Origin of the sequence: Natrialba sp. PRR66 (genome assembly GCF_034808065.1) — an archaeon.
GTDB lineage: Archaea > Halobacteriota > Halobacteria > Halobacteriales > Natrialbaceae > Natrialba > Natrialba aegyptia.
In genome coordinates, this window is record NZ_JAXHGN010000006.1 from 115119 (window position 1) to 230461 (window position 115343).

The 115343-nt window shown below is 61.2% G+C and carries 89 protein-coding genes and 1 pseudogene (1 of these 90 only partly in view); 38 read left to right on the forward strand and 52 right to left on the reverse strand.

Translation table 11 applies throughout. The features are described 5' to 3' along the window. The first annotated feature begins 138 nt into the window (after positions 1 to 138). The 3 genes from SM755_RS19740 to SM755_RS19750 all read left to right on the forward strand — a co-directional run bounded on the left by SM755_RS19740 (position 139) and on the right by SM755_RS19750 (position 2903). Positions 139 to 858, forward strand: coding sequence for an ABC transporter ATP-binding protein (locus SM755_RS19740; protein ID WP_323174158.1), 720 nt, complete (start codon positions 139 to 141; stop codon positions 856 to 858). Positions 859 to 860: 2 nt separating this feature from the next. Further along, positions 861 to 1559 (forward strand): ABC transporter ATP-binding protein, encoded by a 699-nt coding sequence (locus tag SM755_RS19745; RefSeq protein WP_342674268.1) that lies wholly within the window; start codon positions 861 to 863, stop codon positions 1557 to 1559. A gap of 129 nt (positions 1560 to 1688) precedes the next feature. Next, entirely contained in the window at positions 1689 to 2903 is a 1215-nt protein-coding gene (locus SM755_RS19750) for an ABC transporter substrate-binding protein (protein ID WP_323174160.1), read from the forward strand. Positions 2904 to 3106: 203 nt separating this feature from the next. Here SM755_RS19750 and SM755_RS19755 read toward each other — a convergent pair whose 3' ends face one another. Both SM755_RS19755 and SM755_RS19760 read right to left on the reverse strand, forming a co-directional pair. Next, a complete protein-coding gene (locus SM755_RS19755) occupies positions 3107 to 4135 on the reverse strand; it encodes a branched-chain amino acid ABC transporter permease (RefSeq protein ID WP_323174161.1) in 1029 nt (342 codons plus the stop codon). A 32-nt stretch (positions 4136 to 4167) separates the two neighbouring features. Beyond that, positions 4168 to 5007 (reverse strand): branched-chain amino acid ABC transporter permease, encoded by an 840-nt coding sequence (locus SM755_RS19760; protein ID WP_323174162.1) that lies wholly within the window; start codon positions 5005 to 5007, stop codon positions 4168 to 4170. Positions 5008 to 5444: 437 nt separating this feature from the next. Here SM755_RS19760 and SM755_RS19765 point away from each other — a divergent pair, with 437 nt between their 5' ends. The 4 genes from SM755_RS19765 to SM755_RS19780 all read left to right on the forward strand — a co-directional run bounded on the left by SM755_RS19765 (position 5445) and on the right by SM755_RS19780 (position 10380). Continuing rightward, positions 5445 to 6212, forward strand: coding sequence for an IclR family transcriptional regulator (locus SM755_RS19765; protein WP_323174163.1), 768 nt, complete (start codon positions 5445 to 5447; stop codon positions 6210 to 6212). 180 nt (positions 6213 to 6392) lie between these two features. Then, the gene (locus tag SM755_RS19770) at positions 6393 to 7946 is read left to right on the forward strand and encodes an AMP-binding protein (protein ID WP_323174164.1); all 1554 of its coding nucleotides are present in this window, start codon (positions 6393 to 6395) and stop codon (positions 7944 to 7946) included. Between the two features lie 293 nt (positions 7947 to 8239). Beyond that, positions 8240 to 9628 (forward strand): CoA-binding protein, encoded by a 1389-nt coding sequence (locus SM755_RS19775; protein ID WP_323174165.1) that lies wholly within the window; start codon positions 8240 to 8242, stop codon positions 9626 to 9628. Then, on the forward strand, positions 9625 to 10380 hold the full coding sequence (locus tag SM755_RS19780; RefSeq protein ID WP_323174166.1) for an acetate--CoA ligase family protein: 756 nt from the start codon (positions 9625 to 9627) through the stop codon (positions 10378 to 10380). The genes SM755_RS19775 and SM755_RS19780 overlap by 4 nt, the downstream gene beginning before the upstream one ends. 73 nt (positions 10381 to 10453) lie before the next feature. Here the strand turns inward: SM755_RS19780 and SM755_RS19785 are convergent, their stop codons facing one another. After that, on the reverse strand, positions 10454 to 11329 hold the full coding sequence (locus SM755_RS19785; protein ID WP_323174167.1) for a fumarylacetoacetate hydrolase family protein: 876 nt from the start codon (positions 11327 to 11329) through the stop codon (positions 10454 to 10456). Positions 11330 to 11497: 168 nt separating this feature from the next. Here SM755_RS19785 and SM755_RS19790 point away from each other — a divergent pair, with 168 nt between their 5' ends. The 4 genes from SM755_RS19790 to SM755_RS19805 all read left to right on the forward strand — a co-directional run bounded on the left by SM755_RS19790 (position 11498) and on the right by SM755_RS19805 (position 15090). Beyond that, on the forward strand, positions 11498 to 12577 hold the full coding sequence (locus tag SM755_RS19790; protein WP_323174168.1) for a cupin domain-containing protein: 1080 nt from the start codon (positions 11498 to 11500) through the stop codon (positions 12575 to 12577). Positions 12578 to 12697: 120 nt separating this feature from the next. Further along, on the forward strand, positions 12698 to 12883 hold the full coding sequence (locus tag SM755_RS19795) for a hypothetical protein (protein ID WP_006107339.1): 186 nt from the start codon (positions 12698 to 12700) through the stop codon (positions 12881 to 12883). 239 nt (positions 12884 to 13122) lie between these two features. After that, the gene (locus SM755_RS19800) at positions 13123 to 14610 is read left to right on the forward strand and encodes an aldehyde dehydrogenase family protein (RefSeq protein WP_369335269.1); all 1488 of its coding nucleotides are present in this window, start codon (positions 13123 to 13125) and stop codon (positions 14608 to 14610) included. 156 nt (positions 14611 to 14766) lie between these two features. Beyond that, positions 14767 to 15090 carry a hypothetical protein gene (locus SM755_RS19805; protein ID WP_323174170.1) on the forward strand — a complete coding sequence of 108 codons (324 nt, stop codon included), beginning with the start codon at positions 14767 to 14769 and terminating at the stop codon, positions 15088 to 15090. Between the two features lie 97 nt (positions 15091 to 15187). On the opposite strand, the gene SM755_RS19810 is transcribed toward SM755_RS19805, so the two are convergent. Beyond that, a complete protein-coding gene (locus SM755_RS19810) occupies positions 15188 to 16417 on the reverse strand; it encodes an FAD-dependent monooxygenase (protein ID WP_323174171.1) in 1230 nt (409 codons plus the stop codon). A 589-nt stretch (positions 16418 to 17006) separates the two neighbouring features. On the opposite strand from SM755_RS19810, the gene SM755_RS19815 reads away from it, so the two are divergent. Further along, entirely contained in the window at positions 17007 to 18467 is a 1461-nt protein-coding gene (locus SM755_RS19815) for a YjiH family protein (RefSeq protein ID WP_006667525.1), read from the forward strand. Between the two features lie 89 nt (positions 18468 to 18556). Here SM755_RS19815 and SM755_RS19820 read toward each other — a convergent pair whose 3' ends face one another. Then, positions 18557 to 19033 (reverse strand): universal stress protein, encoded by a 477-nt coding sequence (locus SM755_RS19820; RefSeq protein WP_323174172.1) that lies wholly within the window; start codon positions 19031 to 19033, stop codon positions 18557 to 18559. Between the two features lie 349 nt (positions 19034 to 19382). On the opposite strand from SM755_RS19820, the gene SM755_RS19825 reads away from it, so the two are divergent. The 4 genes from SM755_RS19825 (at position 19383) to SM755_RS19840 (ending at position 26229) form a co-directional block, all read left to right on the forward strand. Further along, positions 19383 to 22505 (forward strand): FAD-linked oxidase C-terminal domain-containing protein, encoded by a 3123-nt coding sequence (locus SM755_RS19825; protein WP_323174173.1) that lies wholly within the window; start codon positions 19383 to 19385, stop codon positions 22503 to 22505. Between the two features lie 160 nt (positions 22506 to 22665). Next, positions 22666 to 23223, forward strand: a complete 558-nt coding sequence (locus tag SM755_RS19830; RefSeq protein ID WP_323174174.1) for a helix-turn-helix domain-containing protein — start codon at positions 22666 to 22668, stop codon at positions 23221 to 23223. Positions 23224 to 23337: 114 nt separating this feature from the next. After that, on the forward strand, positions 23338 to 24675 hold the full coding sequence (locus SM755_RS19835) for a CoA-binding protein (protein ID WP_323174175.1): 1338 nt from the start codon (positions 23338 to 23340) through the stop codon (positions 24673 to 24675). A 159-nt stretch (positions 24676 to 24834) separates the two neighbouring features. Continuing rightward, a complete protein-coding gene (locus SM755_RS19840; protein WP_323174176.1) occupies positions 24835 to 26229 on the forward strand; it encodes an SLC13 family permease in 1395 nt (464 codons plus the stop codon). Between the two features lie 384 nt (positions 26230 to 26613). On the opposite strand, the gene SM755_RS19845 is transcribed toward SM755_RS19840, so the two are convergent. Beyond that, the gene (locus tag SM755_RS19845) at positions 26614 to 27075 is read right to left on the reverse strand and encodes a hypothetical protein (RefSeq protein ID WP_323174177.1); all 462 of its coding nucleotides are present in this window, start codon (positions 27073 to 27075) and stop codon (positions 26614 to 26616) included. Positions 27076 to 27278: 203 nt separating this feature from the next. Here SM755_RS19845 and SM755_RS19850 point away from each other — a divergent pair, with 203 nt between their 5' ends. From SM755_RS19850 to SM755_RS19860, 3 genes are all read left to right on the forward strand, one after another. Beyond that, the gene (locus SM755_RS19850; RefSeq protein ID WP_323174178.1) at positions 27279 to 28031 is read left to right on the forward strand and encodes a helix-turn-helix domain-containing protein; all 753 of its coding nucleotides are present in this window, start codon (positions 27279 to 27281) and stop codon (positions 28029 to 28031) included. A 125-nt stretch (positions 28032 to 28156) separates the two neighbouring features. After that, a complete protein-coding gene (locus tag SM755_RS19855; protein ID WP_323174179.1) occupies positions 28157 to 29539 on the forward strand; it encodes an aspartate aminotransferase family protein in 1383 nt (460 codons plus the stop codon). A gap of 24 nt (positions 29540 to 29563) precedes the next feature. Beyond that, the gene (locus SM755_RS19860; RefSeq protein WP_323174180.1) at positions 29564 to 29953 is read left to right on the forward strand and encodes a Rid family detoxifying hydrolase; all 390 of its coding nucleotides are present in this window, start codon (positions 29564 to 29566) and stop codon (positions 29951 to 29953) included. 89 nt (positions 29954 to 30042) lie between these two features. Here the strand turns inward: SM755_RS19860 and SM755_RS19865 are convergent, their stop codons facing one another. Next, positions 30043 to 31239 (reverse strand): AI-2E family transporter, encoded by a 1197-nt coding sequence (locus tag SM755_RS19865; RefSeq protein WP_323174181.1) that lies wholly within the window; start codon positions 31237 to 31239, stop codon positions 30043 to 30045. 235 nt (positions 31240 to 31474) lie between these two features. On the opposite strand from SM755_RS19865, the gene SM755_RS19870 reads away from it, so the two are divergent. The 4 genes from SM755_RS19870 to SM755_RS19885 all read left to right on the forward strand — a co-directional run bounded on the left by SM755_RS19870 (position 31475) and on the right by SM755_RS19885 (position 37235). Then, the gene (locus SM755_RS19870) at positions 31475 to 32761 is read left to right on the forward strand and encodes an amidohydrolase (RefSeq protein ID WP_323174182.1); all 1287 of its coding nucleotides are present in this window, start codon (positions 31475 to 31477) and stop codon (positions 32759 to 32761) included. A gap of 187 nt (positions 32762 to 32948) precedes the next feature. Beyond that, a complete protein-coding gene (locus SM755_RS19875) occupies positions 32949 to 33596 on the forward strand; it encodes a hypothetical protein (RefSeq protein WP_323174183.1) in 648 nt (215 codons plus the stop codon). 454 nt (positions 33597 to 34050) lie between these two features. Next, the gene (locus SM755_RS19880; protein WP_323174184.1) at positions 34051 to 35694 is read left to right on the forward strand and encodes a BCCT family transporter; all 1644 of its coding nucleotides are present in this window, start codon (positions 34051 to 34053) and stop codon (positions 35692 to 35694) included. A 161-nt stretch (positions 35695 to 35855) separates the two neighbouring features. Beyond that, positions 35856 to 37235 (forward strand): aminotransferase class III-fold pyridoxal phosphate-dependent enzyme, encoded by a 1380-nt coding sequence (locus SM755_RS19885; protein WP_323174185.1) that lies wholly within the window; start codon positions 35856 to 35858, stop codon positions 37233 to 37235. Positions 37236 to 37337: 102 nt separating this feature from the next. On the opposite strand, the gene nhaC is transcribed toward SM755_RS19885, so the two are convergent. The 5 genes from nhaC to hutU all read right to left on the reverse strand — a co-directional run bounded on the left by nhaC (position 37338) and on the right by hutU (position 44470). Further along, positions 37338 to 38813, reverse strand: a complete 1476-nt coding sequence (nhaC, locus tag SM755_RS19890; protein ID WP_323174186.1) for a Na+/H+ antiporter NhaC — start codon at positions 38811 to 38813, stop codon at positions 37338 to 37340. Positions 38814 to 39011: 198 nt separating this feature from the next. Then, complete coding sequence (hutH, locus tag SM755_RS19895; RefSeq protein WP_323174187.1) at positions 39012 to 40586, reverse strand: histidine ammonia-lyase; 1575 nt, start codon at positions 40584 to 40586, stop codon at positions 39012 to 39014. Continuing rightward, positions 40579 to 41817, reverse strand: a complete 1239-nt coding sequence (gene hutI / locus SM755_RS19900) for an imidazolonepropionase (RefSeq protein WP_323174188.1) — start codon at positions 41815 to 41817, stop codon at positions 40579 to 40581. The genes hutH and hutI overlap by 8 nt, the downstream gene beginning before the upstream one ends. After that, entirely contained in the window at positions 41814 to 42728 is a 915-nt protein-coding gene (gene hutG / locus SM755_RS19905; RefSeq protein WP_323174189.1) for a formimidoylglutamase, read from the reverse strand. The genes hutI and hutG overlap by 4 nt, the downstream gene beginning before the upstream one ends. Then, entirely contained in the window at positions 42725 to 44470 is a 1746-nt protein-coding gene (hutU, locus tag SM755_RS19910) for a urocanate hydratase (protein WP_323174190.1), read from the reverse strand. Before hutU ends, hutG begins: the two co-directional genes overlap by 4 nt. An 83-nt stretch (positions 44471 to 44553) precedes the next feature. Between hutU and SM755_RS19915 the strand changes: the two genes are divergently transcribed. Next, the gene (locus SM755_RS19915; protein ID WP_323174350.1) at positions 44554 to 45198 is read left to right on the forward strand and encodes a helix-turn-helix domain-containing protein; all 645 of its coding nucleotides are present in this window, start codon (positions 44554 to 44556) and stop codon (positions 45196 to 45198) included. 394 nt (positions 45199 to 45592) lie between these two features. On the opposite strand, the gene SM755_RS19920 is transcribed toward SM755_RS19915, so the two are convergent. The 22 genes from SM755_RS19920 to SM755_RS20025 all read right to left on the reverse strand — a co-directional run bounded on the left by SM755_RS19920 (position 45593) and on the right by SM755_RS20025 (position 70918). After that, complete coding sequence (locus SM755_RS19920) at positions 45593 to 46879, reverse strand: MFS transporter (RefSeq protein ID WP_323174191.1); 1287 nt, start codon at positions 46877 to 46879, stop codon at positions 45593 to 45595. A 140-nt stretch (positions 46880 to 47019) separates the two neighbouring features. Then, positions 47020 to 47400, reverse strand: coding sequence for a hypothetical protein (locus tag SM755_RS19925; RefSeq protein ID WP_323174192.1), 381 nt, complete (start codon positions 47398 to 47400; stop codon positions 47020 to 47022). 925 nt (positions 47401 to 48325) lie between these two features. Further along, positions 48326 to 49252 carry an FAD-dependent oxidoreductase gene (locus SM755_RS19930; protein ID WP_323174193.1) on the reverse strand — a complete coding sequence of 309 codons (927 nt, stop codon included), beginning with the start codon at positions 49250 to 49252 and terminating at the stop codon, positions 48326 to 48328. Next, positions 49249 to 50439, reverse strand: coding sequence for an ABC transporter substrate-binding protein (locus SM755_RS19935; RefSeq protein WP_323174194.1), 1191 nt, complete (start codon positions 50437 to 50439; stop codon positions 49249 to 49251). The genes SM755_RS19930 and SM755_RS19935 overlap by 4 nt, the downstream gene beginning before the upstream one ends. A 195-nt stretch (positions 50440 to 50634) precedes the next feature. After that, entirely contained in the window at positions 50635 to 50808 is a 174-nt protein-coding gene (locus SM755_RS19940) for a hypothetical protein (protein WP_006667552.1), read from the reverse strand. Next, positions 50809 to 52002 carry an ABC transporter substrate-binding protein gene (locus SM755_RS19945; protein WP_323174195.1) on the reverse strand — a complete coding sequence of 398 codons (1194 nt, stop codon included), beginning with the start codon at positions 52000 to 52002 and terminating at the stop codon, positions 50809 to 50811. It abuts the gene before it with no gap. Continuing rightward, a complete protein-coding gene (locus SM755_RS19950; protein WP_323174196.1) occupies positions 51999 to 53186 on the reverse strand; it encodes an ABC transporter substrate-binding protein in 1188 nt (395 codons plus the stop codon). The genes SM755_RS19945 and SM755_RS19950 overlap by 4 nt, the downstream gene beginning before the upstream one ends. Beyond that, complete coding sequence (locus SM755_RS19955; RefSeq protein ID WP_323174197.1) at positions 53187 to 54362, reverse strand: ABC transporter substrate-binding protein; 1176 nt, start codon at positions 54360 to 54362, stop codon at positions 53187 to 53189. Next, complete coding sequence (locus SM755_RS19960) at positions 54359 to 55552, reverse strand: ABC transporter substrate-binding protein (RefSeq protein ID WP_323174198.1); 1194 nt, start codon at positions 55550 to 55552, stop codon at positions 54359 to 54361. Before SM755_RS19960 ends, SM755_RS19955 begins: the two co-directional genes overlap by 4 nt. Beyond that, a complete protein-coding gene (locus SM755_RS19965; RefSeq protein ID WP_323174199.1) occupies positions 55549 to 56727 on the reverse strand; it encodes an ABC transporter substrate-binding protein in 1179 nt (392 codons plus the stop codon). Before SM755_RS19965 ends, SM755_RS19960 begins: the two co-directional genes overlap by 4 nt. Beyond that, a complete protein-coding gene (locus tag SM755_RS19970; RefSeq protein ID WP_323174200.1) occupies positions 56724 to 57893 on the reverse strand; it encodes an ABC transporter substrate-binding protein in 1170 nt (389 codons plus the stop codon). The genes SM755_RS19965 and SM755_RS19970 overlap by 4 nt, the downstream gene beginning before the upstream one ends. Continuing rightward, on the reverse strand, positions 57894 to 59081 hold the full coding sequence (locus SM755_RS19975) for an ABC transporter substrate-binding protein (RefSeq protein WP_323174201.1): 1188 nt from the start codon (positions 59079 to 59081) through the stop codon (positions 57894 to 57896). It abuts the gene before it with no gap. Positions 59082 to 59083: 2 nt separating this feature from the next. Further along, positions 59084 to 60334 carry an ABC transporter substrate-binding protein gene (locus SM755_RS19980; RefSeq protein ID WP_323174202.1) on the reverse strand — a complete coding sequence of 417 codons (1251 nt, stop codon included), beginning with the start codon at positions 60332 to 60334 and terminating at the stop codon, positions 59084 to 59086. A gap of 2 nt (positions 60335 to 60336) precedes the next feature. Beyond that, complete coding sequence (locus tag SM755_RS19985) at positions 60337 to 61503, reverse strand: ABC transporter substrate-binding protein (protein WP_323174203.1); 1167 nt, start codon at positions 61501 to 61503, stop codon at positions 60337 to 60339. A gap of 53 nt (positions 61504 to 61556) precedes the next feature. Then, complete coding sequence (locus SM755_RS19990; RefSeq protein ID WP_323174204.1) at positions 61557 to 61694, reverse strand: hypothetical protein; 138 nt, start codon at positions 61692 to 61694, stop codon at positions 61557 to 61559. Positions 61695 to 61696: 2 nt separating this feature from the next. After that, entirely contained in the window at positions 61697 to 62746 is a 1050-nt protein-coding gene (locus SM755_RS19995; RefSeq protein WP_323174205.1) for an ABC transporter substrate-binding protein, read from the reverse strand. A 164-nt stretch (positions 62747 to 62910) separates the two neighbouring features. Next, a complete protein-coding gene (locus SM755_RS20000) occupies positions 62911 to 64794 on the reverse strand; it encodes an ABC transporter ATP-binding protein (RefSeq protein ID WP_323174206.1) in 1884 nt (627 codons plus the stop codon). Continuing rightward, a complete protein-coding gene (locus SM755_RS20005; RefSeq protein WP_323174207.1) occupies positions 64794 to 65708 on the reverse strand; it encodes an ABC transporter ATP-binding protein in 915 nt (304 codons plus the stop codon). Before SM755_RS20005 ends, SM755_RS20000 begins: the two co-directional genes overlap by 1 nt. Beyond that, the gene (locus SM755_RS20010; RefSeq protein ID WP_323174208.1) at positions 65709 to 66839 is read right to left on the reverse strand and encodes an iron ABC transporter permease; all 1131 of its coding nucleotides are present in this window, start codon (positions 66837 to 66839) and stop codon (positions 65709 to 65711) included. It lies immediately after the preceding gene. A 221-nt stretch (positions 66840 to 67060) separates the two neighbouring features. After that, positions 67061 to 68062, reverse strand: coding sequence for a hypothetical protein (locus SM755_RS20015; protein WP_323174209.1), 1002 nt, complete (start codon positions 68060 to 68062; stop codon positions 67061 to 67063). A gap of 223 nt (positions 68063 to 68285) precedes the next feature. Further along, positions 68286 to 69578 carry a threonine/serine dehydratase gene (locus SM755_RS20020; protein WP_323174210.1) on the reverse strand — a complete coding sequence of 431 codons (1293 nt, stop codon included), beginning with the start codon at positions 69576 to 69578 and terminating at the stop codon, positions 68286 to 68288. Then, on the reverse strand, positions 69575 to 70918 hold the full coding sequence (locus tag SM755_RS20025; RefSeq protein WP_323174211.1) for an amidohydrolase: 1344 nt from the start codon (positions 70916 to 70918) through the stop codon (positions 69575 to 69577). The genes SM755_RS20020 and SM755_RS20025 overlap by 4 nt, the downstream gene beginning before the upstream one ends. Before the next feature lie 144 nt (positions 70919 to 71062). On the opposite strand from SM755_RS20025, the gene SM755_RS20030 reads away from it, so the two are divergent. Beyond that, positions 71063 to 72043, forward strand: coding sequence for a D-2-hydroxyacid dehydrogenase (locus SM755_RS20030; RefSeq protein WP_323174212.1), 981 nt, complete (start codon positions 71063 to 71065; stop codon positions 72041 to 72043). Between the two features lie 114 nt (positions 72044 to 72157). Here SM755_RS20030 and SM755_RS20035 read toward each other — a convergent pair whose 3' ends face one another. The 6 genes from SM755_RS20035 to SM755_RS20060 all read right to left on the reverse strand — a co-directional run bounded on the left by SM755_RS20035 (position 72158) and on the right by SM755_RS20060 (position 81423). Next, complete coding sequence (locus tag SM755_RS20035) at positions 72158 to 73303, reverse strand: low temperature requirement protein A (RefSeq protein WP_323174213.1); 1146 nt, start codon at positions 73301 to 73303, stop codon at positions 72158 to 72160. Positions 73304 to 73434: 131 nt separating this feature from the next. Next, complete coding sequence (locus SM755_RS20040; RefSeq protein ID WP_323174214.1) at positions 73435 to 74253, reverse strand: SDR family oxidoreductase; 819 nt, start codon at positions 74251 to 74253, stop codon at positions 73435 to 73437. 155 nt (positions 74254 to 74408) lie between these two features. Further along, the gene (locus SM755_RS20045) at positions 74409 to 75209 is read right to left on the reverse strand and encodes a helix-turn-helix domain-containing protein (protein ID WP_323174215.1); all 801 of its coding nucleotides are present in this window, start codon (positions 75207 to 75209) and stop codon (positions 74409 to 74411) included. Between the two features lie 733 nt (positions 75210 to 75942). Continuing rightward, positions 75943 to 78183 carry a hypothetical protein gene (locus tag SM755_RS20050; RefSeq protein ID WP_323174216.1) on the reverse strand — a complete coding sequence of 747 codons (2241 nt, stop codon included), beginning with the start codon at positions 78181 to 78183 and terminating at the stop codon, positions 75943 to 75945. Positions 78184 to 78559: 376 nt separating this feature from the next. Beyond that, positions 78560 to 79738 carry a M24 family metallopeptidase gene (locus SM755_RS20055; protein ID WP_323174217.1) on the reverse strand — a complete coding sequence of 393 codons (1179 nt, stop codon included), beginning with the start codon at positions 79736 to 79738 and terminating at the stop codon, positions 78560 to 78562. A 188-nt stretch (positions 79739 to 79926) separates the two neighbouring features. Then, on the reverse strand, positions 79927 to 81423 hold the full coding sequence (locus SM755_RS20060; RefSeq protein ID WP_323174218.1) for a dihydrolipoyl dehydrogenase: 1497 nt from the start codon (positions 81421 to 81423) through the stop codon (positions 79927 to 79929). Positions 81424 to 81717: 294 nt separating this feature from the next. Here SM755_RS20060 and SM755_RS20065 point away from each other — a divergent pair, with 294 nt between their 5' ends. The 3 genes from SM755_RS20065 (at position 81718) to SM755_RS20075 (ending at position 84966) form a co-directional block, all read left to right on the forward strand. Beyond that, on the forward strand, positions 81718 to 82836 hold the full coding sequence (locus tag SM755_RS20065; protein WP_323174219.1) for a hemolysin family protein: 1119 nt from the start codon (positions 81718 to 81720) through the stop codon (positions 82834 to 82836). Positions 82837 to 82934: 98 nt separating this feature from the next. Further along, positions 82935 to 84350 (forward strand): aryl-sulfate sulfotransferase, encoded by a 1416-nt coding sequence (locus SM755_RS20070; protein WP_323174220.1) that lies wholly within the window; start codon positions 82935 to 82937, stop codon positions 84348 to 84350. 76 nt (positions 84351 to 84426) lie between these two features. Beyond that, positions 84427 to 84966: a metal-dependent hydrolase gene (locus SM755_RS20075; protein ID WP_323174221.1), complete on the forward strand. Its 540-nt coding sequence runs from the start codon at positions 84427 to 84429 to the stop codon at positions 84964 to 84966. A gap of 159 nt (positions 84967 to 85125) precedes the next feature. Here SM755_RS20075 and SM755_RS20080 read toward each other — a convergent pair. Continuing rightward, a pseudogene (locus tag SM755_RS20080) lies at positions 85126 to 85791 on the reverse strand (DDE-type integrase/transposase/recombinase); the annotation flags it as partial. A 724-nt stretch (positions 85792 to 86515) separates the two neighbouring features. Next, on the reverse strand, positions 86516 to 88741 hold the full coding sequence (locus tag SM755_RS20085; RefSeq protein WP_323174222.1) for a glycoside hydrolase family 3 N-terminal domain-containing protein: 2226 nt from the start codon (positions 88739 to 88741) through the stop codon (positions 86516 to 86518). Between the two features lie 193 nt (positions 88742 to 88934). Between SM755_RS20085 and SM755_RS20090 the strand changes: the two genes are divergently transcribed. Then, a complete protein-coding gene (locus SM755_RS20090; protein WP_369335265.1) occupies positions 88935 to 89222 on the forward strand; it encodes an ATP-binding cassette domain-containing protein in 288 nt (95 codons plus the stop codon). A 1-nt stretch (position 89223) separates the two neighbouring features. Then, positions 89224 to 89352 carry a hypothetical protein gene (locus SM755_RS20095; RefSeq protein WP_323174223.1) on the forward strand — a complete coding sequence of 43 codons (129 nt, stop codon included), beginning with the start codon at positions 89224 to 89226 and terminating at the stop codon, positions 89350 to 89352. Positions 89353 to 89517: 165 nt separating this feature from the next. Here SM755_RS20095 and SM755_RS20100 read toward each other — a convergent pair whose 3' ends face one another. Then, the gene (locus SM755_RS20100) at positions 89518 to 91374 is read right to left on the reverse strand and encodes a malectin domain-containing carbohydrate-binding protein (RefSeq protein ID WP_323174224.1); all 1857 of its coding nucleotides are present in this window, start codon (positions 91372 to 91374) and stop codon (positions 89518 to 89520) included. 278 nt (positions 91375 to 91652) lie between these two features. Further along, on the reverse strand, positions 91653 to 91895 hold the full coding sequence (locus SM755_RS20105; RefSeq protein WP_323174225.1) for a hypothetical protein: 243 nt from the start codon (positions 91893 to 91895) through the stop codon (positions 91653 to 91655). A gap of 220 nt (positions 91896 to 92115) precedes the next feature. Between SM755_RS20105 and SM755_RS20110 the strand changes: the two genes are divergently transcribed. Beyond that, entirely contained in the window at positions 92116 to 92487 is a 372-nt protein-coding gene (locus SM755_RS20110) for a carbohydrate-binding domain-containing protein (RefSeq protein ID WP_323174226.1), read from the forward strand. Between the two features lie 99 nt (positions 92488 to 92586). On the opposite strand, the gene SM755_RS20115 is transcribed toward SM755_RS20110, so the two are convergent. Together SM755_RS20115 and SM755_RS20120 are read right to left on the reverse strand one after the other, a co-directional pair. Next, positions 92587 to 93723, reverse strand: a complete 1137-nt coding sequence (locus SM755_RS20115; RefSeq protein WP_323174227.1) for a TrmB family transcriptional regulator — start codon at positions 93721 to 93723, stop codon at positions 92587 to 92589. 105 nt (positions 93724 to 93828) lie between these two features. Continuing rightward, on the reverse strand, positions 93829 to 96468 hold the full coding sequence (locus SM755_RS20120; RefSeq protein WP_323174228.1) for a glycosyl hydrolase: 2640 nt from the start codon (positions 96466 to 96468) through the stop codon (positions 93829 to 93831). Between the two features lie 1365 nt (positions 96469 to 97833). Between SM755_RS20120 and SM755_RS20125 the strand changes: the two genes are divergently transcribed. Continuing rightward, positions 97834 to 98934, forward strand: a complete 1101-nt coding sequence (locus SM755_RS20125) for a trypsin-like peptidase domain-containing protein (RefSeq protein ID WP_323174229.1) — start codon at positions 97834 to 97836, stop codon at positions 98932 to 98934. Here SM755_RS20125 and SM755_RS20130 read toward each other — a convergent pair. After that, a complete protein-coding gene (locus SM755_RS20130) occupies positions 98927 to 99724 on the reverse strand; it encodes a ZIP family metal transporter (RefSeq protein ID WP_323174230.1) in 798 nt (265 codons plus the stop codon). The genes SM755_RS20125 and SM755_RS20130 overlap by 8 nt on opposite strands. 282 nt (positions 99725 to 100006) lie before the next feature. Here SM755_RS20130 and SM755_RS20135 point away from each other — a divergent pair, with 282 nt between their 5' ends. Beyond that, on the forward strand, positions 100007 to 100594 hold the full coding sequence (locus SM755_RS20135; RefSeq protein WP_323174231.1) for an AsnC family transcriptional regulator: 588 nt from the start codon (positions 100007 to 100009) through the stop codon (positions 100592 to 100594). 87 nt (positions 100595 to 100681) lie between these two features. Beyond that, on the forward strand, positions 100682 to 103444 hold the full coding sequence (locus tag SM755_RS20140; protein ID WP_323174232.1) for a copper-translocating P-type ATPase: 2763 nt from the start codon (positions 100682 to 100684) through the stop codon (positions 103442 to 103444). A gap of 85 nt (positions 103445 to 103529) precedes the next feature. On the opposite strand, the gene SM755_RS20145 is transcribed toward SM755_RS20140, so the two are convergent. After that, entirely contained in the window at positions 103530 to 104687 is a 1158-nt protein-coding gene (locus SM755_RS20145) for an MFS transporter (protein ID WP_323174233.1), read from the reverse strand. Positions 104688 to 105045: 358 nt separating this feature from the next. On the opposite strand from SM755_RS20145, the gene SM755_RS20150 reads away from it, so the two are divergent. Together SM755_RS20150 and SM755_RS20155 are read left to right on the forward strand one after the other, a co-directional pair. Then, the gene (locus SM755_RS20150; protein ID WP_323174234.1) at positions 105046 to 106752 is read left to right on the forward strand and encodes a ferredoxin--nitrite reductase; all 1707 of its coding nucleotides are present in this window, start codon (positions 105046 to 105048) and stop codon (positions 106750 to 106752) included. Continuing rightward, positions 106745 to 108340 (forward strand): Coenzyme F420 hydrogenase/dehydrogenase, beta subunit C-terminal domain, encoded by a 1596-nt coding sequence (locus SM755_RS20155; RefSeq protein WP_323174235.1) that lies wholly within the window; start codon positions 106745 to 106747, stop codon positions 108338 to 108340. Before SM755_RS20150 ends, SM755_RS20155 begins: the two co-directional genes overlap by 8 nt. A gap of 304 nt (positions 108341 to 108644) precedes the next feature. Here the strand turns inward: SM755_RS20155 and SM755_RS20160 are convergent, their stop codons facing one another. The 3 genes from SM755_RS20160 to SM755_RS20170 form a co-directional block, all read right to left on the reverse strand. Continuing rightward, positions 108645 to 108914, reverse strand: coding sequence for a hypothetical protein (locus SM755_RS20160; protein WP_323174236.1), 270 nt, complete (start codon positions 108912 to 108914; stop codon positions 108645 to 108647). A gap of 146 nt (positions 108915 to 109060) precedes the next feature. Beyond that, positions 109061 to 109483 (reverse strand): CoA-binding protein, encoded by a 423-nt coding sequence (locus tag SM755_RS20165; protein ID WP_323174237.1) that lies wholly within the window; start codon positions 109481 to 109483, stop codon positions 109061 to 109063. 125 nt (positions 109484 to 109608) lie between these two features. Then, positions 109609 to 109977, reverse strand: a complete 369-nt coding sequence (locus SM755_RS20170; protein WP_323174238.1) for a cupin domain-containing protein — start codon at positions 109975 to 109977, stop codon at positions 109609 to 109611. Between the two features lie 472 nt (positions 109978 to 110449). On the opposite strand from SM755_RS20170, the gene SM755_RS20175 reads away from it, so the two are divergent. Beyond that, positions 110450 to 111682, forward strand: a complete 1233-nt coding sequence (locus tag SM755_RS20175; RefSeq protein WP_323174239.1) for a cation:proton antiporter — start codon at positions 110450 to 110452, stop codon at positions 111680 to 111682. A 79-nt stretch (positions 111683 to 111761) separates the two neighbouring features. Here SM755_RS20175 and SM755_RS20180 read toward each other — a convergent pair whose 3' ends face one another. Further along, positions 111762 to 112373, reverse strand: a complete 612-nt coding sequence (locus SM755_RS20180; protein WP_323174240.1) for a TetR/AcrR family transcriptional regulator — start codon at positions 112371 to 112373, stop codon at positions 111762 to 111764. Between the two features lie 546 nt (positions 112374 to 112919). On the opposite strand from SM755_RS20180, the gene SM755_RS20185 reads away from it, so the two are divergent. Beyond that, on the forward strand, positions 112920 to 115343 hold the 5' portion of the coding sequence (locus SM755_RS20185) for an MMPL family transporter (RefSeq protein ID WP_323174241.1). The gene runs 615 nt beyond the window's last position; 2424 of the gene's 3039 nt are visible here — the first part of the coding sequence; the start codon lies at positions 112920 to 112922; its stop codon lies beyond the right edge, outside the window.

Sequence of the window (115343 nt, forward strand, 5' to 3'; positions counted from 1 at the left end):
CCCAGACCGGTGAGGCGAACCCCGGAACGGATTCGTCGGAAGCGGTGCGTTTCGGCGAGCGGTCGTCACCGTTCCGTCGCCACGGCCGTGCGTTTCGTTACCACATCATTTATGACGGATGCGTCGAAAGCGCAGAGCATGCTTCGGGTGACGAGCGTTAGCAAATCGTTTGGCGGGCTGGTCGCCGTCGACGACGTAACTTTCGAGATCGGTGACGAGGAGATCGTCGGATTGATCGGGCCGAACGGAGCCGGCAAGACGACGCTGTTCAACGCGATTACGGGCGTCCATCCGCCTACCGAGGGGACGATCGTCCTGGACGAGACGGAGCTTACCGGCAGCAAACCACACGAAATCGCGAGGGCCGGCGTTGCCAGGACCTTCCAGACGGCGCGGACGTTCGACGAGGCGACCGTCGTCGAGAACGTCGCCATCGGCGCCGTCTTCGGCAACGGCGATTCGAAAGCCCGCGCCGAAACGCGGGCCTACGAACTGCTCGAGTTCATCGGCCTCGACGAGCAGGCCCACGACTCGGTCGGCGAACTCAACATCGCGGACCGGAAACTGCTCGAACTCGCCCGGGCGCTTGCGACCGAGCCGGCGTTCGTCCTCGTCGACGAGATCGGCAGCGGCCTCACGCCGACTGAACTCGAGACGCTGACGGAGACGTTAGAGCGCATCCGTTCCGAGCACGGAATCTCCGTCTTCTGGATCGAGCACATCGTCGATGCGATCATGGGTGCGACGGATCGGATCATCGTTCTCAATCAGGGCGCGAAGATCGCCGACGGAACGCCCGCGGAGGTGCAGTCCGATCAACAGGTTGCCGAGGCGTACCTCGGCGGGGTGGAGGTATGACGCTGCTCGAGGTCGACGGAATCGACGTCTCCTACGGCGATCTGCAGGTGCTCTGGGATGCGTCGATGGCAATTGAGGAGTCGGATTCGGTCGTGACGCTGGTCGGTCCGAACGGCGCGGGCAAGACGACGCTGCTCAGAACGCTCTCGGGCCTGCTCGAGCCGTCCGCCGGGACGATCGAGATTCTCGGCTCGGATATCTCGACCCGTCGCGCCGAGGAGATCGTCGACCTCGGCTTCGTCCACGTGCCCGAGGAGCGAAATCTCTTCGACGAGATGACGGTCGCCGAAAACCTGCGGATGGGATCGTACAAACACCGCGACGAGTTCGAGGAGACGCACGCGGAGGTCGTCGAGATGTTTCCCGTTCTCGAGGAGCGCCGCGAGCAGAAGGCGGGGACGTTAAGCGGCGGCGAACAGCAGATGCTCGCGATCGGCCGCGGGTTGATGGCACAACCCGACATCCTCGCGCTGGACGAACCGTCCGGTGCGCTCGCCCCGCAACTCGCCGAGCGGGTGTTCGAGAAGATCGAGGAGATCAGTACGGACGTGACCGTCTTGCTCGTCGAGCAACACGTCGATCGGGCGCTCGAACTCGCGGACCGGGCCTACCTGCTAGAGAACGGGCGCATCGCCGCCGAGGGAACGGGGTCGGAGTTACTCCAGAGCGACCACGTCGTGGAGGCGTATCTCCGCGGCTAGCACGCAGCGGTCCCCGAACCGGGCCGACGGCGTCCCATGAGTGCCGCAAGCAGGCTCGAACTCACTCGCGAGCGGACCGGCGACAAAAAGATTGAAGGATGGTAAGTGTGAGTTGGTACCGTGGTACAAATGCCAGAGACGGGATTACACCGAATACAGCGTCGAACGGTGCTGAAATCGACCGGTGCCGGCGTCGGGATCGGACTTATGGCCGGGTGCATGGGCGGGAGCGGGGGCGGCGATACACACACTATTGCGGGGCTACAGCCCCACTCGGGACCGTTTGCCCTGTACGGAGACGCCCACACGGCGGGAATCGAGTTCGCGATCGAGGAGATCAACGCCGACGGCGGCATCCTCGATCAGGAACTCGAACATATCGCGGAGGACACCGGATCGGAACCGAGCGAGGCGGTGACGATCCTCAACCGGCTCGTCGAAACTGAGGACGCCGTCGCCGCCGTCGGCCCGGTCTCGAGCGACGTGGGAGTGCTGACCTCGGAGAACGCCGAAGAACTCGAGGTGCCGCTGTTCTTGCACACGTCGGGCGACATCGAGATTCTCTCGCGGAACTCGAGCTACACGTTCCGGACGGCGCTGCCGCCCGCGCCGGCGTTCATCCAGGCGGTCGCGGACATCATCGAAGACAACGGGTACGAGACGATCGGGGCGATCAACGCCGACTACGCGTGGGGGATCGCAGCCGAGGAAGCCATCGAGCAAACCTTCCCAGACAATATCGACCTCACGATGCGGACGGCACCGCAGGGGGAGAGCGATTTCGCGCCGTACCTCCGCGATATGCCGAGCGATCTGGACGTGCTGGTCGGCTCGGGGCATCCGCCGGGACTGAACGACATGTTCAGTCAGATGATGGAGGTCGGGCTCGAACCCGAACTGATGACCGGGGCCGTCGACCCGCCGGAGACGAATTACAACGGGATCGGGGACGCCGTCGCGAACGGGTTCACGTTCGGTCACCTTCCGGACGTGTACTCCGAGGAGTACCGGGAGATCGCCGACCGGTTCTACGAGGAGACGGGCGGTTATTTCGGCCCGACGCAGGCGGCCGGATACGTCACAGTGCAGTTGATCGCGGAGGCGATGCGCCAACAGGAGTCGGCCGATCCACAGGACGTTGCAGCGGGAACGCGCCAACTCGAGTTCGACACGATCTACGCCGAACCGGTCCAGTATACGGAGTGGGGTGAGCTGGACAACTACTCGCTGATCTGGAGCGGGTTCGAGATGCAGGCACCGGCGTACTATCCGGACGGCGACTTCGATCTGCACGAGGTCTACCGGACGGATTCCCTCTCGGCGATCGATCCGACGGAATGGTAGCCCAGGACGGCTATAGTGCAACTGAAACACTTCACACCGATCGTACAGCTCTCGTGAGATCGGGTGTACAGTGACTTTCAATGGGGACTGTCGATACTGGTCTCTTTTTGGGACGGGAGTCGCGGTCACATGCGTGCCCTGCTGTGGTCGAGAAAATGCGCAGGAGAGCTGACGGGAGATGACGGGGGTTGTGCCCCTTCTCGCTAGCTTTCACGCCACGTCGCGATCCGCTCGCGAGTTCGGAATCGATCGTTCAGGATGCGGTCCGCGAACGGGACGACGCCCTGTCGGAAATAGAGGAAGAGGACGATCAGGAGTGCGCCGAAGATCACCGTTCGCCACTCTCCCGTGGACGCCAGCCCCTCATCGATCCAGATGACGAGTCCGGCCCCAACGAGTGGCCCGAGGAGCGTCCGCATCCCGCCGACGATGAGGATGATCAGGACGAGCACGTCGATCACCTGGAACTCGAACAGGCCGGGGATAACGAATCCCTCCAGTTGCGCGTACAGCGGACCGACGAGCCCGATGATGAAGGCGCTGGTGAACCCCGCGAGAACCTTGTACCGGACCACGTCGACGCCGATCGATTCGGCGGCGACCTCGTCCTGTCGGATCGCGTCGAAGGCCAATCCGTACGTCGAGTTGCGAAGCCACTCGTAGAAGGCGAACGTCGCGCCGAGGAGCGCGAGCACGAGGTAATAGAGGATCACGTGCTCGTGGATGCCGAACCCCTCCTGGAGCGACTCGAATCCCAGGCCCGAGAAGATGAGCCCGGTGCTCCCGCCGGTGATGTCGCGGGCACCGACGAAGAACTCGATGACCGCAAACTGCAGCGCGAGGGTCAAGATGGCGATCAGGATGACGGTAAACTGGAGCCTCGCCGCGACGTAACAGACGAGCGCACCGATTACGCCGGTCAGGACGGCACCGATGAGGAGCGTCGCCCACGGCGAGACGCCGAATGCCTCTGCCGAGAGCGCGGTAGTATACGCGCCGATTCCAGTCAGTGCGCCAACGAACAGGAACAGTTGATCCGTGTGTCCGAAGACGATGTTGAGCGCCATCGCGAGCGTCGCGAAAATCGCCGCCAGGATAATCAGTCGGGAAACGTACGTCGCACCCTCGCGGAAGACGACCGGGGGAACGAGTGCGAGTAGTCCCAGGACGAGCGGTAACCGAATTGTCTCCCAATCAGTGCCACCGACGCGCGTGAGTAGTGCGTGTATCATTGGTATTCCAGTGTCCGTGTGTACCGAGTTCGTTATGCGACCTGCTCCGGCTGGAGCAGCAGTGCGATGATCGCGGCCGCGAACAGTGCGATTTCGGCGACGTACGCGCCGACGTACGCGCTCGTGAACGTGGCAATGAGGCCGAGGACGAGTCCCGCTGCGACCGCACCGACGATGCTCGTCACGCCGCCGACGATGGACACGATCAGCGCCAGGATCGTCAGCTCGAATCCCTCCGCTGCACCGACCTGCTGGGTGAAGCTGTAGAGAATCCCCGCAACCGCCGCGATGGACGCGCTAAGCACGAACACGAGCGTTCGCATCTTTCGCGGGCTGATTCCGCAGAGAACCGCTCCGGTCTCGTCCTGTAGAACCGTCCTCGTCGCCCGTCCGAGATACGTTCGGCGGAAGAAGTAATACAGCCCCGCGAACACGGCGAGACTGATTACAATAATCGCGATCGAGGAACCGCGTATCTGTGCACCGAGGACCGTCGTCGACGGAACGCCGACGGAGAGCGAGTACGACGACGGACGAGCGATAACGAGCAGCCCATCGAGAAGTGTTGCCAACCCGAGCGTGACGAAAATCCCGAGCAACACCCGCTCTTCACCCTCGGATCGGTAGACGAACGAGAGCAGCGACTTGTCGACGACCAGGCCGAGTCCAGTGACGGCGACGACGGCGAGGACGATCGAGAGCGGGAGACTCGACGTGATCCCGAGGAGTTCGATCGCGATGACGACCGCGATCGCCGAAAAGACCCCGATCGACAGGTTGAGCACGCCACCGAGTCCGAACACGATCGTGATTCCGAGTCCGAGCAGGGCCAGGACGAGCCCCTGTGTGATCCCGTCGATCGCAAATTCCACTAGCTGTGTTACCGACGCTGACACCATTACAGGTGTGCTATCACATCACCATATCTTATACATTGTGGTCGACCGAGCGGCCACACACCGCTGTTGTGATAGCGACTCGTGTGGACACGCCGGATTGTGCCACGGGTTCAGACCACACAGGTCGTTCGCTCTCAGGAAACGCATTCTCTATCCTAGACGATCTATAATTTAGGACTTCCCCATCCGCTGAGAATCCCGTGCAACGAGTTCATATTGGGTCCGTGAACTGTTGGCGCGAGTTTCGCAGCGTATTTTACACTAGTACATCTGTAATCGTATCGCGACGAAATACTGTTGAGAGGCCAACCACTCCGTTTCGTCACAGCGAACAAGCGAGATTTGTTTCCCGGACCGATCTACTAGAAGTCTTGAACATCTCTTATATAGATGCGACAGAAAGAATTCCTATGGAAAATCGTGATATCGATGGACGATCCATCAAATCGGACGAGACACTGTTCGCCATCATCGAATGCCTGAAGGGAACGAACGGCGCAGGCGTCACCGAACTCGCCAATCAGCTCGATCTCGCAAAGAGCACCGTTCACAAACACCTTGTGGCGCTCGAACGCCACCGGTACGTGGTCAAAGCGGACGGCCAGTATCGGCTCGGACTCCAGTTTTTCACCGCCGGCGTCCACGTTCGGAACCAGTACGAGGTCTATCACGCCGCCAAGAATCGAGTCGACAAGCTCGCAGCCGAGACGAACGAGGCGGCCTGGCTCATCGTCCACGAAAACGGGATGGGGATGTTCATCTACGGCGTTGCCCACAACGAGGCGTTCACCTTCGACTCGACGATCGGCACGTGGGTCTACTTACACGCGAACTCGGCCGGCAAGGCGATCCTGGCTCACCTCCCCGACGACGAGGTCTCGTCGATTATCGACCGCCACGGACTGCCGGCACAAACCGAGAACACGATCACCGATCGCGAGACCCTGCTCGACGAACTCGCGGAGGTTAGAGACCGCGGCTACGCGATGAACGCACAGGAGGACCTTCGAGGACTGCACGCGATCGCATCGCCGGTCATCACCGACGGCCGGCCGGTCGCGGCCGTCACCATCGCGGGTGCCGCAAACCGGGTTACGGAGGAACGAATCGAAGACGACCTAGCCGAGCGCCTGCTCGAAGCGGTCGACGACATCGAACTGCGACTGGTGTACGGGTGACAGCCGCATCCGTCGCCTGATCGAGCGGGTAAAGACATTAACCGACGAAATCGGGCCGAATCGTGCGGGTGGGACGCTTTTGGAAGCTCGGAACGCTGTCCGAAGCAGCACGCCGAGCGGCAACGAATCGCGACACCATAATTATTAATACCTTCGGTATCCCCTCCCACACGTAAGCGGATGAATCAGAATCTCAGAGACGCGTTCGAGAGAACGGTCCGGTGTCACTCGTCGAAGACGGCGATTATCACCGAGGGTGGACGGTCGCAGACGTACGGGGAGCTGGACGACCGCACGACGCGGCTGGCGAACGCGTTGGCCGAGCGCGCCCCGGGCCGGCGGCTCGCAACGCTTGCGGTCAACGGGCCGGCGGCGATCGAAGCGATGCTCGCGAGCCAGAAGCGGGGGGTCGGAAACGTCCAACTCCCGTTTCGGGAGAGCCCCGGCGCACTGGCGTCGATGCTCGAGCCGACCGATGCGGGCGTTCTCCTCTTCGACGATGTGAACGCCGAAAAAGCGCTATCGGTACTCGACCGCGTCCCGTTCGAGCGGGCGATACACGCCGGCGAGAAATCGATCGAGCGCGACGGCGTTATCGACTACGACGTACTCCTCGCAGACGCCTCGACCGAGCCGGTCGAACCGCAGCCGGAGGGCGAACACGGCGTCTTCTACACGAGCGGGACGACGAGCACGCCGAAGGCCGTGTTGTTCGACCAGGAACAGCTGTGGTACGGCAGCACGCAAGTCGTCATGGAGATGGGGATCGAACAGACGGACACGGCGCTGGTGACGACGCCGTGGTATCACATGGTCACCTCCGACGCCTGGATCCTTCCGCACATCCAAGCCGGAGCGACGATGGTCGTCCAGTCCGATTTCGATCCGGACGAGGCGCTCCAACTCATCGAGGAACACGACGTGACGGGAATGCTCGCGGTTCCGACGCAGTTACACGCGCTTGCGGACACGCAGGCCGACGCGGGGTACGACATCGAGACGCTCTCGTACATCCGCACCGGCGGCTCGATCGTCACGGACGGACTCATCGAGAAGGCTGCCGAGTACTTGACCGAGGGCGTGTACAACACCTACGGGCTGACCGAAGGCGGGCCCAACCTGACGTTCGCACACCCCTCCGCCCAGGAGGACCACCCGGGAACGATCGGCACCGAGTCGTTCACGTGCGAACTCCGGGTCGTGGAAGCCGCCGAACCCGACGAAGATCCTGATCCGACCGCAACCGTCGATCCTGGCGAGACGGGCGAGATACTCATGCGGAATCCGGGAATGTGCGACGGGTACTTAGACCGTCCCGAGGAGACCGACCGCCTGCTGGTCGATGGCTGGCTCCGAACCGGCGACTGCGCGACGGTCGACGAGGACGGCTACCTGTACATCGTCGGCCGCGTCGATAATATGATCGTCAGCGGCGGCGAGAACGTCTATCCGGAAGACGTTGAAGGTATCGTCGAAACGCACGACTCGATCGACGAAGCCGTCGTCGTCGGCGTCGAAGACGAACGCTGGGGCCACCGCGTCGGGTGCGTCATCTACACCGAAAGTGGAGACGTCGACGTCGACGACCTCGACCAGTTCTGCAAGGACCACGACCAGCTCGCGAACTTCAAACGCCCGCGCGAGTACGCAGTGGCGACCGAACCGCTTCCTCGAACCGACACCGGGACCGTCGAACGCGAGACGGTCTCGACCGAGTTCTTCGGCGGCGAATGACGACGCCTGCATTCATCCCGACGGGACGGTATTTCCGGGCTCGAAGCAGATCGGAACCGGTGTACACCGAACTGCTGCCGCACGCGTACGATCTGTCCCCGCAGGACGACGGCTCGGCGCGGTAGCGCGCGTTCCTCTTCGGTTTGGAAACGACGACGCCCGTCGGTACGGGCTACCGGGGACGACCGACGCGCCCTTCGAGGCGGTCGATGCGGCGACGAGCGGCGCATCGTCATCATCCGAGACTACACGCGGGGAAAACGTTTTCACGCCGTTGAAACAACACGGTTGCTATGGCCGTACAAGACGTATTCGACCCCAGCGGAATTGCCGTCGTCGGGGCGTCCGACACGCCGGGAAAGATGGGGTACGAAGCCGTACAGAACGCGATCGAATTCGACGGACCGGTCTACCCGGTCAACCCCTCCGCCTCGGGGTCGGTGTTCGGGCGGGAGTTCGTCGACTCGGTGGGAGCTATCGACGGTCCCGTCGATCTCGCGCTCGTCTGCGTTCCGGCACCGGTCGTGCCGAGCGTTATCGCGGAGTGCGGCGAGGCGGGAATCGGCGGGGCGGTCATCTTCGCCGGCGGATTCGCCGAAGCGGGAGCGGACGGCAAGCAGCTGCAGGACGAGCTCGTCGCGGCGGCGACCGAGGGCGAGAACGAAGTCGACCTCCTCGGACCGAACACGAGCGGCTTTCTGGTTCCCGACGAAAGCCTGTACGCGACGTTTGCGACGGGCATCGAGACGGTTCCGGCGGGGAACGTAGCGATCGTCGCACAGAGTGGCGGATTGGCCTACTCGCTCGCCTTTCAAGCGGAAAATCGCGGCATCGGCGTCTCCGCGATGGTCGGCCTCGGCAACCGAGCGACCGTCGGCTTCGACGAGGCGATTGCGTACTTCGACGGCGACGACCGGACCGATGCGATAGTGCTACACGTCGAAGGGACGGACGACGCGCGCAGCCTCCTCGAAACCTGCCGGGCCGCGGAGACGCCGATCCTCGCCTACAACGTCGGCGAGCAAGACGTCGGCGACTTCGCCGAATCCCATACGGGAGCGCTGACCGGTCGATACGAACTCTACGAAGCCGGATTCGCCCAGTACGGCGTGCCGACCGTTCGGTCGACGGCCGAACTCCTCGACGGTGGACGCGCGCTCGCGACCTGTCCCCGACCCGACGGGCCGAACGTCGGCGTCGTGACCGCCCAGGCGGGACCGGGGATCGCCATCGCGGACCGACTGAAGGCCGCCGGTGCGACGCTGCCCTCGCTCGACCCGAAGACGCAAGCCGTCATCGAGGACATCCTCCCCGGAATCACCTTCTCCGCGAATCCGGTCGATACCGGGCGACCGATGCCCGCCTTCGGCGATGTCGTCGCCGCCGTCGCACGCGACGACACCATCGACATCGTCCTCGTCTACGAACTGTACGAGGACGGCATCGGCTACCCGACCGAAACGCTCGAGGAACTCGTCAGCGCGGTCGACAAACCGATCGTCTTCGCGACCGGCGGCCCCGACGACACCCTGCGCGAGGAACTCCCCGAACTCGAGGCCCTCGGCGTGCCGACCTACCGAACGCCGGAGGCCGGCGCGGACGCCGTCACCGCGCTCGTCCGGGCCGCGAAACGAACCCGGGCCCCTGATGCCGTGAGCCCCGGCGCAGAGGTGAGTCGATGACCGACCCCCTCACACCCGTCAACGCGGCGTTGACGGATGGCCGGACCGCGCTGACCGAATCCGAAGCGAAAACAGTAATCGCCGATCGGGGGCTTGCAACCCCGACAGGTGAACTCGTTCGCGGTCCCGATGCGGCCGTCGAAGCGGCCGAGCGACTCGGTTTCCCAGTCGTCGCGAAGGTCGCCGCGCCGTCGGTCCAGCACAAGAGCGAGTGGGCCGGCGGCGTCGGCGTGAACGTGAACCTCGCCGACGCCGATGCCGTTCGAACGGCCACAACGCGAATCTTCGATGCCGCGTCCGACCGGGATCTCGATGCAGCAGTCCTCATCGAAGAAGGGATCGACATCGAGGCCGGCCTCGAAGTGATCGTCGGTGCCACGCGAGACCCGTCGTTCGGCCCGACCGTCCTCGTCGGTCTCGGTGGAATCGCCGTCGAAATCCTTCGGGACACGAGCCACAGAATCGCCCCGGTCTCGACGGCGACGGCACTCGAGATGACGCGTGAACTCGAGGCCTCGCCGCTGTTCGACGGTTACCGCGGGTCTCCGGCAGTCGACCGGGAAGCGGTCGCCGAGGCGATCGTCGCCGTCGGCGATCTGGTGGCCGAACGCGAGGCAATCCGCGAAGTCGAGATCAATCCGCTGCTCGCGAGACCGGACGGAGCGGTCGCCCTCGACGCGCTCGTCTCGCTCGACAGCGAACTGCACGATGACGGAGGCCGTCGCAGTGGGCGGAGACAAAACCGGTCGTGACTCCGTCGGCGTCGCGAAACGGCGAAACGAAAGAAACGGCTGATCGTACGCGTCGAGGGTCGAACGCTGTCAGCTACTCGTTTAACTGGCTCTTCTCCACGTCGACGTCCTCGAAGGACAGGTCGCGCTCGGTCACGTCGACAACCATCGATCCGACGCTCTCGATTTCGGCGTCGATGGTATCCCCACCGGTAATCGCGCTGACGCCTTCCGGCGTGCCGGTGGTGATGACATCGCCGGCTTCGATCGTCGCGCCGATCGAGGCGTACTCGACGATGTCAGCACAGCTGTAGATCATCTCGCCCGTGTTCTCCTGCTGGCGGGTCTCGCCGTTGAGCTGCAGTTCCATCTCGAGGTCGTGCGGATCGTCGATTTCGTCCGGCGTCGCGACGCAGGGGCCGATGATCGTGAAGGTGTCGTAGGACTTTCGGTTTGAGCGGTCCTGATCGCCCCGAACCGAGACGTCGAGCAGGATCGTGTATCCCAGAATGGCGTCCCAGACGTCGTCGCTATCGATGTCTTTGACGTCCTCGCCCATGACGAACGCGAGTTCGATCTCGTGGTCGACGCGGCGGTCGCTGAACGGTACTTCGATGCCGTCGTCCGGGCCGGCGACGCTCGAGGGGGCCTTGAGGAAGTAGCCCTTGTCCTCGATGGTGAACCACTCCTGGGTGACGATATCTTTGTCTGCGAGGGCCTCCTCGACGTGGTTCTCGTAGTTCAGCGGCGCGGCGATGACCTTTCCGGGGCGGCGTACGGGCGATTCGATTCGTACCTCGCCGCGGTCGTAGTCCGCATCGGCATCGCTGAACTCGCTCGCGTCGAGATCACGGGTCGCGTACTCCCGGAGCGGGTCGTTCGTCTCGAGACCGAGGCGGTCGGTAACGTCTACGATGCCGTCGTCGGTCAACAGGCCGAGCCTGTCGTCGTTGAATCGGACAAGTCGCATAGTACATGCACTGCGATACGCCCACATAAATCATCCTTTCTCGTCTACTGACCCGTTCGGGGGCTCAGTGAGACACAGACCGGAGGACGAACAGCCGCGGTTGCAGCCATCGACGACAGCGATGATGCCTCCAACACACTTATGGTATCGTTCATCAAACATGCGACTATGGCAGAACAAGAGCCAGAGGAACTCCTGGAGTTGAGTTCTGACACGCGGAGCACCCTCGAGCAACACAACCTCCGCCCGCTCTGGGAAGTAGAAGACGACATGGGGCATCTCCTCGACGACCTCGAAGCGGACATCTGGAAGTGGGAGGACATCCAGGCCGCTATCGACGGCATCGAGGCGGACGTGCCGATCGCCGACCTCCCGCCGGGCTTCCAGCGACGGGTTGCGGTGCCGATCAACGCTAAACACGCGATTTCGAACACGATCTACGTCGGCGTGCAGACGGTCTCGCCCGGCGAAACCGCACCCTCCCACCGCCACGCAGCAAGCGCCCTTCGGTTCACCATCGACGGCCACGAAGACATGAAGACGGTCGTCGCCGGCGAGGAGTTCCCCATGAAGGACAATGACCTCGTCACCACGCCACAGTGGGAGTGGCACGACCACATCAACGACTCCGACGAAACGGCCGCCTGGCTCGACGTGCTCGACCTGCCGCTGTTCCTGGATACGCTGAACAACACGCACGTCTTCGAGAATCACGAACTCGAACGCCAGCCGGTGACGAAGTCGCAGGGATACTGGGCCTCCCAGTACGGGCGCGGGCGTCCCGCCGGCGAGCAAAAAGACGGCTCCATTCCCGGCCCGTTCGAAGGGAATCAGGAGCCGACGCCGCCGTATCGCTTCGGGTGGGACGAGATGGAAGCGTCGCTCCGTCAACGCGCGGACAATGACGAACCGGACCCCTACGACGGCTACAGCCTCGCGTACGTCAATCCGGCCACGGGGGAGGAGCCGCTGTTCCCGACCATGTCCTTCCGGGCGCAGCTGCTAAACGACGGGCCGACGGACGCACACTTCCACAACGCGACGGAAGTCTACTTCGTCATCGAAGGTGAGGGCGCGACCCACGTCGACGGCGAGGCCCTCGAATGGGGACAGTGGGACATCTTCGTCGTGCCGCCGGACGCACCCCATCACCACGAACCGGACGACGAAGCGATCCTCCTCGGTATGACCGACCGACCGATTCTGGAGGCGATGAACTTCTACGCCGAAGCCGGTATCGATGGCTAATTCGATCCGGACTCGGAACTCGTCCGTGCAAGTTCCGCTCCCCACCTCGCGCATGGGTCCGCAGTGGCTCGCGGCAAACGAGGCAATACTCTTATAGATTGTCGCCCCTAGCGTCTCCGTATGGCCGAGTTCGAGAATCCGTACGTCGAGGAGGATCCGTTCGTCCAAGCGCACTTCGACTGTCTGGACTGCGGCGGAAAGCTCTGGGAATACGCGGTCCAGGGACAGATGGTCTGTGAGGAGTGTTACGGCGTCTTCCGGTCGGAGCAAGTGTTTGACGCCGCTGTCGAACGGACTGCAGACTGAGACCGACTCCAGACTCCAATTACGTGTCCGCGTGCGCCGGCGTTTCGAGTCGAGTTCACCGTCGCATTCGACCGGGTGCTCGAGTTCAGTGTCGGGTGCGTCGTCGCCCTGAGCGGCCGCCGCGACGGGGGTTCGAAATCGCGGGCGGCGGATAGAGCCGCCGTTGAGCCGGTAACACCGGTGTCCACTCTGCAAACATTGATCTGCTTGCCGCCGAATGGAATGGTATGGGGCAACAGATGGAGTCTCCGTATGGCATCGATGCGGACTGGAACCGGCTGTACATCGACGGAGAGTGGCGGGAAGCGGCGAGTGGGGCGACGATCGACGTGGCGGATCCGTCGACGCGAGAGACCATCGCGACGGTGCCGGCCGGAACTGAGGCCGACGTCGACGCGGCCTACGAAGCGGCCGCCGAGGCGCAGGACGAGTGGGCACAAACGCCGCCAGCCCGACGGCAGGAGGTCGTCCAGGAGATGCTGGGGCTACTCGATGAACACCGCGAGCAGATCATCGATCTGCTGGCCCACGAGGCCGGCGGGACGCGGGGAATGGGCGAAACCTCTCTCCAGCTAGCGTCGGACCAAGCCGCAGAAGCGGCGACGCTGCCCCGCCGAATGAAAGGCGAGCACGCCGCGTCGAACGTTCCCGGCAAAGAGAACATCGTTCAGCGCGTTCCCAAGGGCGTCGTCACGGTGATTTCGCCGTGGAACTTCCCGTTGAACCTCTCGATGCGTGCCGTCGCGCCGGCGATCGCCGCCGGTAACGCGGTCGTCCTCAAACCCGCGACGAACACGCCGATCGTCGGCGGCCTCCTGTTCGCACGCCTGTTCGAAGCCGCCGGACTGCCCGAAGGCGTGTTAAACGTCGTCACCGGCCGCGGCTCCGAGATCGGCGATCGCGTCGCGAGCCACCCCGAGAGCGACGTCGTCGCCTTCACCGGTTCCACCGCGGTCGGTCGCCGCGTCGCCGCGGCCGCCGGCGAGAACCTCGCGGTCCCCGCGATGGAACTCGGCGGCAACAACGCCCACGTCGTCACCGACGAGGCCGATATCGACGCAGCCGTCGACGCCGCCGCGTTCGGAAGCTTCGTCCACCAGGGACAGGTGTGTATCTCTATCAATCGCCACCTCGTCCACGAGGACGTTTACGACGAGTACGTCGCGAAACTGACCGACCGCGCCGAGCGTCTACCGGTCGGCAGCGCGCACGAGGAGACGGTCGTCGGCCCGATCATCGACGAATCCCAGCGCGACGAAATGCTCGAGTACGTCGAGCGGACGATCGACGCCGGCGCAACCCTCGAAACCGGCGGCGAAACGGTCGAACTGGAGGGCGTCGACGACTCGCTGGTCGTCGCGCCGACCGTGCTCTCGGGCGTGACGAACGACATGCCGGCCGCCTGCAACGAGCACTTCGGTCCCATCGCGCCGGTCATCCCGTTCTCGACCGTCGACGAAGCAGTTGAACTCGCAAACGCCACGGCGTACGGCCTGTCGGGTTCGGTTCACGCCGGCGACGTCGGCGCGGGCAAACGCATCGCCGAACGGTTAGAGACCGGCATGGTCCACGTCAACGACCAACCGATCAACGACGAGGCACACGTCCCGTTCGGCGGCACCGGAGCCTCCGGCGTCGGCGGCTACAACAGCGAGGCGTTCCTGGACGAGATCACCGAGCAAAAGTGGATCTCGCTCCAGCACGAACCCCGCGAGTTCCCGTTCTGATCGGCGAGCACAAGACAGAGCGGACGACGAAAAACGGGCGGTCGGCGGGCCCGCTTTCTCACGGGGCAGCGGGCCGGCACACGAGGCGGTACCCGAACCGGACCGACGCGGACGACAATGGAGTGGATTTACAATACCCGACCGCCAAGTGAGTCCATGGCACTCGAAAGCGACGTGAGAGCAGCCGCCGAACAACGTGACGACCTTCCGACCGCCGCAGACGTACACGACCCCGATACCGAGATTCCACTCACCGACCTGTTCGATGCAGAGTTCGTCCAGACCCACACCGAGTTCAGTTCGTTCGACGACCTGGTTGCGGCGAGTCCCAGTCCCGCCGACGCCGCGGCTGAACTCGAGACCGTTCCGGAGGGCGAGTGGGACGAGTTCGTCGCGGAGACGACCGACTTCGCAGACGAGAAGGCGTTGGTGCTGGCTGCGCGCGATCACTGGGTCGGCAAGCAACTCGAACTCGTCTGAGTTGGTGGCAGGTATCGGCGTCTCTGGAGTGATGGTGACGAGTTTGTGAAAACGTGTAACGGTCCGCGTATTCGGTGAACCGATGACGACTCGGGAGTCAGTAGTTCCCGGTCGACACGATCGGCGGCGTTCCGTGCGGACCGTAGGGAGCGTCGTCGAGCCACTCGCCCGCAGTCTCGAACTGATCCGCGAGCGAGGCCGCTGCCTCCTTCTGTAACACCGTCACCGGATCCTCGCCCTGGAGGTATTCGAGCGCCTGTCCCGCCGCGTTGAGATTGAACTCGGCGGCTTTCTCGCGCCGGGCCGCGTACAGTTCGACCTCGTCGCGGACGACCGCATCAGTCTTCGCATCGATAGCGGCCGCAATCGCCGAAGCTGCCTCGTCCGCGTCGGCGATGCCTGAGTTCATCCCGCGAGCACCGAAGGGCGCGAGCAGGTGCGCCGCTTCACCGGCGAGCAGCACCCGGCGGTCGTCGTCGATGAAGGTGTCCGCCATCACCTGGAGGAAGTAGTAACTCGAGACCCACTGCAGGTTGTCCTCGTAGCGCTCGCCCATGATGTCGCGGATGAACTCGCGCATCCGCTCTTCGCTGCTGAGTTCCTCGGGGTCGTCGCCCTCGATGCACTGAATGTCGAGTCGCCAGCCGCCGGTGAAGGGGACGAGCAACACGTTGCGGCCGTCGGCCGCGGGCGCGTCGTAGTGGAACACTCGCTCGAGTTCGCGTTGTTCGTCTTCGATCTCCTCGATGTCGGCGATGAGGAAGGCGTTCTCGGACTGGTCGCCCTCGAAGTTCGCGCCGATCTCCTTGCGAACGGTCGAACCGCCGCCGTCCGCGCCGATCAGGAACTCGCCGCGCCATTCGCGGCCGTCGGCCGTCTCGACGTGGACGCCGTCGGGTGAGGACTCGACGATATCGACCTCGGCATCCCAGTGGATGTCGATGCCGGCCTCGGCAAGCGCGTCGTGCATGTAGTCCTCGGTGACGACCTGCGGGACGCTGGTAAAGTGTGGAATGTCACCCGAGCCGCCGGGGGAGTCGTACGTTCGGCTGAACACTTCCGCGCCCCGGAAGAGCGTGCGTCGCGTCGGCCAGACGAGGCCCTCGTCGACGAGGTCGGTGCCGAGTCCCGGATGAACTCGTTCGAGCGTCCGGAGCGTGGATCCGTGGACGTAGATGGCGCGACTGCCGGAACGATCCCGGTCTTCAGATTCGGCTTCGAGAATCGTTGCGTCGATTCCTCGCGCGTGTAAGGCGAGTGCTGCGCTCATTCCGACCGGTCCAGCGCCGGCTATCAGTACGGGAGATGCCGTCGTATCACCGCTCATACTACGAGTGGTTGGGGCAAACCATGATAATTGTTGTGGTCGCTCACCGCGTGTCGAGGGGGGATGAGGACATCCTGCCGGCCGGGTCCGGAGCGCGCACGCGGCCGCGGTATGTACAGTATCCAGCGTATCCAGCGCGAGCCACCCGGAAGGAGAGACCAGTGGCGGCGTTCTATGGGCGGAACGGGCCGAGTCCGGCGGGACTGGCCCGAGCGAGTTACACGCTGTGCGTTACAGCGGTATGTGCGTAAAACATGACCGTTTGTCCGATGGTAACTGCTCTCGGATGATATCCGCGCACATACGACGCTTGTATTACAAAAATTCAAAATAATTCTATCTAGATGCCGATTTCACAGATTCAATCCGCATTAGCGAGAATTGTAATCCGTGGTCCGACGGAGACGCGTTCACCGTTCCTCACGATCGAGAACACGTACACCGGTCGTTTGTGCAATCAGGTCGACATCGGTTCTCGGCTCGGCGTGAGAAGACAATGTGTGACGAAACGACAGTATTGGTGTAGGTTGGTCAGTAACAATCACGCATGATCGGTGACTTTATTGTTAATGAAAAATACCCTCGGACTATGTTCGGGAGGACCGCGTGGGAGAGTGACGAGCACACGCCTGGAGAGAACGCCGAGCCGGAGGACAAAACGATCGACAACGTGACGCTGATCGAGAAGCGTCCCCAGCCGTTACTCAGGTTCGTTCTCGCCTTCGGGATCGGATCGTTCTTCTTTCTGTTTCCGATCGAATGGGAAGGACAGACGACGATTCCGCTCGATGTCGTCGTCGGTCTCATTCAGGAATCGTACCCGTTTCTCGTGGAGGTGTTTACGTTCGGCTTGATTCTCGGCGGCGGCCTCTTGACGACCGTCTCGATGCTTCACTATCAGGGGCTCGTGACGGTCGACCAGCAACTCGTCGATCGGTTGGAACTCGACTACTGGCAGACCTCGACGCTATTCTGGGCGCTTCGCCTGCTCGGGGTCGTCGTCGCCGCGCCGATCCTGCTCGAAACCGGCCCGGAATGGCTTCTCAGTGACGATACGTCGGGCGTCGTCTGGGGCGGCCTCCTGTTGACGATCGCGCTCGTGATTCCGATCGGGGCGATGTTCGTCAACCTGCTCGCCGAACTCGGCGGCCTCCAGTTCGTCGGCACGCTGTCTCAGCCGGTGATGCGGCCCCTGTTCAACCTCCCCGGCCGCGCGGCCCTTGACAGCGCGGCGTCCTGGCTCGGGTCGTTCAGTATCGGCTACTACCTCACGCGAAACGTCTTCGACCGCGGCGGCTACAACAAACGCGAGGTCTTTGCGATCTGCACCTGCTTCGCGACGGGGAACCTGGGAACGGTCGGCGCGATCGCGGCCGTGCTCGACATCCTGCACATCTTCCCGATCGTCGTCTTCCTCTACCTGATCAGCGTCATCGCAACGGCGGTCATCCTCGTTCGCGTGCCGCCGCTGTCGACCGTTCCAAACGAGTACGTCGCGACCCCAGATCCCGAACCGGAGTTCCGCGGCTCGGTCGGCGATTACATCCGGTTCGCGTTCAACGAGGCGGTCAGAACCGCCGAACAGGGAGCCTCGATTCCGCGGTCCGCGGTTGAAGGGCTCATTGACGGGATGAAACTGACGGCGATGATGCTCGGAACGATCCTCTCGATCGGGATCACCGTCGTGACGCTCAACGAGTACACGTCCGTCTTCGAAGTGATCTCGCAGCCGCTGGTCCCCGTCCTGGCGGCCCTGAGCATTCCGGACCCGCAGATAGCCGCCTCGGCGATCATCATCGGCGGCGCGGAGATGTTCATCGCCGCGACGCTCGTCGTCGGCACCGACGTGATCACGAAAGCGTTCGTCGTGATCGTCGTGAGTTCACAGGCGATCTTCTTCGCCGCGTCGGCCCCGATGATGGTTGACATGTTCGACGACATTCCGATCCGGTTCCGGGACCTCTTCGTGCTGTTCGTCATGCGAACGGTCCTCCTCGTTCCGATCACCGCAGCCCTGGTTCACGCTGCGGCGTTCGTCGGCCTCCTGTGATGATGAACACGACACGGCAACCAGCGTTCGAGGACGTGTAGTGCAAGCCGAACCCACGCGAGTTCAGAATCCGGCGATCGGACCCCCGCTTACTCGCCGGCGGTGGAAAACAGGACCGGGCGCTCCGATCGAAGCATCACCTGCTGTGCGACGCTGCCGAACAGCGCTTTTCCGGTCGGGGATCGGTTTCTGCCGCCGATACTGAGCAGGTCGGCATCGACGGCCGCAGCCGTTTCGAGGATGTTCTGTACGGCATCCCCGCTCGACTGATACGGACTGCTGTAAGTCAGTTCCGGCGCAACCGCAGGACAGACGCGGTTGCGCCGGAAATCGTTACAGCAGACCGTATGACGCACCTCGACCTCGAAGCCCGCCGCCTCGAGTTCAGCGGTGGCGTACTGGACCGCCTTGAGGTTCGCGGCGTCGGCCTCGTCGTCGTCGGTCCGGAAGACGTGATAGACGAGTACCCGCACGCGATCCTGCTCGAGCGGCAGGCTCGTAATCGAGTCGACCTGTTCGGTGATTCGTTCGCCGTCCGTATCGGCACAGAGGAGTATCGTTTGCATAGGTCGGGTGAGACTGGAACGGAGACCGTGAGTCGAGTGACTGCGCTCGACTGCACTCGGCCGGCGTGCCGACGCAGGACACTGACCACTGGTCGTATCGAGAGCAGTTAGCACGCCTCGGGCAGATAGCTATTTGTACCGCGTACTGTCATGTCGATCGAACCGAACTGAGAAGGGGGAAACGAGAAATTCCCGCCCGTTCAGCCCGCTACGAGAGGGATACGCTCGATTCGAGAGGAGTTGTCGGCCGAGACAGCGCACTGGGGAAAACGAACAGTTCGGCCAGCGCGCTGTCGAACGCTTTATCGTTGTGAAACGTGTGATTGCCTATCGAAGTGATCAGTTGAGGATGACTGCGAGTTCAAATACTGTATTCGATGCGGGAGACGATGCCAGCGACGAAATACCCGATCAACGGGCCGCCGACGAGTTCGTCGCGGGCGAGGTGGATCGACCCGCGCTCGTCGCCGATCTTCGCGGGCGACTCGAGGGCGACGTTCGGTTCGACTCCTACACGCGCCAGTTATACGCGACCGACGCGAGCGCCTACGAGATGACGCCGATCGGCGTCGTCTTCCCAGTGTCGACCGACGACGTCGCCGAAACCGTCGCCTATTGTGCACGGCGAGAGATTCCCGTCCTGCCGCGGGGCGGCGGGACGAGTCTCGCGGGACAGGCGGTCAATGAAGCCGTCGTGCTCGATTTCACCCGCTACATGGACGGCGTCGAAGCGATCGATCCCGACGCGCGTCGAGCGCGCGTCCAGGCGGGAACCGTCCTCGGCGAACTCAACGACGAACTCGCGCCGCACGGCCTGAAGTTCGCGCCCGATCCGGCCGCCGGGGACCGCAGCGTCATCGGCGGTGCGATCGGCAACAACTCGACGGGAGCACACTCGCTGGTCTACGGCAAGACCGACGCTTACGTCGAAGAATGCGAGGTCGTGCTGGCCGACGGGACGGTTGCGACGCTCGGCGAGACGGCCGTCGACGAGATTCGTTCGGCGGCCGATTCCGAGGGAACCATCCTCGAACGGGTGTACGCCGAACTCGTCCGGATCATCGACGAGGAGGGCGACGAGGTACGAGAACGGTTCCCTGACCTGAAGCGCAACGTCTCGGGGTACAACCTAGACGTGCTCGTCGAGGAGGCTGAGAGCGGAACGGTCAACCTCGCGCGGCTACTGGCGGGCAGCGAGGGAACGCTCGCCGTCGTCACCGAGGCCGAGGTGTCGCTCGAACCCGTTCCCGAGACGAAGGCCGTCTCGCTGCTGTTCTACGAGAGCGTCCTCGACGCCGTGACCGACGTGCAGCACGTCCTCGAACACGAGCCAGCGGCGGTCGAACTCATCGACGACGTGCTCCTCGGGCTGGCCCGCGAGACGACCGAGTTCGAGGAGGCGGCGTCGCTCGTTCCGGCCGACGCCGAGGCAGGACTGCTGATCGAGTTCTACGCCGAGGACGACAACCACGGGCGCGAGCGGACGGCCGGACTCCTCGCGGACAGAGTTCCGGGGACGGATACCGAGGCGGAACCACCCGCCGAGCGCCCGGAAATCGACGAAACGCTCGCGTTCGCCGGACTGGAAGCACACGACGAGGACGAGCGGGACATGTTCTGGACGCTTCGGAAGTCCGGCCTGCCGATCCTCCTCTCGCGGACCTCCGACGAAAAGCACATCAGCTTCATCGAAGACTGTGCGATTCCGCCGGCGCACCTCCCGGAGTTCGTCGAGCGCTTCCAGACGCTGCTCACCGAGAAAGACCGCGACGACGACGCCGCGTTCTACGCTCACGCCGGCCCCGGCGTCCTCCACGTCCGCCCGCTCGTCAACACGAAGGCCGCGACGGACCGCGAGGACATGGAAGTTATCGCGGATGAAGTGACAGACATGGTCGTCGAGTTCGGCGGCAGCGTCTCGGGCGAACACGGTGACGGCCACGCACGTACCCAGTGGAACCGCAAGCTCTACGGCGACGACCTCTGGCAGGCGTTCCGCGACCTGAAGACCGCGTTCGACCCCGACTGGCTGCTCAACCCGGGCAACGTCTGTGGCGACCACGACATGACCGAGCACCTCCGGTACGACGACGCCTACGAGTACGACGCCGGGTTCGAGCCGTCGATGAACTGGGACAACGAGAACGGCATGCAGGGCATGGTCGAACTCTGTCACGGCTGCGGCGGCTGTCGGGGCTCTCAGGAGACCACCGGCGGCGTCATGTGCCCGACCTACCGGGCCGCAGACGAGGAGATCACCGCCACGCGAGGGCGGGCGAACCTCCTTCGGCAGGCGATGAGCGGCGACCTGCCCGACGATCCGACCGACGACGAGTTCGCCGAGGAGGTGCTCGATCTCTGTATCGGCTGCAAAGGCTGCAAACGAGACTGCCCGAGCGGTGTCGACGTCGCGAAGCTCAAAACCGAAGTCATGCACGAGCGCCACCGGAAACACGGTGCGAGCCTTCGCGACCGACTCTTCGCCAACTTCGATTCGCTCGCCGCAGTCGGCAGCGCGCTGGCACCGGTCTCGAACCTGCTGAACTCGTTGCCGGGGTCTGGCGCGATCGCAGAGAAGACAATCGGAATCGCGAGCGATCGGTCGCTTCCCGCGTTCAGCCGCGAGACGCTACAGGATTGGTTCGAGAAGCGAGGCGGTGCGGCCGCCTCGAAGAAGCGGGCGGAGCGAGCCTCTCGGGCGGACACGGCGGGTGCCGAACGAAAAGCCGTTCTTTTCGCGGACACGTACACGAACTACAGTCACCCGGAAGTTGGCAAGGCCGCGGTGCGCGTTCTCGAGGCCGCCGGCGTCCGCGTCGACGTGGCCGACCGGACCGACAGCGGCCGGCCGGCGCTGTCGAAGGGATTCGTCGACAACGCGCGCGACGCGATGGAGACGAACATCGCGGAACTGGAGCCGCGCATTCGTGACGGCTGGGACGTCGTCCTCGCGGAACCCTCCGACGCCGTGATGTTCCAATCCGATAGCCTCGATCTCTGCTCGGGCCGCGCGGTCGAATCGCTCGCGGCGAACTCCTACGGCGTCTGCGAGTACGTCGATACGTTCCGACTCGACGAACTCGTCGAGTGGGAGTCCCCCGCCGAGTCGCTCGCGTACCACGGGCACTGCCACCAGAAGGCCGAAAAGAAGGATCACCACGCCGTCGGCGTCCTTCGGCGGGCAGGGTACGCAGTTGATCCGCTCGACTCGGGCTGCTGTGGTATGGCCGGCACGTTCGGCTACGAGGCGGAACACTACTCGCTGAGCCGCTCGATCGGCGACATCCTCTTCGAGCAGATCGAAGACAGCGGTGCCGATGTCGTCACTGCGCCGGGAACGTCCTGCCGAACGCAACTCGGCGACGGGCGGATCGAACCAGTCCCCGCCGACAGCTCGTTCGCCGGCAGCGCGCTGGACCGCACGGAACCCCCGACGCCGGTTGAACTCCTCGCGCACGCTGTGGCGCGATAGGAGGGCGGGGCGGCGGCTACTCGAGACCCGTTCTGATCCATCCGTCGGTCGCCGTCTGGCGGCCATCAATCATCGTCGTTGGGTCCCAGATCTCGATCGACCCGACCGAATCTCTCGAGTAGGTAGACTTTTTATGATAACACGCACAGGAGAAATCACGATGACGACAACCGATTCGCTCGACGTCTCCCCGCGTGATATCGTCATTCTCAAAGCGCGAGTCGATTACCCGACGGCGTCGACGCGGGAACTCAGCCGGATCCTCGAGTCGGAGTACGGAATCACGCTCTCCCACAACCGGGTTAACGAAATCCTTCATACGATGTCCGAGGAGGAGATCTTCCGGGAAGCAATCTTGCCGAACCGGGAGATTTTCCGGCACTATCTGTTCCGCATCGCGTTCGACTTTCCGAACTTCGACGATAACTGGCGGTCGTGCTACGATGCGCTCGTCAACGACCCGCACATTCTAATGTTCTTCACTGCGGACAGCAACTACCACTGGCACGCGATCGCGCAGTTTCGAACCAACGAGGAGATGGAACGGTGGGTACACGAGTTCTTCAAGACGCACGGGGACTTGCTCTCGGAGTTTCACAACACGATGCTTCACAGCGTCCACAAGTTCCAGACGGAAGCGGCGATCTTCGACGACATTCTCGCGGAGACGGCGGAGGGACGACAGTATCTCGATTACGAAGAATGGGAAGAAGAGTGAGAAGAGGGCGAGTGAGAGAGCAGAGTGAGAAGAGGGGGTTGTATCGGGCGAACCGCGTTAGATGGTACCACAAAATCCCCGCCATTTATGGTCCAATACTCGCTGCAGTTCAGTATGAGCCTACCCGCTCTCTTCGATCCGGATGGCGTCGCCGTTATCGGTGCGTCGGCGACGCCGGGAAAGCTCGGGAACGATGCGATGTCTAACGTCGAAGCCTCCGACACCGAGATCTATCCCGTAAATCCCTCGAGTTCGGGGACCGTCTTCGGCTACGAGTTCGTTGACTCGGTGCAGGAGACCGACGCGGAACTGGCGTTGTGTTGTGTCCCTCGGCACCTGCAACCGGACGTGATCGAGGAGTGCGGTGAGGCGGGCGTCGAGGCGGCCGTGATCTTCGCCGGCGGATTCGCCGAGATGGGTGGCGACGGTGCGGAACTGCAAAACACGATTGCGGAGACCGCAGCGGCGTACGACATGACGGTTCTCGGGCCGAATACGGCCGGATATGCGATCCCCCACAAGGATCTGTACGGGTCGTTCGTTCCTCGAATCCGCGATGTCGGGACCGGAAACGTCGGTCTCGTCACCCAGAGTGCCGGCGTCGGGATCACCATGTCGTTTCAACTGACCCGCGAGGGATACGGTATCTCGGCGATGTTCGGCCTCGGAAACCGGATGAACACGGGCTTTGCCGACGTGATTCCGGCGCTCGACGACGATCCGCGGACCGACGCAATCGTCATGCACGTCGAGGGGACAGAGGACGTCGACGCACTCCTGCAGGCCTGCCAAACCGCCGAAACGCCGATCGCCGCGTTCAAAGTCGGCGAACACGACATCGCCAATCTCGCGCGAGCGCACACCGCCGCGCCGGCGCAGGACAATGCCATCTACGAAGCCGGCTTCGATCAGCCCGGATTGGTGACCGTCTCGTCGACGACCGAACTGCTCGATGCCGGCAGAGCCCTTGCCGACTCGCCGACGCCCGACGGCCCGAACGTCGGTCTCGTCACGGCCCAGGCCGGACCGGGAATCATCATGACTGACTACCTCAAAGGCACCGCGGCGACGTTTCCGGACCTGACCGACGAGACCCGCAAGCGACTCGACGACATCCTGCCGGGCATCACGTACACGGAAAACCCGGTCGACACGGGGCGACCGATGCCCGAGTTCGGTGCCGTCATCGACGCCGTTGCACGCGACGACAACGTCGACATCGTGCTGGTCTATGAAATCTACGAGGACTCGCTCGGCTATCCCGTCGCTGAACTCGAGACGCTCTCCGCCGAGGTCGACAAACCGATCTGCTTTACGGTCGCCGGCCCCGACCACGCACTCGACGACGAGCGCCGACAGATGGAGGCAGCCGGAATTCCGACGTTCGACACGCCGGAGCGCGGCGCGCAGGCCGTCGGCGCGCTGCTTGACTCGATTTCGGAGGCCGAATGACGCGTGGTGGACATCGTAGCTGTCGAGTAGTTCGGCCGTACCGGCGAACGGTCGGCCGCAGCGGTAATCGTCAGCGAGTAACCCCGGTTCGAAGCCCCGGTTTGGAGTGAGGTTCCAAAACCGCGACGGTTTTACCGTTCTACTATCGAATAGGAACCAATGGATCGGTCAGCCGCGATCGAAATCCTCCGCAGACCGAGGGTAGCGTTCCCCATCGCTGCTGGTATCGGTCTTGCGGTCTGGTTCTCTATGGCTTCGACCGCGATGGCGACGATGCTCTCGATTACGCTGTTCTGTATCGTCCTCTGGGTGCTCACGCCGATTCCGCCGTCGTACACGGGCCTGATCGCACTCGGTCTTATCGCCGTGACCTTTTCGACTGATTTGGCGCTCGTTGGCTTCCAGAAACCCGCAACCTGGCTTATCGGATTCGGGCTGTTGATGGGGGAAGCCACCCGCCAGAGCGGGCTCGCCACACGGGTCGGACGATGGGTCGCGACCAGAAGTGTCGGCAACCCGACCGAGGTCGGCTCGCGTCGCACCTATCGACGATTGCTGCTCGCACTCTCGCTCGGCGCACACGCGCTCGCCTTCCTCGTTCCGTCAGCCCTCGTCCGCATTCTCGCACTCGCCCCGATCCTTCGAGAACTCGGTTCACTGTTCGATTCCCGAGAGGCACGCGTCGGGCTCTACATCGGGCCGCTGTTTGCCACGTTCTACGGCTCAGCCGGGATTCTAACTGCTGACCTCCCGAACATCATTATCTCGGGCTTCAGCCAATCGATCGCCGATCACACGATTTCGTGGTCGGAGTGGTGGCTCCACATGTACCCGATCCTGGGATTCGTGCGCGTCCTGCTGGTTATCGGTATCGTCTATCTCCTCTTTCGACCGCCAGCAGGTTCGAACGTCGCCCTCCCTGACGACGAGACCGGTTCCGATGGAAGCGACGAACGACGGATGCTCGTTTTCTTGCTCGTCGGAGCGGGAATCTGGGCGACGGACTTCGTTCACGGATTTCATCCGGTAATCGGCGCTATCGTCGTCGTCATTCTGGCGTTTCTTCCGCGGATCGGAATCGCCGAGTTCGAGACGATCGGCAGAGAGGTGGATTTCTCGATCCTGTTCTTTATCGCCGCGGTGTTTGCAATCGGCGACGGACTCACGCAGACGGGGTTTACCGACGACGCGTCGACGTATCTCCTCGCGCTCATTCCGACGGATGCACCGCTCGTGGTGATTCTCATGTCAGTTTTCTTTATTACGTTCGTGCTCACGTTTCTGATGGAAGGGTTGGCGGTCGCGAGCGTCCTCACGCCGATTCTGATTCCGTACATCGAGGCCGCAGGACTACCGGTCACACCGGTGTTACTCGCAGAAGTTACCGCACTGAGTTCGTACTTCTTCCCGTACCAATCGGCGGTGCTCATCGTTATTCTGAACGAGGGTGATATCGAGACCCGGGAACTGATCATCGCAACGGTCGCCTGTTCAGCCGCAACGATAGTGCTCTTACTCCCGATCCAGTTCGGACTATTTGATATCCTCTATTAATGTAGCTGCAGAATAGAGGATCGATTCCACAACTAAAAGATGGTCAGAATTACAGATAGTGATCGTGATCACGAGTTCAGTAGTTCGACAGCAAAGCGGTTACAAAAGGACGGTTCCGGCTCTCCAGAGAGATGGTGAGAAGCGTACTAAACGGGGCCTGATCGCAGATAACGAGGACAATACGAGAGCAACGAAAAGCCGTATCGATAGTCTCGAAACGAACAGAAAGGACTGATCGTCACAGTTCGAACGACCATCGGATGAGCGGAGAGAAAAGGAGACATACATATCATAGATGGGAAATAAATTCGAATATGTCTGTATTTTTATCTCATCCTGAGTGGCCAGACAAGGATCGTTTGAGAGTAGAAGAGGGGTAAGACATTACCGGCCTCGCCAACTCCAGAGACCGAGCACCACGAGCAACAGCGCGAGGACGAGGAGAACGGTCCAATCACTGATCTCGCCGACGGTAAGATTCTGCGATTCGATGAGTGCAGTCTCCTCGAGCAAGAACAAGATGAGAAAGAGCATCCCGAAGAGGGACGCGATCGCAACGCCGATTCCCTCTCGGAGCATCCATTTGAACTCCTCCACGTCAGCCTGAGAGGCGTCAGTTGGCTCCTCGACCGGGTTGCTCGTCGGTTCTGTCATCGGATATGCGGTACTATCCCAGGGTGTGCCGAGATAGCCGACAACGTACGAGAGGAGAACTCCTGCCACCAGTATGATCCCAAACATTAGCACGCCGGCGGTTGCGTTCGGCGGCGCAAGAATGACTGTCATGACGGCGGCGGCGACGATCGCTCCACCGAGCATCACCAGGAATCGTCTGAATGGAGCCATGGACTCCCCTATTTCGCGCGGGATTATATTCCCATCACACGGTCGCGTGACTGTCTCACGGGGTAACTAGTTAGATCCAAGTATATGACCGAGTAGAGGTTTTGAGAGTCGAGTCGACGGAGCAAACATCGGAGCGTTGGCTGTGGGCGGCGTTCGGGAAGCCGAACACAGTATACATGACGATACTACTCGAATAGACACCTATGCAGGAGTTCGCTTTTACAGTCACGTACGACAGCGGCGCGGATGACCTGATGGATGTCTTCATCGATCATTCTGAACTCTACGCTCGAACGGTCGCCTGTCATGCCACTACCGAGACGATGTGGCGCGTGGATGACGTGACCGGATCACGAGACGCGCTGTCAGCGTACGACCAGCGACTCGCAAGACTCTCGCGCTGTTCTACGCTGCAGGGAATGGGTGGCTGTCAGATCGACTGGACACACGAGGTTCTCGCTACGGAACCGACCCGTCGGGTGATTTACTCGCGTCAATCCGAAGGAGACGGCTGCCGATCAATTCCGTATCTGGCAGCGAAATATCTCGGTGATGGCACATTGTGTCGCGCCGAGCAACACGGTGCAACGTACGAGTGGCGTCTTCTCGCAGACGACGAAACAGCCATGAGTCCGATTTACGACGAACTCAGCGCAAATCTTCGCGACGGACTCGAACTCGCGTTCGAGCGAGTCGAGTCGACACCGAACTGGGAGACGAACGCGATCACCGGATCCGAACTGCCGCATAAGCAACGGGAAGCACTCGAACTCGGTGTCGAATACGGCTACTATCAAACGCCCCGCCAGAGTTCGGTTCAGGATATCGCTGCTGCCGAAGGGATCCCGGTTTCGACGCTCCAGTACCGGCTGACGAGTGCAGAAGCGTGGCTTGCAACGACGTTCCTTTCGAACGGTCCCGTTGAGCGCGGTCAGCAGCAAGCGCCTCGTGAGTGACAGGTCACGGCGGCCGGTAGTCCGGCAGCAAAACAGGAGTTGGCGAGAACGTAGTCAGAATTTGTATACACAAAACATGGATACTGTGGACAAGTTATTAATATCTGTTTCACCTGTGGTGACGTATGACGGCAGGACCACCGATCGAGGAGCTTCACTTCGCCGATGCACCGAACGTCGACTCCGTCCCCGGACCGAAGACCCAGTCGTTACTCGAGAAACAGCGAGAAATAGACAGTAGTGCGGTCGCGTACCCGAACGATATCCCGATCGCCTTTGAAGAAGGCAAAGGCGCGACGGTTCGCGACGCCGACGGGAACACGTACATCGACCTCTTCGCCGGAATCGGCGTGCTCAACGTCGGTCACGCGAATCCGTACGTGCTCGAGGCCGTCCACGAACAGGCCGACAAGTTCGTTCACACCGTCGACTTCCCGACGGAGGCGCGACTCGAACTGATCGAGAAACTCGATGAGATCGCCCCCAGCGGGCTTCAAGGGAACAATCGCGTCGTCTTCGGTGGCCCGACGGGCAGTGACGCCATCGAGGCGTCGATCAAACTCTCCAAGTACAACTCCGACGGGGACGGGCTCATCGCTTTCCGCGGTTCCTACCACGGCGCAACGACCGGCGCAATGAGCGTCACGTCGAACACGAAGCTCAAGAAACACTACGCGCCGCTGCTCTCGGACGTCGTCCACGCACCGTACCCCTTCCCCTTCCGACAGGACAAAACGCCCGAGGCGGCGGTCGATCACGCACTCGAGGAGGTACAGGCCATCGTCGAAGACCCCTACGGCGGCCTGGCGAATCCGGCCGCCATCGTCGTCGAACCGATCCAGGGCGAAGGCGGCATCGTCACCCCTCCGGCGGGATTCCTCCAGGGACTGCGCGATATCGCGGACGACAACGACGTCACGCTCGTCTTCGACGAAATCCAGAGCGGCCTCGGTCGCACCGGCCAGTGGTGGGCCAGCGACTGGGAGGACGTCACGCCGGATGTCATGACCTCCGCGAAAGCACTCGGCGGCGTCGGCTTCCCGCTCTCGGCGACGATGTACAAAGAAGAACTCGACACCTGGGGCTCGGGCGACCACGCCGGCACATATCGCGGCCACGTCGTCGGCATGCGCGCCGGCACTCGCGCCATCGAGTACATGCAGGACCACGACCTGCTGGCCCACGCCCGCGATCTCGGCGAGTTCATCCGGGGGCGACTCCGCGAAGCCGCCGACGAAACGGATCGACTCGCCGATATCCGCGGCAAGGGGCTGTTCATCGGGGTCGAGTTCGTCGACGCCGACGGCAATCCGGACGGCGACCTCGTCGATGCGATCCAGCAGTACTGCTTCGAACACGGCGTCCTCGTCTGGACGGCCGGCCGCCACGGGAACGTGCTCCGCTTGCTCCCGCCGCTCGTCCTGACACGCGACCTCGCGGCGACGGCACTCGACATCGTCGTCGATGCGATCGAACACACGACCGAAGACACGGTGCAGGCCGCCTGAACTCGATTTCTTCGGAGGAAACCCATGACTGACACCGACCCCATCGAAACCGACGGCGCACCGAGCAACGACAACCCGTACTCGCAGGGCGTCCGCGCCGGCGACACGCTCTACATCTCCGGCTACGGACCCGTCGACCCGGAAACCGGCGACCCCGTCGACGGCGATATCCGTGCACAGACGAACCGAGTGCTCGAAAATATCGCCGCCGTCGTCGACGAAGCCGGCGGCGACGGACTGGACGACGTCGTGAAGGTGACCGTCTACCTGACCGAACTCGACGACTACGAACGGGTCAACGCCGCATACGGCGAACAGTTCGGCGAGGTGCCGCCCGCACGCGTCTGCGTGGAAGTCTCGCGGCTTCCCGAGGACGTTCGGGTCGAGATGGACGCGACCGCGTATCTCGGCTGACCGCTGCCGAATACCGACCGATCGACTTCCCTTCGACACCGATACCACACGGCTGAACTCCGGAAAGAAGCGAACGGTTCGAGACGAGTTCAGTCCCCGGAACGATTCTCAGTGTCGGTGTCGACGTTCGTTTTCTCCGACTCTTCGAGTTCGGTGTCGGCTGTTGCATCCGCGGTGTCGAGTGTCGTCTCCGATTCGGCGGCCGCCGGCGCGGATTCGGCCCCGGGTGTCGTTTGCTCGCGTTGCGCGTCGGGAGTTGGCACACCGGTCCGTTCTCGAGCGAAGCAATCGAGGACGAGCTTTGCGCCGCCGAGGGCGACGGGGCCGATAAAGAGCCCGACAGCGCCGAAGACGATGAGCCCGCCGAAGATGCCGACGATAACGATAGCGGCGTTGTAAGCGCTGGTCTGTCCGATCAGCGCAGGGCGGAAGTACGAGTCCGAAAAGGTGACGAACAGCCCGTAGACGACCATCGCTGCGGCGGCGGTCACCCGCCCGACTGCGGCGAGATACGCCGCCGCCGGAATCCAGACGCCGAACGCGCCGACGAGCGGCAGTAGCGTCAGAACGAACGTTGCAACGGTGAGAAAGATGACGGCCGGGACGCCGGCGACGAAAAGGCCGACACCGAGCAGTACCGCCTGAATGGCCGCAACGGCGACGTTTCCGACGACCGAGGCCCACATGAGCTGGTCCAGTCCCGTCCGGAGTTCATCCAGAATCGTGTCGTCGACCGGGAGAACCCACTGGACCCATGCGAGAAGCCGCTTTCCGTCCCGTAACAGCGCGAAGAGGATGAACAGCGTGATCGTCAATCCGATGAACAGGCTCGGCAGGCTGCCGGCGAAATCGAGGACTCCCATCGCGAGTTGCTCGAGTCCCGTCGCGATCCGATCCTGATTCGATTGGTAGAGTTCGACGAGATCGACGGCATAGCCGTTGAACTGGATCGCCTCCTCGATTGCCGCGACATCGAGTTCACCCTGATTGATGGAGTTAACGACATCCAATGCCTGTCGGACGGCGATCGTGATGACGTAGATGAGTGGAATCAGGACGATGAGTAGTGTGGCTACGACGATGGTAATCGCCGCGACCGTCGGCCTGATGTACTGTTCGAGACGTTCCTGGACCGGAAAGAGGATGTAAGCGAGAACCACGCCGAACAGGACGAATTGGAGGTACGGCAGGAGAACGAACAGTGCGAGAAGCGCGCTTACCAGCGCAAGTGCGGTTAGGCCGGGCTGCTCATGAATCCACGCCGAACGATTGTGCCCATCTGGCATGAGACGTAATTCAACAGTCCGATAAATGAGTCCACGGCCGCGATACGCCAACCGACCCGCGTCGACGACGAACTCTCAGGAATCAATTTCTAGCGTGTCGGCCGAGAATCGGATCGGAAACGGCTGTTTTAACGCAGTGAGACGAAGATATTGAACGGAGATACATCAATTGTGTGTAAGCAGTATATGATTACCGACCACTATTAAGTATCCGGTGTGCTTACACGCGTCATGAATGCCCTACGACGTGCGCACTAGCGTAACCGACCTTCGGCGAGCGTTCCACCGGCATCCGGAACCCGGCTGGCGCGAGTTCAGGACGACGGCTCGCGTCGTGTCCGAACTCGAACGCATCGGCGTCGACGAGATCGCGGTCGGACGGGAGGCGCTTGCGACCGACGAGCGAATGGCCGTCCCGTCGGACACCGAACTCGAGCCCTGGGTCGAGCAGGCGCGCGAGGCGGGCGTGCGGTCGGATATTCTCGAGCGGACCGCCGGTGGCCACACCGGTGCGGTCGCCGTTCTCGAACGGGGAGCGGGACCGACCGTCGGATTGCGGGTCGATCTCGATGCGATCTCGATGGCGGAGTCGGCGGAAGACGATCATCAGCCTGCTGCGGAAGGATTCCGATCCGCAAACGAGGGCTACATGCACGCCTGCGGACACGACGCCCATATCGCGATCGCACTCGGGACGATCGAAGCGATCAAAGACAGCGACTTTACGGGGACGTTGAAGGTTTTCTTCCAGCCAGCCGAGGAAATCTCCGGCGGCGGGAAGGCGATGGCCGAAGGCGGCTACGCCGATGACGTGGACTACCTGTTTGCGACGCACATCGGCCTCAATCACCCGACCGGCGAAATCGTCGCCGGCGTCGAGAAACCGCTAGCGATGGCCCACCTGACGGCCACGTTCGAAGGAGCGAGCGCCCACGCCGGGAAGGCACCCAACGAAGGTGGCAATACGATGCAAGCGGCGGCAACGGCCATCCAGAACGCCTACGCGATCCCCCGCCACAGCGACGGTATGACCCGCGTCAACGTCGGCTACATCGAGGGCGGAACCGCGAGCAACGTCATCGCCGAAGAACTCACGATCGACGCCGAGGTCCGCGGTGAAACCACCGGACTGATGGAGTACATGCGCACCGAACTCGAGCGCGTCCTCTACGCTGCCGCGGAGATGCACGATTGCGACGTGACGCCACGGGTCATCAGCGAGTCGCCACGAACGGACAGCGATCCCGCGCTACGTGAACTCGTCGCGTCGGCCGCCCGACCAGTCGACGGCGTCGACCACGTAATCGAAACGACGGAGTTCGGCGTCAGCGAAGACGTTACCTACCTCATGGACCGGGTCCAGCGAGCCGGCGGCCTCGCGTCGTACGTCCTCATCGGAACCGAGCACCCGACGAATCACCACACGCCGACGTTCGATATCGACGAGGAGAGTCTCGAGCTCGGCGTAGGAGTGCTGTCGGATGCGATCTGTGCGTGTTCGCGTCGGCAGCCGTTGCGGTGACGAGTTCTGAACTCGTGATTATTTTCTGCAACGGCAGATGACCAGGCAGAGCCATCGATCGACTGAACTCGACCACACAGTGACGGCTTGGGTTGCCAGGAGAACCACCGACCGTCCAAGAATGTCTTTAGAATATCATGTTAGCTGAATCAGAAGGATTAATTCGCGGGCTCTCTGTGTATCCGGTATGAGCCAGGACGATGTGCCGGCGTCCCTTCGAACGGCAGCGGACTCGGATCGGCCGCGTGGCATACTCACACCCTCCGATCGCGACTTCCTGCTCGGGCGGAAAACGGATTACACCGATCACTCGAAAAAACAAAAGCGGAACCGAATCCGGCGTCGGGTGCGAAACGCGATTCTCGACTTCAGTATCCTCTTTGAATACATGGAGGAACGCGACCGGGAAACCGTATTCGACCCGGACAACGAGGACCGAGACGCCTATACGCAGGGAATCACCGATATGCTCGCCTTTCTCCACCTGGGAACGATGGGCTATCACACGCCGTTCAAGGACATGCTTTCGGAGGGCGTGGGCAAGGCCGAACAGCGCCTGGCCGGCTCGAACTACCGGATGGTCAACGTCGAGTTCAACGTCGACCCGGTCGGGCAGATCGATGTGGACGAGGTAATCGAGAAACTCGACAACGAGGAGTTTGCCCAGCTTACCGACGAAGAACTTCGGGCGTTCGTGCGACTGTTGACGATGTCCGACGGGTTCTCGCCCGAGGCGACGCGCGAGGAGATCAAGGATCGGGTCGACGAGTTCGGAGAGCGTGTCAGCGAGAGCGCTGAGACCCGCACGCAGAAACTCGAGGAATTGACGAACTGAGCGTCTGGCGCTTTCGCTTCGGTTCGGTGCCGCCCAAACGAGTCGCTTTCGCCCGGATCATCACAGCATGAACTCGCCCGGTCGGTAGTCAATATCTGTAATTGATCGGTGGAATAGCTGTTCGAGCCGTCTATCGTCTGTTTATAGCGCAGCCGTAGCTGAGGTGGTAATCGGATCTCGTCGCGTGTCTCGTATTTCGTCCACGGATAGTACTCGTCGGTTTTGATTTATAGCGGAAATCGAGAGTATGCCGAACAACCATCCAATCAGGTCCGGAACTCGATAGTGGCTACTTCCGGGACTTATGAACACAATCCGTATATGACTGACGAAAGTGAGAAACGTTTATTGTGTATGGTATCAACTGATTCGGTATGCTATCGCGCAGCATGGTAACTGGGTGGACGAGATATAGCAACGAAGTTGCTTGTCGCTCGGAACAGAGGGGAGGACGATGAGCGACGTCGAGGAGGGAGTGGTCGACGAGTTCTTCGAAGAGATCGATCCGATCGTCTTCGCGTTCGGTGCGCTGTTGACGGTCGGGGTGATCGCGGCGTTCTTCATCAACCAGAGTGCCGTTACGGAGACAATCAATACCGTTTACAGCGGGGTCGTCGAGTACTTGAACTGGGCGTTGCTGGTGATCGTCTTTCTGATCGTCCTGTTCCTCCTCTTTCTGATCATCGGGCCGTGGGGGAAGATCAAGATGGGAGACGAGGAACCCGAGTACAGCTTCCTGTCGTTTTTTGCGATGTTGTACTCCGCGGGGTTCGCAGCGGGAGTCGTATTTTGGGGACCGACGGAGGCGCTGTTTTACTACAACGACCCGTCACCGCTGTTCGGCGTTGAGGGCGGGACGAGCGAGGCGATTCCGATCGCGATCCAGCAGACGTTGTTCCACTGGGCGCTGCCGCAGCTGGCCGTGTTTACGATCATGGGACTTGCGATCGCGTACTTCGCGTACAACTACGAGAACGTCCCGCTTCGGGTCTCCTCGGCGTTGACGCCGATCATCGGTGCGGAGAACCTCGACGGGCCGTTCGCGAAGGTCGTCGACATTCTCGCGGTGTTCGCGACGATCGGGGGCGTGGCGACCTCGCTCGGCTTCATCGGGAGCCAGTTCATCGCCGGGTTGAACTACCAGTGGGGAATCGATCTGGGGAACGTCGGCATCCTCCTCGTGGTGACGACGATGACGCTCCTGTTTACGATTTCGATGGTACTCGGGGTCGACAGGGGGATCCGCCGGCTGTCGAACTTCAATATGATCCTGTTCGTCGCGCTCATGCTCGCGACGTTCATCCTGGGGCCGACGCTGTTCTTGCTCTTGCTCGGCTCGCAGGCGATGGGCGGCATGATCGCCGACTTCACGTCGATGAGTCTCTACACCGGCACCGGTACCGATGGCGGTACAACGTGGATGAACGACTGGACGGTCTTCTACTGGGCGTGGGCACTCTCGTGGTCCCCGTTCGCCGGACTGTTCATCGCTCGCATCTCCAAGGGTCGGACCGTCCGCGAAGTCGCGTTTACGGGTATCGGTGCGACCTCGGCCGCGACCATCCCGTGGTTCACGTTCGTCGGTGGCACCGCGCTGCGATACCACCACACCGGAACGGCCGACTTCAGCACGGTGGTCGCCAACAATACGCCGGAGGTTTCGGGCTTCATCCTCTTCGAAGCGTTCCCCTTTGGAACCGTGTTCATGATCGCATTCATGATCCTCGTGACGACGTTCTTCATCACGTCGGCGGACTCCTCGACACTCGCCGTCTCGATGATGACCACCGGCGGGAAAGCGAGGCCCTCGAGCATCAACCGGGTCTTCTGGGGCGTCGTCCTCGGTCTGACCGCCGCGATCCTCATGATCATCGGCGGCGAGAGCGGGACGGGCGCGCTACAGAACGCGGTCATCATCACCGGTGCGCCGTTCGCGTTCGTCTGCTTCGCCGCGATGCTCTCGCTGATCAGGGACTTCAGCTCGAGCTACGGCCGGGTGTTACTGCAGGACGAAACCGTCCTCATCGGCTCGAGTCGGAAAACGGACTCCGAACCGCCGGCCGGCCCCGGCGGCCCCGCCGAAATGGACGACGACTGATTCCACAGCGGTCTCGTCAATCAGTCGAGCGCGTGCCAGTCGGCTCCACTTGACCGTCTTCTCGTCCGGTTTTCTCGGCAACCGCCTGCTAGCCGCCCCGGCTCCGGTACGAAATACCTCCTATAACAAGATTTAATGTACGTCATAAACATAAATTGTGTATGGATAGGGACACAGCGAAACCGGACGTGGACGCCTTTCCCGGGTCAAACGCGCGCAAGTGGGTCGAGTTCCACGGCAAGAACGCGGCTCCGAGCGAGTACTCCCACGAGTTCGTCTGGGACGTGACGCGCGAGGCAGACGGGCCGTTCGTCACCGACGTCGACGGCAACGTGTTGCTCGATTTCACCTGCCACATCGGGGCGGCACCGCTCGGCTACAACAACGAGAAGGTCACCGCCAAATTACGGGAATTCGACCTCGTCGAACCGATGAAGATCGCCGGCCAGGACATGTACTTCGGTGCCGGACCCACACCAGAAGAATCGGCCGTTCCGGGGTCGAGCCATCTGATGGACAAACTGACCGAGGTCTCGAGTCAGTACGGCATGGATACTGTCTTCCTCTCGAACTCGGGTGCGGAGGCCATGGAGAACGCGATGAAGATCACTCACGACTACCGTGCCCCCTCGAAGTACGGCGTCGCGTTCGACGGGAGTTTCCACGGGCGGACGTTCGGAACGCTGTCGATCACGAAGTCGAAGGAGGTCTATACGCGACACTATCCCCAGCTAAGCGGGATCGAGACGGTGCCGTTCTGTGACTGCACCGGCGAGGATGACGGCGACTGCAACTGTGAGTGTGGCTTTTTCGCCGGCGAGGGGTCCCAGCTACGGACCATGCTCGCACCGGAGGGCGGCCGCATCAATCCCGACGAAATCGCCTTTCTCACGCTCGAGCCGATTCAGGGCGTCGGCGGCTACCGCTTCCCCAGCGAGGCGTTCATGCGAGAAGTCGCCGCCGTGACCGACGAATACGACATCCCGCTGGTCGTCGACGAAATCCAGTCGGGTATCGGGCGCACCGGCGAAATCTGGGCTTCGGATCACTACCCGATCGAACCCGACGTGATCGCCAGCGCGAAGGCCCTCCGCGTCGGCGCGACGATCTCTCGGTCCGAGATCTTCCCCGCGGAGAAAAACCGACTCGGGTCGACGTTCGGCGGCGGCGATCTGCTCGGATCGATGATGGGGACGTTCACGCTCGAGGCCATTCAGGAACACGACCTGCTCGCGAACGCGACCCGGCGCGGCGAGCAGGCCAAGGAACTGCTTCGTGACGACTCGCCCGCCTCTGTCGAGGACATCCGCGGAAAGGGGCTGATGCTCGCCGTCGAGTTCGATACGGCCGACCGACGGGACGCCGTCGTGACGGCGTCACTGGAACGCGGACTGCTGACACTCGGCTGCGGCGAGAAAACGATCCGTCTGCTCCCGCCGCTCGATTCGAGCGAACGCGAAATCAAACTCGGGATCGGGATCTTTCTCGACGCGATCGACGCCGCCGACGCGGTTGATGCGAGCGCGAAAGCGCTCCGCTGAACTCGTTGTGCGATATCGCGTCACTCGGGGAAAACGTGATTCCGGGTGTCGGTTCCAGTTCCGGTCCCAGTATTGGTACCGGTGGCGTGAAGGCCGGGCGGCTCAGTCTTCGCCGGGGACGCCGGTGCCGACGCCGCTACCCGGTGATGCGGTCTCATCGGCACCGCTCCCTTCCTTGTAGACGATCTGCCACCCAGTGATGCCCATGATCAGAAGGACAAGCGGCGAGAAGAAACCAAAGAAGTAGTAGGGGGCATATTCCAGCGTGGAAACGCCGAGCGTGCCGGCCATAAACAGGCCGCCGCTGCCCCAGGGGATAAGCGCACTCGTCGTCGTCCCGGACGCCTCGATGGCGCGCGAGAGGTTCTTCGCTTTCAGCCCCTGTTCCTCGTAGAGGTTCCGGAGGGTCATTCCCGGAACGACGATGCTCACGTACTGCTCGGCAGCGAGGCCGTTCATGGAGACCGCAGAAATCGCGGTGACCAACGTCAAACTCGCAACCCCGCGACAGAGCCGACCGATGTGGTGGGCGAGGACGGCGAGGACCCCGGTCCGCTCGAGCATGCCGCCGAGCGAGAGCGCGGCGATGGCGATCGTCACGATCCAGGCACCGCCGATTAACCCCGAAGTATCGAGGAGTTTGTCTACGAGTACCATGCCCGTTTCGGGTCCGGTCCCGGACTGGGCGGCCGACCACGCGGCGGCGAATCCGGTACCCTGGACGAGCATCGACGTGAACACGCCCGCGAAGACGCCCGTTCCGAGCGCGGGGAGCGCCGGAATACCGTAGATCGCGAGCCCGAAAGTGACGACGACCGGCAGGAAGACGAGCGGCGAGATAACGTAACTCCCCTGGAGAGCCGTTTGGATCGAGTTGAGGCGGCCGGCGGGAATCGATCCGGCGGCGTTCAGTCCGATGGCGGCGTACAGCACGACCGAGAGGCCGAACGCGACGAGGGTTCCGGCCCGCATCGCGTTGATGTGGTCGTACAGATCGGTGTTCGTCACCGCGGCGGCGAGGTTCGTCGTATCCGAGAGCGGGGACTGCTTGTCGCCCGCGTAGGCTCCGCTGAGGATCGCCCCGGCGGTCATCGGCTCGGGAATGCCGAGTCCGGACCCGATACCGATGAACGCGACGCCGAGGGCGCCCGCCGTCGTCCACGACGAGCCGACCGCAAAGGAGATGATCGCGGCGAGGATGGCGGTTACCGGGAGGAACACCGCGGGCGTGAGAAATTCCAACCCGTAGTACATCAGGCCCGGAATCGTCCCGGCTTGAATCCACGAGGAGATGAGCGCGTAGACGGTGAACATGATGATGATCACCTTCATCCCCATGAGGAGACTATCCGTGATCCCGTCGTACAGGTCGTCCCAGGAGAGACCGAGGTGATACCGGGCGAACAGCCCGGTGAAAGCGATGCCCCAGAGGAGCGGGAACTGCGGATCCAGGTCGAACGCGACGATGCCGACGCTGAGGAAGACGATCATGCCCGCGATGGGAACGAGCGCCGCCGCGAGCGACGGGCGTTCGTCGGGATCGATATCCTCGAACAGTCGCGGCTCGAACGCTACCATTGGATCACCGTATTAGCAAGACGATCCGGAAGACGAGTCGGTCGGTCGCACACTGTGTACCCTGTTATCATACTCTATGAATACTAGTCGAAGAGTACTGCAAATAGCAGCAGTTTCCATTCGGGCAGGCCTTTAAATACCCTCGATCGACTCACGGCTTTGGTAGTGGGTCGCAGCAGCACACTAAAAACAGTGTCGCTACGCCAGTCCGGCGTCGATCGCCGTCTCGACGTTCTCGAACAGTTGGTCCGACCGGAGAAGCGCCAGCATTCGATCGATGTCCCCGTGAAGCGGCCGGTCCTCGTCGAGATGAGAGACGTGTTCGCGGACGGTCCGATAGGCCGCGTGCGTTCCGATTCCGGGATCGAGTTCAGCGACGAAATCAAGCGCCTGCGCTGCACAGAGCAGTTCGATACCGACGACGCGGAGCGTAGACGAGACCGTTTCTCTGGCGATGTGAGCGCTCTGGGCGCTCATACTCACGTGGTCTTCCTGGTTCCCGCTAACCGGGATACTATCCGTCGACGGCCGACCCTGGGACCGATTCGTACTCACGAGGTCCGCCGCCGTGTACTGGGCGATCATGTACCCCGATCGAAGGCCGCTCCCTTCGGTCAGGAACGGCGGCAAGTGCGCTTCTTGAACGTTCGGATTGAGCATCCGATCCATCCGCCGTTCCGAAATCGATGCGAGTTCAGCCAGGGCGCTCGTGGCGTAATCCAACCGCAACGCCAGCGGTTGGCCGTGGAAGTTGCCGCCCGAGAGAACCGCAGCCCGATCGGTCCCGCTGGCGCGGTCGTCCGCTTCGTCGGCGGGGAACACGAGCGGGTTGTCCGTCGCACTGTTGAGTTCCGTCTCGACGGCCTCACGGAGGTGCTGGATCGAATCCCGAACCGCGCCGTGAACCTGCGGGAGACACCGGAGCGAGTACGCGTCCTGCACCCGATCGCAGTTGCGGTGGGACTCGACGATTTCGGAATCGCGGGTCAGCCGACGGATATTCCTGGCGCTTTCAGTTTGGCCCGGGTGTGGCCGAACGTTCTGGATGCTCGGATGTGAACTCGCAGTGGTACTCATCGTCGCCTCCGTCGTCATCGCACCGGCGATATCCGCCGCACGCATCGCTCGCTCGGCGTCGCGGACGACGAGCGCGGCCAGACCGACGGTTAGCTGCGTACCGTTGATAAGCCCCAATCCCTCTTTCGCCCGGAGCGTCACCGGTTCGAGTTCAGCTCGCGCCAGCGCTTCGTCGCCGGGCAGTCGGTCGTCGCCGACGGTGGCTTCACCCTCGCCGATGAGGACGAGCGCGAGGTGGGCAAGCGGCGCGAGATCGCCGCTTGCACCGAGGCTCCCCTTGGCTCTCACGACGGGGTGAATGCCGTTGTTTAGCATCCCGACGAGCAGATCGACGATGCGTTCCCGGACACCGCTGTATCCTTTCACCAGGGCGTTGAGTCGGGTTACGAGCATCGCTCGGACTTCCGATCGATCGAGTTCATCGCCGGTGCCCGCGGCGTGACTCCGAATGAGATTCTGCTGGAGCGTTTCGATATCGTCCGCGGGGATCCGTTCCTGGACGAGTTCGCCGAAACCGGTGTTGACGCCGTAGACGGCCTGTCCGGAGTCGACGATGTCGACGATGCGCTCGCGCGACTCGCGAACGCGCTCGCGGGCGGACTCGGGGACCGAGACGGGTGCGCCCGCTCGGGCGACGCGTTCGACGGCCGCCGGCGTGAGCGTTTCGCCGTCGATGACGACTGACTCGTCAGTCACGGTGCACCACCGTTCCGTCCGTGATGACTGTTTGCACGTTCGAGACGCCGAAGTTGTACGGGATGTGTTGATAGTTGGTCACGGTTGCGATGGCGAGGTCGCCGGGTGCGCCCTCCCGAATGATGCCCGTGCCGTCGGTGCGGTTGACGGCGCGGGCGGCGATACTGGTTGCACCGCGGATAGCCGCGGCCGGTGTCATTCGCATGCCATTACAGGCGAGTTCGACGACGGACTCCATGCTCTGCGAGAAGCAGTTCGGATTGAAGTCGGTCGCGAGGGCGACCGGCACGTCCGCAGCCTCGAAGGCCGCCGCGTCCGCGTACGCTGCGCCGAGCGAGAACGCCGTTCCCGGCAGGAGCACCGGCGTCACGCCAGCCTCGCCGAGCGCCGCGATGTCCTCGTCGGTCGCCTGCAACAGGTGGTCGGCGCTGGCCGCGCCGCAGTCGGCCGCCAGTTGCGACCCGCCGAGTCGCTCGAACTCCTCGGCGTGGATCTTCGGCGTTAGGCCCAGTTCCTGGCCCGCCTCGAGAATCCGTCGGGACTGTGAAACCGAGAAGACGCCAGCCTCGCAGAACACGTCGCAGAACTCGGCGAGGCCGGCGTCGGCGACCGCCGGCAGTTGCTCCTCGATCACGCGGTCGACGTACTCTTCGGTGTCCGCGCCTTCGGGAACCGCGTGTGCGCCCATAAACGTCGGGACGACGTCGATCGGGTGCTGGTCGGCCGCCTCGTCGATCGCTTCGAGTAACTTCAGTTCCGTCTCGATGTCGAGCCCGTAGCCGGATTTCACCTCGACCGTCGTCGTGCCGTGGGCGAGCATGGTATCGAGGTGTTCGAGCAGATTCGCGACGAGTTCAGCGCGCTCCGCCTCGCGGGTCGCCCGAACCGTCCGCAAGATGCCGCCGCCCTCCTCCAGGATGTCCTGGTAGCTCGCGCCCGCGAGCTTCGCGGTGAACTCGTCGACCCGGTCGCCAGCGAAGACGGCGTGCGTGTGGGGATCGACGAAGCCCGGCAGGACCGTCCGCCCGGTAGCGTCGACGGACTCCGTCGCGTTCTCCGGCGGATGTGCACGCGTTACGTCTGTCGTGGGGCCGACGGCGACGACGATGCCGTCCTCGATCGCGACGGCACCGTTTTCGATGACCTCGAGTTCGTCATCCGAACCATCATCGTCACCACCGCCGGTCGGCGTCACGACCTGTGCGGCGTCGTGGACGACGAGATCGGTCATGCGTTCCACCCCGCGAGGAAGTGTGCGATCGTCCGCGCGGCGGCGTCGACCGTTCGGCCGTCGGTATCCAGCGGCGGCGCACACTCGACGACCTCGAATCCGGCGAGTCGGTCGTCGCTGGCGACGAGCCGAACGAGGCGGAACAGTTCCCGCGGCGTCAGTCCGCCCGGCGTCGGTGCGCTCGACCCGCAGTAGGGTGCATCGAGAACGTCGATGTCGACGCTACAGTAGAGCCGGTCGACGCCGTCGAGCGCCGAGAGCGCCCGGTCGACGGCCTGCAGGAGGTCGTCCGCGACCTCCTCGGCGGTCACGATCTCTCCGTCGCGTTCGCGCACGAAATCGTGATACCCCGAACTCGTTTCGAAGTGCCGCGCGCCGACGCAGGCGTAGCCGTCCAGTCCAGCGTCGTACAACTGGCGGTAGGGCGTCCCGCTGGTCGGTCGCTCGCCGAACTCGCGCACGTCGAGGTGGGCGTCGAAATTGACGACGCCGACGCTCGCGTCCTCGAGCAGCGGCGCGACGTTCGCGAAGGTCAGCGAGTTGTCGCCGCCGAGAAAGACGGGGAACGCGTCGCTGTCGTGGACCAACGCCGCGGCCTCGCGGACTGCGTGCTGTACCGTGGCGACGGAGCCGTCCGGAATCGCCACGTCGCCGATATCGCCGATATCGCACAGCGGTCCGGCGTCGAAGTGATGGCTCTTCACCGCCGCGAGCGACTCCCTGATAGCGCTCGGCCCCTCGGCAGCACCGTCTCGGGAGATGACACCACCGTCGTACGGTTCGCCGACGAGCACCGCGTTGAACTCGTCGGCGTCGTCGACGGTCGTTCCGGTGACGACATCACCGAGTTGTTCGTCGACCGGGTCCGACGACGGACCCGTCCAGTCCTGTGGCGTGGTAAATGAACTCATTCGTGATCGTGTAGTGGAACGCGGACGTTCGACGCCGCCGCCTCGTCGATCGCGTCCTCGTAGCCGGCGTCGGCGTGGCGAATCACGCCCATGCCGGGATCGGTCGTAAAGACCCGACGGGCTTTTTCGGCGGCCAGATCCGACCCGTCGAGGACGACGTGGTTGTTGGCGTGGACGGCGTTACCGATACCGACGCCGCCGCCGTCGTGGACGCTCACGATATCGGCCCCGGCGGCGCAGTTGAGAAGGGCGTTCAGGATCGGCCAGTCAGCGACGGCGTCGGAACCGTCCTGCATCGCCTCGGTCTCCCGATTCGGGCTGGCGACGCTTCCCGCGTCGAGATGATCGCGTGTGACGACGATCGGTGCCGTGATCTCGCCGTCGGCGACGAGTTCGTTGATCCGGAGTGCGAACCGTGCGCGCTCGGTGAGCCCGTCGGGGTCGTCCTCGGCACGGTAGCCGAGCCAGCAGACGCGACTCGGGAGTCCCTGGAACGACACCTGCTCCTGTGCGAGATCGATCCAGCGGTGGAGGTTCTCCTTGTCCGGAAACAGATCGCGCACGGCGTCGTCGGTGCGGTGAATGTCCGCCTCGTCGCCGGAGAGGGCGACCCAGCGGAACGGCCCCTTCCCGCGGCAAAACAGCGGTCGGATGTACGCCGGCACGAAGCCGGGGAAGTCGAAGGCGGCCTCCATATCGCGGTGGTCCTGTACCTGCCCGCGGATGTTGTTGCCGTACTCGAACGCGACCGCCCCGCGTTCTTGCATCTCGAGGATGCCCTCGACGTGGCGCGTCATGGTATCGAGGCTCTCCGCGATGTAGGTCTCAGGGTCCGTCTCGCGGAGTCGGTCGGCTTCGTCGACGGTATAGCCCGCCGGATAGTAGCCCTCGAGTTCGTCGTGGGCGCTCGTCTGGTCGGTGACGATATCTGGCACGAACTCGCGCTCGAGCATCCCGTCGAACATGTCCGCGGCGTTCATGTGGAGGCCGATAGAGAGCGCCTCTCCGTCGGCTGCGGCCTCCCGAGCCATTTCGATGGCCTCGTCGAGATCGTCGGTCGTTTCCATGCAGTAGTCCGTCTCGAGTCGCCTGTCGATGCGGTTTTCGTCCACCTCGGCGGCGATACAGACGCCGTGGTTCATCGTCACGGCGAGCGGTTGGGCTCCGCCCATGCCGCCGAGGCCGCCGGTGACGGTGATCGTCCCGCGCAAGCCCTCGCTCTCGGGGAAGTGCTGGCGCGCGACCTCGGCCAACGTCTCGAACGTCCCCTGGATGATTCCCTGCGTACCGATGTAGGCCCAGGAGCCGGCGGTCATCTGGCCGTACATGATCAGTCCTTTCGACTCGAGTTCGTGGAAGTGCTCCCAGTCGTCCCACTTGCCGACGAGGTTCGAGTTCGCGATCAGCACTCGCGGCGCTCGCTCGTGGGTCGTGAACCGACCGACCGGTTTCCCCGACTGAACGAGCAACGTTTCGTCGCTCTCGAGATCCCGGAGTTCCGCGAGAATCCCGTCGTAGGCGTCCCAGCTGCGAGCCGCTCGGCCGGTTCCGCCGTAGACGACGAGATCCTCCGGGCGCTCGCCGACATCCGGATCGAGATTGTTGTTGAGCAGGCGAAGCGCCGCCTCCTGCCGCCAGCCGTTGCATTCGAGGTCCGTCCCGGTCGGTGCACCCTGGTACTCGAGCCATTGCGACGACGGCTCGCCGATTTCGTGCTCGGAACGCTCCGTTGACTGTTCCATGCGTGTGTCTAACAACGGGAACCCCGATAGGATCGGTTCTCCATTTGGAAAAGGTTTTTTAAGCAACGGCGTGACGAATGTCCGTGTACAAAGCCGTCTTTCGCATCCAGAGTGACGATCCCTATTCGAACTCGACGGCGAACAACAACACGAGTATCGAACTCTGGTGTAACGATCACTGCGACCTGCTTCACGTCACCGGAGAACGCCAGGACGACGTGGTCGCCTACGTGAACTCGGAAGTCGGGGTGCAAGAACAGATCCGGAACGGGAGCGACCGGACGGTCATCACCGAGGCGTGCCTGAAACAGCACGGCGAGAGCTACATCGAGGCCCCGCTTGCGGCAAACGACTGTCTTCTCTTACCGCCGTTGCGGTACGAGGACGGCGCGAAAGTCGTTCGGGTTCTCGCGCTTGACTCCGCGAATCTGACGGCGTTCTACGCCGATGTTGCCGACGAGCACACCGTGACCGTCGAATCGAAGAAGGAACTCCAAACCGTCGCCTCGGAGACGCCGGTGCTGTCGGTGGGCTCGTTCCTGCCGACGCTCTCGGATCGACAGCGCGCCGTCTTTCTGGCCGCTCATAACCAGGGATACTACGAGATCCCGCGCGAGACGACGACCGCCGAAATCGCGGAGTCGGTCGGCGTCGGTCGCCGAACGGCAGAGCACCACCTCAGACGCGCTGAAGAAAAGCTCGCGGATGCATTCGCCGCATACCTGTAGCTCACTTCTCGACGCTGCCACCTCACTGAACTCGTCGCTTAAGCAGTGATATGTAAGATAGATATCTCAAATAGCCGCGTGTGAGGACACGGAAACCCCACAGTTCACAGTTCGCACTTCGCAGTTTTCAATCCACCATCAGCAATGGGTTAGGCGGTGTGAAAATTACTAGTTATTTGAGGTAATGAATACTGTCTGGTCCAATACCAGCATGTGATGAACACTCAACAGACCATTCGTCAGGAAGCAGATACCGTCGAAGAGAACGCACACCACACCGAACACTGTTTTGAAGACGATACACTCGTCCTCGTGTACACAATGAAATAACAATCATCGGCCGTGGTGAATCACTTTTCAATGAGGATTTGGTCGGGATCGTTTACTTGACCGTTCAATCCTGGACCTCATCAATCGACTCGGAAATATCATCAGCCTGAATATCGCTGTAGGCCTCGTGGGTCATCTCGACTGACTCGTGTTCTGTTTCCATCTCCAGAAACGGTCGTCCAATAATGAGAATGAAGACCACACCAACAGCGAGGATTCCGCCAGACATCACCAGTACCCACAAGGGCGAGGTAGCGTCTGCAACCCGTCCGCTTGCGACCTGTGCTGGGACACTCACTAACGAACTCACCAGAGCCAGCGAACTGATTATAGTCGCCCGGGCGGAAGAACCAATACGGTTGTTGACATATCCACTAGCGAGCGAGTGTGTCGCGTCGAATATTCCCCGAGCAAATACGAACACCGGAAGAGCCAACAGTGGGATAATTGCGAGTGACAATAACCCCCCAGCGATGAACAATGGAACGGCGAAAAACCAGCGACGGTACCCAACTCGGGTCTTAATCACACCTGTGTTGTAACTAATGATCGCAGCGAGGAGACTGAATGCGGCGTACAACCAGCCAAGAAGGGACTTGACGGTACCAGATGCTACGCCAGCGTTCACAAGTACAGTTTTCGTAACCGGCTGGACTTGAAGAATAAGTATCTCAATGATTGGGACGAAAAGCATGAAATAGTAGACAATGAACCAGCGAAGCGATGGGCGAGAAAGCGACGTACCAATCACGCGGAAGATGTCTCCAGCACCCAGTGATTGTGATTCGCTCGATCTAGTCGGTTCCGGTAACGGGCCGAGAGCGAGAAGGCCAAGAGTACTCACAGCAGCCGCGACGAAAAACGGAAGCGAAAGATCGATCTGACCGAGGTACCCACCGAGAATCGACCCAAGACCTCCGACGAACAATCCGGCCGCTACCCCGCGTCCCTTGACCGTTGTGAATGCCATGCTGGACGACCGTTCGGCGAGCGTATCGTATAACCACGCGTCGTCGCTTCCGGATCGAAAGTTGTACCCCATTGACCAGATAATGTAGAAACCGATCAAGACTGGAAATGTTCCAGTAAGTCCGATACCAATTAGAGCGACTGTGATGAGAATCGTACCAACCAGCAAACTATTGCGACGGCCAAGTCGATCCCCAAGGTACCCCGTCGGGACTTCACCGAGTACTGTCGTTAGTGCATAGAGTCCTTCGAGGAGTGCGACCTGTGTGTATGTTAGCCCTTGTGCAAGCAAATAGAGAATGAGAATCGGTCGGTAGAACCCGACTGCTTTCGTTGCCTTATAGCAGTAATAGAGCTTAACTGGTTGTTGGGACAATCGCATACGCTACTCTATGGATGCAGAAATGAAAACACTCTGAGCATACCATTACACATAGATAATTGACATATATTCCCAGTAGCGACTATATCCCTTTCGCGACGACACAGTGTATGGACGATCGTTCGGAGATCGGAGAGATCCTAGCAGCAATCGGAAATGAACACCGGATCGCAATTCTCTATGAACTCCAGCAAGCGTATCGCCATGATCGATCCAGCCTTCCGTACGCAACCCTCAAGCGACGGATTGGCGTCCGAGACAGTGGGAATTTTAACTATCACCTCCAGCAGCTCGTTGGACGGTTCGTATTCCAGGCAGACAATGGTGGATATGCACTTACGTATGCCGGTCGCAAGATCGTTAGTGCTCTCTCTGCGGGTATTTTCACTGAACAAGCTGGCGAGCGGCGCTTCGATGCTCCGGGAACCTGTTACGCCTGTGATAAGGCTTCCCTCATCGCACGGTATGAACAGGAACGTTTGTACATCACCTGCCAGTCGTGTGGTGAAGAAGTGTTTCATGGGCCGTTCCCACCGGCCCCGGTTGCGCACCGTGATGATCGACTCCGCGCGTTCGAGAGATGGTCACGGCGATGGAACGCCCTTGCGACTACAGGTACGTGCCCGGAATGTGGCTCAGAAATGAACACGACGTTGACCACTCAGGAACCAACGACGAGTATCGGGAATGTGAGCCATCGATTCTTGTATACTTGTACGAATTGCTGGGCACGTGTGTATCTCCCGATCGGTTGTGCAGTTCGCGATCATCCGTCCGTTATCGGGTTCCATACCACTCATGATGTCGAACTCGATACCCAACCGCTGTGGGATCTCCCTTGGGCGCTGAGTTGTGAATATACCACCTTCGATAGCGATCAGTCCTGTGTTCATCTCCGGATACCAATCGAAACCGATGAACTTCACCTCTCCGTCAACGATAGCGGAACTATCGTCTCAATAGCTGAGACCGGGTAGGTTGCTTCGTCACCATATAAACCTATATTCACCTATCCACCTCACACGGGTAAGTCTAATTAAGGTATTTTGATTTATCTCCAGTACAATATTTTAAGCGATACTATCCACCAGAAATAGATCGAAATGACCCATGTAGGACAAATCCTAAACTACCACCGAAAGCGGTTTCCAAGCGGTTAATCCAACCATGACGGCCACAACGATACTCGACTTTAATCCCAGATGGTTCGCGGCGTTGGAACAGCTGCGATGCTCGTAATCGTACTGATATACCTCTTCAAGTCGAGTATCGAACTGATCCTTGGTGGTGGCTCGTCGTCGTGAACTCGTTTGTCGTCTCTTAGTGGTCCGCTACGGTGGGCCATTTCGAGGCCGACAGTAGCACTCACAAGCCGTTCGTAACCGGGTCTCGTTCGCCGACACTCGGCGCGGAGATACGGTTCACCGACATGATTATCGCTCTGAATTACGTTCCGTTGGATCGTTGCTCGGCGTCGATTTCACGGGCCGCAGCGAGGATTAGCTCATCGTCGATGTGCTCGAGTAGTTGCTGCTGCCCGCGCTCGCTCCGACGGTCGATTTCGTCGTCGGAGAGATACATTGCGAATCGGCGGTCGATCTCTTGCTCGCGAATCGTCGCGAGTCGTTCCGCCCCGAGGTCGTGATCAGCAGGTAACCGGTCATCGAAATATTCGCGCCATCGATCCCGGTCGCTCCACTCGTCGTCGAGTTCAGTGTCCATGCGCATCCAGTCGTAGTAGTTTGCCACGGGCTCTGGATACCCTTCCGCCCGTCGAACGGCCTCGATGACGGAGATACCGACTTGTGCGCCGCGGCCGGCGGCCATGAGTGCCTGATAGCCCGTCTTGCCGTACGGCGATGCGATGAAGAGTCCGTCGACCGGTGTCGATCCGTCGCTCTCGGCGTACTGTTTATCGAAGTGTTCGTGTTCCTCGCCATCGTGTTCGTGCGTCTCGAACATCGCCGTGTCATCGTCGAGGCCGCGCATGTACTCGCCGTCGTAGCGTGTGGCCGCGACCACGCAGCGAGCGGTGACCGGGTCGCCATCTTGCGTGTGAACGAGGAACCCATCGGCGTCGTCACGGCGCTCGATCGACTCCACGAGATCGGGAACGATCTCACAGCCCGCCTCCTGGGCGTGATCGTGCATTAGCTCGTACAGCGTCTCGATGTCGATCCCCGCGGGGAAGCCGAGGTAGTTCTCGAGGTACGCACATCGCTGAATCGAGGAGCGTCCGCGATCGAAGATGACCGTGTCCAGGTCGGCCCTGGCGGTGAAAATGCCCGCCGCACAGCCCGCGGGACCGCCGCCGACCACGACGATGTCGTAATCGAACGCCGTCTCCCCTCGAGCGGTCTCGATTGAACTCACTGCTCGAACACCCCATTGATGATGTCCGCGACCTCCTGGCGGTCGAACAGTTGTTCGTCTTCGGGGACGTCCGGAAACTGCTCCGGATCGAATTCGCCGAACTCCGTCGGAACGAGCTGGCGAGCAGCTAATTCCGTTTGGAACAGATTCGTTATCGGTCCCTGCTGGAACGACCCGCCGGGATAGATATTCCGCTCTCGTGCTGCCGTTAGTTGACTGCCGACCGGATGCTCGAGTATCGGCGTGACGAACTGATCGACGAACGCCTCTCCGTCGAACTCGCCGTCTTCGGTCGTCAGCCGAACGCCGCTGTGGACGACGAGTAATTCGGGGTCGATCTCCAACAGCCGCTCGTAATCTATTTCGCCACCATCGGCACTCTCGTCGGAAAACGCGCTCGTAATGCCGAGATCGCGATACTGCTTCATTTCGACGCCTTCGCTGCTGATCGTCATGGGAGAGAACCTCCCCTCGCTCGGGGACGATCCGAAGTTGACGAGTCCGATCTCGGGTCGCTCACTCGCGGCTTCCAGCCGAGCGCGAATGTCGGCTTGCATCTCCTCGTTGACCCTGGCAAACGCCTCGTAGCGCTCGCGTTCCTGAAAGAGGTCCGCGAGTCGGTCGAACGCCTCATACAGCGAGGGGAGTTCGTAGTCGTGGAATTCTCGCCGCCGGACGATGTTGTTCCCAAAGAAGGGCGCAACGGTGTCGACGAGTTCCTGCGTATCGGATTCGTCCCACGAGCTGTCGTTGCCGGGCAAATAGTTCGGATCGGTGAGAAACACGTCCGGGTTGCGCTCGTAGAAGAACTCTTTATCCCATTTCCCGTCCGAATAGGGTGCCACAACGTCCGTCGGCCAGTCGACACCCACGCGATCGAAGACGTAGGCCGGCGGGTACCACCCCGCCGGCTGAAAGCCGTCTCGCTGTCCCAGCGCGATCGCCATATCGGCCCAGGGTCCGGTGATCGCCATCCACGTCTCGGGGACCTCCTCGAGGGAGAGACAACCGACGGGCTCGATACAGGCCTCGTACGATCCCCGGTCGTCGTTCCGTTGTGTCGGGTCGTCCTGTCCGACCAGGTCCGAACAGCCGGCCAGTACGCTTCCCGCGGCCAGCGTGGTGCCGTATTTCAGCGTGTCTCTGCGTGTCGGTGTCTCGGTCGTGCTATCGGTATTGTCACTCATGTGTGGATGTCTCGTTACTGGTGTCTGTGATCTGTCGGCGGCCGAATCGCTGTTCAGCTTCGCGGAAGTCGGGAACGTCGTCGCCGTCTCCAGCGCGGTCTGTGGGGCGCACGTGCGCGGACTGATTCGAGCCGGAGTGGAGTCAACGTGTCTTCCGCCTATCGTATCGGTAGTAGTGTGGATCATCGATTGTCGTTATCGTCTGACCGCAACTGGCTGATCGGCGGCGATAAACGGCTCACCGTCCCCGTCGGCGAACGCGAGGCCGCCACACTCGCTGCGACTGACTCGCCACGACGGCAGGTCGGGGATGTCGTAGTCAGACGGTTCGCGGAACGCTCCCGCGATCGCCCACTCTCGAGCGCGCATTCACCGATCACCCGCGATGATCTCCGCAACCGCCTGTCGGTCGAATAACTGGTTAGTTTCAGGCACTTCCGGGAACGACTCGGGATCGAATGCGCCGAACGCTTCGGGATAGAGCTGCTGGGCCGTCATCTCCGTCTGGAGGAGATTCACGATTGGACCCTGTTCGCCGTACTGGCCGGGATAGACGGCCCCTTCTTGGACGGCGGTCAGCTGGCTGCCGATCGCGTCTTCTTCCATCGGCGCGACGTACTGTTCGCGAAAGGCCGACGCGGAGAACCGATTCGTCTCACCCGTGGTCCCGATTCCCCAGTGGACGAGAATGATATCGGGGTCGATCTCTATGAGTCGTTCGTAACCGATCTGACCGCCGTCCTCGTTGTCCCTCGAGAACGCGCTCCGTACGTCGAGATCACGGTACGGCTTCATTTCGTACCCTTCACTTCGCGCGTACAGCGGGTAGAACTGCCCCGCGGTCGGATCCGATCCACCGTTGATGAGGCCGATCCGCGGGCGCTCCGATTCGGGCGGCAGCCGGGACTGGATCTCCGACCGGAGTTCGTCGTGGATCTCGGCGAACGCCTCGTATCGCTCTCGCTCCTGAAACAGGTCTGCCAGACGTTCGAACCCCTCGTAGAGTGAGTAGAGCTCGTAATCGTGGAACTCGCGTCGACGGCGCATGTTGTTCCCGAAAAAGGGCGCGACGTTCTCGATGATCTCGGCCGTGTCTTCTTCGTCCCAGTTGGCGTCCCAGCCGACGCCGTGGAGGTACTCGGGGTCGATTAGGAACACGTCCGGATCGATCTCGTAGAAGCTCTCTTTGTCCCAACTGTCCTCCGCCCACATCGCCGGCAGGCCCTCCTGCGTAGGAACGTCGAGGCCGAACGGTTCGAATAAAAACTCCGGGATCATGTTGCCGGCGGTGAGGAACCCCTCACGTTGACCGAGCGCGAACGCCATGTCCGCCCAGCCTCCGTTGTAGACGGCGTACCGCTCCGGGACCTCCTCGAAGGAGAGACAGCCAGTGGGTTCGATGCACGCCTCGTACGATCTTCCACTCTCGGACTGTTGGGGATCGTCGTCCCGTCCGATCAGATCCGAACAGCCGGCCAGGACACTCCCCGTAACGAGTGTTCCGCCGTATTTCAGCGCGTCTCTTCGGGTCGGCCCCTCGAGCGTGCTGTCGTTGCCACTCATGCGAAGTCACCGTTGATAATATCCGCGACCGCCTGCCGGTCGAATAGTTGCTCGTCGTCGGGAATCTCCGGGTACGGCCCGTCGGCGTATGTCGGCCACTCCCCGAACACGTCGGGATAGAGTTGCTTTGCGCTCATCTCGAGTTGGAATAGGTTTAGGATCGGGCCCTGGTAGCGCGCCCCCTGCGCGTAAACCCGATCGGTTTGGACCGCGGAGAGTTCTCGTCCGACGGCGTGGTTCTCCAGATCATCCCGTATATTGGACATATCTGTTCCCGGACTCATACCGCCCAGCGAGAAGAGAACGTCGGGATCCGCCTCGAGTAGCCCTTCCAGGTCGATCGTATCGCCGGAGGAGATATCGTCGTCCAGGGTACCGATCGGACCGAGCGGGCGCACGTGTGCCAACAGAAATCCGGGCGTGTCCAGCGTGTAGACGTACATGCTTTCAATGTCGCTCATCCCCGCCATGACCACGGTCGGACGGTTCTCTTCTGGGGGGAGATCCGCCTCGATCGTTTCCAGCAGGTTCGTGTGTACCTCCGCAAGCGCTTCGTACCGCGCCTCCTCGCGGAACACCGCTGCGACCTTCTCGAACATCTCCCAGAGCGTGTAATACTCGTAGCGGTCGGCCCACTCGGCGGGCGGCTCGTCGTGTCTGTCGCTGAATTTGTTCCCGAACCACGGGCCGACGGTCCCGCCGATTTCGTCGATATCTGACGTGCTCCAGCTATCGAGAGCGTTCACGCTCGCCGGGTCGGCGAGGTGGACGTCGCTGTCGAGGTCGTAGAGTTCCTCCTTATCCGGATCCCACGAAGAGTACAATCCCGACCAGTCCAGCGTGATTCCGGGGAGTCGCTCGGTAAACTGGTTCCAGAGCTGGTCGTAGTAGTCGGGTGCGTGCATCGCGTTGACGTCGTTTCCGCGTCCGAGAGCGAACGCCATGCCTGCGTGGTGAGTGAGCCGCGTGAAGATGCTCTCCGGCGGTGAGTCGAACTCGACTTCTCCCATGGGGGCCATCGTCACCGAATAGGAGCCATCGCCGGACGGGTCGTCCGTCCCCTCGTTTTGTCCGGCCAGATCGGAACAACCTGCAAAGGCGACACCAGTTGCGAGCGTCCCCCCGTATTTCAGCGCGTCTCTGCGCGTCGGCGTGTCGGTCGTGCTGTCGTTATTGTCACTCATTTAGAGGTCACCGTTGATGATGTCCGCAACACGCTGGCGGTCGAACAGCTGTTCGTCCTTGGGAATCTCCGGGTACGGCCCGTCGGTGTAGGTCGGCCACTCCCCGAAGGCGTCGGGGTAGAGCTGTTTGGCGGTCATCTCGAGTTGGAACAGGTTCAGGATCGGTCCCTGGTTTCGAACCCCGCCAGCGTACACGCGGTCGTTCGCAACTGCAGTGAGCTGCTGGGCGACTGGGTCCTCTTCGAATGTGCTCCGGACGTCCTCGATACCGGAGTGGCCCATCATCTCGGCGACGAGGAGAACGTCAGGGTCGTGCTCTGCTAGCGTCTCGTAACCGATCTGCCGGCTGCTCGATAAGTCCGGGAACACATCCGTTGCTCCGAGCGGACGTGTGTGTGCGTAGGTAAAGCCCGGCGCGTTGAGAGGGTACACCCACAGTGACTCGTCGACCACTTTGAGAGTCACCGCCGTCGGCCGATTGTTTGGGGACGAACGGTTCTGCTCAATCGACGTGAGCACGGAGGCATGAATATCAGCAAGCGCTCTATACCGCTCCTCGGATCCGAAGAGGTTGGCGACTTGCTCGAAGATCTCCCACAGCGTATAATACTCGTATACGTCAGCCCATTCTTCGGGCGGAGAACCGTGTGTGTTGCTGAAGGTATTGCCGAACCACGGCGCGACGTTCTCTTCGATATCAGTGATGTCGGAACGAGTCAGTGAATCCATCCACGTCATGTATGCGGGATCCGCAAGATGGAGATCGCTCTCGAGTTCGTAGAAGAGTTCTTTGTCGAGATTGAACGAGTTCGGGAGGCCGCTCCACTCGACCGAGACACCCTCGAGGCGCTCGAGGTAGTTGTTCCAGATCGGTCCGAAGCGGTCCCCGCCCCAGGTTGCGTTGACGGCGTCGCCTCGGCCGACCGCGAGGGCCATCCCGGCGTGATGGGTCAAGTCAGTGTACACGGACTCCGGGGGCGACTCGAGTTCGATAGTACCTGCCGGTGCCATCGTCACGGAGTACGTCCCGTCGTCGGAACTCGACCCTGCTGGCGTCTCCTGTCCGACTAACTCCGAACAGCCCGCGAGGGCAGTGCCGGCAGCGAGTGCGCCGCCGTATTTCAGCGTGTCTCTACGCGTCGGTCCATCAGTCGTGCCGTCGTTGGTATCGTTCATGCGTCGAAGTCACCGTTGATGATATTTGCAACCCGGTCGCGGTCGAATAACTGCTCGTCAGGCGGAATTTCGGGGTACGGCCCCTCGGTGTAGGTCGGCCACTCCCCGAAGGCATCGGGATAGAGTTGCTTCGCCGCCATTTCGATCTGGAAGAGGTTCATGACTGGCCCCTGATTCCGCCCGCCCTGCGTGTAGATGCGATCGTTTTCCACGGCCGACACCGACGCCGTCGTCGGATCGTCCGCGAGTCGCTCTCGCGTCTTCGATACGTGCCTGAATTCGGACATCCCCGCGAGACAGAGGATAACATCGGGGTCGGCCTCGATGAGTGCCTCGAAGTCGACCGTCGACTCGGTCGCTACGTCGGCGAAGACGTCCGTCGCGCCGAGAGGGCGGGTATGGGCCGTCAGGAAACCGGGGCCGTTCAGCGCATAAACATACAGGCTGTCCTCGGACTGGTTGAGGATGATCATCGCCACGCTCGGTCGCTCGTCTTCGGGCGGGAGACCCGCTTCGATGGTCGCGAGCATCTCGGCGTGAACGTCGGCGAGCGCCTCGTACCGTGCCTCCGCTTGGAAGACCCGTGCGACCTTCTCGAAGAGTTCCCAGAGCGTGTAGTACTCATAGCCGTCAGCCCATTCGGCCGGCGGCTCCTTGTTCGCGTTACTGAACGTGTTCCCGAACCACGGGGCGACGGTCTCCCCGATTTCCTCGATATCGTCGGTACTCCAGCCACCCATCGTCGTCATATAGGCTGGATCGGCCAGATGGAGGTCGCTCTCGAGTTCGTAGAGTAGCTCCTTGTCCGGGTCCCACGTCCCGGGGAGGTCGGCCCACTCCGCGGAGACACCGTCGAGGCGCTCGAGGAATTTGTTCCAGATCGTATCGTTGTACTCGGGGTTGTACAGCATCGACGAGACGGCGTCGCCGTGGCCGGCTGCAAGCGCCATATCCGCGTGATGCGGGAGGATCGTGAGGACGTTCTCCGGTGGCTGCTCGAGCGTGATCTCGCCGGCGGGCGACATCGTCACAGAGTACGACCCGTCCGACTCGTCGGACGAACCCGGTTCGCTCTGGCCGGCCAGGTCCGAACAGCCCGCCAGCAGCCCGCCGCCGACGACCGTGCCGCCGTACTTCAGGGTATCTCGTCGCGTCACTGCCTCGCGTCGAACGATATCGTCGTCCGTCATCGTTCGAATTCCCCGTTGATGATGTCCGCAACGCGATCGTAGTCGAAGAGGCGCTCATCGCCGTTCGACAGCGTTTCGAGACCGTTCCACTCTCCGAACGTCTCGGGGTAGAACTGCTTTGCGGCAGCTTCGGTCTGGAACAGATTGATGATCGGTCCCTGATAGGAGGTTCCACCGCGGTAGAGCCGATCGTTCTGGACGGCGGTGAGCCGTTTGCCAACCGGGTCTTCGCGCATGGCATCCATTCGCTGCTCGAACTGTTCGGTCGAAACGTGAGAAAACCCGTACTGGAACAGCAGCGCGTCCGGATCGATCTCGAGGAGCCGTTCGTAGTCCCACTCCGCGTAGCCCCCGTCGATCTCGTCGTCGAACGCACCTCGCATCTCGAGGTCCCGGTACTGCTTGTGTCCGTTCCCGTCGTGAACCGGATAGGCATAGAACGCACCCTTCTCGAAGTTCGAGTTGATCGATAGCAGTCCGACGGTCGGTCGTTCCTCGTTCGGCGGTAGTTCTGACCGAATTTCCGAGAGGAGGCTTTCGTGAATCTCGTTGAGTGCTTCGTATCGCTCTCGCTGTTGGAAGACATCGGCGATTACGTCGAAGGCCTCGTATAGCGAGTAGTACGGGTAGTCGTGCCAGTCGTCGCCGCGACGACGAATCGAGTTGCCGACGATGGGGCCGATACCGGTCGAGACTTCATCGAAATCCGCCGATTCCCAGCTGTCATCAAGGACGCTGATGAAGTTCGGATCGAACAGGTGGACGTCGCTCTGGAGGTCGTAGAACGTCTCCTTATCGATTCCGCCCTCACTCATGAGCTGCGGAACGTCGTCGAACGAGACATCGACACCCGGAAGCGCGTCGTAGAACGCGCTCGGCCAGTTCTCCGTGTAAATGAGTCCCTGCAGACCGTCGAGTTGGCCGAGCGCGATAGCCATGTCAGCATAGGTGCTGAAGTACGCCATCCACGTCTCGGGTACGGCGTCGAAGGTGACCTCGCCCATCGGTGGCATCGTCACCGTGTACGACTCGCTTCCGTCCGTCTCGACTCCGTCGCTCTGCCCGGCCAACTCCGAACAGCCCGCGAGGGCAACGCCGGCCGCGAGTGAGCTGCCGTATTTCAATGCGTCTCTGCGCGTCGGGTCTCCGGTCGTGTTGTCGGTATTGTCACTCATCGTTCGAACTCTCCAGTGATGATGTCTGCGACCGCCTGTCGGTCGAAGAGCTGGTCGTCGCCGGTCACCTCCCCGAACTCGTCGGGGAACAGTTGCTTCGCCGCTCGCTCGGTCAGGAAGAGGTTGTGAATCGGCCCCTGATTGAGATAGCCGCCGCGATACACCCGTCCGTTCTGGACGGCGGAAAGCTCGCTCCCGACGGGATGGTTCTGCATGTAGTCGAGAACCACATCCCGAAACTCCGCGGCGGACTTTCGCTCGTGACCACGGACGAGAATCACATCTGGATCGACCTCGAGTAAGTTCTCGTAGTCGAGTTCACCGCGGTTCGCCGTGCTGAGGTTATCGATGTCCGTCCCCGCCAGTGCGTCGTGGACGCCGAGATCGCGCCACTGTTTCTTGCTCGTCCCCGCGTCGTCGAGTCGGTACGGCGAGAACGTCTTCGGCTCGTCGGTTCCCTCGAACGTGAGGAAGACCTCCGGTCGGTCCCCGTTCGGTGGAAGCCGCTCCTGTATCGACGCGATGAACTCGTCGTGAAGGTCACTGAAGGCCTCGTAGCGCGCTTGCTGTTGGAATACGTCGGCAACCTTCTCGAACGCTTCGTACAGCGTGTAGTAGCGGTAGTCGTGCCAGTCGTCGGAGCGCCGAAAGATCAGGTTCCCGACGAACGGCGCGACGTTCGTCGCGATCTCGTCGACGTCTCCCTCGCCCCAGTCTAACCAATTGATGAGCATCTGAGGGTCATACAGGTGGACGTCGCTCTCGAGTTCGTAGAACTCCTCTTTGGTTCTGACCTCCGGATACTGCTCGAGGACGTCTTCATCGACGGTCACGCCCGGCAGTTCGTCGTAGACGTACGTGTAGTAGCGGTCCGCGCCGCCGACGCCGGCCAATCCGTCGGCCTGCCCCAGCGCGACGGCCATGTCGGCGTAGCCGCCGTCGTACGCGGCCCATCGTTCGGGTACCTCGTCGAACGAAACCGTCCCCATCGGCTCCATTGACACCGAGTACGATCCCTGCTCGGTCGTCTGGGTCCCGTGGTCATCCTCCTGTCCGACCAGTTCCGAACAGCCCGCGAGGGCGGTCCCGGTCGCAAGCGCTGCGCCGTACTTGATCGTGTCTCTGCGTGTCGGTGCCGCTGTCGTATTCGTGTTCTTGGAATTCATTTAGATCTCACCGTTAACGATGTCTGTGACTCGTTGGCGATCGAACAGCTGCTCGTCTTCGGGGACATCCGGGAACTCCGCAGGATCGAACGTCCCGAACGTCTCGGGGTAGAGCAATCGGGCGACGAGTTCGGTCTGGAAGAGGCTCACGATCGGTCCCTGTTGGAAGTACGGACCCGGATAGACGGCGTCGTTCTGGACAGCAGTGAGTTGGCGGCCGACGGGATGGTCCGAAAGCGGCGCGACGAACTGGTCGTGAAACGCGCTCGCGGAGAACTCGCCGGTTTCGTCCGTGAGGCGAACGCCGCCGTGGACGACGATGATCTCGGGGTCGATATCGGCCATCGCCTCGTAGTCGAGCATTCCGTCCGTCTGCTCATCGCTGAACGCCGATTTGATACCGAGGTCGCGATACTGCTTCATCTCGAGGCCTTCGGAATCAGTTGTCATCGCCGCGAACTCGCCGCTTTCGAGGTCGGATCCGAAATTGATGAGTCCGATTTCGGGGCGGTCGTGGTCGGCCGATAATTCCGAGTCGATCTCGGCCCAGAGGTCGTCGTGAACGGCGACGAACGCCTCGTACCGCTCGCGCTCGTCGAAGACGTCGGCCAACCGATCGAACGCCTCGTACAGCGAGTACAGTTCGTAGTCGTGGAACTCGCGTCGGCGAACGATGTTGTTCCCGAAGAAGGGAGCGACGGTCTCTCCGATCTCTTCGGTATCGGACTCGTCCCACGAGTCGTCGAAGCCGGTTCCGTGGAGGTAGTTCGGGTCACAGAGGATGATATCCGGATCGAGTTCGTAGAACAACTCCTTGTCCCAGCCGCCCCCGGCCAGCGGGTTCGGAACGTCAGTCGGCATCGACACGCCGACGCGGTCGTAGAAGTACGGCTCTGGATACCAGCCGGCGGGCCGAAACCCATCGCGTTGGCCGAGTGCAACGGCCATATCCGCCCACGGACCCGTAAGCGCCATCCAGCTCTCCGGAACCTCCTCGAGGGAGAGACAGCCGACGGGTTCGATACAGGCTTCGTACGAACCCTGGCTGTCGGTCCCCTTTGCGCCGTCGTCCTGGCCGACCAGCTCCGAACAGCCGGCGAGCAGACTTCCCGCGGCGAGCGTCCCGCCGTACTTGAGGGTGTCTCTGCGCGTCGGTGCCTCGGTCGTATCGCTCGTCGTGTCTGGCATACTCAGAACTCACCGTTAATGATGGCTGCAATCCGCTGGCGGTCGAACAACTGTTCCGACTCGGAAAACTCCGGATACACGCCGCCGTCGTATCGCGGCCACTCGCCGAACTGCTCCGGATAGAGCTCCTTTGCGCCCATCTCGAGTTGGAAGAGGTGCGCGATCGGTCCGCCGTACCGAATCGCCATGGGGTAGATGCGACCGTTTTCGACCGCGGGAATCTCTCGAGCCACGGGATCAGTTTCGAGGAAGTCTTTCGTCTCGACGAAGTTTCTCGTCGGCCCCATCGCGTGGGTGTTGAGTATCACGTCGGGATCGGCTTCGACGAGCGCCTCGAGGCCGATCTCGCTGTACGCTTCGGTGTCGGTGAACGCGTCTGCCGCACCGAGCGGGCGGAGATGTGCCTGCTCGAAGCCGGGGTCGTTGAGTGCAAACGGCGAGATGCTCAGGTCTCCATCCGAGAGTCCCGTCTGTATGCGGGCGACCCGCGGCCGGTCGGTCTCCGGCGGGAGGTTGGCCTCGATCTCGGCGAGGAGATCCGTGCGGATCGCCGTGAGTTCCTGATACCGCTGTTCTTCCCGAAAGACCGCCGCGACCTTCTCGAAGATCTCCCACAGCGTGTAGTACTCGTAGTCGTCGGCCCACGCTGCTGGCGGCTCTCTCTGGGAATCGCTGTAGGTGTTTCCGAACCACGGGGCGACGGTCTCGCCGGTCTCTTCGATGTCGTCGCGGTCCAAACTGTCCATTATCGTCATGTACGCCGGGTCGGCCAGGTGAAGATCACTCTCGAGTTCATAGAGTTGCTCCTTGTCGATGTTCCAGGAGCTAGGCAGGTCGGCCCACTCGGTGGATACCCCCTCGAGGCGCTCGAGGAAGAGTTCGTAGAGCGTCCCGAAGTTCTCCGGGCTGTACAAGGCGTTGATCGAGTCACCGTGCCCGAGTGTGAGCGCCATATCGGCGTGGTGGACGATATTGGTGAAGACGTTCTCCGGCGGTCGCTCGAGTGTGATCTCGCCGGCGGGAGCCATCGTCACTGAGTATGACTCGCCATCGCCCTCTCTCTCGCCCTCGTCACCGGTCCTGGTACAGCCGGCGAATAGCCCGACGCTGACCACTGCCCCGCCGTATTTCACGTATTCCCGTCGAGTCCGTTCGCTTCGCTCACTCCCCCGACGACTTCCCGCTCGCTGGCGCTTGCGGGAATCCCGTCGCGTCGGTGCTCCGGTCGTTTTCGCGTCGTTGGTGTCAGTCATGGCTAGATCTCCCCGTTAACGATGTCGGCAACCTCCCCGCGGTCGAACAGCTGTTCGTCGGCTGGAATTTCGGGATACGGTCCCTCGGTGTAGGTCGGCCACTCGCCGAACGCGTCGGGATACAGTTGCTTCGCCGTCATCTCCGTCTGGAAGAGATTGAGAAGCGGACCCTGACGCCGTGATCCCTGGACGTGTATCCGGTCGTTCTGGACAGCGGTCAGTTCGCTCGCAACGTCGTGGTTCGCGAGGGTCGTCCGGATCTCCTCAATGTCGTGAGACTCCGTCATCGGTCCGAAGACCAGGAGTACATCAGGATCTGCCTCGAGTAGGAGTTCGTAGTCCAGCACGATGTTCCGACCGTCGTCTCCGTACGACGGGCCGACGGCGTCCGCGAGGGCGTCAGTCGCCCCAAGCGGTCGCGAGTGGGCGGCGTAGTAGCCGGGGTGGTTCATCTTGTATCCCCAGATCTTGCCGTCATCCGCGGTCGAGAACAGGACCATCGCCGCTGTCGGCCGGTCGCCTTCCGAGGGCAGTCTGCGTTCGATTTCGTTTAGCATCGACTCCCGAACGGCCGCGAGTTCCTGATAACGCGTCTCCGCCTGGAACACCTGTGCGATCTTCCGAAAGATCTCCCAGAGGGGGTAGTACTCGTAGCTGTCGGCATAGGCCTCGGGCGGTGCCTTTTGCGTGCCACTGAGGGTGTTCCCGAACCACGGTGCGACGATCTCCGCGATCTCTTCGACGTCGTTGGCGTCCAAGCCTTCGGCCGTCGCAACCTTCGCCGGGTCGGCCAGGTGGACGTCGCTATCCAGTTCGATGAGTTTCTCCTTCGTCGGCGGCCACGAGGAGTAGAGGCCGGACCAATCGACTGAGACGCCCTCAAGGCGGTGGAGGAACTTGCTCCAGAGCGACTCGTAATAGTCGGGCCCGTGCATGGCGTTGAGCGAGTCGCTGCGACCGACCGCCACCGCCATGTCGACGTGGTGGGGCAGAATACTGAACACGTTCTCCGGTACGGAATCGAACGTGATCTCGCCCATGGGAGCCATCTCGACCGAGTAGGACCCGTCTCCTGGCGTTCCGTTCTGACTCTGGTTCTCGTCTTGCCCCGCTAGTTCCGAACAGCCGGCGATTGCCCCACCCCCAGCCAACGCCCCGCCGTACTTCACAAGGTCTCTACGCGTCGGTGCTCCACTCGTAGTAGTGTCATGATTTGGCATTTTCAGACGTCTCCGTTGATGATATCCGCGACGCGCTTTCGCGAGAACAACTGCTCCGATTCCGGGATGTCGTACGTCCCATCGTCGTTGTAGGTCGGGAACTCGCCAAACTGCTCGGGGTAGATTTGCTTCGCAGCCATCTCTATCTGGAACAGGTTATAAATCGGCCCTGCATCGAATCGCCGCCACCGTACAGCCGATCGTTCTGTACCGCGCTCAACTTCGAGCCAACCGGATCGTCTTTGAGGTCAAGCATCGACTGATACCGTTCGTCAAAGCCGCCCGTACCGAAGTTGTGAATGAGAACGTCCGGATCGATTTCGAGCATCAATTCGAGGTCGTAGGTTCCTGCGTCCGATTCGTACGTGCGGTCGCTGTCGGCGAATACGTCCCGCACGCCGAGCGGCCGGTAGTGTGAGACGCCGTATCCCTCGTTATCTATTTTGTACGGCGAGAACACACCCCAGTCGTTCATCGCGACCAGTGCCACCGTCGGGCGTTCGTCCGCAGGCGGGAGATTGGATTCGACGAGTGAGACGAGATCGTCACGGACGCGTTTTAACGCCTGATACCGCTCCGTCTCGCGGAATACCTGTGCCACCTTGTTGTATAACTCCCAGGCGGTGTAGAAGTCGTAATTCTCGACGCTTTGATCGACTCGCTCGTTGTGCGACCGCGAGAAACGATTTCCGAAATAAGAAGCCACGTTCCGTTCGATCTCATCGATATCGTTCTCATCGAAGTCGTAGTACTCGCCATAAATGGTGTACCACGTCGGATCAAGCAAGATGAGGTCGGGATCGACATCGTAGATAAGCTCCTTGTTGTCGTAACTGCTCGTCATCCGCGTAGAGGGATCAAACTCGACATCGGGTAACTGGTCGTAATAGCCAGTATAAAAGCGCTCCGTCGGCATCGCCGTGATCGCTTCACCGTGGCCGAAAGCCACCGCCATGTCGACGTAATTTATACTATAGGTTAGCACCCGATCGGGGACTTCCCCGAATTCGATGGTTCCGACCGGTGATATCGTCACCGAGTAGGCGTCCCCGCCTGCTTCAGCCGTCGATCCCGAGTCGTTCTGTCCTACTAAGTCAGAACACCCCGCCAGCAGTCCGCTTCCGACGGCCGTGCCGCCGTATGTCACGAAATTCCGACGTGTCGGGCCGTTGCCTCTCATTTTGTCTCCCATCGTATTTTTAGGATCGCCTAAAACATAATAAACGCTCCGATTATTAGGTCGGCCTAAATAAGGGGCTGTCCCCGACTATAGTAACAACTGAAACGGTTTACACACTGATCGTACAGCTGTCGCACGATCAGGTGTGCACTGACTTTCAGTGGCTACTATACCTCTCAAGCGGTGGTCTCGAGAAACGATTCGGGGACGGCATCGATTTCACCGGCTTGGACGCCCCACAGCGTCGCGTACAGCCCGTCCGCTGCGAGCAAGTCGTCGTGAGTGCCGCGCTCGACGATCCGCCCATCCTCGAGGACAAGGATCGTGTCCGCGTCCTTGATCGTCGACAGCCTGTGGGCGATGGCTACCGTCGTCCGCTCGGTGGTCAGTTCCTCGAGCGAGCGTTGGATGAGGTACTCCGTCTCCGTGTCAACGCTGGCGGTCGCCTCGTCCAGCAGGATGATCGCCGGATCCTGCAGGATCGCCCGGGCCAGTGCGATCCGCTGGCGCTGGCCGCCGGAGAGTTTGACGCCCCGCTCGCCGACCCGCGTCTGATAGCCGTCCGAAAGCGCTCGGATGAACTCGTGGGCTTCCGCCGCGTCGGCGGCCTCCCGTACCTCGTCGTCGCTCGCATCGAAGCGGCCATAGCGGATGTTCTCGGCGACGGTACCGTCGAATAGGAACGTGTCTTGGCTCACATAGCCGATCGCGTCCCGCAGGTCCGAAACCCGGACGTTCCGCACGTTGTGGTCGTCGACGCGGATCGCACCGTCGTCGACATCGTACAACCGCAAGAGGAGTTTCGCGACCGTCGATTTGCCTGCGCCGGTCGACCCGACGAGAGCGATCGTCTCGCCCGGTTCGACGGCGAAGTCGATCCCGTCGAGGATCGGTTCCCCGTCCTCGTAGCCGAACCGAACGTCGTCGTACTCGAGTCGCCCGTCGACCGCCTCGAGGGCGGCCGCGTTCGGTGAGTCCCGAATCCGGACTGGCACGTCCAACAACCCGCAGATGCGCTTGCCCGACGCCTTCGCGTTCTCGTACCAGTCGACGATACTCGAGAGTTGGGCCATCGGCCCCGTCAGGCGTTGGGTCAACAGCATGAAGACGACGAAATCGCCCGTGGTGAGTTCGCCGGAGAAGAACAGCAGCGGTCCGGAGAACACCCACAGTCCGCCGACGACGAACGTCGCGAGCAGCGCCACGCCGGTGATCAACTCCATGCCGGGCCGGTAAAAGTAACTCAGCTTCAACACGTCCATCTGTGCATCGAGCACCTCCCGTGAGACGTCGCGAACGCGGCCGTTCTCGTACTCCTCGGTGCTGGCGGTCTTGACGAGTTCGATCCCGCTGAGACCGTTCTCGATGCGCGTGTTCAGATCGCCGATCGTCGAGCGGACGGCGGTGTACCGCGGTTCGATCAGCCTGACGAACCACCAGGTAAACGCGACCAGCAACGGCACGACCCCCAGCGTGACAAGTGCGAGTTGCCAGTTCGTGTACAGCAACGCGGCGGTGATTCCGACGACGATCACACCGATCCGAACGCTGTCTCCCAGCGCGTTATCGAAGAACACCTCGAGATTTGAGGTGTCGTTGTTCAGAATCGACATGACCTCGCCGGTCTCCTTGTTGTCGAAAAAGGTCATATCGAGGCGTTGCATCTTCTCGTAGGTCTCCGTTCGAATCGTGTACATCACTCCGTGGGCGAAGAAGTTCATCGCCACGCCCCGGACCCATTGGAGCAGTGCACCGCCCGCCAGCGCGACCCCGATAACGGTCGCGGACAGCCAGAACTGCGCGGTCGGGTCAGTCGGCAGCCACGCGGCGGGCACGAGCGGAAGCGCGTACGTTTCCTCCCCGAACACCGCATCGATAGTCGTTCCGAGCACGAGCGGCGTCACGAGGACCGTTCCGTAGGCGATCACGCTGGAGACCAATCCAAGTGCGAGCCAGCGTCCCTCACCGAGGCCGTAGGTACGGAACAGTCGAAACAACGGCTGCGAGACTCGCTCGCGGTAGGCATCGAGTTCCGTCTCGAATTCCTCGTTCTCGGTCACTATTCAGCCTCCATGCCGTCGTTTCGTCGGCTGGTTTCGTCGTCGTGATCCGAGTCAGCGTCGTCGTTACGGGCGCAGAGTGGATCGATCCGCGGTCCGCGCTCGGTCAGTCCGACATCGGCATCGATCCGGAACACCTCCTCGAGCAATGACTCGGTAACGACATCCGCAGGGTCCCCTCGATCCCGTATCTCGCCGTCCCCGAGGACAATCATGTGGTCGGCGAGCCGCGCCGCCTGTTCGATGTCGTGGAGCACGACGACCGTAATATCGCTTTCCTCGCGCAGGCGTTCGACGATCTCGAGGACTGTGAGCTGATGGTGAAGATCGAGGAACGTCGTCGGTTCGTCGAGCAAGAGCACGTCAGTCTCCTGGGCCAGCACCATCGCGATCCACGCGAGTTGTTTCTGGCCGCCGCTGAGACTGCCGACCTCGCGCTCGCGGAGGTGACCACAGTCCGCGAGTTCGATCGCGCGCTCGACCGCCTCGTGATCCGCGTCGGAGATCGACTCGAAAAAGCCCCGGTGGGGATAGCGGCCGTGATAGACGAGATCCTCAACGGTGATACTGCTCGGCGACGTACTCTCTTGGGAGAGCAAGCCGAGCTTCCGGGCGAGGGCCTTCGTCTCCATCGACTGTACCTCGTCGTCACCGAGCAGTACCGACCCGTCCTCGGGCACGAGACGGTTGGCAAGTTCCTTCAATAACGTACTCTTCCCCGATCCGTTCGGGCCGACGAGTGCGGTGACCGCTCCCGGTTCGGCCGCGACGGATTCGCCGCCGATGATCGGATCGCCCGAACTCGAGTACTGCAACACGAGGTCCGAACCGGAGAGCGTACTCGCCGCCGAGTCGCCAGCGACTGGCTCTCCCTGTTCGGTCGGTCGACCCGAGTCCGTGATGAGGCCATCCATTCAGATCTCACCCATGCTCTCTTGTTTTCGCATCAGATAGAGGAAGTATGGGCCACCGAGGAGTCCAGTGACGATGCCGACGGGGATCTGCGTGGGACTTAACGCGAGTCGCGCACCGACATCAGCAGCGACCATCAACGCTGGGCCGACGAATAAACAGCCGATGATCAGTTTCTTCGAGTCACTCCCAACGAGATTTCGAACCATGTGTGGGACGATGAGTCCGACGAAACCGACGATTCCGGCGACGGCGATACTCGCTGCTGCCGCGAGGACTGCAACGCCAGACAACGCGAATCGGACTTTCTCGATGGACATGCCAAGTGACTTCGCCGTCTGTTCACCAAGCAAGAGGACGTTCATTTGACGCGAACCGGCGATGGATAGCAAGACCACGAGGAACGACCACGGGAGGATGAGCCGAACCTGTTCCCAATCAGTTCCGGTGAGCGAGCCGGTGGTCCATGCGATAGCTGACTGGACAACGCCGATATCGTCCGCGAAGAAAAACAACGCCGTCTGCAGCGAGCCAAAGACCGTGCCGACGATGACGCCCGCGAGCACCAGTCGAACGGGTGATGTGCCGTTTTTCCAGGCGATAACGTAGACGATGAGAAACGCGCCAGCCCCACCAAACGCAGCAATCAGCGGCAGAAATGCCGTTAAGCTGCCAAACACGACGAGTGTAAGTAGAATCAACAACCCAGAACCTGAGGAAACACCGAGAATGAAGGGGCTCGCAAGTTCGTTCCGCGTCACCGCCTGAAAAATCGCCCCGGAGACGCCGAGGTTCATCCCGACGAGAGCCGCGACGAACACCCGTGGCAGGCGGATGTTCCAGACGATGAGGCTATTAGTACTCATCTCGGGCATCGCTTCGCCGAGTATGAATGCATCCCATGCCTGCGGGTTGAACACCACGTTCGGGTTGAATATTGCGGCCCACGCCTCGGTGAACGTCATCGAATACGCCCCGAAGCTCACCTGAATTAGCCCGCCGGCGAACACGATAGTGAGGCTGCCGAAGACCACCGTCGCGAGCGTCGGATCGAAGAGCCACCCGAACCGCGTCTCGCTCACCAACGATGCCACCGTCCGTTTTGTGCCGACGCTCGATTCCTTCTTACTCATCGTCGAACCACGTACTCCGTTGGGACGGAACTGTGGCGCTCGTTTCTGTCGGGTGCGTTCTCACCGTGTCCGCTCGATTCCGAACATCGAGCAGGCACCACATCACCACTGTTGCCCGGTATGGACACTTGCCGAACTAAGACGAGACGTTCCTCGAGTTCATCAGCCATAGTGATTTAGGCCGGCCTAAACAATAAAACCGTTCCGGTTTTTAGGCCAGCCTAATGCGACGCGCCGTCAGCGGGGGCACCACACTGTGGACACAGCGGTGGTCCCGGTTCAGGGAGAGCAAGCCCACAATGGGAACATACACCGCCGTCAGGAGTGGTGATCTCGGTTGCGATTTCGTCAGTTCGTTCACGAATCGACTCGATGGTCCCCACATCTGCCGCCATGCTTTCCTCGTCACCATCGACTGCGAACTCGACTCGATCGACAAGGAACTGCAGAGCATCGCCGTCCGTCAGCGACTTCAGTTCCGGTATCGAGACGGCTGCCTCCGATCGAGCAAGTAAGCCGAACGCCTCAGCCACACGTCCCCGAACGTATGGACTCTCATCGTGTACCCGATCAGCCAAGGCGGTGGTACACTCGGCCAACGCAGTCGGATACTCACAGCCGACTGCAACAAGTGCCGTACAAAGGCGATACCGGACGAGTTCACGTCGATCGGAGAGGTGCCTGCTCAGATCCGCTGTGTGATGGCGGAGTCTATGTTGGTCGCCCAGCGCCACATATTCGAGCGCTTTCGCCAGTTTTTCTCTCACTTCGGGCTCATCGAACGACAGTCCAATTCGCAGGTCCGCCAGGACATCGGGAGAGGCGACTACCGCTGGCCGTTCCAGTGCAATGTAGCCAAGTGCCTCCGCCGATCGACCGCGCACATAGTAGAACTCGTCCTGGTCGGCCAACCGATCGGCAAGCGGTGAGACGACCGTCGCGGCTGCGTTCGGGTCTGTCTCGGCGACGGCGACGAACAGTTTTGCAGTCGTCAAACGGACTGACCGTTCGTCATCAGTAAGAAAGTGTGCAAGCGTCGGGAGTACCGGCTCGAGTGCGCTTGGCTGTTGAGTGGCGAACTGTCGGAGCGCCTGAAGCGTTGTTTTCCGTGTCTCAGCGTCGTCGTGTGCGAGCTGCTCGAGACAGGCAACAGCTCTCTCGCGTGGTCCGCACTCAAGGAAGGCTTCGAGCCGGTCGATCGGCGGCTGTGTCGAATCATCCATATGACTGTCAGCGCGTATTCGGAAGATCGATCGCATCGCACAATAAAATCTATCGTCTGAGGGCTGGAATGGGTGTCGCGACCTCCCGGCGAAAGCGGGACTGTGTAGGGTCGATAATCTGTACCGAGACCGATGAATGCGGCGGTCTTCGGTGTGTGACGGAATGTGCGATAGCTGCGATAGATGCCTCGGCGAAGTTACTAAAAATCGGACGCCGTAGGAATCAGTTACAACGAGGGCACTCGATGACCGAAACCGCGTCGAGTTCAGCCAGCGCGGAGAGCACGCCGTCCAGATGCTCGGGGCCGCTTCCTTCGAGTCCGATCATCACCGGAACGCGGTTCGGACGGTCGACCGGTCCGGTTCCCGTCCCTGTGCCGCGACGGACGCGTTCTAACGCGTCGAGTTCGGCTCCTTCGGCTTCGACTGTTTCTACGATGTCGCCGACGGTCGTCGGCCAGCCGTCGAGGGCCAGCCGCGCCTCGACGTAGCGCCCGAGTTCGTGCAGGCCGGTCCGAGTCAGTTCGGCGTGCTCGGTGAGGTTCACGTTGCCGCCGGAGATGATAACGCCGACGTGTTCGTCTTTGAGAGCGAGCCCGGTCTCGTCCGTCAGTGCGGCAGCGAGCGGCGCGGCACCGGCACCCTCGGCGACGGTCTTGGCTCGCTCTGCCAGCAGGGTAACGGCGGTCGCGATCTCGCGGTCCGTAACCGTCACCACGTCGTCGACGACTTCGCGGGCGGTTGCAGCTGTGGTCTCGAGCATCCGGGTGTCCGCGATTCCCTCCGCGACGGTATCCACGTCCGCGAGTTCGTGTATCCCCGCGCCCTCGCCGTTCCGAGCGTCTGCTGCGGCCTCGAGCGTCCGTTTCGCGTGGGCGGCTCCCTCGGGCTGGACGCCGATAACGCGAACGTCGTGCTCGGCGGCGTCGAGCGCCGTGCCGACACCCGAGATGAGTCCGCCGCCGCCGATCGCGACGAGCACCGTCTCCATCTCGGGATACTGGTCGCGCAGTTCGAGTCCGATCGTCCCCTGCCCGGCGATGATCGCCTCGTCGTCGAAGGGGTGGACGAACGTCTCCCCGGTTTCGTCGGCTCGGTCGAGTGCGAACTCGTAGGCTCGTTCGTAGATGTCGCCCTCGACGACGACTTCGGCACCGTAGCCGCGGGTGGCCTCGATCTTCGCGGCGGGCGTGACTTCGGGGACGACGATGGTCGTCTCGATATCGAGCAATCGTCCCGCTAGCGCGACGCCCTGGGCGTGGTTGCCCGCACTCGCGGAGATGACGCCCGCCTCCCGTTCCTGGACATCCAACTGCGCCAGCTTGTTGTACGCGCCGCGGATCTTGAACGAGCCCGTTCGCTGGACGTTCTCGAGTTTGAGCCCGACTGACGCTGCGCCGCTCAGTTCGGCGAACGTTCGCGACGTGTCGAGCGGCGTTCGGTGGACGATGTCGTCGATCCGCGCACGGGCGTCCTCGACATCCGCGAGCGTGACGAGATCGTCGAACCCGTTCATTCGCGCCCCTCCGTCTCCACGATGCGGGCGTCTCCGTCCGCCTCCGCGGGATCGACGTGCGGAACCGGGTGCCGGGACTCGAGTTCACGGATCGTCTCGACGAGCACGTCGACCCCGTGTTCGAGACTCGCCTCGTCGACGTCGAACGTCGGGGTGTGGTGGCTGGTCGGGTGATCGGTCCCGACGATGAGGTACGTCGCGAGCCCCCCGTCGCGCTGGACGCGTTCCATCAGGAAGGTCGCGTCCTCGCTCGCGCCGAAGTCGGCGGCCGGCAGCACGCGCTCGATACCCGACGCGCCGTCGGCGACCTCGCTGACGAGCGCCTGCAACTCGGGATCGCTGTCCGCACGCGGCGATTCGCTAACGACTTCGACCTCGGCCCGGCAGTCGTGCATCGTCGCAGCCGATTTGACGGTGTGCTCCAACCGATCTTTCATGAACTCCATCAGCTCGGTCGTCTCGCCGCGCGCTTCGGCCTCCATGTGGGCGCGCTCGGCGATAACGTTGCTCGCAGTGCCCGCTTCGGCTTTCCCGATATTCACCCGCGTCATGCCGTCGCTGTGGCGGGGAATCCCGTAGGCGTTCTCGATCGCCGTCCCCATCGCGTGCATGGCGTTTGCCCCCTCGTTCGGCGCTTTCCCCGCGTGCGCGGAGGCACCGTGGATCGTCGCGTCGACGTGGCACATGGCCAGTGGCTTCTCGATCCCGGCGACGACCTCGCCCGTCGGATGATCGAGACCGACGTGCACGGCAAGCAGGTAGTCCAGCCCGTCCGCGAACTCGCTTTTCGCCATCGGACAGCCGCCGCCGCTGGTTTCCTCGGCGGGCTGGAAGAAGACGACCAGCCGCCCCGAAAAGTCGTTTTCTGCGATGGCTTCGAGGACGGCCAACCCCCACGTCATGTGCACGTCGTGCCCGCAGGCGTGCATCGCGCCGTCGATCTCCGATCGGAACCCCTCCGCGGCCGGATCGTGCTCCTCAGCGGTCGACTCCTCGATGAACAGCGCGTCGATATCGACCCGCAGTCCGATCGCGGGTCCCTCCCCGCGGTCGAGAACGGCGACCGCGCCCGTGTTGCCGCCGGCCATCCGATCGAGCAGCGCCGGATCCGCGCCCCGCTTGCGAGCGCGCTCGATCCACGAATCGAGGTCGGCGTCGGGAACGGCCATCCGATCCGCGGGGTCGTAGGCGTCCGGCCCGACGGCCAGTTCGTCGACGCCGATCGCTCGAATCTCCTCGACGAGGCGAGCCGTCGTGTAGAACTCGCGCCACGCCGGCTCCGGGTGGCGGTGAAGGTTCCGTCGAAGGGTCACGAGACGATCTCGTATCGGTTCGTTCATGCCAGACACTGACTCACTCCACTAACTTAATTATACACAATCAGTGTTGATGGTAGGTACACAAAAGGAATAAGAGAGGCGATGACAACCGTTGGGTACGAGTCGTTTCAGTGGCGAGAACACGCTACTGCGACGGAGGATCATATGAGCACGAGTACGAGTACGAGCACGAACGCAGATGTCGTCGTTCTCCGCGAGGGAACGGAAGGGCTATCGATGGAATCGTACGCCGAAACGCTGCGCGAGCGACTGCCGAACCACACCGTCGCGCTCGCACGGACGCCCGCCGAGGAGCGTGAACTCGTCCCACAGGCGCGGGTCGTGACAGGGATCACGGTCGAGGAAGACCTCCTCGAGCGGGCCGAGCGACTCGAACTCTTCGCGTGTACGTTCGCCGGCACCGATCACGTCCCGATGGAGGCGCTCGCCGAGTACGGCGTCGCCGTGACGAACGCGGGCGGTATCCACGCACCAGGAATCGCCGAGCAGTCGATCGCCAATATGCTCGTCTTCGCGCGTAACCTCCACGAAGGCTGGCGGCGCAAGCAAAACAGCGAGTGGCGACACTTCCAATCCCACGAGTTCACCGGGAGCACCGTCACTGTGGTGGGGCTCGGCTCGATCGGCCAGGAAATCGTCCAGCGCCTCGCGGGCTTCGAGGTCGAGACGATCGGTATCCGCTACACGCCGGAAAAGGGCGGCCCGACGGACGAGGTCCTCGGGTTCGAGGCGGAAGACGTCCACGAGGCGTTCGCCCGCAGCGAGTACGTCGTGCTCGCCTGTCCGCTGAACGACCTGACGCGAGGACTCGTCGGCGCGGACGAACTGGCGACGCTGCCCCCGAACGCCGTCGTCGTCAACGCCGCGCGCGGCGGCCTCGTCGACACCGACGCGCTTGTCTCGGCACTGCAGTCGAACGGCATTCGAGGGGCCGCACTCGACGTGACCGAGCCCGAGCCGCTGCCGAACGATCACGAGCTCTGGGACCTCGAAAACTGCCTGCTGACTCCCCATACGGGCGGGCACACGCCGAAACACTGGGATCGGTTAGCCGACATCGTCGCGCACAACGTGAGCGCGCTCGAGGACGGCGACGCTGAACTCGAGAACGTCGTCTCTCAGTAAAGATACTATTATTCCGTTGAATGTTGTCCAGAAATTAGAGTGAACGCGGACCACGATATCTAGCGGGTATCATCATGGGACAATGAGAAAACCCACCAGAATCCGGCGGAGGGATCAATCACTCTTGGAAAGGTGGCGTCCCCGGATTGCGTTCCGGTCCGCAGAAAAGATAGTCTCGTAGGCTGCAAGTCCGACGAAGAGGGCCGTGAGTACCGTAAGAGCGACAAAAGCTGGAACCCGAACTGCCACGAAGAGTAATCCCACGGTAATAACTGCCACAATGAGTCGGGCAACGCTCACAGTCCCGTGATCGTGATACCTCCAGGCGTTGTGCCCGAAGAGGTAGAGTGCGCTACCGCCACACAGCCCGACAGCAGCGATGAGTCCGAGCGGTTCGGTAAGATGGGCGAGTGTCTGTTCAATGCCGAGAGCGATGAAGATAATGCTCCCAACTATCGGGAGATGGAGAACGCTGTATGAATCGCGTGCCAGTCGCGTTCGCTCGTAGCCGCTCGTCTCGGCGAGCTTTTGCCCCGCGGCGAGGATGATATAATCGAAGTAAAGCCACCACAGCGCGACGATAAGCGTGAATCCGAGAAGAACGGAGAGAAGCACCACCGGGCCGCTGGTAAGCTCTTCTGTCCCGACACCGATACCGATCGCCACAATCGACTCACCTAACGCGATGATCATGATGAGTTGGTGACGCTCGACGAAATGCCCGACATCGCACTCGAATCCTTCGACGCCACGGACGAATACGATTCCGTAGTCGATGGCAAGTGCTGCAGCCCAGAGAACACTCGCCAGCGGGTCAGCGAAGAAACTAGCAGCAACGATCAGTGCCGGACCACCGAGGAATCCGGGCGCAACTTGGACCACTGCGTCGCGTGTTTCGGACGGGGCAGTGTGGATGTACAGAAGAACATGAAGGAATCGGACGAGGAAGTACGCGACTCCAAACACCAGCGCCGTCTCGCCGAATGCACCAGGAATTGAAAGTGCAACGACGACCATCGACGTCATCGCAGCAAGGAGAATCAATCGTTCGGATATGGCCTCTTCAGCGGATGCAGCACCCGTTAGCCACGAATAGACGACCCATGCCCACCATACCGCTGCGAGTATCGCTGCACCGCGTACGAGGCCGACCCACGTGAGATGGTCAACAAGAAAGCTTGTGACCTGCGTGAACGCGAAGACGAACACTAAATCGAAGAATAGCTCTAACGTCGACGCAGCTTTCCCTTGATCACTCACATCGGTCGGATCCGGTTGGAATGCCGACCCAGAATCAGTCGTGCTCATTGATAGCTAGTATAGTTCTGTCTTTGGTCGCTCATGACAGCATTATGTTAAATACTGTGCTTTAAAGGAAACTCCCGTATCGGTTAGTCCGCCAACCCGCCGTTAATTCGGATTGTTTGGCCCGTGATCCAGCCTGCCTCTTCCGAAGAGAGAAACGCCAGTAGCGGCACAACATCGCTTACTTTCGTTAGTCGGTTGCCAATACTCATCGATTTATATCGCTCGGTTGATTCTTCTGTCTCATCAGGATAGTAGAATGAGGTATCCGCTGGACCAGGAGCGACCGTGTTGACGGTGATTCCTCGATTACCGACCTCCTTGGCAAGCATCTTCGTGAACTGTTCGGTCGCTGCCTTCGCACCAGCATAGACAGAGTACTGTCCCGTCATCACCCCCGTCAACGTCGTCGAGAAGTTGAGAATACGGCCGTCATCGTTCATACATCGGGCTGCCTCGCGGAAATTGAAGAACGTGCCCTTCGTATGGACGTCGAACATCCGATCGTACTCGTCCTCGCTCACCTCTTCAAGTGGTTTCTTCAGCATCACACCAGCGGTGTTGATGAGAATGTCCAGTCGGCCAAACTCATCGATCACCTGCTGATACATCTCCTCTACGTCAGCGACGTCTGTTACGTCAGCCTGTACGGGTACGGCCGTGCTGTCGTATCCTTCGACTGCATCCACGACGGCGGTAGCATCAGCCTTGCTACTATGGTAGTGGACGGCGACATCTGCGCCGAGAGCACCGAGTGCCTTCGCTGTATTCTGTCCCATTGCGCCGGAACCGCCAGTAACAAGCGCGACATCTCCCTCAAGCGGACGGTTGCTCATCAGTTCTTGAACATCGTCTGCAACGTCGAGCGATGCGCCGGTTTGTTGACCGGATTGGTTCTGAGCCATATGCTTTCATCGGTCGGACACGGAATAGTGATTCTCACTGCAATAAGCCGACGATATTGCACCGTCTGAAATACCCATCCCCAATAAGACAGGTATTATATAATTATGGCAGTTTTTTCCGACGTGAGTTCAACGGCATCTCGTCGAGTTCATCTCTAGTCGACTGAAAGACGAAACGCGTCCTGGTCTACTAGTGTCGCTTGATCACCGTATGATTCGAATGTTTCAACCGCCCACGAAAAAATCTCGTCATCCTCGGTTTCGATGAGTACCGGGAATAATCCGTTTGCATCAGTAACGCTGAGTACGACCGTCTCATCGATGATTTTCAGGTTGACCGGTATATTCCCGTCGTACCGATAGACCGGTACTTCGTTTGCAATCATCTCTTGGAACCACTGCCTCGTGGTACGACTCTCGTTAACGGTATCAACTGCCTCGTGAGTGAGTATGACCGCTGTTCGTTGCTGCCCCTGAATAACCGCCTCGTAGTGGGGGCGTGAGGCGTTTGGGTCGATTGCCTGTTTGAGGATACGTGTCCGATCAGCAGAGTCGAGCAACTGACCGACACGCCGTGCGGGCGCAGCGGGGTCGGAGGTGGTCGCTTCGGTGAGCCGTGCTCCCCGGAGTTGATGAAACTCGATGCCCAGTTCATCGAACGGCAGATACTGAGCAATTCCCTGAAAGTGACGAATCGTTGTAGCGGTATCGAGTAACTGCGTGATATCTTCGGCCATAGCTGAGCCGAACCGAGTTGTGCGATACTGTGCTCCGTCTTGTGAAACCCATTTTCGGTCTTCGAACTGCCGAAGTAAGCGGCTCAACGTAGCCCGTGATATATCAAGCTGGTCGATGAGTTCATCTCGATCCCGTGGTTGCTCCGCCAGCAACTGCAGCGCGTGGATGCGCGTCTGTGACCGCGCGAGAAATTGGATATCCTCAAAGGAATCGTTCATACAGAGGAATCAGTGAGAGACGCTTTTAGGCTTGGGGTCGTATCAAGTCAGTATCACCAGCGTTGAATCACAGACTCTGGTCGGGACAACACCGTTTCCGAATCAACATATAAGCAGAGAGTTAGGTGGGGTAGAGAAACTCAAACCCCAGATTCTAGCCGAGCCCTTACAATCCATCCAGTCGTTTCCGGTTTCAGTTAGGAAGTCATGACCGACGCAGACCCACCGAAGAGGTTGACACCATTCGCGAACCTCTCGGTCGAACAGAAGAATGCTCGGTACGCCAAGTACGATGCTGATCGCCGACGGCATCTGAAATTCAGCGACAACATCTGATTCATCCCTTCAGAAATCGACGACCACCGCCCCCTCAAACTGCTCCAGCACTGTGCGGGAATAGCTACGCTCGCCACGCCGGCATCCATTGGGGACTTCGAGAGCAACGACGACGCAATCAGTAAACTGATGTAAAGCAGCACGCGAGCGCAGCCTCCCAGTCTACCTCATCAATAGCCGCGAGAAAAGACCCATCATCAAGCGAGTTCTATAGTAACGACTGGAAGTCTTTGCTCACAGCAGATCTCAAGAAGAGTGATTTCGGGTGTTTCCTCCCGGCTGCTGACGAAGTGTGAGTAGAAACTTCTGCAAACTACTATATTTCCCACTCATGTGCGTGGGATACCAAATGTATTTATAAATATATTTCAAATTGTAAAGGCCCGCCGAACAGTGATTACTCCGGCAGGATCGGCACAACGTCCTCGAAGTTGTAGAGGACGCTATCTGTCAGCGATGGGCCGGTGTCGAATACGCCAGCATCAACGTCGATTGCATCACCAGTGTACGGGTACTCCGGTGACTCGTATCGGCTTCGGTAGTAGTTGCCGTCCGGATTTCTGAGACCGACGCCGAAGTCGGTATCGGTCGGCTCGTCCAGCATGATCTCGAATGACTCGCCTGGATCCACGTCGGATACGTCGACTACGGGAGAGACTATCTCACCCCAGCCATCAATACAGAAGGCCTCAGTGTAGCCCTCTGGTGCGTTTTCCCCATCAGCGATCGTACAGCGAACCCCGGAAACCTCTCGTTGAACGTTGAAGTAGAGACCGTTGAAGCTCGAGTGGCTATCCCTCGATTCAGGACTGGGTAGCGAGATCGAGGTCCCGAGATTTCCGTCTCCCGCTCGGATTTCAGTAACCGCATAGCGAACGTTTTGCGTCGTAGATTGGCCGCTAGAGTAGACGCCAGCGGTTACCGTGAGGGATTCATTCTCGTACGTGTAATCCGGGCTACTGTCCTCGCCTCGGTCCCAATAACCGCCATCGGCGTCGACCGTAATCGAATACGTGTTGTCAGCGTTTATTCCGTCAGCTGGTGCAAGAACGAACGAGTCGCCGGCACTCAGGTTGGAAATATCCGTCTGGGTAACGACCTCTGCAGCACTATCTCGGAGATAGGCCGTTTGATGCCGATCCGTGTTTTCAGAAAGACGTGCTTCGATCCTCTCGATGTTTTCTTTCGCCTGGAAAAGAATACCAGCTTCATTTGTCGGTTGGCTGTAGTCGTCATCCGACCCGAGGTCTAGCCACCCCTCAGTTCCGCCTTCGTCGTTCCCGTAATCGAAGTAGAACGACGGGAGGCTTCCGTCATCAACAAGGGGACTCTCAAGGCCGAGATCATCGGCTGACAGCGTGGTGCTGGAATATTGCTCGCCCTCATAATGGAGTTCCCCCGAGGAACCGATGGTGAACTCGTCGCCCATGGTGGAGTCGACGCGAACATCCTCCTCGAAATAGCAGTAGCCGTCGTTTTTCCACGGCACGTGGAACGTGTGATCCTGACTTCCCTCGTCGTAGATGTAACAGTCTCTGAAGGTAGCCGATCCCTCACCGTTGACGGTGCTGTCGATGCGGACAGGGAGTTCGGAGCCGCCACGGATGTGGACAACCAACTTCTCGAACTCGCAGTGAATCTGATCGCTACGCAACTGGACTGCAGCATTACCCCAGGAATCGCCATCAGCGATGATTTCGAGGCCGGTAACACTGGCCTCACCGTCTTGATGGACAAACGGCTGGGCAAGCTGGGAGTCGCGCTCGCTCGTTACCTCGGCAGTGCCGCCGACGACGACATCGCCATCGCTAATGCGGATATTGCCACGAGCGTTATCCTTGGCGTGACAGTTCCAAACGACGTTTTCCCCAGCATCGAGGTAGAAGCCGTTTGATTCCCACTGTTCGGCATAACAGTCCTTCCAGACGTTATACCCCTCGTGGCCCTCGACCGAAATACCGATCGCCTCGTCCTTTTCGCCGTCGCCCTCGAGACCACCGTCGGGCATCTCGAGGCGATGGATGAGCGTCTCGACACCGGAAGCGCTATCGATTGCGACGGTGTTGTTGAAGCCACCGTCCTGCGTTCGGGTTCGCTGGCCGAAGAACGAGATATCCTCGAAGAATCCTTCTTCTTGAATCGCTCCATAGGTGGTAATGAGTGCGAGGTCCGGCCCCTCCGAGATATCGACGTTGAAGCCCTGCATCAGGATCCGATCCTCGCCACCGAGCGGGAAAATGATCGACGAGGAGTACTCACTCTGGTCGCCGACCGCATAGATCGTCGCATCGTCACCCGCGATGGCAACCATCGATCCGGTGGAGTCAACGGAGGAGTGCATCTCGTAGGTCCCGGATCCGAGATCGACGATTTCACCATTGTTGGAAGCGCTCTCAATTAAATCAGCGAGATCCCCGTTCCGGCCGTCGTAGTCATCGGCAGAAACGACGGTAGCATCGACATCCTCACGGATATCGTCGTAGGACTCCTTCCACAAGTTGTAGGCCTTATTCGGAACCGCATCGACTAGATTGTAGTAGTCACCCGAGTTTTGCGTTGTCGAACCGGAAGACGCAGCGGTCTGTGTTACTCCCTGAGTCAGGCCGATCATCGATGCTCCGAGGACTGAACTGCCCATCTTCAGCCATCCTCGTCGATCCAAGAGAGTTCGATCGTTGTTCGTAGCTTCGTCGCTATCGCTATTACTTCTAGCTATGTCTTTTCGAGACATCAATAGACAATTGACCATTGTCCAATAAATAAATGGGGAATGATTCACCCACAATATATAATCACACTATGGTGTATTAAAATGTATTACAAATATATAAATTAACATCTTTATTAGAATGTTACCTTCTGGTAACTCTACTCAACGGCTTACTCCAACGCTACACGGAATTCATCATCAGAGAGCCGATTCGCCGCAGTGAACCGGCGAATTAGGAGTCACCGGGAGAGTACCGTGGAGGCAACCATCTCCCGAGAAGAGCGTCTCAAAGGGGCAAACGTGACTACACCGTAAACAGCTGTCGCGGGAAGTCCGCCAGCGTCTCCGCGCCGGAACTCGTCACGTGGAACGTCTCGCTAATCTCCATGCCGATATCCTCGGTCCAGATGCCCGGAATCATGTGGAATGTCATGTCCTCCTCGAGAACCGTCTCGTCACCGGGCCGGATGCTCGCCGTGTGCTCGCCCCAGTCCGGCGGGTAACCCAGTCCCATCGAGTACCCGATACGATCCTCCTTCTCGATGTCGTACTGCGCGATGGTCTCTCGCCAGGCCTTCTCGACGGCCTCGCAGGTGACGCCCGGTTCGGCGGCGTCGAGTGCGGCCTCGATTCCCTCGGTGACGATATCCGCGGTCCGCTCGAGTTCAGCCGGCGGGTCGCCGACGAACGTCGTCCGGGCGAGCGGAGAGTGGTAGCGGTGACGACAGCCCGAGAGTTCGATGATAACCGGGTCGCCGTCCTCGAACGGGCGGTCGGTCCAGGTCAGGTGCGGCGTGCCGGTGTGGTCGCCCGAGGGCATCAGGGGGACGATCGAGGGGTAGTCCCCGCCGAACTCGTCGGTGCCGGTGATGAGCGCGTCGTAGATCGCGGCCGCGGCCTCGTACTCGGGGACGCCCGCCTCGATGGCGTCGATTCCGGCCCGCATGGCGTTCTCCGAGATGCGGGCGGCCTCGCGCATGTACGCGAGTTCCTGCTCGGATTTCTTGACCCGGACCCAGTTGACGAGCAGCGTCGCGTCGCTGAACTCGGCCGCGGGAAGGTTTTCTTGCAGACGCGTGTAGGATTTCGCGGTAAAGTAGGAGGCGTCCATCTCGAGTCCGATGCGGCCGTCGTCGACGTCGAGTTCGTCGAGGACGCCCGCGACGTAATCCATCGGGTGGAGGTCATACGGCGAGTGGACGTGGTCGTCGCTGTACGACCGGATGCTATCTGCGGAGAGGTTAGTCGTCGCCCGTGCGCCGTCGGCGTCCATCTCGCGGCCGACCCAGACCGGTTCGTCGCGGTCGGCCGTCACGATGACCGCCTGGTGAACGTAGAACGACCAGCCGTCGTAGCCGGTGAGGTAGTTCATGTTGGCGGGGTCGGCGACGACGAGCGCGTCGAGGTCCTCCTCGTGCAAGCGCGCTTTCGTCCGGTCGAGCCGACGGTCGTATTCGGTGGTGTCGAAAATAGCTCGTGACATGATACCAGGGCCTATGCGAACAGTTGCTCAGCGGGACCTAAAACTTTTCGTGTATAGTAAATACAGATACCGTTCACATAATCCCATTCGGATCGTCCGGTTACGACTGTAGTCGTCCTGGGTCTCTAACCGCTGCCACGCTGGTGATTGCGGTGTTCGCGCCCTGGGCCGGGACCGTCGTGGGAACGCTAGTGCTCGTGATCGTGGTCGTGGTCGTGAGACTGCTGCTGTTCGTGACCGTGCTGGTGATCGTGCTCGTGTGTTCCCCCGTGACGCGTGAACTGCCCGGCGAACGCCCGGCCGACGACCTCCGACAGCGCCGGATGGATGTGGACCGACTCGCGGATATCCCAGACAGATCCCGTCCCCGCCGTCATCGCGACGACGACCTCCTCGATGAGATTCGACGCCTCGGGCCCGACGATGTGACAGCCGAGTAGCCCCCCGTCCGGTTCGGCAACGACCTTGACGAACCCCTCAGCGTGCATCGCCTGCCCGCGGGCGGTATCCTCGTAGCGATACGTCCGCGTCGCGTACTCTCGATCCGCCTCGCGGAGCGTCTGTTCGCGGACCCCCACGCCGGCCACTTCTGGCGAGGAGAACACAGCGAAGGGCATCGCCGTGTAATCGACCGGTTCGAGTTCGTCGCCGAACAGGTTTCGAACGACGGCCCGAGCCTCGTGATTCGCGCTGTGCTTCAGCAGGTACTCCCCGACGATGTCTCCGAGTGCCCAGATTCCGTCCGCCGTCGTGCGCAGGTACTCGTCCGTCTCGATAAAGCCGAATTCGTCGGTTTCGACGCCGGTGGCACCGAGGTTCAGCGTATCCGAGTTCGGCTGTCGGCCCGCCGCGACGAGCACGGCGTCGCCGGTCACGGTGACGGGATCGTGCGCCGACGGATCGTCCCACGCCGGCGGATACGGCCGTGCCTCGACGGTTATATCCTCGCCGGATTGCGAGGCGGCGACGGCCTCGTACCCCGTGTGCACGTCGAAGCACTCGTCGTAACGCTCGGTGAGCGCGGCCGCACTATCCTCGTCGCTCTCCGGAAGCAGATACTGGCGGCGACCCACGATCGACACGTCGCTGCCGAACGTCCCGAAGAAGTGCGCGAGTTCAGCCGCGATGAACCCGCCGCCGACGATGACGAGGTGATCGGGCGGCGTCTCGAGTTGGAGAGCGTCCCGACTGGTGAGGGAGTCGACGGCGTCGATGCCGTCGATCGGCGGGATGGCCGGACGTGTGCCGGCCGCGATGAGAACCGTGTCGGCGCGGGCGCGTGCACCGGCGTCCGGTCCGTCGACGACTTCGACCGTCCGGTCGTCGACGAAGCGACATTCGCCTTCGAACAGCGTGTGCTGCTCCGAGGCCTGCACGCCGCGGTAAATCGAGTCCGAACTTCCCGCCACGTCCTCGTTGACCTCGCGGACGATCTCGGCGAAGTCGACGCCGGTCACCTCGGCGTCGATCCCGAACTCGTCGGCGCGCTCGATGGTCTGTCGAACCTCCGCGTGGTACAGCAGTTTCTTCGACGGAATGCAGCCGCGATTGAGACAGGTGCCGCCGAGGGGGCCCTTTTCGACGACTGCGACTGACTGGCCGCGGTTCGCTGCGGCGCTCGCTACGTCGAGTCCGGAACCCGATCCGACGACGAGGAAGTCGAACGCCGCGGTATCCGTCTCCATACGTGATCGACGGCTGCGAGACCCATTACCCTTACACTGGCAACGACAGCGAACCGGAGAGGATCTCTGAGAAAGAGGGATAGCGTGATAGCACTCCGAACGAGTTGTCGTCGGCTGCAGAGGCGGAGTCGATCGCCCGCTCGGAAATCGAACAGTCAAGCCGTTCAGACAGACGAAAACGAGTTCACGGCCGAACGAAATCGTTCCGTTTGGACGCAATCGCGAACGGTTTTGGAAGGGAATGCTGATAATTCATACCCACCGATTTAGACCTCACTAGCTAACAAGACAATAATGAACTCGTTGGAGATCGCCGGACGAATACTTGCAGGCGTACTGCTCATCCTGATAAACGCGTACTTCGTCGCGATCGAGTTCGGACTGACGCGCGCTCGGCAATATCCCAAGTCCGAGTTCGATACGCCGGGCTTGCGGCGAGCGTGGGAGATGACCGACGACCTCGAACTCTATCTGACGACCTGCCAGATCTGGATCTCCGGGACCAGTATTGCGCTCGGTATCATCGCTGAACCAGGGCTCGCAGCCGTTTTCGAACCGCTCTTCCAGAATACGTTCCTTGCGTCGGTCGGTGCCGGATCGCTTTTCGCGTTCTTTCTTATCAACATGGTTCACCTCACCCACGGCGAGCAAACGCCGACGTATCTCGGTGTTGAGCGGTCGAAGCAGGTCTGTCAGTATGGCTCCGCGCCGTTATACTGGTTCGCGTGGGTAATCTCGCCGCTGATCCGGTTCGGCGACTGGGTCGCAAAGCGGACGCTCAACCTGTTCGGGATCGAGATGACCGGTGCGTGGCTCGAAACCGAAGAAGACGTGATCCAATCCCGGGCCGACCTCCGCAACCAACTCGGAACGGTTCTCGATCGGAGCGACCTCAGCGAGGAGCGCCGCGAGGAAGTCATGAACGCGCTGCAGATCGGCGAACAGCCGGTTCGCGAGGTGATGATTCCGCCCAATGAAATCGTCGCGCTGTCGACAGAGGAAGACTTTGAGGAGAACCGTCGCCGAATGGAAACCAACCCGCAAACGCGCTATCCACTCGTCGGTTCGGAACTGACTGACTTTCGCGGCATCGTCTACTTCCCGATCTTCGCCAGACACCGCGAGGAGTTAGCCGCCGGTGAGATCGACTTCGAGGCGGTCGCCGCACCGCCGATGACGCTCTCACCCGAGACGGATGTCAGCGACGCGATCGACCAGTTCCAGGCCGAATCACAAGAACTCGCGCTCGTGATCGAAGACGGCGACGTTGTCGGGCTGGTGACCGTGACCGATCTTCTGGAGGTCGTTATGGGCGATATCGAGGATCCATTGGATGTCGCAGCGACTGGGAAACGGCCGTCGCAGTCGGAAGCAAACGCGACTCCCGAGAGCAGCGGCGACACCGAACGCTGATACCGAAAGATAGTAGCAAAAGTACTAGTATCTCGCCTCGTGAAATGACACTCGATGACTCCCCGACTGCGCCGTGAACTCCTGGTGGTGAACTCGCCGTGACAGACCGACAGCTACCGTCGCTCGATCGCGTTCGCGCTGTCCTTTCGCGAAATCGGCTTCGAATTGCATTTGCCGTTCTTATCCTTGTTTCGGTCGCCGTCGTCGCCAGCGCGGCGACTTCGGGCGGGCTCTCAACGGCCTCCGAAGAGGAGTTGCCCGAGGCACCGCCGACGGAGAACCACACCGTCATTACCGAGTCGGGACGCGCCGGCACGATCACCGCGTACGCACCCGACGGCGAACCGGTCTATTACAACAACACGCGAACGAAGTACTTCGACGTCGATCCCGTCGAAAACGAGTCGATGACGATCGAGTACACGGCGACCGACACGATCCACACCGAAGGACCGACGTGTTCCGCGCCGCCGTGTGCGCTGAACGTCGTCGAGCGCGCCAACCTCTCGACCGGCGAGGTCGACGTCATCTACGAACGATACGATCACCAGGAAACCGCCGGCGAGTGGCACGACGCCGATCGAATCAACGAGACCCACATCGCGATCGCTGACATCGTCGCAGACCAGGTGTTCATCGTGAACACCGAGACGGAAGTCGTCGACTGGCTCTGGGACGCACAGAGCGACTTCCCCGTCGAAGAGGGCGGTCCCTACCCGGGTGACTGGGCCCATATCAACGACGTGGAGTACATCGAAGAGGGCGAAATGGCGGGCAATCTCATGGCCAGTCTGCGGAATCAGGACCAGGTCGTCTTCCTCGATCCACAGGACGGACTCGTCGAAGACTGGACGCTCGGAGACGAAAACGAATACGACATCCAGTACGAGCAGCACAATCCGGACTACATCCCCGAGAGCGAGGGCGGCCCGGCCGTCGTCGTCGCCGACTCCGAAAACGGACGCATCCAGGAGTTCCAGCGCAACGGCAGCGAGTGGACTCGCTCCTGGGAATGGTCCGACAACCAGATGCAGTGGCCTCGCGACGCGGACCGCCTTCCGAACGGAAACACGCTCGTCACCGATACGCACGGCAACCGCGTGATGGAACTCAACGAGTCCGGTGATATCGTCTGGGAAGTCGGCTCGACGCTCCCCTACGAGGCCGAACGGCTCGAAACCGGAGACGAAAGCGACGGTGGGCAGAGCGCCAGCGAACTCGGCCTCGAGTCCCAGACCGAAGCCGAGAGCAACAGCGGTGGCGGTGGTGGGAGCAGTCTCATCGGCATCGACCCCCTCGGCGCTATCGGTGACTTCATCGAATCGACCCTTCCACACCGGATATACAACGGGCTCCTGTTCGCGAGCCCCGTCTGGATGGGGTCGTCCGAGTTCGCCGCGGTCGGAATCGCACTCCTCACCGGGATCGTGTGGGTCGGGCTGGAAATCCGGTGGCAGCTCCACGACGCCGGCATCCGGTTCCGGCGACCGTTTTACCGGAACGGTGGTAACTGAGGAGATAGCGCCACCACCCGGATCTCACGACCGCAAACTATGTGAGCGAGTCCTTCGAAAGAGCGGATAAACGGATATGGAACTCGGACGAATACTGTTTCTTTTCAGTGCGTTCGCCACACACGCTTTCGTCGGGTACGCGCTCGTTCGCGGGTTGACCGACGCCGATCCGCGGCTTGGACTCGTTCTCGGGCTCCTCCCGGACGGTGACTTTCTGTTCCCCGCTGACTGGGGATGGCCGTTCGTGCACCGCGGACTGACGCACACGCCGCTTTTCGCGATTGGACTCCTCGCAGGACTCTCCCTCGTCAGTCGCAACCGATCGGTTGCACTGGCCGGCGGGTTGGCGATCGGCTCACACCTCGCGATCGATTCGCTCTCCCCAACGGGGATTCCGTGGCTGTTCCCGCTGCAGACGACGTGGAATCCTAGTCCCGGACTCGCGGTCCACAGTCCGACCGCGACAGCGCTCCTCTGGACGGCAGCACTCGGTCTCCTCGCGTTCCGAGCGATCCAGCGACCCAGCCACGATCGAGAATCGACCACGGACCGCAAACACAAACACGAAACCGAACAACCAGCACCCACACCCGACCCCACCACTGAACTCGAGTAGCACGAGTTCGACCGCACAGTCCCGTTCGATACCGATACTGTCGACACGGTAACCGAACTGATCCGGCAGAGACGGAGGGATCACCGGCTGCGAGCAGCAGTCATCCGGTTGGTATGATACTATCGAAAAGTAAGAGAGACAATGAGAAGACACTGTCCAGTTTAGCACCTCGTCAACTGGCGTTCCTCCGTCGGGCGATCGATGCGGTCTTTGATGGTTATAGAAATGTGCAAAATTCGCAAGACGATTGCGGACGCTCGGTCGACTGCTCACCCACGAGTTCTGCAAGCAGTCGATACGTATTTCGAGGATGTAAAACCGCTTTCCAATGCGTTTTCAGGCGATATAGTTAACGAGGTAGCTCAACCCGAACCGTGAGAAGACACACCAGTAGCTGCATCGATCAATAAGCAGTTCAACCTCGGAGAGATCGTATTTCTCGCAGGTTTTATACAAAAATGAAGCCGCTGGAGCAGTGCCAGACAGACCACACAACGTGACATCAAGGATCAACGTTGTTTCGATATGTATTGCAGTGTATAGACAAGACAGCTCTTCATTGATCTTGACAGCAGTCTCGTCGACAGCGACCTGCGACGGCTTTCCGTCGGCGGACCACGTTCTGCATAAACCACCACATATATCAATCATACAGTATTCCGTGAGAACATCCAACGCCTCGTTCCGTAAGAATCGTTATTGGTTCTCGAGTGAACAATCAGTCTGATCGAGGCGGACGGCAAACGGCCCAACGACCGTCCGCTCGTTCTCTCAAGATTCTTCTCAATTCGGCTCGTCGCTCTTGCTGAGCCGGTCTGCGAGCACCGATCCAAATCAAATTCGTGCCCTACTCGCCTCTCAAACGGGCTCAACTAGACCGTGCCAACTGATGGAGCACAGTCAGAAACTAATGGGTAGTAGATGCGTGTATCAATCGCGAATAGATGTCACTCTCACAGCCGTCCTTCTTTCGGGTCGTCTGCGATCCACGGACCCAAATGGATATACAGTAGTACGCCTGTAAATAGATCGCGGGATTACATTACACGTGCCGCTCTGTAAATGGACTGGGTGGGAGTCCTACACGTTCGGCCAGTAGCACAAGCAGAGCGGACCGAAGAGAGGGACCGCTCAGCGAATCGACTGTGTTGTTCCGGTATGGAAGTAGAAGACCACCTATTCTGGAGGGGGGCCGAGAACCGGTGTGCCCGATGGCGCGCAGAATCTCGCCTCTTTCAGAGATAGTACTCGTCAGAACACATATCATATTTCAGCTACTACCGGACAACCACGAGTATTATATCAATTCAATCGCCTACTGTAGTGCGGTTCTCGATCTAGATTCTACAATAAATAGGTAGCACTCTCCATATATTTCTCGAAAAGTGAAAATTTGAAGACCTATTAGACGAGGACTGCTGCCATAGCCCCTCCTCGTCAGCGACACGGTCACTAGAGTGGGGTCGTAACGAACTCGACTGTCAGAAAGGAAAAGAAAAAGAAAAGAAAGAAGGACCACTTCCGCAAGAAACGACCGGCAGTCAGTGCATCACCGTACGTCGAGGTCGAACGTTCGATCCGCCACGAAGAGCCGGAGACGTCCCTCATGGATTCGATCACCGCAAGATCGCTCGAAGCGTCCGATCTCGTCCGCACTGAGCCGAAGTTCCACCTCCGTTCGCTCCCCGGGATCGAGTTCAACGCGCTCGAACGCCCACAGTTCGCGGACGGGCGTTACGACCGAACTGAACTCGTCTCGGCCAAACACCTGGACGACCTCGCTTCCGTGCCGATTGCCGGTGTTGGCCACGGTGGCTCGAACCGTAAGCTCCTCGTCTGGACGGACCGCGTCACGGGAGACGTCGACCGACTCGTACTCGATAGTGGTGTAGCTGAGTCCGTGGCCGAACTCGAACAGCGGATCGTACGATGCCGGGTGCTCGTCTGCCCCGATCGGTTGTGGATGGGGGAGGTGGTTGAAGTACGTCGGGAGCGTCTCCGCCGAGCGCGGGATCGAAATCGGAAGCCGCCCGCCGGGTTCGGCGTTCCCGAACAGGGTCTCTGCGATCACCTCGCCGCCGACCCGACCGGGATAGTACGCCATGAGGATCGCCGGGACTTCCGCTGCCAACCACTCGACGGCCAGCGGGCGACCGGTGACCAGGACCGCAACGATGGGTGTGCCGGTCGCGGATACTGCCGCGACGAGGTCACGCTGTGCGTCCGGAAGCGAGAGTTCGTTCCGCGTCGGGAACTCGCCGGTCTCCCCCTCGGTCTCCGCGGACGGGCCGAACTCGTGGAGATACCAGTCCTCGCCGAGGGCGACCACGGCGATATCCGCTTCGGCGGCGCGTTCTGCGGTGGCATCGACATCGCCGGGAGTGGAGATTCCGCTCCCGGGTTCGTGGGTGACGACCGTGTCGGTAGCGACGGTATCGGAGATTCCCTCGAGAATCGTCGTCCCGGGAACGCCGGTGTCCGCGTTGCAGCTCCAGCCGCCGTTCTGGTGGACCATCTCGTCGGCGTTCGGGCCGGTCACGAATACCTCACCGACGCTATCGTCGAGGGGGAGTGCGTCCTCCTCGTTTTGCAACAGGGTAAGCGACTTCCGAACGGCCTCGCGAGCGGTGTCGAGATGGGCGGGAGCGCCCAGTACGTCTTCAGCACCGGGGTCCGGATACGGATCCTCGAAGAGACCGAGAGCGAACTTCGCCCGCAGCACTCGTTCGGCGCTGTCCTCGATCACTTGTTCGGACACTGCGCCCTGCTCGACGAGGTCTCGGATGTGCTGTGCGTGTTCGCCACCGGCAACCGAGCCGATGTCGAGGCCCGCAAGGCGTGTTTGACGTGCTGCCTCGATCGGGGTTCCCGCCGTGCGGTGGTCCTCGTGCAACTGGGTAATGCCGTTCCAGTCCGAGACGACGAGTCCGTCGAAGTTCAGTTCCTCCCGAAGGAGGTCAGTAAGATATCGGCGGGACCCGTGAGCCGGTTCGCCGTCGATCGAGTTATAGCACGGCATTACTGCCCCAACGTCCTCGTCGAGGACTGCCTCGAACGGCGGGAGGAGCATCTGTCGCAGCGTGGACGGGGAGACATCGACCGGTGCGGCGTCCTCACCGCGCGTCGGTGCTCCGTAGGCCGGGAAGTGTTTCGCCGTCGCGAGCACGGCGTCTCCGGGGCCACCACCCTGATAGCCTCGGATCTCGCTGCTTGCTAGCGCCCCGACGAGGAACGGGCTCTCGCCGAACGTCTCTCCGGTTCGTCCCCACCGCGGATCGCGAGCGACATCGCACGTCGGGCTGTAGTTCTGGGCAGCCCCCGTTGCTCGCATCTCCGTCGCGGTGATTTCGGCGGCACGCTCGACGAGATCGGGACTCCACGTCGCCGCTGCACCGAGGTTGTTCGGGAAGACCGTCGACTCTTTGATGTAGGCGTGACCGTGAATCGCGTCAGCGGCGAACAACAGCGGGACACCGAGTCGCGTCGATTCAAGAGCGTGCTCTTGCAGTCGACGAGCCGCGTCCGTGGCCTCCGCGATTGACTCGTTGGGCGAGCCGCCCCAGCCGAAGGGGGCGACTGCGCCGATGTGGTACTCGTCGATAACGTCGATAACGTCGTCGACCCCGCGGGGGCCAGCAGCAAGCACCCCGATGTAGGAACCAGCTAGCTGGCCGATCTTCTCTTCGAGCGTCATCCGGTCGAGGAGGTCTACGACGCGCTCTTCGATCGGGAGCGATGGATCTAGGTATAACTCACTGTCCTCTAGGCTTGTCATGGATGTAGGTATCTGGAGAGGTAGTAAATAAATGTATCCCTCACCATCCGGAATGCGACGAATCGGCGAGCAGGAGAAACGATTACCGCACGTGGTCAGCCGCTTGTTTCCCGCAGTCGAACACGCTGGTCAGCGACACTTCATATCCGGCCACCGATTCCCGCCGTTTCCATCCAGGGCGCACGGACACGCAGTGAAATCCGGATCGTCGCTGAATCCACACCGAACCGTCGAGGCGTCACTTGTCGAACCGCTGAAGACGGTCCAGACAGAGCTGGGTCCCGAAGACCGCGAGGCGCGAATCCTCGCGATGTTAGAGCGCGTCGGGATGACGCCGCCCCACGACTACGCCCGGCGGTATCCCCATCAACTGAGCGGCGGGGAGAAACAGCGCGTCGCACTGGTTCGAGCGCTGTTAATGAATCCGGACCTCATCCTGGCCGACGAGGCCGTGAGCGCGCTCGACATCTCACTGCCGTGAAATGACCCCCCACAGGCGGTCGGTCGGCGAGGCGTCCCACCGAGTGTCCTGCTTTCGTAGCGAGGAAGACAGCGAATACTGGCACAGCGAGCCGCTCGAGGGAGCCATCCTCGACGCCGACGAGCGGTAACGGCGGTTTGCGGCCGTCCGTTTCAGTGACATGGTTCTCGCGTGGGCTCCTCGAATAAATGAAGCGGTCTCGGTCAGCTGTTGCCCACACAATGGGATGCCCGTTCCGCCGCTGACACACCACTGAATAAGAGATCCCCCCACCGGTTATCGTCTCGATTCGTGCTTACGCTTCGGTGAACAGTCGAACGTAGTCGATCTCCATCCGCTGCGGGAAGGTCGTCGTTTCGTCGGGCGAGCCGGGCCACTCGCCGCCGACGGCGCAATTGAGAATCAACCAGAAGGGGCCGTCGTCGAACACCCAGTCGTTACCGCCGCTCTCGACGTCCTCGCGGGTGACCGTGAAAAAGTGCTCGCCGTCGACGTACCACTTGATCACACCGGGGTCCCACACGACGGAGAAGACGTGGAAGTCGTCGGCGAAGACGCCACTGTCGAGGTGATAGTCCCCGCCGATGGAGCCGCCGCCCGAGTAACCGGGTCCGTGGACGGTTCCGTGGACCGCCGCGGGTTCGTTACCGACCAGTTCCATGATGTCGATCTCGCCGTCGTCCGGCCAGGCCGCGTCGCCGGCCGGTAACATCCAGTGGGCCGGCCACAGTCCCTGGTCCTCGACGAGCTTCGAACGGAAGTCGACGCGACCGTACTGGAAGTCCAGATTCCCCTGGGTCACCAGCTTCCCCGACGTATAGTCGTACGTTCCGTGTTCGTCCGACGCCTGTTCCTCGCGAATCTCGACGACCAGATTGCTATTCTCAACCCACCTGTTGTCCTGGCTGTAATACTGCTCCTCGCTGTTCCCCCAGCCGGGGGCGCCGTAGTCGTGGCCATTCCCCTCCTGATCCACCCAGACGCTCGTATCGAGCGAGTCGCCGTCGAAGTGGTCGGCGAAGAACTGGTCCCAGGACCGGCCGTCGAGGTTCCCTGGATCGTCGGGATAGGTCACCCCAGCGTCATCGCCCGCGGGGCGCAACTCGAGATAGTTGAAGTTCCAGTCACCGGTCTCCGCGTAGACTCGAACGACGTGTTGACCGGCGGCCAGATTGACCGAACCGGCGGCAATAGTCGTCCACTCTTGCCAGCCGCCGGTGGCATCGAACTCGATCGAGCCGGTGACGTCGGTCCCGTCGACCTCGACGCGAACCTGCCCACCGCCCGAGGCGGAGGCGACTCGAAGATCCAGGTCGTAAGTATCGTCACCGTCGACGTCAACGGTGTACTCGAGCCATTCGTCGGCCACGATCCAGCCGACATTGTACCCGCCCTCGGTTGCGGACTCGATATCGACATCGTCGTCGCGGTACGCGCCGCCGGCGTTCCCCGATGTGGTGTCGTGATAGGCGACACCTTCGCCACCGGTATCGTAGTCTTCGGCCTCGATGCGACCGGGAATCGTCCACGCCGATCCGCCGTACGGCTGCTGGCCGGACGAGCCGTCGCCGGTGGCTTCGACCACCCTGATCGCGTTGATCACGGCGTTGTCGACATCGCCAGTAGCCGATATCGTGAGCGTCCCGCCGGAAACATCGACGCCGGAAATCGTCCGCACCAGCGCCGCGTCGTGACCGACCTCGGCGTAGATGTCGAGATCGGCGACCGCCTCGGTACCCGCTACCAAAACGTCGAACACGCGATCGCCGCTCGCCTCCCAGTACGTCTCGGCGAAGTGGAGTTCCACGTCGTACGTCCCGGCAGCGAGTTCAATGTCGTAGCTGAATTCGCCGTATCGCTCGCTCCGGTAGAGGTCGTCATCGTCGGTACCGGCGATCGAATCGCTCGACTGTGCAGCGCTCCCGCCGCTATAACTCGTATCTGCCCGATAGTCAGTCCCGTCCGCAGCCGTGTAGGCACTCCCGCCGGCGTTGACCGCGAACGCGACGTCACCGGGAGCCGCACTCGCGACTGAACTCGCAAGACCGGTACCGGCCGCGGCGACCGCAGCCGCACCCAGAAACCGCCTGCGCGGAATGGTCGCGTCTGTCGAATCCTCTGCGCTCCGTGCTGCGTGTCGTTGGTCTGTCATTGTTTGCAGTTGGATTGTATCCGCTGTCTCCCGGCGGATCGGCGTCTTCCGACCATGCTTGCGGTGGTGTCACTCTACCGACTCATCGACTCGACGCGAACCACCGGAAGACACAATAGATGTCACAGTCACGTCAGTGATAAAGGTAATTCTTCATAATTGATGTGTTTGAACGGTTCGTACGGCTTGTCTTTCGTGCTGACCGCGGTTGCTCCTGACTCGACGCCTCATGGTAGCAGCAACCGAGAACGCGGGCCTCGTCGCTCACGCAGGGGTAGTCAGCGACCGTGCCGACGCTGCCGACAGCAATAGAGCACGGAGGCCGCGGCAAAAAACCCGGTCCCGACGAGGACGAAATCGGCAAGGAGTACGGCCCTCGTTTCGGATCCCGCCGGCTGTAGCCACAGCGCGATCACCAAGAGTGCAAGCAGGACGGCTTCGAGGCCCAACAGGAGTACGACGGCGGAGCGGTACTCGCAGATCGTCTTCCAGAACCGATCCGAATAGGTGCCAGCAATCAACAGGGGTGATCCATCGCCGGCACTTGGATGTACCGATTGGAAGGGTGGTACTGTGGCGGAACGGGAGAGGCGAGCGTTAGTTCCCGATGATTGCGCTCAACATCACGTGAATGGTGAAATAGACTATATATAACGTTCGTATACTGTTACAGTAGTTGGGCGGAGAAGCGAACGAGAGGACAGTTCCTCAGCGCATTGCTGCCTCCAGGCCAACGAACGAGTGCACACCATAACGGACACCGATCGCGGGACGGACGAGCAGCATCGACCGACGAGTAGCGAGGCGGATATCGGTCGTCACCGCGGAACCATCCCGAATGTGCCCGCGGACTACGCCGACGATAAGCCGACCGTCGAACACAATGTCGCGTCGGGAACCGACGGCCCTAACGTCGCGGAATTCGCCCACGCCACTGACGAGGCCGACGACGGCCAGAACGTCTCCGGGACGGTGGACATGCCGGCCACCGGCGGCTGGCACGACTGGACCGCCGTCACCGTCGCCACCGGGGTCGCAGTCGATACCCAGAGCACGGTCCAGATCGTCGCCGAAACCGGCTCCTGGAACCTCAACGCGATCACGCTGCAGTGAACTCGCGAACGGGTCGGTGCTCGCGTGCGGACCCGGGTCGAACGCCAGTCCGACGAGTTCACTGGGGCGGTCACAATCGAGTTCGAGAAGCGTCGTCGATCAATCGTCTTCCGATTCGAGCGCGGCCGCAGACACGTCGTCGCCGTCGGCGCTCTCCCCACTGTTCGGTTCGTCGAACTCGATGGCCTCGAGCGTAATTTGGACCGCCTCGATATCCTCGTAAACGGTCCCCCATCCGCCGACGCTGTACAGGTCGCCATCGACGGCCAGCGTCAGTTGCAGGAAGCCGGCTACCTCCTCGAACGACGGGCGGCCCTCGGACCGATAGACACCCGGGTATCCGATGTCGGTGACGACCCCGGTGATCTCACAGGCGTCGTTCGTGTCGGCCCACGTCCCGTCGACCGTCACTGCGACGTTCGCTCCGTCCCGCCAGAGCGGCGCGACGTCCTGGACGAACTCTTCGAGAGTCATGTAGGTGTAGGGCGGGTCGGTGTCCTCGTACACCGTCTCCCAGAGCGCCCAGACGCCCGTCTGAAAGTACCAGTGGAAGATAAACGAGAGAATGTAGTCGTCGATCAGGACGCCGAACGGTCTGTTGGCCCAATCGTTTGGCGTAAAGCACGTCTGCGTGCGGTCTGCCACGAGCAGGAACGGCCCCGGAATTCGGCACGCGCGAAGTTCTGTCACCGTTTCTTCGAACGAGACGGTCGCGAGTTGCGCTTCCAGATCGACCCCGTATACCGCCACCTTCGTGATGACGCCGCGATCGCGGGCATCCTCCAGGGCGTTCGTGAGGGTCCGGAATTGGTCGACGGTCGCCGACAGTTCGATGAAGCTCTCCGCGTCCCGAATCAGGTCTCGCGCCCGGTCGATGACCGTCTCCTCGTGTTTGACGACGCTTACCTTGTGGTCGCTAACTGCCGGTTGCTCCCATCGATCTTCGATCGCATCCGCCGCCGAGTTCATCAGCTCGCTCCGGGACCGGAGTTCGCGGAGGACGGTGATCGGCTCCCGCGGGCGGGCGTGGAGTTTGTCCTGGTCGAACGTCTCGATGTAGTCCATCCGCTCGAGAGCGCGAAGAACGTCGTAGATCTGGGACACCGGGACGGAACAGCGCTTGGCGACCGCCACCGCCGGCATCATTCCTTGCTCGAGTAGCGTGATGTATGCGTCGGCCTGGTACGAGGTCAACCCCGCGTCCTGTAGCGCGTCCCGGAGTGGGTCCCTGTCCATGCCCCCACCACTGGAGCACCCGCTAATCAGTCTTTTGCAAAATCGGGCCGAATCGATGTCTTCGCCACCGATCCGGTCCGTCTCTATCCAGCCGATCGGAACCGGTCAGTACTGGTGTGTGAACGCAGCAGAGATGTACTGCCCACCAGCCCCGTCGTCCCAGACGAACCGGACATCGATCGAGTCGCCATCATCGGCGGCGTCACGAGTGTGGACGTGGGTGCCCCCGTCGGCCGCCATTCGATACCCGATCCAGCCGCCGCCGTCGTCGAACTGCACGTCCGCCCAGTCGGCAGCGTCGTTCGGATCGAACTCCCAGTGACCGCCGTCCGAAACGGTCGCAGTCCATCCACCACCGGCGTCTCCGGAATAGGTCTCTCCATCACCACCGTCACCGCCGTCGCCACCATCACCACCGTCGCCGCCGTCGCCACCGTCACCGCCATCACCACCATCATCACCGGTAGCCGTCGCCATCGAGTTCGCCGGGACGGACAACTGCGTCCCATCAGAGAAGGAGACGGTCTGCTCGGAGTCGCCGGCGTTGTAGGCGACGTAGGTCCGCTGGGTCCCGTCGCTAAACACCTGATAGAACGGCGTATCAGCGGTGATGTCACCATCCGGTGCGCCCATCGCACGAAGGTTGTAGATCCAGTGGTACGTCTGGGCGCGGGTGTGGCCGCCCTCGACCTCGTACTCGCCCTTTCGCGCCTCGAACTTGTCGACGGCATCCTGCCCGTCAGAGAACGCCCGGTACATCCACATGAGATCCGGCCAGTAGCTGAACTCGTCGGTCCCCTTGTTCGCGACGAGTTCGTCGTAGTTCGCTTCGGGGGCCGCATCGTCCCACCCCAGGTGGAGTGAGTAGCCGGCGAGCGGGAGCCAGTTAATACCGTGGATCGCCTCCTCGTCCGCGGTCCACCAGGTGGCATAGGCGTAGCCGTTGCCCCACACCATCCCGGCGGTGTCGTAGTCCCACGAGTCGGGGTGGTTCGTGTCGTCGGCGTCGAACCAGTACTCGTGAACGGCGTGGAGTTCGGTCGTGTACAGGTAGACGCCGAAGTCTCGCAGTTCCGCGTTGTCGGTGTATTCGCCCCACTCGATGATCGCCGCGTACGCGTTGAGCGCTTCGGAGGAGGATTCCTGGTTGTTCCCGTCGGCGAACTCTGCGCCGCCTCCTTCCGCCCAGGAGTGCCCACAGTAGGGGCTGAAGTTCCGGGCGAAGGGGAACATATCGTCCTCGCGATCGGGGGTTGCGTAGTCGCGAATCAGGTGGTCGATCATGCCGCCCCACTCGGATTCGTCAGCCCATCCGGGATTCGTACGCGCGATTTCGGCGGCAGCGCGGACGTAGTACCCGTAGTGGAAGTGGTGATCGGACAGCGACGATGCCGAGCCGTGGCTCTCGGGATACCCGAGCAGGGTCCCCCAGTTGTCGTCGTAGTAGAACAGTTCGTCCGATCCGCTCTCGGCCTGCAGCCACCGCTCGAGGTGGTCGCAAAGTGAGCCGACGATATCGTCACGCTTGTCGCTCGGGCCGAACTGCTCGGCAAGCGCCTTGCTCTCGACCAGTCGGCCGTAGTCCTTGCCGACGTTGTACGTGTCTGGCCCGTCGATCGCGGTATCGATCTCGTCGATATATCCCCGTAGTTCCGCGGTATCGTACTCTCCTTCGTCGGGCAAGAACGGGAGCATGCCGCCGTAGTCGTAGGTCGTCGAGAACGACGGTCCGGCAACGACGCGCATCTCTCCGCGCGGGGACGTGTAGGTCGTGCCCAACGTCTCGTCGTCACTGTATTTCCACTGATGGGGATGCAGGGCTGTGATCGTTCCCGCCGCTGCACTCTCGGGTCTATCGGCAGTCTCGAAACTGTAGGTCGTGTGGACCGCGGCGTTTGCCTGATCGTACTCCCAGTCGACCTGGGTGTCGGTGACGAAATTGTACGCGTACGCCTCGAACGTCTCGAGGGAGCCGGTCTCGGGGAGAGCCGCGATCGAGCAGTATCCCGCGCCGCCGAGGTCGTTGGCGAGCGTGTCGGTACCGATGCCCGTCCAGCTCGTTCCCGAGGGGGCGAACAACCCGTAGTGATGACCGGAGACCGTGACGCCGAGAACGTTGCCCTCGTCGGCCCAAACCGCCGGCGCATCGTCAAAACCGATCTCAGCGCCGCCGCCCTCGTATTCGCAGAAGACGAACGGTGATCCCTGCGCGAACGTTGCACGCAGTGTGGTGGCGGTTCCATCGCCCCAGACCGCATCGACCGACCAGTCGCCGTGATCGTCGAGACGCGCGTCGCCGAAGCTATCGGTACCCGCATGTCCGATCGTCAGATCGCGCCCCTGATTGTCCATTACTGTTGTCGACCCATCGATCCACTCGGTCGGATTCTTGACGAGGAGGCCGTCCTCTTCCGCCCGAAGCATCAGCGGCTGAGAGAACATGTTCTCGGAGAACGAGTTCCAGACGAGACTCGACCACCAGTCGTTGGTCGGAACCGGCTCGCCGCCGAACGCCGATGTCGTCCAGATAGTCGCCTGTGGTGCCTCCGCTCCCGATGGCAACGCTGTCGTGTAGCTGCCATTGCCGACCGGAACATGGCTACTCGCGCCAACTGTGCCGACTGCACCGACCGCTCCCGCCGCTGAAGCGGTGCTGATCAGTTTGCAGTAGTCCCTGCGCGAGATGTCGCTCGAGTGTAGTTCGCTGTCGATGCCCTCGCCATCCGACGGTTGGTTATCGTTCATAACTGTCTCCCGATAGCGCCCGGGCGCGGCCCTCCGGCGGTGAACACGTTCGCCGACTCTCTCCGTCCAGAACTCCGCTCGTCGTGTTCCGGTGTTCCGGCACTGCTGAATCGACGGTCGTTCTACAGCCGCCGCACCACTATGCGCTATTACCATAGGTTCACCCGAGATCTATTATATTTTTCCACTACTTATAAACATAACGACATGGTCGAGAGCGAAGCACACCGTGGATCGGTCGAGCGATGAGGGAGATGGAGGGCAATGAGAGAATGGATCGATGGCTATCAGACTGCCGAGCCGGCGACGGTAACTGAGATGACCCTTGATGCGTCGCATAAATACAGCCATCACAGAGATAGTCTATATTATGTGTTATTTTTCCATGGGTCCATCCCGAGAAACACCCGGAGTGAGTGGGGCATAAACAACAATAAATTTATATGTACTCGAGCAACAGACAGATTTCGAACAGTTGGTCGTTTACGTCTCAGGCGGCTTTACGAACGGCCACTCATTTCGTGCCGGTAGCCAGCGGGAGAGTTCAACCTCGGAAGCGGCCGAGAGAACCGACGGAACCAGGTCGGAAGTTACTGCCACGCCACGAACCGGCGGCCATACAGCAAAACAGTGCTGCGTATATTTTTACCCAGGTACTATTGTAAACCGAATCGGATTCCTCCAAGACCCGTAGTCCATCGTCACTGGCAGGTCTAGCGCATTCCTCACTCGGGCCTGCGCTGAACTCGTCGTAGTGGAACGAAAGCGAGGACCCCGATCCGCTGGAACGTTGCAGCGTTACCGTGGATCACGAAATTACAACCGCCCCGCTTCTTGTCGCTTCGGAGAACTCGGCGGTCCATGAAGAGACGGTCACTATCCACAGTCGCGATTACGAAGCGTTCAGCGAAGGCTGCCGGATGGTGTATGGATTATTATTTGCAATACTATATCGAAATAATACCCAGAAAAAGCAGTCGGCAAATGAGAGAGACGACCGTATGTCCCGTTATCTGCAGTAGTAAGCACAGTACTAACGATTTTTCAGAGAGGGACTTCATCAATATCGGACAAAGACGGTGTGTTCTGGCAAATATCAAGCAATTTACTGCCGGAGGGGAAGTATCTCATCGGAGAACAACCAATGTATCCAGAAAAGAGTGGAGTTCCCACCAGGACGCATAGATCGGTATCAAACTTCGACATAGTATTGCACGTATTATGAGATACATTTGGACACCACAAGACCGGCACTCCCGTCGCACATCTACCTAACGGCTGTTTCAGCAACGTATCGAATCAAGAGAGTTCAACAGAGCCTAATATATACAACGAACGGGACCGTAGTTCGAGATTGAGATGTCCATGCAGACATCCACACGTCGGAGATTTCTCGCGTTCAGTAGCGTGTCGCTCGCAACCGGACTTTCGGGCTGTAGTTCGTCGCTCTTTCGCGCCGAGGACGATCCATCACAATCCGATCCCTCGACAGAGTCGACCAAATCGGAGACACAACCGCGGGCCGCTGGAAACGATTACACGGCGGTCTACCAAGAGACGATCTCCTCGGTCGTACTGGTTCAGACGAAGACCGGACAGGGAACGGGATTCCAGTACGACGAAGATCACGTCGTCACGAACGCCCACGTCGTTGGAAACGCGGAGACGGCTCAACTCCGGTATTCCAACGGGGAATGGAGCGACGGGAGCGTACGAGGCACAGACCCACACAGCGATCTCGCCGTTATCCGGGCCGAGTCCGTACCAGATTCGGCACGCCCACTGTCATTTATAGCGGACACGCCCGTGGTCGGACAGGAAGTCGTCTCCATCGGAAACCCGTACAACCTCGACGGAACGGTGACGACGGGGATCATCAGCGGCACCGATCGATTGATTCCATCCCCCTCCGGCTACCGAATCCCCGACTCGATTCAGACGGATGCTGCGGTGAACCCGGGCAACAGCGGCGGGCCGTTGATGTCGCTCGATGGAACCGTTCTCGGCGTCGTGAACTCGAAGCAAGGAGACAACATCGCGTTCGGCATCTCTGCCGCACTCACACAGCGCGTCGTCCCCCGGCTTATCGACACGGGAACGTACGACCACGCCTACATGGGTGTCTCACTTGAAAACGTGACGCCGTCGATCGCCGAGGCAAACGGTATGCACGACTCTCGCGGGCAGTTAGTCGTCCAGACGACTCGAGGCGGGCCGGCGGACGGCGTATTGCAACCGAGTTCGATCCGATCCGTCAACGGAACTCGCATCCCCGTCGGCGGCGACGTTATCCTCGAAATCGAGGGAGCAGCGATGGACACATTCGAGGACTTGGCGGAATACCTCGCCCTGGAAACGCGTCCCGAGGATTCGATTCAGGTGACCGTCCTCCGGGACGGAGGCGAACAGACGGTCGACCTAACGCTCGCCGCCCGGCCCGAGCGATCACAGTCACCGCTCAGATGAGCGCTAGCGGAGCCATGAGCACCACCCCAAGCACGATCCCGCCGACGAGTTCAGGTTTGCCGCCGTTCGGGAGTCGGGTGCCGATCGACAGCGCCTCGGGGACGAACTGCGAGAGCACGAGGTAGATCATCGCCCCGGCGGCGAAGCCGAAGCCGACGGCGAGGAACTCGCGGGCGACGCGAACGAAAGCGAAGGCAAGCACGGCTCCGATCGGCTGGGGCAGACTCGAAAAGACCGCCCACCAGACCAGTTTCCAGTTCGGGACGCCCAGCGACGTGAGCGGAATCGAGATGGCCGTTCCTTCGGGCACGTTATGGATGGAGATAGCAACGGTCATGAACACCGCCAACAGCGGGATCGTCACGCCGAGGAACTCGAACCCGCCGGCGAGGCCGAGATCGGCGAACGAAACGCCGATGGCGACGCCCTCGGGAAAGCTGTGGACGGTGAGCACACCCAGGATGAGAACGAGGCGTCTGAAATCCGCCTCTTCGTACTCCCGGGGGTCGATATCGGCGTCGACGATGAACTCGTGAGCGACGACGACGAGCACGACGCCGGCGGCGAGGCCGACGAGGATTTCGACGGGGCTTCCCTCGGCGAGACCCTCATCGACCAGCCCGAACACGGAGGCCGCGAGCATGATTCCCGAGGCGAGCCCCCAGAGGACGACGTTTTGGCGGTCGCTGATCGACTCGAAGAAGAAAAACGGCAGGGCACCGATGCCCGTCGCCAGCGCCGTGATCAGCCCGGCGACGAAGACGAGCGCGAGGTTCTCGAGCAGACCCATTACTCACACTGCTACCGAGTGACCCATATACGTCGGCCCGTCGTGAGCACGGGCCCGCAGTCTCCTCGGCTCGAGGGCCCCTCTGTCTCTCCGTCTCTTTCTCGGGGTCTTCTTTCCCACTCTCTTTCTCGGGGACCGAGTCCCACGATCCTTCGGCGGGCGAGCGAACTGCAGTCCGCTCGGAGAACAGGAGACGTTAGAATCCAAAGTGAAATGGCGTATCGAATTTGCCTTCGAAAGTCTAACCGACGGCGTATTGAGTCTCGAGACCGAACTCGAACTATGCGAACGCTCGACGAAACCGACATCGAGATCCTACAACTCCTCGGCGAGGACGCCAGACGTCCGTTCAGCGATATCGCCGCCGAAGTCGGTCTCTCCGGGCCCGCGGTGTCGGATCGCGTCCAGCGGCTCCAGGAGGCAGGGGTGATCAATCGCTTTACCGTCGACGTCGACCGCTCTCAGTTACAGGCCGGCGTTCCGGTATTCGTCCAGGCGACGGTTACCAGCGGCGATGTCGAGGACTGCAAAGAGCGGGTTGGCGAAGCCGACGCGGTCGAACACGTGTTCGTCACCGCCGACGGTGAACTCTGGTTTTACGCCCGCGCACAGGTTCAAAACGTCCGACGATGGCTCGATGGCCTGTTCGACGGCCACGATGTCGACTATACGGTGACGTTGATCGACGCCGCCGAGTGGCATCCCTCCCACGGCGGAACCGAGTTCGCGCTTACGTGCGCAGAATGCGGCAACACCGTCGACAGCGAGGGGGAATCGACTCGAATCGACGAGCAGGTGTATCACTTCTGTTGTCCGTCCTGTCGAAGCCAGTTCGTCGAGCGCTACGACCGGCTCGAGGAGGGCGTCTAGCTGCTTAGGATTCCAAAGAATCTCTAGGTGTCACCTTTGGATTGCTATCAGAAAAGCGGGTAAGTACGGCACCCGTCTAGTCTGATAATGGACACCCGAACCACGCACCTCGAAATTCAGGGCATGAGCTGTGCGAACTGCTCGCAGGCGATCACCGATGCCCTGGAAGAACTCGACGGGGTCTCGGCGGCGAACATCAACTTCGCCACCGACGACGGAACCGTCGAATACGATCCCGACGCGGTGTCGCTCAAAACGCTATACGACGCGGTCGATGACGCCGGCTACCACGCCGAGCGTGCGACCGCTTCGATCGGGATCTCGGACATGACGTGTGCGAACTGCGCCGCCACGAACGAGGACGCGCTCGAAGCCGTTCCCGGCGTGATCAGCGCGAAGGCGAATTACGCGACCGACGAGGCGCAAGTCGAGTTCAATCCGGCGGACACGTCCAGGGGGTCGTTCTACGATGCGGTCGAGGACGCGGGATACACGCCCGTCCGCGACGACACCGACAACGAGCAATCGGATCAGGAACGCCGCGACGACGCGCGGCAAGCAGAGATACAACGTCAACTCCGATTGACGCTCTTCGGAGCCGTGCTCTCGGCACCGCTGCTCTTTTTCATCGCCGAGAAGTTCCTGCTCGGCGGTGGGGTGCTCCCGGATACCGTATTCGGCATCGAGTTCGGTTGGATCGAGTTCCTGCTCGCGACGCCGGTGCAGATCGTGCTCGGGCGAGAGTTCTACGAGAACTCGTACACGGCGCTCGTGAAGAATCGGCGGGCGAACATGGACGTGCTGATTGCGCTGGGGTCGTCGACGGCGTACGTGTACAGCGTCGTCGTCCTGCTCGGGCTGTTAGCCGGGAGTCTGTACTTCGACACCGCGGCGTTGATCCTGGTGTTCATCACGCTCGGGAACTATCTCGAGGCTCGTTCGAAGGGCCAGGCCAGCGACGCGCTCCGGGCGCTGCTGGAACTGGAGGCCGAGACGGCGACGGTCGTTGACGAGAACGGCGAGGAGTCCGAGGTGCCGCTCGACGCGGTGACGGTCGGCGATCGGATGAAGATCCGTCCGGGCGAGAAGGTTCCGACCGACGGCGTGGTCGTCGACGGGCAGTCGGCGGTCGACGAGTCGATGGTGACCGGCGAGTCGGTCCCCGTCGAGAAGGAACCCGGCGACGAGGTGGTCGGCTCGACGATCAACGAGAACGGGGTGCTCGTCGTGGAGGCGACGAAAGTCGGCGACGAGACGGCGCTCCAGCAGATCGTCCAGACGGTCAAGGAAGCCCAGTCCCGCCAGCCGGACATTCAGAATCTCGCCGACAGGATCTCGGCGTACTTCGTCCCGGCGGTCATCGCAAACGCCCTGTTCTGGGGGTTCGTCTGGTTCCTGTTCCCCGAGACGCTGGCGGGGGTCGTCGACTGGCTCCCGCTGTGGGGCCAGGTCGCCGGCGGACCGGCACCGGCCGGGGGAAGCGTCTCGGTCTTCGAGTTCGCGATCGTCGTGTTCGCATCGTCGGTGCTCATCGCCTGCCCCTGCGCGCTCGGTCTCGCGACGCCCGCGGCGACGATGGTCGGGACAACCATCGGCGCGAAAAACGGTGTCCTGTTCACGGGCGGAGATATCCTCGAACGGACAAAGGACGTCGATACGGTCGTCTTCGACAAGACGGGGACGCTCACCGAGGGTGAGATGGAGTTGACCGATGTCGTCGCGGTAGACGGAGAAAGTCGTTCTGTGGCGGACGGCGGCGAGGCGGCGGTCGACGGCGGTCTCGCGAGTGAGACGAGTGACGTGAGTGAAGCAAGTGAAGCAGGCGAGGCAAGCGAGACGAGCGATCCGAACGACCCGCCGGCGGATCGGGTGACGGGCGAGGACCGACTCACCGAAGACGACGTACTCCGGCTCGCGGCGACGGCCGAACGCGGCAGCGAACACCCGCTCGCCCAGGCGATCGTCGACGGGGCAAAATCGCGCGGGCTCGAACTCGCAGAACCCGACGAGTTCGAAAATGTGCCGGGCCAGGGCGTTCGTGCCACCGTCGGCTCCGACGAGGTGCTTGTCGGCAACCGACGGCTCCTGCGAAACAACGGCATCGACCCCTCGCCGGCCGTCGAGACCATGGAACGACTCGAGAACGAGGGCAAGACCGCGATGCTCGTCGCTCGCGTGCCGGCCGGAACCGGCGATGGCAAACCTGAGAACAACGATGGCAGCGATAACGACAACGACAGCGACGGTGAACTCGTCGGCGTCGTCGCCGATGCCGACACCGTCAAAGACAGTGCGAGGGCGGCAGTCACTGAACTCTCCGAGCGCGAGACCGAGGTGATGATGATCACCGGCGACAACGAGCGGACCGCTCGATCGGTCGCCGAACGGGTCGGGATCAAGCCGGAGAACGTTCGGGCCGAGGTGCTCCCCGAGGACAAGTCCGACGCGGTCGCGGCGATTCAAGCCGACGGCCGGCAGGCGATGATGGTCGGCGACGGGGTCAACGACGCTCCCGCGCTCGCCGTCGCGCACGTCGGGACGGCCATCGGGTCGGGGACCGACGTCGCCATCGAAGCCGCCGACGTGACGCTGATGCGCGACGACCCGCTCGACGTCGTGAAGGCGATTCGCATCTCCGATGCGACGATCCAGAAGATCAAACAGAACCTCGTGTGGGCGCTCGGCTACAACACGACGCTCATTCCGCTGGCCTCGCTCGGGTTGTTGCAACCGGTCCTGGCCGCGGCGGCGATGGCGTTCTCCAGTGTGTCCGTGCTGTCGAACAGCCTGCTGTTCCGGCGGTATACCCCCGATCACGACTACGAACTGTTCGGACGAGTTCGGCGCTGATTCCGAACTCGAGAGTCGAGTTCAGGAGTCGAGTTCAGGAGCCGGGTTCAAGGGCCGAGTGCAGGAGATGAAAATGAAAACCGCGTTAACTCGGGAGGCGATCCGTCTGCTCTAAGAGGACGAGAACGAGGATCGTCGCGCCGAGAAAGAGTGCAGCGCCGCTGAATACCGTATCGTAGGCGTAGCCTCGTTCAAGGAGGATGCCCAGGGCCGACGAGCCAAGCGCCTGCGAGAACATCCAGATCGAACTGAACACGGCGTAGGCGCTCCCTCGCGTCGAGTCCGAGAGCGTATCGAGAAGGTACGTGTCGACGGCCGGGTACAACATGTGGACGACGAAGCCGATGAACGCGGAACTCACGACGAGCGCAGGGAGACTCTCGAGTCGCGTCAACACAAGCAGCGTCGCGGAAAACGTCCCGACGATACCGAGCAGATACGGGACGTGCGGGAGTCGGTCGGCCAGATCACCGCCGAAGTAAAACGCCGGAACGCCAGCGGCGAAGACGATCGTGAGCATTGCCCCCGCCGCTCTATCAGAAAGCCCCTTCGACTGCATGTACAGTTCGTAGAAGTTGAACACGCCCTGCCAGACGAAGACGGCCAGTCCGACGATAGCCAGTGCCGTCACGATGATCCGCCACTCCGAAAGTGCGCCGGCGACGAAATCACGGTCGGCCTGTCCCGCGCTCGGCATCTCGGTCCGACTCGCGACAATCCACGTGTAGACCGTGATCACCGCAGCGCCGACGGCAATGGCCCACAGCGAGAGCCGCCAATCGACGAGGACCGTGAGGGCGACGAACGGCGCAGCGATCACCGCGGCGAGCTGATTGGCGGCCCCATGGATGCCCATCACACGTCCGATGCGCTCCGGATATAACTCGCTCAAAAGCGGATTCGCCGAGACGAAATACACGCCGGAAGCCATCCCCATGAAGAACGCACCGACCATGAGATGCGGAAGCGTCGTCGCCGTCGCCGCGATGGCAGCGGAGACTGCAAGAATCGCACCGGACGCGATGACGACGTAGTGTCGCGGCACCTTCGTGAGAAGCCACCCCGTCGGAAGGCGGAGTGACGCACTGCCGACCCACGCGAGCGTCACGATGAGCCCAGCAGTCGCCTCCCCGATCGGGAACTCGGTGATAAAAACGTCCAGAAGTGGGGCGAAGATGATTCTGGCGAGATTAACGAGAAAGACGAGTCCACAGAGGGAGGCAAAGAGCCGAGAGCGAGCCATGGAGTCTATTTCTAATAGTGATTCTCAAGAGTTCCGAAACCGGAATTTCTAGTCAGTCCGGAAGAACGCTCCAGAGAGAGAGTCAGTATCGGAAGAGACGACACACGATGTGAAAGATGCCTGCGGGAGTGAAGACGGCCGTATCGATCCGCCCCATCGTCAATCACTAACACAGTATCGATGTAATGGCTGTCGCCATCTCGTAGTCAGCAGCAATTTCAACCGCAATCGACGAGTATCGTCAGGTCTCGCCGTATCCCGAGAGACAATCACACTCAAGCCCATCTATCCTGTGCTAGTTCGCTGGGAGAGCCGTTCCCAGGATTCGTCGGTAGCTAGTAGCCAGAGGGGAATACCAATGAATACAGTCGAACACTGGAAACAAGAAAAACACCCGCTCGACATTATCGAGGACGTCAAGGAGTACGCGAACGAGGGTCTCTCGTTCGACGAGATCGAAGACCGCGCCGGCGACGGTGAGTGGGAGCGCCTCAAATGGGCCGGGATGTACAGCCACGGCAAGCAACGCGGCTACTTCATGGTCCGCACGAAGGTTCCCGGCGGAGCGCTGCGACCCGAGCAGGCTGCGGTCGTGGGCAAGGTTGCTGACGAGTACGCCACCGCACCCGAAGAGTTCGGCGGCGCACAGCAGAACGACCTCTGGGGCGACGCGTTCGTGGACATCACCACGCGACAGGACTTCCAGATGCATTGGATAGAACTCGAAGACGTACCCGAAATCTGGGAGAAGTACGATGAAGTCGGATTGACGACGATTCAGGGGTGCGGCGATTCTGCGCGCAACGTTCTGGGATGTCCAGCGGCGGGTCTCGACCACCACGAAGTCTTCGACGCGCAACCGGTTATCGATGCGGTGTCCGAGTTCTTCACCGAAAACCGGGAGTACGCGAACCTCCCGCGGAAATTCAAACTAACGATCACGGGGTGTCGGGAGGACTGCGCCCAATCACAGATCAACGACGTGGGCCTCACCCCCGCCAGAAAAGAAATCGACGGCGAACGCTACTACGGCTTCCACGCTCGCGTCGGCGGCGGGCTCTCGGACGGCCCCCGGATGGCCTCACCTCTCGACGTGTTCGTTCGCCCGGAAGACGCAGTCGAGTTCTGTCGCGCCGTCGCCCAGGTGTTCAAGGAAGTCGGCGATCGGCACAACCGCGGCGTCTGCCGGATGCGCTACCTCGTGGAGGAGATGGGTCCCGAAAACTTCGAGCGGGCAATTCGAGATCGTGCTACCGTTCCCCTCCGGTCGCGCGGCGAGGACCTCACCGAAGGGTACACCGGCGACCACGTCGGTGTCCACAAGCAGCGCGACGACGACCTCCGCTATATCGGATTCAACGTCGTCGGGGGCCGGATGGGGGGCGACGAGTTGGTCGAGGCCGCCCGCGCGGCCAACAAGTACGGCACGGACGACACCACGATTCGGCTGGCGACCGACCAGAACTTCCTCATCACCCACGTTCCCGAAGAGAACGTCGACGACCTGCTCGCCGAACCGTTCGCCGCAGATTACCAGCCCGACCCCGGACCGTTCTCACGCGGCGCGGTGGGCTGCACCGGCAGCGAGTTCTGCAACTACGGCATCATCGAGACGAAAAAGCGCGTCAAGCGGTGGGCACGTGAACTCGACGACCGTATCGACACCCCCGACGACCTCGACGTGGTGCGGATGCACATGTCGGGCTGTTCGGCCTCGTGTGCCCAGCCCCAGATCGCGGATATCGGGTTCCGTGGTGAGACCGTCCAGGTCAATGACGACGAGCACAGCACCAACGAAGAAGGAGACACCATCGTCGAGGGCATGGACGTCGGTCTCGGCGGTTCGCTTGGCATCGACAACGAGTTCGTCGACTGGGTCGAGACCGCCGTCCCAGCCGACGCCGTCATTCCGGCTCTCGAGCGATTATTCGCAGCCTACACCGACGACCGCCACGACGACGAGCGCTTCTACGAGTGGTGTCGACGCGTCGGCAACGACCGGCTTCGGACGGTCATGCAACAGGCTGATGCGAACGTTTCCGGAGGTGTCGCCGCCGATGACTGAGCGAGAGAACGGGAGCGACCGGCCGCTACCGGGAGTCCCCGACGTGAGCGACGATGGCACGAGCGGTCCGCCGGGCAACGGTAACGACCACACGAGTCGGCAGACCGGGCACACCACGAACGAGGCCGATGGCACAGACGGTGATGAACGCTGCACTGACGGACAGTGTACCTGCAGTGCACGCGGGTCGGACGGCACGGCGGGTGATCAGGGGGCTATCGCTGACGGTGGTGCACCGGCGGCGAACGTCGACGAGAACGGCAGCCTCGGTGATATCGAGTTCACTCGGCCCGCCGACGGCGTGAGTCAAGATGTGGAACGCGGGGACGGGAAGTCGCCGGACGAGCGCGTCAACGTTCCCGATGGGGCGGCCGTCGATACACCGGGGTATTCGATCCGTTCGGAGATGAACGACATCGAGACGCCCGACGACAAGACGTGGTTTATGGAACTCGATACGGCAGTCATCGACGAGGGTCGATGCATCCAGTGTGGCACCTGCGTCGCCGCGTGTCCCTCCGATTCCATCGGTATCGGTGACGACGGCCTGCCGGAACTCGTCAAGATGTGCACCGGCTGTTCGCTCTGCTGGGACTTCTGTCCGCGCGGCGGGCTGCGCTACGAGCGCCAGTGGAAGATCACCGGCGGGGAGGACAACGTCTCGGGCGCTGGCGACCCGATCACGGAGTTTTCCGCGCGTGTCGAGGCAAACTGGCGCGAGGGCGCACAGGACGGCGGCGTGGTTTCCTCGCTGCTGATCCACCTGCTCGAAGCCGGCGAAATCGACGGCGCGCTCATCGCCACCGAGAGCGACGAGGAGGCCTGGAAGGCGGAAAGCTTCCTTGCCACCACCCCCGAGGAAGTCATCGACAACGCGGGAAGTTTCTACAACCAGACGATGGCGCTCGGAAACCTGGACCTCGACCAGTGGGAGCACAAGCTCCCGGACAAGGATCACGAGGATCTCTCGCTCGCGCTCGTCGGGACGCCGTGTGAAATCGAGGGTGTGCGCGCGCTCCAAGACTTCGAGTGGGACTACCAGTCCCAGAACGCGGGCGTGCGCGGCGTCGAGTACACGATCGCCTTGATGTGTACGAAGAACTTCAACTATCAGAAACTCATCGGCGAGCAATTAGAAGCGAAACGCGACATCAGCCCCGGCGAAATCGGCAAACTCGACGTGCTCGACGGAAACATGTACGTCTACGACGAGGACGGCGAACAGCTCCTCGCGGAGGACATCGAGAACTTCCACGGGGCCGCGCTGAAGGGGTGCGACGAATGTGCGGACTTCACCGGGTACGCCGCCGATGTGACGGTCGGCTCGGTCGGGAGTTCGGACGAGTATTCGAGCGTCATCGTCCGCACCGAGCAGGGTCTCGACGCGTGGCAGCACGCAGCACCCGATCTCGACTATCACGACCTCGAAGACCGCTCGGCGATCGGCGGACTCCAGTCGTGGGACAAAAAGAAGGCGTTTGAGGCGCTCGAACGACCGTTCGACCCGGACGCGCCGCGTTTCATCGACTACACCGACCACGTCGAGAACTACGGGACTGAACTCAACCCTCACGAAGCCGACCACTGACGCTGCGGAATTTCTTCTCGGCAATTCCGAAAGACCCTCACCGGCTTCGAAATCGAAAGTGGCGTTCTGGGATGGTGAACTCGATTCCGCCGAAGACGGGGATCTCGATGGGAGCGACGAGACAGCCGCCGGTTCACAGAATAATCCGGTTTCCGATGTGCTCACAGTATTCGCCAAGCGGTGGCTCCACGAGCATCCAAAACGGACTCGACTTCTCGTGAAGAGTTCGACGGTCCCGCGAACCGCTCGGAGTCAAGCGTGACACTCGGCCTACCCCGTCTGTAGAGGCGGTACCCAGCAGCGTTCACGACTCGATCTTCTCGACGATTTCGCGGGCCTGTTCTTTGGCTTTCTCCTCGCCAACGGATTTCTTGATTAGAACGCTCGTAACCTCCCAGTCGTCCTCTCCTTCGATTTTCCCGGTTCGTACTTCGCTCCCCTCGGAGACGGACTCTGCCGGATTGTCCGCCCAGTCGGGCGTTCGAATCTCGTCGTATTGATCCGGGTCACGGAATCGGACATGAATGTATTCGTCTTCCGTGTCAACCATCTCGATGTCCGGGACGGAAGCCATATCGGGTCTATCCGAGGTAGATGCCTAAAGGAACGGCCTGAATGCGCCACAGTTGCGAGCGTCGCGTCTTCAGTCTTCAAATCGGTACGCTAGTGGCTCTCCGGCGGGACACTGATTTTCTACCACCCGATCGGGACGCTAGTGGCTCACTCCAGCGGATGCCGAACGAGTTGGCCGTGTTCGACTTTCATACAGTGATCTTGCACGACCGCTAGTCCGGCCGCTTCGGCAGTTTGTGCGGCCGCATCGTTTCGAATACCGAGTTGCATCCAGATCGCTTTCACGTCGTCGCGATCGAGAGCCTGCTCAACGATCTCGGGAACTTCCTCGCTCGGGCGAAATATTTCGACGATATCGATCGTCTCCGTAACGTCAGCGAGCGAATCGTAGGCCTGGGTACCGAAGATCTCGTTCGCAGTTGGATTGACTGGGATTATGTCATAGCCGTGGCGCTGGAGGTACGCCGGCACGATATGGGCTGCTTTCTCGTGCGATGTCGACGCCCCCACGACCGCAACTCGGTCGTAGCCGAGAATTCGACGGAGTTCGTCGTTGTCTTCGGTTGGCATACGCGTCCTACCGGGCGGTAGAAAATCAGTGTATCGCCGGGGAGTCACTTCAAGCAATTCATAGCCCGGGACGATTGCGAGACGAGCCGAGTTCACCGACCCGGGAAATCGCTTCGTTCACCTCGTCAGACTTCGTCAGGCTTGGTGATCTCGTGGGTGCCAGATGGGCCCTGGTCCTCGGGTGAGCGAGCCGGAGCGATCAAGCACACCGTCTTCGACGGGTCGTCGCCGACGACCTCGAATTTGTGCTCGGTGTTTGCCGGTGTGACGATGGTATCACCGGGTGCGGCATTGAACTCGTCATCGCCGACGGTCCAGTGCATCTCGCCGGTACGCACGAAAATCACGTGAGTTTCAGCGTGCGTATGGAGTTCGCTGGCCTTATCTGGATCGTGAGTTCGGGCATCGATCTCGCAGTCCTCGAGTACGATGTGCTCGTCTTCGCCCGCTGTCTCCATGAACGGATGGTACGCTGTGATGTCGGGTGCAGTCATTGGTGATCCTCGGGTGTGCCCGCGTCTCGAATCTCGTCCGGTGTCGGGTTAGTTCTTCCGCCGGTGGTAGAATATATACAACAAGCAGACACTATTTGAGAGGAATATTTGATAGAATCTGAATTCTAGTGAGTGTCGTCCATAATACAGACAAACGAACTCGAAGGACGTGGGTGCGAATCGTGAGGTGGTTTGAGAGAACGAGCGAATCCCGACACTACCAGGGTGTTCGGGCTGCGCCTCCATCCGATAGACTCTCCGGTCGAGAAGTCATCAGAGTGCTTGATTATCAGGTAGTACCTGCTCTCACGTGTAATCTCGAAGTATTCGTTACACACGTGGTCCAATGTCGATGATGAATACCGAAGGCTGCCAGGAGACGGACCTGATCGTTCGAAGCCAATGGGTTATATGACTGACGCCCCCGAACGGAGTCAACTACGAGACCAACAGACGATCGGACGGAGAGATAATGGTTGAAACAGTTAGTATCGATGTTCTTGGACTCTTGCTCGTGCTTACGGTCGCCTGGATCTTCGGCGGGATAGCCGAACGACTCGGCTATCCGACGATGATGGGCGAGTTGTTCGCCGGAATCGTCTTCGGCCCGCCGCTTCTCGGGCTGTTACAACCATCGAACCTTCTGGATGTCCTCGCTGAACTCGGCGTATTTCTCCTGATGGTGTACGTCGGGATGGAGGTCGATCTTCGAGAGTTGTTCAGGCTGGGACCACAATCACTGTTGATCGCGTTTGGGGCGTTCGTGATTCCGTTCGGCTTCGGATACGGCGCAGGCATCTGGCTGGGAGTATCGATCGGAGCAGCACTCTTCCTGGGCCTTGCGATGGCTGCAACCTCGCTCGCAACGAAATCCCGAATTCTCGCCGATCTCGAGCTACTCGATACCCGTATCGCGAACGTCCTCCTCGGCGGCGCACTCGCTTCCGATGTCGGCGTCCTCATCGCCTTTGCCGCCGTCGATAGTTACGTCACGGCAGGCACACTCAACCTGCTGGAAATCGGTGTGATCGTGGCGAAAGCGCTGGGCTTTTTCGTGATTACGATCGTTCTCGGCTATCGGTTCCTCCCGCTCGCCTGGGCGTACATCGAGAACCGTCGCGAACGGTACGGATTCGTCGATAAAACGACCGCCTTCATGTTCGCCCTGCTCGTTTCGCTCCTGTTCGCCCAATTAGCGACGCTCGCGGATCTCCACATGATTATCGGCGGATTCGTCGCCGGCATGTTCCTCCGCCAATCGGACGTCGAGCCGTCGCTGTACGAGCACATACATACGGTCATCTACGATCTCGCAATGGGGTTTTTCGCCCCGGTGTTTTTCGTGATCGTCGGCTTCGACATCACCTTCGACGTCTTCTTCGATTCGTTCGGGATTCTTGTCGTCCTCGTCGCCATCGCATTCCTCGGCAAAATAATCGGTTCGTGGCTCTTTGCACTGCCAACACTGCTCACCTCGCGAGAAGGGCTCGTCGTCGGGTTCGGAATGAACGGCCGCGGAACCGTCGAGATCATCATCGCGTCAGTCGCACTTTCGGCCGGCGTCATCGATTCACAGTTGTTCTCGATCCTGGTCTTCATCGCAATCTTCACGACCGCGCTGGTCCCGATTACCGTCACCTGGGGGGTACGACTGCTCGAGCGCACCGACGAACTCGTCTATGTTGACGCCGAAGAACCGAGTTAGCCGCTATCCCCTCACCTCACCCGAGACGCGTTCGACGAGCACAGGCCCTGAGCGGACGCTGGCGACCCGACCACGGTCGTCACTCCGGACGGAGAAGACGCGCCCGAAGACACTGATCGAACATGGCCCGACCCGCTCTCAACACGTCGTCGTCATCGCTGGTGACGCGCTGTGTCATCGTGCCGACGAACACGATCTGAAAGAGTGCTGCTGTTTCCTGCGGATCGACCTCCTGAAAGACACCCTGTTCGATACCCGACCGAATCGTGTGCGCGACGTGTTTCCGGACGAATTGATCGCTTCGAGTGAAATACTCGCGATAGGCTTCGTCGTGAGCGGCCTGTGTGCGAAGTTCGAGCAGCGCCTGCGTGAAGTGAGGATTCTTTTCGGTACTCCCGAACGCAAACGTGCGGTCGACAATGTCTGCAATGTGTTCGTCAGCACTCCCGTCTCGGTACGCCGGCATCTGTCCCTCGAGTTCAGCCAGCATGAACTCGAGGAAGTCGAGGAGGAGTTCGTCTTTGCTATCGTAGTGGTGGTACAACAGCGATTTACTCTTCGGGAACTCGTTTCCGATCCGTTGGATCGTGAGATCGCTGTAGCCGTGCTTACAGAGGGCGTCGTACGTGGCCTTCATGATGGCCCCGCGAGTGTCGTCGGGTTCGTCAAGGAACGAAGGGAGTTGCGTCATCGGTGGCAGATAGTAGTGGCGCGGTAACCCGACCCATCGCCGGTGCCATCCTGTCGGAACACGACACAATCACCCTCTGAACGAATAGACGATAGAGACCCGCCCCGATAGAGCCGTTCGTTCGGAACACCGGAGTTGTACTGGTTCCGGTTCACTCCTGTAATAGCACCCATTCTAGATAGTGTCTCGTAGCCCTACATATAAATATTGATTGAATAGTCAATCATATACAAAGACGAAACAGCAACTGACCGACATGGTGACCGGTAGTCGGTTGAGACGAAGTGAGAAGATTGATGAGAGTTGATTGAATATTCAGTCAGCAAATGAGCGAGAAACAACGAGTAGCGATCGAGACGAGCAACCCGACGGAGAGCGTCGTGGACGCTGCGTATTCAGCGCAGAGAGCGGCGTCGAACCCGTCACAAATCGCTCTCAGGCACCGTCGGTACGCGATCACACCTCGCCAGCGTGATGGAGAATGATGCTGGCGCAGAACCGACAATGGGGGAGGAGTGAAAGAGCAGACGGAGGCCGATTCGGCAGATGAGCTGGCTCGATCGCTTCGCGGCGATGGTCACAAGCCACAGTCGGGCTGTGATCGCCCTCATGCTCGTGCTCACGGTGGTCACGGGTGCCGGTGCTGGAATGATCGAGCAGTCCTCCTCGCTCGATCAGTTCCAGAGTGACACTGCAGAATCGGAGAAACTGAACTACATCGAGGAGAACTTCTCGACCGGAGCGAACAATACGACGACGGCGCAAGTGATCGTCAAAGGAGAAAACACGCTCACTCAGGAGTCGCTGCTCGAGACGCTCCGACTGCAACAGTCGTTCCGGGAGAACGAGACGATCAACCGGACTCTCGCCGACGAGCAACCCACGGTCGGCGTGGCGAATCTCGTCGCGATCTCGTCTCTCACCGGTGACCAACAGCGCGAACTCGAGGCGACGGCCGCGGAGTTCGAACAGTTAAACGCAACCGTTCAGGAGGAACGCGCTTCGCTGGAACAACGACAGAGCGAGGTGAACGCGACGCAACAGAATCTCCGGGCGGCCCTCGAGACGCTTCGTGCAGACCAATCGGCGTCGCCGCAGGAACAGTTCGAAGCCGTCCGTGCAAACTCGTCGGTTGAACTCGACGAGACGCAGTACGCGACGTTCAACGAGTCGGCACACCTCCTTCGGAGCGCCGACAACGAGTCCCAGATCGAAACGGCGTACCAGCGTGGCACTCAGGGCGTCCTCGCCGACGAATACGAGGATCTCGAACAGCGCAGCGCGGATCTCGAATCACAGGGCGAGCGACTGGCTGAACTCGGTAATCAACTAGAGACCCAACAAGCAGCCCTGGAAAACGCCACCTCGCCCACGCTGCAAGAACAGATCGACGCGGTCGACGCGATGAACGCCACGACCTACGAGCGGACGCTCGAAACCGTCCTGAGCGAGGATTCATCCGAGCAGATGAACGGATTGGCGTTCATGCCGACGAGCTACGACGCGAGTTCCACGAGTGCGAACGCGACGATGCTGTTGGTTACGCACCAGACCGACGGTGGGGAGATGGGTGGCGGTCAAGGCGGGATGGCATCCGACGAACTCGTCGACGCACAACTCGCGATGCAATCCCTGGCGAACGACGGCGTCGACAGTGACACATCGGATGTCATCGTCTTCGGCGGCGGAATCATGGGCGAAGAGATCAACAACTCGATGGGCGATAGCCTCGCGATCGTCGGGCCGCTCGCCCTGCTGTTCGTCGTCGTCGCGCTGATCGTCGCCTACCGCGATCTCCTGGATATCCTCCTCGGGCTAGTCGGCATCGCCGTCGTCCTCATCTGGACGTTCGGCTTCATGGGCTGGACCGGTATCGACTTCAACCAGATGTTCATCGCCGTTCCGGTCCTGCTCATCGGGCTCTCGATAGACTACGCGATCCACATCTTCATGCGCCACCGCGAACAGCGTCAGAACGGTGGTGCGTACGGGGACGACGACGCCCGCGGCTCGATGCGAGTGGCACTGGCCGGCGTCGGCATTGCACTCGTGTTGGTGACCGCGACAACAGCGATCGGCTTCCTCTCGAATCTCACGAGTCCGGTCCCACCGATTCAGGACTTCGGGATCGTGAGCGCGGTCGGTATCACGGCCGCCCTGCTCGTCTTCGGCGTCCTGATTCCGGCACTCAAAGTTGAACTCGACGGCTTCCTCGAAAATCGTGGGTTCGATCGGAAAAAGCGCGCGTTCGGGACGGGTGGCGGCCGGTTTAGCCAGGTCTTATCCACCGGTTCGACGGCAGCACGACGGATACCGATCGTCATCATCCTGGTCGCGGTCCTCGTGAGTGCAGGCGGTGCATACGGCGCGACGCAGGTCGACACCAGCTTCAATCAGGAGGACTTCATCGCGGAGGACCCGCCAGAGTGGACAAACAACCTTCCCGGACCGCTCGAGCCCGGCGAGTACTCGATGAAGGAGAATCTCGAGTTCGTCAACGAGAACTTCGTTCGGGAGGACTCGCAAGCGCAGATCCTCGTTGAGGGGAACATAACCGATCCAGAGACGTTACAGCGGCTCTCGGACGCCGAGAACGAGACTGCAGACAGCGATGTTGCTGCCACTCTCTCGAGTGGTGAGGCCAACATCCAGAGCCCGCTCGGAACGATGCAGCAGGTCGCCGCCGAGAACGAGTCCTTCAACGCGACGTTTGCCGCAGCCGATAGTAACGGCGACGGGATCCCCGACCGGAACATCGAGCAGGTGTACGACGAACTGTTCGAGGTCGCTCCCGACGAAGCGGCCGGCGTCATCCACCAGACCGATGACGGCGACTACGAGGCCGTTCGGATGGTCATCTCGACGAGCGGGACCGCGGCCATGAGCGACGTCACAACCGAGATGCAATCTATCGCAGACGGCATCGACGGGAACGCAAACGGGGTCGAGGCGACGGCAACCGGCCAGACG

Bases quoted from the DNA above. Each gene is read 5' to 3' on its own strand.
- SM755_RS19740 (WP_323174158.1), top strand. From the start codon at position 139: ATGCTTCGGGTGACGAGCGTTAGCAAATCGTTTGGCGGGCTGGTCGCC.
- SM755_RS19750 (WP_323174160.1), top strand. From the start codon at position 1,689: ATGCCAGAGACGGGATTACACCGAATACAGCGTCGAACGGTGCTGAAA.
- SM755_RS19755 (WP_323174161.1), bottom strand. From the start codon at position 4,135: ATGATACACGCACTACTCACGCGCGTCGGTGGCACTGATTGGGAGACA.
- SM755_RS19765 (WP_323174163.1), top strand. From the start codon at position 5,445: ATGGAAAATCGTGATATCGATGGACGATCCATCAAATCGGACGAGACA.
- SM755_RS19770 (WP_323174164.1), top strand. From the start codon at position 6,393: ATGAATCAGAATCTCAGAGACGCGTTCGAGAGAACGGTCCGGTGTCAC.
- SM755_RS19775 (WP_323174165.1), top strand. From the start codon at position 8,240: ATGGCCGTACAAGACGTATTCGACCCCAGCGGAATTGCCGTCGTCGGG.
- SM755_RS19780 (WP_323174166.1), top strand. From the start codon at position 9,625: ATGACCGACCCCCTCACACCCGTCAACGCGGCGTTGACGGATGGCCGG.
- SM755_RS19785 (WP_323174167.1), bottom strand. From the start codon at position 11,329: ATGCGACTTGTCCGATTCAACGACGACAGGCTCGGCCTGTTGACCGAC.
- SM755_RS19790 (WP_323174168.1), top strand. From the start codon at position 11,498: ATGGCAGAACAAGAGCCAGAGGAACTCCTGGAGTTGAGTTCTGACACG.
- SM755_RS19795 (WP_006107339.1), top strand. From the start codon at position 12,698: ATGGCCGAGTTCGAGAATCCGTACGTCGAGGAGGATCCGTTCGTCCAA.
- SM755_RS19800 (WP_369335269.1), top strand. From the start codon at position 13,123: ATGGAGTCTCCGTATGGCATCGATGCGGACTGGAACCGGCTGTACATC.
- SM755_RS19805 (WP_323174170.1), top strand. From the start codon at position 14,767: ATGGCACTCGAAAGCGACGTGAGAGCAGCCGCCGAACAACGTGACGAC.
- SM755_RS19810 (WP_323174171.1), bottom strand. From the start codon at position 16,417: ATGAGCGGTGATACGACGGCATCTCCCGTACTGATAGCCGGCGCTGGA.
- SM755_RS19815 (WP_006667525.1), top strand. From the start codon at position 17,007: ATGTTCGGGAGGACCGCGTGGGAGAGTGACGAGCACACGCCTGGAGAG.
- SM755_RS19820 (WP_323174172.1), bottom strand. From the start codon at position 19,033: ATGCAAACGATACTCCTCTGTGCCGATACGGACGGCGAACGAATCACC.
- SM755_RS19825 (WP_323174173.1), top strand. From the start codon at position 19,383: ATGACTGCGAGTTCAAATACTGTATTCGATGCGGGAGACGATGCCAGC.
- SM755_RS19830 (WP_323174174.1), top strand. From the start codon at position 22,666: ATGACGACAACCGATTCGCTCGACGTCTCCCCGCGTGATATCGTCATT.
- SM755_RS19835 (WP_323174175.1), top strand. From the start codon at position 23,338: ATGAGCCTACCCGCTCTCTTCGATCCGGATGGCGTCGCCGTTATCGGT.
- SM755_RS19840 (WP_323174176.1), top strand. From the start codon at position 24,835: ATGGATCGGTCAGCCGCGATCGAAATCCTCCGCAGACCGAGGGTAGCG.
- SM755_RS19845 (WP_323174177.1), bottom strand. From the start codon at position 27,075: ATGGCTCCATTCAGACGATTCCTGGTGATGCTCGGTGGAGCGATCGTC.
- SM755_RS19850 (WP_323174178.1), top strand. From the start codon at position 27,279: ATGCAGGAGTTCGCTTTTACAGTCACGTACGACAGCGGCGCGGATGAC.
- SM755_RS19855 (WP_323174179.1), top strand. From the start codon at position 28,157: ATGACGGCAGGACCACCGATCGAGGAGCTTCACTTCGCCGATGCACCG.
- SM755_RS19860 (WP_323174180.1), top strand. From the start codon at position 29,564: ATGACTGACACCGACCCCATCGAAACCGACGGCGCACCGAGCAACGAC.
- SM755_RS19865 (WP_323174181.1), bottom strand. From the start codon at position 31,239: ATGCCAGATGGGCACAATCGTTCGGCGTGGATTCATGAGCAGCCCGGC.
- SM755_RS19870 (WP_323174182.1), top strand. From the start codon at position 31,475: ATGCCCTACGACGTGCGCACTAGCGTAACCGACCTTCGGCGAGCGTTC.
- SM755_RS19875 (WP_323174183.1), top strand. From the start codon at position 32,949: ATGAGCCAGGACGATGTGCCGGCGTCCCTTCGAACGGCAGCGGACTCG.
- SM755_RS19880 (WP_323174184.1), top strand. From the start codon at position 34,051: ATGAGCGACGTCGAGGAGGGAGTGGTCGACGAGTTCTTCGAAGAGATC.
- SM755_RS19885 (WP_323174185.1), top strand. From the start codon at position 35,856: ATGGATAGGGACACAGCGAAACCGGACGTGGACGCCTTTCCCGGGTCA.
- nhaC (WP_323174186.1), bottom strand. From the start codon at position 38,813: ATGGTAGCGTTCGAGCCGCGACTGTTCGAGGATATCGATCCCGACGAA.
- hutI (WP_323174188.1), bottom strand. From the start codon at position 41,817: ATGACCGATCTCGTCGTCCACGACGCCGCACAGGTCGTGACGCCGACC.
- hutG (WP_323174189.1), bottom strand. From the start codon at position 42,728: ATGAGTTCATTTACCACGCCACAGGACTGGACGGGTCCGTCGTCGGAC.
- hutU (WP_323174190.1), bottom strand. From the start codon at position 44,470: ATGGAACAGTCAACGGAGCGTTCCGAGCACGAAATCGGCGAGCCGTCG.
- SM755_RS19920 (WP_323174191.1), bottom strand. From the start codon at position 46,879: ATGCGATTGTCCCAACAACCAGTTAAGCTCTATTACTGCTATAAGGCA.
- SM755_RS19925 (WP_323174192.1), bottom strand. From the start codon at position 47,400: ATGAAACACTTCTTCACCACACGACTGGCAGGTGATGTACAAACGTTC.
- SM755_RS19935 (WP_323174194.1), bottom strand. From the start codon at position 50,439: ATGAGTGACAATACCGATAGCACGACCGAGACACCGACACGCAGAGAC.
- SM755_RS19940 (WP_006667552.1), bottom strand. From the start codon at position 50,808: ATGCGCGCTCGAGAGTGGGCGATCGCGGGAGCGTTCCGCGAACCGTCT.
- SM755_RS19945 (WP_323174195.1), bottom strand. From the start codon at position 52,002: ATGAGTGGCAACGACAGCACGCTCGAGGGGCCGACCCGAAGAGACGCG.
- SM755_RS19950 (WP_323174196.1), bottom strand. From the start codon at position 53,186: ATGAGTGACAATAACGACAGCACGACCGACACGCCGACGCGCAGAGAC.
- SM755_RS19955 (WP_323174197.1), bottom strand. From the start codon at position 54,362: ATGAACGATACCAACGACGGCACGACTGATGGACCGACGCGTAGAGAC.
- SM755_RS19960 (WP_323174198.1), bottom strand. From the start codon at position 55,552: ATGACGGACGACGATATCGTTCGACGCGAGGCAGTGACGCGACGAGAT.
- SM755_RS19965 (WP_323174199.1), bottom strand. From the start codon at position 56,727: ATGAGTGACAATACCGACAACACGACCGGAGACCCGACGCGCAGAGAC.
- SM755_RS19970 (WP_323174200.1), bottom strand. From the start codon at position 57,893: ATGAATTCCAAGAACACGAATACGACAGCGGCACCGACACGCAGAGAC.
- SM755_RS19975 (WP_323174201.1), bottom strand. From the start codon at position 59,081: ATGCCAGACACGACGAGCGATACGACCGAGGCACCGACGCGCAGAGAC.
- SM755_RS19980 (WP_323174202.1), bottom strand. From the start codon at position 60,334: ATGACTGACACCAACGACGCGAAAACGACCGGAGCACCGACGCGACGG.
- SM755_RS19990 (WP_323174204.1), bottom strand. From the start codon at position 61,694: ATGGCTGCGAAGCAAATCTACCCCGAGCAGTTTGGCGAGTTCCCGACC.
- SM755_RS19995 (WP_323174205.1), bottom strand. From the start codon at position 62,746: ATGGGAGACAAAATGAGAGGCAACGGCCCGACACGTCGGAATTTCGTG.
- SM755_RS20005 (WP_323174207.1), bottom strand. From the start codon at position 65,708: ATGGATGGCCTCATCACGGACTCGGGTCGACCGACCGAACAGGGAGAG.
- SM755_RS20010 (WP_323174208.1), bottom strand. From the start codon at position 66,839: ATGAGTAAGAAGGAATCGAGCGTCGGCACAAAACGGACGGTGGCATCG.
- SM755_RS20015 (WP_323174209.1), bottom strand. From the start codon at position 68,062: ATGGATGATTCGACACAGCCGCCGATCGACCGGCTCGAAGCCTTCCTT.
- SM755_RS20020 (WP_323174210.1), bottom strand. From the start codon at position 69,578: ATGAACGGGTTCGACGATCTCGTCACGCTCGCGGATGTCGAGGACGCC.
- SM755_RS20025 (WP_323174211.1), bottom strand. From the start codon at position 70,918: ATGAACGAACCGATACGAGATCGTCTCGTGACCCTTCGACGGAACCTT.
- SM755_RS20030 (WP_323174212.1), top strand. From the start codon at position 71,063: ATGAGCACGAGTACGAGTACGAGCACGAACGCAGATGTCGTCGTTCTC.
- SM755_RS20040 (WP_323174214.1), bottom strand. From the start codon at position 74,253: ATGGCTCAGAACCAATCCGGTCAACAAACCGGCGCATCGCTCGACGTT.
- SM755_RS20045 (WP_323174215.1), bottom strand. From the start codon at position 75,209: ATGAACGATTCCTTTGAGGATATCCAATTTCTCGCGCGGTCACAGACG.
- SM755_RS20050 (WP_323174216.1), bottom strand. From the start codon at position 78,183: ATGGGCAGTTCAGTCCTCGGAGCATCGATGATCGGCCTGACTCAGGGA.
- SM755_RS20055 (WP_323174217.1), bottom strand. From the start codon at position 79,738: ATGTCACGAGCTATTTTCGACACCACCGAATACGACCGTCGGCTCGAC.
- SM755_RS20060 (WP_323174218.1), bottom strand. From the start codon at position 81,423: ATGGAGACGGATACCGCGGCGTTCGACTTCCTCGTCGTCGGATCGGGT.
- SM755_RS20065 (WP_323174219.1), top strand. From the start codon at position 81,718: ATGAACTCGTTGGAGATCGCCGGACGAATACTTGCAGGCGTACTGCTC.
- SM755_RS20075 (WP_323174221.1), top strand. From the start codon at position 84,427: ATGGAACTCGGACGAATACTGTTTCTTTTCAGTGCGTTCGCCACACAC.
- SM755_RS20085 (WP_323174222.1), bottom strand. From the start codon at position 88,741: ATGACAAGCCTAGAGGACAGTGAGTTATACCTAGATCCATCGCTCCCG.
- SM755_RS20095 (WP_323174223.1), top strand. From the start codon at position 89,224: ATGACCCCCCACAGGCGGTCGGTCGGCGAGGCGTCCCACCGAGTGTCC.
- SM755_RS20100 (WP_323174224.1), bottom strand. From the start codon at position 91,374: ATGACAGACCAACGACACGCAGCACGGAGCGCAGAGGATTCGACAGAC.
- SM755_RS20115 (WP_323174227.1), bottom strand. From the start codon at position 93,723: ATGGACAGGGACCCACTCCGGGACGCGCTACAGGACGCGGGGTTGACC.
- SM755_RS20120 (WP_323174228.1), bottom strand. From the start codon at position 96,468: ATGAACGATAACCAACCGTCGGATGGCGAGGGCATCGACAGCGAACTA.
- SM755_RS20125 (WP_323174229.1), top strand. From the start codon at position 97,834: ATGCAGACATCCACACGTCGGAGATTTCTCGCGTTCAGTAGCGTGTCG.
- SM755_RS20130 (WP_323174230.1), bottom strand. From the start codon at position 99,724: ATGGGTCTGCTCGAGAACCTCGCGCTCGTCTTCGTCGCCGGGCTGATC.
- SM755_RS20135 (WP_323174231.1), top strand. From the start codon at position 100,007: ATGCGAACGCTCGACGAAACCGACATCGAGATCCTACAACTCCTCGGC.
- SM755_RS20140 (WP_323174232.1), top strand. From the start codon at position 100,682: ATGGACACCCGAACCACGCACCTCGAAATTCAGGGCATGAGCTGTGCG.
- SM755_RS20145 (WP_323174233.1), bottom strand. From the start codon at position 104,687: ATGGCTCGCTCTCGGCTCTTTGCCTCCCTCTGTGGACTCGTCTTTCTC.
- SM755_RS20150 (WP_323174234.1), top strand. From the start codon at position 105,046: ATGAATACAGTCGAACACTGGAAACAAGAAAAACACCCGCTCGACATT.
- SM755_RS20155 (WP_323174235.1), top strand. From the start codon at position 106,745: ATGACTGAGCGAGAGAACGGGAGCGACCGGCCGCTACCGGGAGTCCCC.
- SM755_RS20160 (WP_323174236.1), bottom strand. From the start codon at position 108,914: ATGGCTTCCGTCCCGGACATCGAGATGGTTGACACGGAAGACGAATAC.
- SM755_RS20165 (WP_323174237.1), bottom strand. From the start codon at position 109,483: ATGCCAACCGAAGACAACGACGAACTCCGTCGAATTCTCGGCTACGAC.
- SM755_RS20170 (WP_323174238.1), bottom strand. From the start codon at position 109,977: ATGACTGCACCCGACATCACAGCGTACCATCCGTTCATGGAGACAGCG.
- SM755_RS20175 (WP_323174239.1), top strand. From the start codon at position 110,450: ATGGTTGAAACAGTTAGTATCGATGTTCTTGGACTCTTGCTCGTGCTT.
- SM755_RS20180 (WP_323174240.1), bottom strand. From the start codon at position 112,373: ATGACGCAACTCCCTTCGTTCCTTGACGAACCCGACGACACTCGCGGG.